This is a genomic window from Mycobacterium sp. IS-3022, assembly GCF_001500065.1.
Lineage (GTDB): Bacteria > Actinomycetota > Actinomycetes > Mycobacteriales > Mycobacteriaceae > Mycobacterium.
In genome coordinates this window covers 1-115343 of sequence record NZ_LQIN01000007.1, presented here as the reverse complement: position 1 = coordinate 115343, position 115343 = coordinate 1, and the positions used below count along the sequence as shown (strand labels likewise).

93 protein-coding genes, 1 tRNA gene and 2 pseudogenes (1 of these 96 running past the window's edge) are annotated in these 115343 nt (G+C 67.6%); 44 read left to right on the top strand and 52 right to left on the bottom strand.

The window, feature by feature from the left end; all coding sequences use genetic code 11:
• Together AU188_RS07670 and AU188_RS24885 are read right to left on the bottom strand one after the other, a co-directional pair.
• Window positions 1-2293: the 5' portion of a DUF3367 domain-containing protein gene (locus AU188_RS07670; protein WP_216636174.1), read on the bottom strand. It extends 1901 nt beyond the left edge of the window; only the first 2293 of its 4194 coding nucleotides appear in the window; it begins with the start codon at window positions 2291-2293; its stop codon lies off the left edge, out of view.
• A gap of 19 nt (window positions 2294-2312) precedes the next feature.
• Window positions 2313-2486: a DUF2613 domain-containing protein gene (locus AU188_RS24885; RefSeq protein WP_082686534.1), complete on the bottom strand. Its 174-nt coding sequence runs from the start codon at window positions 2484-2486 to the stop codon at window positions 2313-2315.
• A gap of 120 nt (window positions 2487-2606) precedes the next feature.
• Between AU188_RS24885 and AU188_RS07665 the strand changes: the two genes are divergently transcribed.
• Complete coding sequence (locus AU188_RS07665) at window positions 2607-3815, top strand: glycoside hydrolase family 3 N-terminal domain-containing protein (RefSeq protein ID WP_059163132.1); 1209 nt, start codon at window positions 2607-2609, stop codon at window positions 3813-3815.
• 34 nt (window positions 3816-3849) lie between these two features.
• Window positions 3850-4494 (top strand): TetR/AcrR family transcriptional regulator, encoded by a 645-nt coding sequence (locus AU188_RS07660; RefSeq protein WP_059098750.1) that lies wholly within the window; start codon window positions 3850-3852, stop codon window positions 4492-4494.
• Here AU188_RS07660 and AU188_RS07655 read toward each other — a convergent pair.
• The 3 genes from AU188_RS07655 to AU188_RS07645 form a co-directional block, all read right to left on the bottom strand.
• Window positions 4491-5066, bottom strand: a complete 576-nt coding sequence (locus AU188_RS07655) for a histidine phosphatase family protein (RefSeq protein WP_059163131.1) — start codon at window positions 5064-5066, stop codon at window positions 4491-4493. The genes AU188_RS07660 and AU188_RS07655 overlap by 4 nt on opposite strands.
• Before the next feature lie 104 nt (window positions 5067-5170).
• Window positions 5171-6013, bottom strand: a complete 843-nt coding sequence (locus AU188_RS07650) for a MaoC/PaaZ C-terminal domain-containing protein (RefSeq protein ID WP_172799425.1) — start codon at window positions 6011-6013, stop codon at window positions 5171-5173.
• Between the two features lies 1 nt (window position 6014).
• On the bottom strand, window positions 6015-7367 hold the full coding sequence (locus tag AU188_RS07645; protein WP_059163129.1) for a 3-oxoacyl-ACP reductase: 1353 nt from the start codon (window positions 7365-7367) through the stop codon (window positions 6015-6017).
• A 38-nt stretch (window positions 7368-7405) separates the two neighbouring features.
• Here AU188_RS07645 and AU188_RS07640 point away from each other — a divergent pair, with 38 nt between their 5' ends.
• Both AU188_RS07640 and AU188_RS07635 read left to right on the top strand, forming a co-directional pair.
• A complete protein-coding gene (locus AU188_RS07640; protein WP_502687593.1) occupies window positions 7406-8713 on the top strand; it encodes an acetyl-CoA C-acetyltransferase in 1308 nt (435 codons plus the stop codon).
• Between the two features lie 138 nt (window positions 8714-8851).
• Window positions 8852-9793 carry a TIGR03564 family F420-dependent LLM class oxidoreductase gene (locus AU188_RS07635; protein WP_059163128.1) on the top strand — a complete coding sequence of 314 codons (942 nt, stop codon included), beginning with the start codon at window positions 8852-8854 and terminating at the stop codon, window positions 9791-9793.
• Window positions 9794-10051: 258 nt separating this feature from the next.
• On the opposite strand, the gene AU188_RS07630 is transcribed toward AU188_RS07635, so the two are convergent.
• Window positions 10052-11887, bottom strand: a complete 1836-nt coding sequence (locus AU188_RS07630) for an acyl-CoA dehydrogenase (RefSeq protein WP_059163127.1) — start codon at window positions 11885-11887, stop codon at window positions 10052-10054.
• Window positions 11888-12125: 238 nt separating this feature from the next.
• On the opposite strand from AU188_RS07630, the gene AU188_RS07625 reads away from it, so the two are divergent.
• The gene (locus AU188_RS07625; RefSeq protein WP_059163126.1) at window positions 12126-13205 is read left to right on the top strand and encodes an NAD(P)H-dependent amine dehydrogenase family protein; all 1080 of its coding nucleotides are present in this window, start codon (window positions 12126-12128) and stop codon (window positions 13203-13205) included.
• Between the two features lie 74 nt (window positions 13206-13279).
• Here AU188_RS07625 and AU188_RS07620 read toward each other — a convergent pair whose 3' ends face one another.
• The gene (locus AU188_RS07620; protein ID WP_059163147.1) at window positions 13280-24322 is read right to left on the bottom strand and encodes a type I polyketide synthase; all 11043 of its coding nucleotides are present in this window, start codon (window positions 24320-24322) and stop codon (window positions 13280-13282) included.
• A gap of 222 nt (window positions 24323-24544) precedes the next feature.
• Between AU188_RS07620 and AU188_RS07615 the strand changes: the two genes are divergently transcribed.
• From AU188_RS07615 to pe, 4 genes are all read left to right on the top strand, one after another.
• The gene (locus AU188_RS07615) at window positions 24545-25966 is read left to right on the top strand and encodes a condensation domain-containing protein (protein ID WP_059163146.1); all 1422 of its coding nucleotides are present in this window, start codon (window positions 24545-24547) and stop codon (window positions 25964-25966) included.
• Window positions 25967-25988: 22 nt separating this feature from the next.
• On the top strand, window positions 25989-28997 hold the full coding sequence (locus tag AU188_RS07610; RefSeq protein ID WP_059163125.1) for an MMPL/RND family transporter: 3009 nt from the start codon (window positions 25989-25991) through the stop codon (window positions 28995-28997).
• A gap of 15 nt (window positions 28998-29012) precedes the next feature.
• On the top strand, window positions 29013-30761 hold the full coding sequence (locus AU188_RS07605; RefSeq protein ID WP_286137350.1) for an AMP-binding protein: 1749 nt from the start codon (window positions 29013-29015) through the stop codon (window positions 30759-30761).
• A gap of 66 nt (window positions 30762-30827) precedes the next feature.
• A complete protein-coding gene (gene pe, locus AU188_RS07600) occupies window positions 30828-31970 on the top strand; it encodes an acyltransferase PE (RefSeq protein ID WP_059163123.1) in 1143 nt (380 codons plus the stop codon).
• A gap of 5 nt (window positions 31971-31975) precedes the next feature.
• On the opposite strand, the gene AU188_RS07595 is transcribed toward pe, so the two are convergent.
• Window positions 31976-32653, bottom strand: coding sequence for a GAP family protein (locus AU188_RS07595; RefSeq protein ID WP_059163122.1), 678 nt, complete (start codon window positions 32651-32653; stop codon window positions 31976-31978).
• Window positions 32654-32736: 83 nt separating this feature from the next.
• On the opposite strand from AU188_RS07595, the gene AU188_RS07590 reads away from it, so the two are divergent.
• Window positions 32737-33225: a flavin reductase family protein gene (locus AU188_RS07590; protein ID WP_059163121.1), complete on the top strand. Its 489-nt coding sequence runs from the start codon at window positions 32737-32739 to the stop codon at window positions 33223-33225.
• 3 nt (window positions 33226-33228) lie between these two features.
• Here AU188_RS07590 and AU188_RS25485 read toward each other — a convergent pair whose 3' ends face one another.
• From AU188_RS25485 to AU188_RS07570, 5 genes are all read right to left on the bottom strand, one after another.
• Window positions 33229-33402: a hypothetical protein gene (locus AU188_RS25485; protein WP_172799423.1), complete on the bottom strand. Its 174-nt coding sequence runs from the start codon at window positions 33400-33402 to the stop codon at window positions 33229-33231.
• Window positions 33403-33508: 106 nt separating this feature from the next.
• Window positions 33509-34261, bottom strand: a complete 753-nt coding sequence (locus AU188_RS07585; RefSeq protein ID WP_059163120.1) for a succinate dehydrogenase/fumarate reductase iron-sulfur subunit — start codon at window positions 34259-34261, stop codon at window positions 33509-33511.
• Window positions 34261-36225: a fumarate reductase/succinate dehydrogenase flavoprotein subunit gene (locus AU188_RS07580; protein ID WP_059163119.1), complete on the bottom strand. Its 1965-nt coding sequence runs from the start codon at window positions 36223-36225 to the stop codon at window positions 34261-34263. The genes AU188_RS07585 and AU188_RS07580 overlap by 1 nt, the downstream gene beginning before the upstream one ends.
• Window positions 36226-36258: 33 nt before the next feature.
• Window positions 36259-37098, bottom strand: a complete 840-nt coding sequence (sdhC, locus tag AU188_RS07575; protein ID WP_059163118.1) for a succinate dehydrogenase subunit SdhC — start codon at window positions 37096-37098, stop codon at window positions 36259-36261.
• A gap of 48 nt (window positions 37099-37146) precedes the next feature.
• Window positions 37147-37440, bottom strand: coding sequence for an Rv0250c family protein (locus tag AU188_RS07570; RefSeq protein ID WP_059163117.1), 294 nt, complete (start codon window positions 37438-37440; stop codon window positions 37147-37149).
• Between the two features lie 111 nt (window positions 37441-37551).
• Between AU188_RS07570 and AU188_RS07565 the strand changes: the two genes are divergently transcribed.
• Window positions 37552-38310, top strand: a complete 759-nt coding sequence (locus tag AU188_RS07565; protein ID WP_059163116.1) for an isocitrate lyase/PEP mutase family protein — start codon at window positions 37552-37554, stop codon at window positions 38308-38310.
• Between the two features lie 9 nt (window positions 38311-38319).
• The gene (locus AU188_RS07560; RefSeq protein WP_216636173.1) at window positions 38320-38703 is read left to right on the top strand and encodes a hypothetical protein; all 384 of its coding nucleotides are present in this window, start codon (window positions 38320-38322) and stop codon (window positions 38701-38703) included.
• 54 nt (window positions 38704-38757) lie between these two features.
• Here AU188_RS07560 and AU188_RS07555 read toward each other — a convergent pair whose 3' ends face one another.
• Window positions 38758-39192: an Hsp20/alpha crystallin family protein gene (locus AU188_RS07555; RefSeq protein ID WP_059163145.1), complete on the bottom strand. Its 435-nt coding sequence runs from the start codon at window positions 39190-39192 to the stop codon at window positions 38758-38760.
• Window positions 39193-39412: 220 nt separating this feature from the next.
• Between AU188_RS07555 and nirB the strand changes: the two genes are divergently transcribed.
• Together nirB and nirD are read left to right on the top strand one after the other, a co-directional pair.
• Window positions 39413-41962, top strand: coding sequence for a nitrite reductase large subunit NirB (nirB, locus tag AU188_RS07550; RefSeq protein ID WP_059163144.1), 2550 nt, complete (start codon window positions 39413-39415; stop codon window positions 41960-41962).
• Window positions 41959-42306, top strand: a complete 348-nt coding sequence (gene nirD, locus AU188_RS07545; protein WP_059163115.1) for a nitrite reductase small subunit NirD — start codon at window positions 41959-41961, stop codon at window positions 42304-42306. The genes nirB and nirD overlap by 4 nt, the downstream gene beginning before the upstream one ends.
• A 116-nt stretch (window positions 42307-42422) precedes the next feature.
• Here nirD and AU188_RS07540 read toward each other — a convergent pair whose 3' ends face one another.
• The 12 genes from AU188_RS07540 to AU188_RS07485 form a co-directional block, all read right to left on the bottom strand.
• Complete coding sequence (locus AU188_RS07540; RefSeq protein WP_059163114.1) at window positions 42423-43103, bottom strand: sirohydrochlorin chelatase; 681 nt, start codon at window positions 43101-43103, stop codon at window positions 42423-42425.
• A complete protein-coding gene (locus tag AU188_RS07535) occupies window positions 43100-44248 on the bottom strand; it encodes a uroporphyrinogen-III synthase (protein WP_059163113.1) in 1149 nt (382 codons plus the stop codon). Before AU188_RS07535 ends, AU188_RS07540 begins: the two co-directional genes overlap by 4 nt.
• 114 nt (window positions 44249-44362) lie before the next feature.
• On the bottom strand, window positions 44363-44944 hold the full coding sequence (locus AU188_RS07530; protein WP_082686533.1) for a GNAT family N-acetyltransferase: 582 nt from the start codon (window positions 44942-44944) through the stop codon (window positions 44363-44365).
• Window positions 44945-44981: 37 nt separating this feature from the next.
• Window positions 44982-45866, bottom strand: coding sequence for a 5-oxoprolinase/urea amidolyase family protein (locus AU188_RS07525; protein WP_059163112.1), 885 nt, complete (start codon window positions 45864-45866; stop codon window positions 44982-44984).
• A 19-nt stretch (window positions 45867-45885) separates the two neighbouring features.
• Window positions 45886-46563 carry a 5-oxoprolinase subunit B family protein gene (locus AU188_RS07520; RefSeq protein ID WP_059163111.1) on the bottom strand — a complete coding sequence of 226 codons (678 nt, stop codon included), beginning with the start codon at window positions 46561-46563 and terminating at the stop codon, window positions 45886-45888.
• Window positions 46564-46637: 74 nt separating this feature from the next.
• Window positions 46638-47348, bottom strand: a complete 711-nt coding sequence (locus AU188_RS07515; protein WP_059163110.1) for a queuosine precursor transporter — start codon at window positions 47346-47348, stop codon at window positions 46638-46640.
• A gap of 12 nt (window positions 47349-47360) precedes the next feature.
• On the bottom strand, window positions 47361-48269 hold the full coding sequence (locus AU188_RS07510) for an ABC transporter substrate-binding protein (protein ID WP_059163109.1): 909 nt from the start codon (window positions 48267-48269) through the stop codon (window positions 47361-47363).
• Between the two features lie 35 nt (window positions 48270-48304).
• Window positions 48305-49114, bottom strand: coding sequence for an SDR family oxidoreductase (locus AU188_RS07505; protein ID WP_059163108.1), 810 nt, complete (start codon window positions 49112-49114; stop codon window positions 48305-48307).
• Window positions 49114-49965 carry an MOSC domain-containing protein gene (locus tag AU188_RS07500; RefSeq protein ID WP_059163107.1) on the bottom strand — a complete coding sequence of 284 codons (852 nt, stop codon included), beginning with the start codon at window positions 49963-49965 and terminating at the stop codon, window positions 49114-49116. The genes AU188_RS07505 and AU188_RS07500 overlap by 1 nt, the downstream gene beginning before the upstream one ends.
• A gap of 43 nt (window positions 49966-50008) precedes the next feature.
• A complete protein-coding gene (locus tag AU188_RS07495) occupies window positions 50009-50974 on the bottom strand; it encodes a YihY/virulence factor BrkB family protein (RefSeq protein ID WP_059163106.1) in 966 nt (321 codons plus the stop codon).
• 50 nt (window positions 50975-51024) lie between these two features.
• A complete protein-coding gene (gene ligD, locus AU188_RS07490; RefSeq protein ID WP_059163105.1) occupies window positions 51025-52008 on the bottom strand; it encodes a non-homologous end-joining DNA ligase in 984 nt (327 codons plus the stop codon).
• A gap of 19 nt (window positions 52009-52027) precedes the next feature.
• The gene (locus tag AU188_RS07485; protein WP_059163104.1) at window positions 52028-53071 is read right to left on the bottom strand and encodes a CobW family GTP-binding protein; all 1044 of its coding nucleotides are present in this window, start codon (window positions 53069-53071) and stop codon (window positions 52028-52030) included.
• 76 nt (window positions 53072-53147) lie between these two features.
• Here AU188_RS07485 and AU188_RS07480 point away from each other — a divergent pair, with 76 nt between their 5' ends.
• Both AU188_RS07480 and AU188_RS07475 read left to right on the top strand, forming a co-directional pair.
• Window positions 53148-53696 (top strand): CsbD family protein, encoded by a 549-nt coding sequence (locus AU188_RS07480; protein ID WP_059163103.1) that lies wholly within the window; start codon window positions 53148-53150, stop codon window positions 53694-53696.
• Between the two features lie 23 nt (window positions 53697-53719).
• Window positions 53720-54385 carry a hypothetical protein gene (locus tag AU188_RS07475; protein WP_059163102.1) on the top strand — a complete coding sequence of 222 codons (666 nt, stop codon included), beginning with the start codon at window positions 53720-53722 and terminating at the stop codon, window positions 54383-54385.
• Between the two features lie 6 nt (window positions 54386-54391).
• Here the strand turns inward: AU188_RS07475 and AU188_RS07470 are convergent, their stop codons facing one another.
• Both AU188_RS07470 and AU188_RS07465 read right to left on the bottom strand, forming a co-directional pair.
• Window positions 54392-55807: an NCS2 family permease gene (locus tag AU188_RS07470; RefSeq protein ID WP_059163101.1), complete on the bottom strand. Its 1416-nt coding sequence runs from the start codon at window positions 55805-55807 to the stop codon at window positions 54392-54394.
• 10 nt (window positions 55808-55817) lie between these two features.
• On the bottom strand, window positions 55818-56252 hold the full coding sequence (locus AU188_RS07465; protein ID WP_059163100.1) for a MarR family winged helix-turn-helix transcriptional regulator: 435 nt from the start codon (window positions 56250-56252) through the stop codon (window positions 55818-55820).
• A 51-nt stretch (window positions 56253-56303) separates the two neighbouring features.
• Here AU188_RS07465 and AU188_RS07460 point away from each other — a divergent pair, with 51 nt between their 5' ends.
• A complete protein-coding gene (locus AU188_RS07460; RefSeq protein ID WP_059163099.1) occupies window positions 56304-56939 on the top strand; it encodes a TIGR03086 family metal-binding protein in 636 nt (211 codons plus the stop codon).
• Here AU188_RS07460 and AU188_RS07455 read toward each other — a convergent pair.
• The 3 genes from AU188_RS07455 to AU188_RS07445 form a co-directional block, all read right to left on the bottom strand.
• Complete coding sequence (locus AU188_RS07455) at window positions 56923-57294, bottom strand: NYN domain-containing protein (RefSeq protein ID WP_059163098.1); 372 nt, start codon at window positions 57292-57294, stop codon at window positions 56923-56925. The two genes, AU188_RS07460 and AU188_RS07455, sit on opposite strands and share 17 nt — an antisense overlap.
• Before the next feature lie 135 nt (window positions 57295-57429).
• On the bottom strand, window positions 57430-57840 hold the full coding sequence (locus tag AU188_RS07450; protein WP_059163097.1) for an STAS domain-containing protein: 411 nt from the start codon (window positions 57838-57840) through the stop codon (window positions 57430-57432).
• 136 nt (window positions 57841-57976) lie between these two features.
• Window positions 57977-59245 carry a DNA polymerase domain-containing protein gene (locus AU188_RS07445; protein WP_059163096.1) on the bottom strand — a complete coding sequence of 423 codons (1269 nt, stop codon included), beginning with the start codon at window positions 59243-59245 and terminating at the stop codon, window positions 57977-57979.
• 55 nt (window positions 59246-59300) lie between these two features.
• On the opposite strand from AU188_RS07445, the gene fadD2 reads away from it, so the two are divergent.
• Window positions 59301-60980 carry a long-chain-fatty-acid--CoA ligase FadD2 gene (fadD2, locus tag AU188_RS07440; RefSeq protein ID WP_059163095.1) on the top strand — a complete coding sequence of 560 codons (1680 nt, stop codon included), beginning with the start codon at window positions 59301-59303 and terminating at the stop codon, window positions 60978-60980.
• A 6-nt stretch (window positions 60981-60986) separates the two neighbouring features.
• On the opposite strand, the gene AU188_RS07435 is transcribed toward fadD2, so the two are convergent.
• The 4 genes from AU188_RS07435 to AU188_RS07420 form a co-directional block, all read right to left on the bottom strand.
• The gene (locus AU188_RS07435) at window positions 60987-61298 is read right to left on the bottom strand and encodes a hypothetical protein (RefSeq protein ID WP_059163094.1); all 312 of its coding nucleotides are present in this window, start codon (window positions 61296-61298) and stop codon (window positions 60987-60989) included.
• A gap of 81 nt (window positions 61299-61379) precedes the next feature.
• Window positions 61380-63596, bottom strand: a complete 2217-nt coding sequence (locus AU188_RS07430; protein ID WP_059163093.1) for an acyl-CoA dehydrogenase family protein — start codon at window positions 63594-63596, stop codon at window positions 61380-61382.
• Window positions 63597-63629: 33 nt separating this feature from the next.
• Window positions 63630-64664 (bottom strand): 2-hydroxyacid dehydrogenase, encoded by a 1035-nt coding sequence (locus AU188_RS07425; protein ID WP_172799422.1) that lies wholly within the window; start codon window positions 64662-64664, stop codon window positions 63630-63632.
• Window positions 64640-65782 carry an alpha/beta hydrolase gene (locus tag AU188_RS07420; RefSeq protein ID WP_059163092.1) on the bottom strand — a complete coding sequence of 381 codons (1143 nt, stop codon included), beginning with the start codon at window positions 65780-65782 and terminating at the stop codon, window positions 64640-64642. Before AU188_RS07420 ends, AU188_RS07425 begins: the two co-directional genes overlap by 25 nt.
• 135 nt (window positions 65783-65917) lie before the next feature.
• Between AU188_RS07420 and AU188_RS07415 the strand changes: the two genes are divergently transcribed.
• Window positions 65918-66493, top strand: coding sequence for a VOC family protein (locus AU188_RS07415; RefSeq protein WP_059163091.1), 576 nt, complete (start codon window positions 65918-65920; stop codon window positions 66491-66493).
• Between the two features lie 3 nt (window positions 66494-66496).
• Here the strand turns inward: AU188_RS07415 and AU188_RS07410 are convergent, their stop codons facing one another.
• Window positions 66497-67111: a TetR/AcrR family transcriptional regulator gene (locus AU188_RS07410; RefSeq protein WP_059163090.1), complete on the bottom strand. Its 615-nt coding sequence runs from the start codon at window positions 67109-67111 to the stop codon at window positions 66497-66499.
• A 79-nt stretch (window positions 67112-67190) separates the two neighbouring features.
• Between AU188_RS07410 and AU188_RS07405 the strand changes: the two genes are divergently transcribed.
• The 13 genes from AU188_RS07405 to eccE all read left to right on the top strand — a co-directional run bounded on the left by AU188_RS07405 (window position 67191) and on the right by eccE (window position 83678).
• Window positions 67191-68081 carry an oxygenase MpaB family protein gene (locus tag AU188_RS07405; protein WP_059163089.1) on the top strand — a complete coding sequence of 297 codons (891 nt, stop codon included), beginning with the start codon at window positions 67191-67193 and terminating at the stop codon, window positions 68079-68081.
• Between the two features lie 38 nt (window positions 68082-68119).
• On the top strand, window positions 68120-69034 hold the full coding sequence (locus AU188_RS07400; RefSeq protein WP_059163088.1) for a class I SAM-dependent methyltransferase: 915 nt from the start codon (window positions 68120-68122) through the stop codon (window positions 69032-69034).
• Between the two features lie 58 nt (window positions 69035-69092).
• Window positions 69093-70934, top strand: a complete 1842-nt coding sequence (gene eccA / locus AU188_RS07395) for a type VII secretion AAA-ATPase EccA (RefSeq protein ID WP_082686532.1) — start codon at window positions 69093-69095, stop codon at window positions 70932-70934.
• Window positions 70931-72496 (top strand): type VII secretion protein EccB, encoded by a 1566-nt coding sequence (gene eccB, locus AU188_RS07390; protein ID WP_059163086.1) that lies wholly within the window; start codon window positions 70931-70933, stop codon window positions 72494-72496. Before eccA ends, eccB begins: the two co-directional genes overlap by 4 nt.
• 61 nt (window positions 72497-72557) lie before the next feature.
• A complete protein-coding gene (eccCa, locus tag AU188_RS07385) occupies window positions 72558-76532 on the top strand; it encodes a type VII secretion protein EccCa (RefSeq protein ID WP_059163085.1) in 3975 nt (1324 codons plus the stop codon).
• Window positions 76532-76840, top strand: a complete 309-nt coding sequence (locus AU188_RS07380; protein ID WP_059163084.1) for a PE family protein — start codon at window positions 76532-76534, stop codon at window positions 76838-76840. Before eccCa ends, AU188_RS07380 begins: the two co-directional genes overlap by 1 nt.
• 2 nt (window positions 76841-76842) lie before the next feature.
• A complete protein-coding gene (locus tag AU188_RS07375) occupies window positions 76843-78354 on the top strand; it encodes a PPE family protein (RefSeq protein ID WP_059163083.1) in 1512 nt (503 codons plus the stop codon).
• Window positions 78355-78406: 52 nt separating this feature from the next.
• On the top strand, window positions 78407-78700 hold the full coding sequence (locus AU188_RS07370) for a hypothetical protein (protein ID WP_059098700.1): 294 nt from the start codon (window positions 78407-78409) through the stop codon (window positions 78698-78700).
• Between the two features lie 29 nt (window positions 78701-78729).
• The gene (locus AU188_RS07365; RefSeq protein WP_059098699.1) at window positions 78730-79020 is read left to right on the top strand and encodes a WXG100 family type VII secretion target; all 291 of its coding nucleotides are present in this window, start codon (window positions 78730-78732) and stop codon (window positions 79018-79020) included.
• 6 nt (window positions 79021-79026) lie between these two features.
• On the top strand, window positions 79027-79893 hold the full coding sequence (locus AU188_RS07360) for an ESX secretion-associated protein EspG (protein ID WP_059163082.1): 867 nt from the start codon (window positions 79027-79029) through the stop codon (window positions 79891-79893).
• A 68-nt stretch (window positions 79894-79961) separates the two neighbouring features.
• Window positions 79962-81347: a type VII secretion integral membrane protein EccD gene (eccD, locus tag AU188_RS07355; protein ID WP_059163141.1), complete on the top strand. Its 1386-nt coding sequence runs from the start codon at window positions 79962-79964 to the stop codon at window positions 81345-81347.
• A 10-nt stretch (window positions 81348-81357) separates the two neighbouring features.
• Window positions 81358-82764 (top strand): type VII secretion-associated serine protease mycosin, encoded by a 1407-nt coding sequence (gene mycP / locus AU188_RS07350; RefSeq protein WP_059163081.1) that lies wholly within the window; start codon window positions 81358-81360, stop codon window positions 82762-82764.
• Window positions 82761-83678: a type VII secretion protein EccE gene (eccE, locus tag AU188_RS07345; protein ID WP_059163080.1), complete on the top strand. Its 918-nt coding sequence runs from the start codon at window positions 82761-82763 to the stop codon at window positions 83676-83678. Before mycP ends, eccE begins: the two co-directional genes overlap by 4 nt.
• Here the strand turns inward: eccE and AU188_RS07340 are convergent.
• From AU188_RS07340 to AU188_RS07325, 4 genes are all read right to left on the bottom strand, one after another.
• Window positions 83665-84861: an alpha/beta hydrolase family protein gene (locus tag AU188_RS07340; RefSeq protein WP_059163079.1), complete on the bottom strand. Its 1197-nt coding sequence runs from the start codon at window positions 84859-84861 to the stop codon at window positions 83665-83667. The genes eccE and AU188_RS07340 overlap by 14 nt on opposite strands.
• Window positions 84862-84958: 97 nt before the next feature.
• Entirely contained in the window at window positions 84959-85762 is an 804-nt protein-coding gene (gene stf0, locus AU188_RS07335; RefSeq protein ID WP_059163140.1) for a trehalose 2-sulfotransferase, read from the bottom strand.
• 69 nt (window positions 85763-85831) lie between these two features.
• Window positions 85832-87196, bottom strand: coding sequence for a sulfatase family protein (locus AU188_RS07330; protein WP_059163078.1), 1365 nt, complete (start codon window positions 87194-87196; stop codon window positions 85832-85834).
• Between the two features lie 119 nt (window positions 87197-87315).
• Window positions 87316-87798 carry a hypothetical protein gene (locus AU188_RS07325; RefSeq protein WP_059163077.1) on the bottom strand — a complete coding sequence of 161 codons (483 nt, stop codon included), beginning with the start codon at window positions 87796-87798 and terminating at the stop codon, window positions 87316-87318.
• A gap of 48 nt (window positions 87799-87846) precedes the next feature.
• Between AU188_RS07325 and AU188_RS07320 the strand changes: the two genes are divergently transcribed.
• The gene (locus AU188_RS07320) at window positions 87847-88518 is read left to right on the top strand and encodes a phosphatase PAP2 family protein (protein WP_059163076.1); all 672 of its coding nucleotides are present in this window, start codon (window positions 87847-87849) and stop codon (window positions 88516-88518) included.
• Here AU188_RS07320 and AU188_RS07315 read toward each other — a convergent pair.
• Window positions 88472-89962, bottom strand: a complete 1491-nt coding sequence (locus AU188_RS07315) for a bifunctional phosphatase PAP2/diacylglycerol kinase family protein (protein WP_059163075.1) — start codon at window positions 89960-89962, stop codon at window positions 88472-88474. The two genes, AU188_RS07320 and AU188_RS07315, sit on opposite strands and share 47 nt — an antisense overlap.
• A gap of 127 nt (window positions 89963-90089) precedes the next feature.
• On the opposite strand from AU188_RS07315, the gene AU188_RS07310 reads away from it, so the two are divergent.
• Window positions 90090-90707, top strand: coding sequence for a L,D-transpeptidase family protein (locus tag AU188_RS07310; RefSeq protein ID WP_059163139.1), 618 nt, complete (start codon window positions 90090-90092; stop codon window positions 90705-90707).
• A 1-nt stretch (window position 90708) separates the two neighbouring features.
• Here the strand turns inward: AU188_RS07310 and AU188_RS07305 are convergent, their stop codons facing one another.
• Together AU188_RS07305 and AU188_RS07300 are read right to left on the bottom strand one after the other, a co-directional pair.
• Window positions 90709-91167, bottom strand: a complete 459-nt coding sequence (locus AU188_RS07305; protein WP_059098799.1) for a nuclear transport factor 2 family protein — start codon at window positions 91165-91167, stop codon at window positions 90709-90711.
• Window positions 91168-91197: 30 nt separating this feature from the next.
• The gene (locus tag AU188_RS07300) at window positions 91198-92703 is read right to left on the bottom strand and encodes an FAD-dependent oxidoreductase (protein ID WP_059163074.1); all 1506 of its coding nucleotides are present in this window, start codon (window positions 92701-92703) and stop codon (window positions 91198-91200) included.
• A 110-nt stretch (window positions 92704-92813) separates the two neighbouring features.
• On the opposite strand from AU188_RS07300, the gene AU188_RS07295 reads away from it, so the two are divergent.
• Window positions 92814-94517, top strand: a complete 1704-nt coding sequence (locus AU188_RS07295) for an Hsp70 family protein (protein WP_059163073.1) — start codon at window positions 92814-92816, stop codon at window positions 94515-94517.
• A 24-nt stretch (window positions 94518-94541) separates the two neighbouring features.
• On the top strand, window positions 94542-94994 hold the full coding sequence (locus tag AU188_RS07290) for a cupin domain-containing protein (RefSeq protein WP_059163072.1): 453 nt from the start codon (window positions 94542-94544) through the stop codon (window positions 94992-94994).
• 3 nt (window positions 94995-94997) lie between these two features.
• Here the strand turns inward: AU188_RS07290 and AU188_RS07285 are convergent, their stop codons facing one another.
• Window positions 94998-96179: a DUF7159 family protein gene (locus AU188_RS07285; protein WP_059163071.1), complete on the bottom strand. Its 1182-nt coding sequence runs from the start codon at window positions 96177-96179 to the stop codon at window positions 94998-95000.
• 165 nt (window positions 96180-96344) lie between these two features.
• On the opposite strand from AU188_RS07285, the gene AU188_RS07280 reads away from it, so the two are divergent.
• Entirely contained in the window at window positions 96345-97010 is a 666-nt protein-coding gene (locus tag AU188_RS07280) for a VldE C-terminal domain-containing protein (protein ID WP_286137348.1), read from the top strand.
• 392 nt (window positions 97011-97402) lie between these two features.
• Here the strand turns inward: AU188_RS07280 and AU188_RS07270 are convergent.
• A tRNA-Gly gene (locus AU188_RS07270) sits at window positions 97403-97476 on the bottom strand.
• Window positions 97477-97521: 45 nt separating this feature from the next.
• Here AU188_RS07270 and dcd point away from each other — a divergent pair.
• The 5 genes from dcd (at window position 97522) to AU188_RS07245 (ending at window position 104190) form a co-directional block, all read left to right on the top strand.
• Window positions 97522-98094: a dCTP deaminase gene (gene dcd / locus AU188_RS07265; protein ID WP_059098673.1), complete on the top strand. Its 573-nt coding sequence runs from the start codon at window positions 97522-97524 to the stop codon at window positions 98092-98094.
• Between the two features lie 119 nt (window positions 98095-98213).
• Entirely contained in the window at window positions 98214-99539 is a 1326-nt protein-coding gene (locus AU188_RS07260; RefSeq protein ID WP_059163068.1) for an ammonium transporter, read from the top strand.
• 223 nt (window positions 99540-99762) lie between these two features.
• Window positions 99763-101382 (top strand): DUF7159 family protein, encoded by a 1620-nt coding sequence (locus tag AU188_RS07255; RefSeq protein ID WP_059163067.1) that lies wholly within the window; start codon window positions 99763-99765, stop codon window positions 101380-101382.
• Window positions 101383-101459: 77 nt separating this feature from the next.
• Entirely contained in the window at window positions 101460-102797 is a 1338-nt protein-coding gene (locus AU188_RS07250) for a UDP-glucose dehydrogenase family protein (RefSeq protein ID WP_059163066.1), read from the top strand.
• 55 nt (window positions 102798-102852) lie between these two features.
• A complete protein-coding gene (locus AU188_RS07245) occupies window positions 102853-104190 on the top strand; it encodes a cytochrome P450 (RefSeq protein WP_059163138.1) in 1338 nt (445 codons plus the stop codon).
• Between the two features lie 77 nt (window positions 104191-104267).
• Here the strand turns inward: AU188_RS07245 and AU188_RS07240 are convergent.
• Window positions 104268-104627 (bottom strand): annotated as a pseudogene (locus tag AU188_RS07240) (transposase); the annotation flags it as partial.
• 104 nt (window positions 104628-104731) lie between these two features.
• On the opposite strand from AU188_RS07240, the gene AU188_RS07235 reads away from it, so the two are divergent.
• Window positions 104732-105946: an RNA-guided endonuclease InsQ/TnpB family protein gene (locus tag AU188_RS07235; protein ID WP_059163064.1), complete on the top strand. Its 1215-nt coding sequence runs from the start codon at window positions 104732-104734 to the stop codon at window positions 105944-105946.
• An 85-nt stretch (window positions 105947-106031) separates the two neighbouring features.
• Window positions 106032-106775: a maleylpyruvate isomerase family mycothiol-dependent enzyme gene (locus tag AU188_RS07230; protein ID WP_059163063.1), complete on the top strand. Its 744-nt coding sequence runs from the start codon at window positions 106032-106034 to the stop codon at window positions 106773-106775.
• Between the two features lie 53 nt (window positions 106776-106828).
• Here AU188_RS07230 and AU188_RS07225 read toward each other — a convergent pair whose 3' ends face one another.
• From AU188_RS07225 to AU188_RS25255, 6 genes and pseudogenes are all read right to left on the bottom strand, one after another.
• Window positions 106829-107551 (bottom strand): class I SAM-dependent methyltransferase, encoded by a 723-nt coding sequence (locus AU188_RS07225; protein ID WP_172799420.1) that lies wholly within the window; start codon window positions 107549-107551, stop codon window positions 106829-106831.
• A gap of 179 nt (window positions 107552-107730) precedes the next feature.
• Window positions 107731-109356: a LuxR family transcriptional regulator gene (locus AU188_RS07220; RefSeq protein WP_286137346.1), complete on the bottom strand. Its 1626-nt coding sequence runs from the start codon at window positions 109354-109356 to the stop codon at window positions 107731-107733.
• Between the two features lie 4 nt (window positions 109357-109360).
• Window positions 109361-110623 carry a YibE/F family protein gene (locus tag AU188_RS07215; RefSeq protein ID WP_059163060.1) on the bottom strand — a complete coding sequence of 421 codons (1263 nt, stop codon included), beginning with the start codon at window positions 110621-110623 and terminating at the stop codon, window positions 109361-109363.
• A gap of 23 nt (window positions 110624-110646) precedes the next feature.
• The gene (locus AU188_RS07210; RefSeq protein WP_059163059.1) at window positions 110647-111921 is read right to left on the bottom strand and encodes a pyridoxal phosphate-dependent aminotransferase; all 1275 of its coding nucleotides are present in this window, start codon (window positions 111919-111921) and stop codon (window positions 110647-110649) included.
• A gap of 46 nt (window positions 111922-111967) precedes the next feature.
• The gene (locus AU188_RS07205; RefSeq protein WP_059163058.1) at window positions 111968-115012 is read right to left on the bottom strand and encodes a heterodisulfide reductase-related iron-sulfur binding cluster; all 3045 of its coding nucleotides are present in this window, start codon (window positions 115010-115012) and stop codon (window positions 111968-111970) included.
• A gap of 138 nt (window positions 115013-115150) precedes the next feature.
• Window positions 115151-115343: pseudogene (locus tag AU188_RS25255) on the bottom strand (hypothetical protein); the annotation flags it as partial.

The following is a 115343-nucleotide window of genomic DNA, read 5'->3' as shown; positions in this document are numbered from 1 at the left end:
CCGGGTGGTCGAGGTCGACCTGCAGCCACTGTCCGATCGCCGACTGCAGCGCGTTGGACACCCAACTCGTCGACGGGTCGGCGTCGATCGCCGCGGCCGGGCCCGCGGCGGGCGTGACGTTGGGCAGCGCGGTCGAATCGGACGCCGAACTCGACACCGAGACCCGGCCGCCGTTCCACTGCCCGTAGACGAGATCGGTGCCGGGGGAGGGATAGTCGATGACCCGGTTGTGGGTATGCCGGGCATCGTCGGGGGTGCGGATCGCCGAGGAGTGGTGGTCGACGCGGCCGTAGTCGGTCTCGCGTGCGACCGGAGTGTCGGTGACGGTGACGAGCGGGGCGGGCAGGTCCGCGCGTTCGGCGTCGGCCGTCAACAGCATGGGGCCCAGCGGCGGCTGACCGAGGAGTCGTCGGCGCTCGTCGAGTCGGAGCAGAGCTTCGGGCGCACCGTCGACGCGCGCCATGCTCTCGGTGTCGACAAGGTAAGGCGTCACCGGCGTTTCGGCATGAACCCGGTAGATCTCGACGGCGGGGTAACGGGGGCGCAGTCCACTGTCGGTGACGAATCCGGCCAGGGTGCCGCCCCCCACCGGATCGCCGAACTCGGCGACCTTCTCCAGGCCGGGCGAGCCGTCGACGGCCCGGTGCACCAGCAGCGGCCGCGCCGACCGCGAGGCCTCCGGATCGAGATCGTTGCGCACGACGACATACGAAATACCTTGGCGGGCAAGGGTATCAGCGAGCCCAGCGGACGGCCGTCCCGCCGCGAACAGGCGCTGCACGGAGTCCAGCGCGCGGATGGTCTGCGGCGGGGTCAGCGGGATGGAGTCGCGCACGCCCCACGGACTGTCGCCGAGCACCTGCAGCGGTTCGTCGTGGCTGTTGCCCCAAACCTGGGTGGCGAACGGCGCGCCTGGCGCAACGAGGACGCGGCCCTCGGTGTTGTGTTCGTCGAGCCAGTCGGCGGTGTCATGCCAGTACTGCGGGATGGCGTCGAAAGCGCCTGGCGGAGTAAGGCGTCCGGTCCACGCGAGCGAGGTTCCGGCGGCCAGCGCGACCAGCACCACGATCCCGACGGCGACCCGCCTGTCGCGTTCGGGGTGAGCCAGCACGCTCGTCCACTCAGAGCGCGGCGCGCTGCCCGGCAGCGGGATCCGGCCGAGCAGGTGCGCCAATCCGAGGGCCAGCGGCAGGCGCAGCAGCGGTTCGAGCTTGTGCAGATTGCGCAGCGGTGTTCCCGACGCGTCGAGGAACGCCTGAACCTCGAGCGCCACCGGCGATCCCAGTCCACCCGAGTAGCCGAGCGCCAGCAGCGTGACACCGGTCAGCAGGATGGTGATCAGCCGACCGCGGGCCGGCATCGTGCGCATGGCGAGTCCGGCCAGGCCGGCGGCGGCGACCAGGGTGGTGGCGAGCACGGCGACCGAACCGGTCACCAGCGACGCGCCGGCGGTCGCGTTCGGTGCGACGAACGGCGTCCAGGCGTCGGTGCCGCGCAGCATCTCCGTCAGCGACATCCAGCGCGTGGTGACGCCGGAGGATTCGATGAAGTCGAGGAACGGCGGACTGATCCGGCCCAGCAGTACCAGCGCGGTCACCCACCAGAGCACCGCCAGCGCGATACCCGCCGCCCACCAGGCGGTGAATCGCCACCACAGTCTGGTGGGGCGGTGACATGCCAACCAGATGGCCGCGCACAAGCAGCCGGTAAGGGTGGCCACCGCGTTGACCGCGCCCATCAAGGCGATCGCCACCGCCGACCTCGCGGCCAGCACCCGGATCCTTGCATCGCCCTGCAGGGCGAGGATCATCGGCAGCAGCACCCACGGCGCGAGCATCATCGGGAGCGTCTCCGAGGAGATCGCGCCGAGCGTGGTCAGCACCCGCGGTGACAGCGCATAGGCGACCGCAGCGATCGCCCGTGACGTCGGACTGCCGATGTTCAACGCTTCGGCCACCCGCAGTACGCCCCAGAACCCGACGACCAGCAGCAGCGCCCACCACAGCCGCTGGGTCACCCATCCGGGCAGCCCGGCGACGTCACCGATCAGAAAGAACGCGCCATGCGGGAACAGATAGCCGTACGCCTGGTTCTGGGCCTGCCCGAACGGCAGTTCGCTGTTCCAGAGGTTGAACGCGCGCGTGAGAAACCGTAGGGGATTCGCGGTCAGGTCGAGCTTGGTGTCGGGCGAAATCTGGCCGGGTGACTGGGCGAACGTCAGGACCAACGCCGCGGCAGCGGCCACCCACAGCCAGCGCCGCGAGAGCGGGACGGTCTCAGCGGCGGAGGGCAGGAGCGACGCGACCCGGGATTTAGCTTCGGTCGCCGTACTCGACCCTGTTGAGCACCGAGGACGCCGGATCGCCCGCTTGCAGAGGAGGCCTGTTGTCCTGCTGCACCATCAGCGTCACGCCGAATACGGCTGCCGCGCCCAGCAGCACGCCGACCACGATGCTGGCGGCGGCGGGCACGAGGAACCGATCCATGGGGGCAAAAGTAGCACGCGGCCGATGTCCGCAGATGAACGTGCGTTCCGGCGGTCGAGCCACCCGGCTCGCCGACCAGGAGATAGAACTGAGCGTCCAGTGCCGTTAGTGTCGAGGCCCATGGCCTTGACATCGAGGAAGACATCGAGGACCAGGACGCTCTGCGCACTGGTGGCACTGACCGGGCTCGTGCTGGCCTGTTCGCCGACCGAGCAACCCGAAGCCCCGTCCGCCGTCTCCGAGGCTCCGCTGACGAAGGCGGCCACCGCCGTGCCGAACGCTCCGGCGCCGGACGCGCCGGCGGCACCGGCGTGCGGAGCCGGCGAGCAGCTGCTCTCGGCCATGTCGACGCGCGACAAGCTCGCGCAACTGCTGATGGTCGGGGTCACCGGCGCGGCGGACGCCCGCGCGGTCGTCGACACCCATCATGTGGGCGGCATCATGATCGGCAGCTGGACGGACCTGTCGATGCTGTCCGACGGATCGTTGGCCGACATCGCGACTGCGGCGAACCCGCTGCCGCTGGCGGTCAGCGTCGACGAGGAGGGCGGCCGGGTGTCGCGGCTGGCCCCGCTGATCGGTGCTCAGCCCTCCCCGCGGGTGCTGGCGCAGACCAACACCCCCGAGCAGGTGTACGACATTGCGTTGCGGCGCGGCCAGCAGATGCGCGGGATGGGCATCACCATCGACTTCGCCCCGGTCGTCGACGTCACCGACGCGGCCAATGTCGACGGTGTCATCGGAGACCGGTCCTTTGGTTCGGACCCGACCGTCGTCACCGACTTCGCCGGCGCCTACGCTCGCGGGCTGCGCGACGCGGGGGTCCTCCCGGTGCTCAAGCACTTCCCGGGCCACGGCTCCGGGTCGGGCGACTCGCACACCGGTAGCGTCTCCACGCCGGATCTCGCCGAACTGCAGACGACCGACCTGGTGCCGTATCGGACGCTGACCACGCAGGCCCCCGTCGGCGTGATGGTCGGCCACATGCAGGTGCCCGGTCTGACCGGAAGCGATCCGGCGAGCCTGAGCCCGGCCGCGTATGCGCTGCTGCGGTCCGGCAATTACGGCGGCCCGCCGTTCAACGGTCCGGTGTTCACCGACGACCTGTCGTCCATGCAGGCCATCTCCGACCGGTTCGGGGTGGCCGAGGCCGCCCTGCGCGCCCTGCAGGCCGGCGCCGACAACGCGTTGTGGGTGACGACCGGTGAGGTGCCCGCAGTGCTCGACCGGCTCGAGAAGGCGGTGGCGGCCGGTGAGCTGTCGATGTCCAGCGTCGACGCGTCGGTGCTGCGGCTGGCGGCGATGAAGGGGCCCAACCCGCGCTGTTGACACCTGGCGTCCACCGATTGCTTACCCTTGTGTGATGGCCGGAGGGACCAAGCGGTTGCCGCGCGCCGTGCGCGAGCAGCAGATGCTTGACGCCGCGGTGCAGATCTTCTCGGTCAACGGCTATCACGAGACGTCCATGGACGCGATCGCCGCCGAAGCGCAGATCTCCAAGCCGATGCTGTATCTGTACTACGGCTCCAAGGAGGAGTTGTTCGCGGCGTGCCTGGATCGTGAGCTGGCCCGGTTCGTCGACGACGTGCGCAGCCGGATCGACTTCAAGCAGAGCCCGAAAGACCTTCTGCGCACCGCGGTTCTGGCGTTCCTGAACTACATCGACGCCAACCGGGCCTCGTGGATGGTGCTCTACAGTCAGGCCACCAGCTCTCAGGCGTTCGCCCACACCGTGCGTGAGGGCCGCGAACGCATCATCGATCTGGTGAGCAGGCTGCTGCGGTCGGGTACCCGAAACCCCGAGCCGGACACGGATTTCGACATGATGGCCGTCGCGCTGGTCGGAGCGGGCGAGGCGGTGGCCAGCCGGGTCAGTACCGGCGACGCCGGTGTCGACGAGGCCGCCGAACTGATGATCAACCTGTTCTGGCGGGGCCTGAAGGGGACGCCGGCCGACCACGCCGTGGCCGACCACCCCGTCGAGACTGCGGGGCGATCGCCGAACTAGCCCGAATCGCGGTTAGTGGTCTCGACGGTCCACCCCGGTGGCGCGTGGTAGGTCCAACCTTCCTGCCAGTCGAACGGCGCGTCGACCGATTCGGCGAGACGTCGTCCTTTCAGAAGGTAGTCAAGTGCCCACTTATTGGCCGAGTGAGCGATGACCAGCACGGTCCGATCGTCGTATTGTGCGGCCAAACTCCTTATGAATGAGCGCATCTGGTCGACGACCTGTTGATAGCTCTGCCCGCCCGGATAGGGCTCGGTGATGTGCTGACGGCGGATGGTGGTGAGCCGTGCAACTGGCATGCCATTGAGCATCCCGTAGTTGCATTCGCGTAGCCGGGAATCGGTGCGGATGGGCACATGTCTGCCGGCGAAGGCAATCTCGGCAGTCTCTACGGCGCGGGCAAGATCGGAGACGAAGACAGCGGCGAGTTGGCGGTCGCGATGGCGCCGGCCAAGCTCACGCGCAAGCTCGCGGCCTAGGGGCGACAGCTCGCCGGGCAGCCATCCAGTGGCAATGCCCGCTTCGTTGTCCACAGTCAAGGAATGCGTTTCGAAGATCAGCTCGATGGCCATGCCCCGTCTCCTGCAGGCGTTCGCGAAGGGCGGCTTCGAGACTGCGGCGAGATCGCCGAACCAGGCCTGATCGCGATCTGTGCGCAGTCTCGAACCAGCTATCGCTAGAGCGACCGCACCGTGCCGAACAGGTGCGGCTCGCGCTTCTTCATGTCGCGCAACGTCAGATCCCAGCCGTCGGAGACGCGGTCGACGTACAATCCGGCGCTGGCAGGCAGCACCACCGGCTTGGCGAACTTCACCGAGTACTTCACCGCGACCGGCAGCTGGCCCTCGATGTTCGCGAGAACCGCTGCGGCGCTGAACATCCCGTGTGCGATCACCGTCGGAAAGCCGAACAGCTTGGCCGCGACGGGATTGGTGTGGATCGGGTTGTGGTCGCCGCCCACCGAGGCGTAGTGCCGGATCTGGCCGGGCGTGATGCGCAGCACCGCGTTCGGGGGGCCCAGCTTCGGTGGCTTCTGCGGTGGCGGCTTGGGTTCGTCGGACAAGCTCGTGCGCTGTTGATGCAGGAACGTCGTCACCTGGTGCCACGCCTGCTCGTTGCCGACGTTGACGTCGGTCACGAGGTCGACCAGCAGGCCGCGCCGGTGCTCACGCAGGTTCTCCGCGTGCACCTTCACCGACACGGTGTCGGTGACTGCGATCGGCCGATACTGCGTGATGTGGTTTTCGATGTGCACCGAACCCATTGCCGCGAACGGAAAGTCGAAGCCGGTGACCAACGACATCAGCGTCGGGAAGGTCAGCGCGAAGGGATAGGTTAGCGGCACGGTGTCGCCGAACTGCAGACCCGTCACGTCGGCGTACGCCGCCACGTTGTCGGGGTCGATGCTCAGGTCGTCGACGGTCAGCGTGCGGTCGGGTAGCGTCTCCCCGCGCGGCACGAAGGGCAGCGCGCCCGCCGCGGCGCGCACCAGGTTCATCAGCCCGGACGGTTGGGTCACGTCACGCCCCCAGCCACGCCTGGCCGCACACGCGCACCGTGTTGCCGGACACGGCGTTGGACGCGGGACTCGCGAAGTAGGCGATGGTCTCGGCGACGTCGACCGGTTGGCCGCCCTGATACAACGAGTTCAGCCGTCGCCCGACTTCGCGGGTGGCCAGCGGGATGGCCTCGGTCATCTTGGTCTCGATGAACCCGGGCGCCACCGCGTTGACCGTGACGCCCTTGTCGGCGTAGGCCTGCGCCAGGCTGTCGGTCAACCCGATCATGCCCGCCTTGGTGGTCGCGTAGTTGGTCTGCCCGCGGTTACCCGCGATTCCCGCCATCGACGACAGCCCGACGATCCGGCCGCCCTCACCGATCGAGCCGTTGCCGACCAGCCCTTCGGCTAGGGCAAGCGGCGCAAGAAGATTCACCGCGACGACGGAGTCCCAACGCGCCTCGTCCATGTTCGCGAGCAGCTTGTCGCGGGTGATGCCGGCGTTGTTGACCAGGATGTCGGCGCGTCCGCCGTGGTTCTCCTTCAGGTGTTCGGTGATGCGCTCGACCGCATCGGGCGCCGTCACATCCAGCGCGATCGAAGTGCCGCCGACCTTGGTGGCCGTCACGCCGAGCGCGTCCTTGGCCCCCTCGACATCGATGCACACCACCTTCGCTCCGTCGCGCGAGAACACCTCGGCGATCGTCGCGCCGATCCCGCGGGCCGCGCCGGTGACGATCGCGACCTTGCCGTCCAGTGGCCGGTCCCAGTCCGCCGGCGGCGCCGAGTCCTCCGCACCGATCCGGAACACCTGCCCGTCCACGTAGGCGGACTTGCCCGAGAGCAGGAACCGCATCGTCGACTCCAGCCCCGTCGCCGCGGGCTTGGCATCGGAGGACAGGTACACCAGGTTCACCGTCGCGCCGCGGCGCAACTCCTTGCCCAGCGACCGGGTGAAGCCCTCGAGCGCGCGCTGCGCGATGCGCTCGTGTTCACTGCCCGCCTGCTCCGGGGTGGTGCCGACGACGACGACGCGGCCGGACGGCCCGAGATTGCGCAGCAGCGGGGTGAAGAACTTGTACAAGCCCTTGAGCCCGGCCGGTTCGGTGATGCCGGTCGCGTCGTACACCAGCCCGCCGAACGAGTCCGCCCAGCGACCGCCGAGGTTGTTCGAGACGACGTCGTAATCCTCGGCCAGCGCGGTGCGCAGCGGCTCCACGACACGGCCCTCACCGCCGATCAGCAACGTGCCCGCCAGCGGCGGATCGCCTTGCTTGTAGCGGCGCAGCGTCTCGGGCTGCGGAATGCCGAGCTGCTTGGCGACGAACGATCCCGGCGTCGAATGGACGATTTGTGAGTACAGATCGGAAGCCATGGGGACGAACTTACTCCTGAGTAAGAAGGGTGGGTACTATGGGGTTCATGGCTAGTGATACCCGCCGACGCGTCGCCATCCTCGGCGGCAACCGAATTCCGTTCGCCCGCTCCGACGGCGCCTACGCCAGCGCGTCGAACCAGGACATGTTCACCGCCGCCCTGGGCGGCCTCATCGACCGCTTCAACCTGTCCGGCGAGACTCTCGGCGCCGTGATCGGCGGCGCGGTGCTCAAGCACAGCCGCGACTTCAACCTGATCCGCGAGTGCGTGCTCGGCAGCGCGCTGTCGTCGTACACGCCGGCCTTCGACATCCAGCAGGCCTGCGGAACCGGGCTGCAGGCCACCATCTCCGCGGCCGACGGGATAGCCGCCGGCCGCTATGAGGTGGCCGCGGCGGGCGGCGTCGACACCGCCTCCGATGCGCCGATCGCACTCGGCGACGACCTTCGTCGCACGCTGCTGGGGCTGCGCCGGTCGAAGTCGAACCTCGACCGGCTGAAGCTGGTCGGCAAACTGCCGGCCTCGTTGGGCATCCAGATCCCCGTCAACAGCGAGCCGCGCACCGGGATGTCGATGGGCGAACACGCTGCCGTCACCGCCAAGGAGATGGGGATCAAGCGCACCGACCAGGACGAATTGGCGGCCGCCAGCCATCGCAACATGTCCGCCGCCTACGACCGCGGGTTCTTCGACGACCTGGTCACGCCGTTCCTCGGCGTGTACCGCGACAACAACCTGCGGGCGGACTCGTCGGCCGAGAAGCTCGCCAAGCTCAAGCCTGTGTTCGGGGTCCGCAACGGCGACGCGACGATGACCGCCGGCAACTCCACTCCGCTGACCGACGGCGCCTCGGTGTCGCTGCTGGCCTCCGAGGAGTGGGCGTCGGCCCATGGCGTCGAACCGCTCGCATACTTCGTCGACGCGGAGACCGCCGCGGTGGACTACGTCAACGGCAAGGACGGACTGCTGATGGCGCCGACGTATGCGGTGCCGCGCCTACTCGCTCGCAACGGGCTGAGCCTGCAGGATTTCGACTTCTATGAGGTCCACGAGGCGTTCGCGTCGGTGGTGCTCGCACACCTGCAGGCGTGGGAGTCCGAGGAGTACTGCAAGGAGCGGCTCGGCCTCGACGCCGCGCTCGGCTCGATCGACCGGTCGAAGCTCAATGTCAATGGGTCGTCCCTGGCCGCGGGCCATCCGTTCGCCGCGACCGGCGGGCGCATCGTCGCGCAGTTGGCCAAGCAGCTGGCCGAGAAGAAGAAGCAGACCGGTCAACCGGTCCGCGGGCTGATCTCGATCTGCGCGGCCGGCGGGCAGGGCGTCGCGGCGATCCTCGAGGCGTAGAAAGCCGCGAAAAAAGTTGTGCCGACGGTTGTAACGCCGGTTTGGGCCATGTCGATAGACAGATAGCTCCGTACTGCCGTCTGACCCCCCGACCCGACGGCAGTACGGGGCTCTTAACTTTTGGCGGCGGATGCTTCGATGGTGGGCATGCAGATCAGCATGTCCCTCGTGGGACTCCTCACCGACGCCGAAGGGCGGTCGCCGCTCGACGCCACCCTCGGCAAGCTCGCCGCGCTGCGTGACGAAGGGTTCCGCCGGGTCTGGATGGCCCAGCTGCCCTACGATCCCGACCTGTTGACCATCCTGGCCGTCGCCTTCCGCGAGATCGACACCATAGAGGTGGCCTCGGGCGTGGTGCCGATTCAGGTCCAACATCCGACCCAGCTCGCCCAGCGCGCGCTGACCCTCAACACGATTGCCGGCGGACGGTTCAGCCTGGGTATCGGCCTGAGCCACCGCATGGTGACCGAAGGCGTGTGGGGCATCTCGTACGACAAGCCCGTGCGCCAGATGCGCGAATATCTCGACGCGCTGCTGCCGCTGCTGGCCGGTGAGCCCGCCGACACCGCGGGTGAATTCTGGACCACCCACGGTTCGCTCAAGGTGCCGGGTGCCCCGGCTCCGGACGTGTACCTCGCTGCCCTGGGACCGCAGATGCTGCGTCTCGCGGGCCGCCGCAGCGCCGGCACCATGACGTGGATGACCGGACCCAGGACGCTGGCCGATCACGTCATCCCGACGCTGCGCACCGCGGCCGCCGAAGCCGGCCGGTCGGAGACGTCGGTGCGGGTGGTGGCGTCGCTGCCGGTGAGCGTCACCGACGACGTTGCGGGCGCCCGGGCACGAGCCGCCGAGGAGTTCGCGGTTTACGGGCAGTTGCCGTCGTACCGCGCGATGCTGGACCGCGAAGGCTACGCCGGGCCGGAGGACGCCGCGATCATCGGCGACGAGGAAACCGTGGCGCAGCGGCTCGACGAACTGGCCGATTCCGGTGTCGGCGAGTTCGTCGCGAGCATGTTCGACACCGATGCCGAGACGCGTGCCCGCACCCGCGCACTGCTGCGATCGAAGGACGATTGATCGCCCGTAATTACCTCTGGTGTGATCTAGATCCCGGGCGTACGATCGATCGCACGACGGGTTCGGGAGTGGCGATTCCGAAGAGTCGGCAAGGGTTGAAAGCCGACCGCGCGAGACTGACGTGACGCACCTATTTGCCCTCCCGAACCCGCCTTTTTTGCGGTTTGGTGACTGCTACGCCTCGCGAGGGAAAGCCGGCAACGCAAGAACGCCCCCGGGAAGAGTCCGGGGGCGTTCTCGTGAAGCGGTCGGAAGGGTTTAGAAAGCCGCCTCGTCGAGCTCCATCACCTCGTTGTCGAGGTTCTCGATGATCTGGCGCGTGCTGGTGAGCAGCGGCAGGAAGTTCTTCGCGAAGAACGACGCCACCGCAACCTTGCCCTCGTAGAAGGCACGCTCGTCACCGCTGGCTCCCGCGTCGAGCTTGTCGATCGCCACCGCGGCGTGCTGCTGCAGCAACCAACCGATGACGAGGTCGCCGACGCTCATCAGGAAGCGCACCGAGCCCAGGCCGACCTTGTACAGCTCGGCCGGATTCTCCTGCGCGGCCATCAGGTCTCCGGTGAGCGTGGCAGCCATGCCCTGGACGTCCTCCAGCGCGGTGGCCAGCAGCGCACGCTCGGCCTTCAGCCGGCCGTTGCCCGACTCGTTCTTGACGAACTGCTCGATCTGGCCGGCCACGTACGCCAGCGCCTGGCCCTTGTCGCGGACGATCTTGCGGAAGAAGAAGTCCTGCGCCTGGATGGCGGTGGTGCCCTCGTAGAGCGAGTCGATCTTGGCGTCGCGGATGTACTGCTCGATCGGATAGTCCTGCAGGAAGCCCGAACCACCGAAGGTCTGCAGGCTCTCGGTCAGCTTGGCGTACGCCTGCTCGGAGCCGACGCCCTTGACGACCGGCAGCATCAGGTCGTTGACCTTGACCGCCAGCTCGGCGTCGACGTCGTGCAGCGCCTTGGCGACCGCGGAATCCTGGAACGTCGCGGTGAACAGGTACAGCGCGCGCAGACCCTCGGCGTAGGCCTTCTGGGTCATCAGCGACCGGCGGACGTCCGGGTGGTGCGTGATGGTCACCCGCGGCGCGGTCTTGTCGGTCATCTGCGTCATGTCCGCGCCCTGCACACGCTCCTTGGCGTACTCGAGCGCGTTGAGGTAACCGGTGGACAGCGTGGCAATCGCCTTGGTGCCCACCATCATCCGGGCCTGCTCGATGACCTCGAACATCTGCGCGATGCCCTCGTGCACCTCGCCGACGAGCCAGCCCTTGGCGGGCACGCCGTGCTGGCCGAACGTCAGCTCACAGGTGGCGGAGACCTTGAGGCCCATCTTGTGCTCGACGTTGGTGACGAACACGCCGTTGCGCTCACCGGGCTCGCCGGTCTCCGGATCGAACAGGAACTTCGGTACGAAGAACAGCGACAGACCCTTGGTGCCCGGTCCTGCGCCCTCGGGGCGAGCCAACACCAAATGGAAGATGTTCTCGAACAGATCATCGGAGTCGGCCGAGGTGATGAAGCGCTTCACGCCATCGATGTGCCAGGAGCCGTCGTCCTGCTGGACCGCCTTGGTGCGGCCCGCGCCGACGTCGGAGCCGGCGTCCGGTTCGGTGAGGACCATCGTGGCGCCCCACCCGCGCTCGGAGGCCAGCACGGCCCACTTCTTCTGCTCCTCGGTGCCGAGGTTGTACATGATCTGGGCCATGCCCGGGCCCATCGCGTACATGTACGCGGCCGGGTTGGCGCCGAGAATGTGCTCGATGAGGGCCCACTGCAGGGCGCGGGGCATCGGCATGCCGCCGAGTTCCTCGTCGAGGCCGATCTTGTCCCAGCCGCCGTCGAACAGGGCGCGCATCGACTTCTTGAACGGCTCGGGCAGCGTCACCGAGTGGGCGTTCGGATCGAACACCGGCGGATTGCGGTCGCCTTCGGCGAACGACTCGGCGATCGGGCCCTCAGCCAACCGGGCGACCTCGCCGAGCATTTCGCGGGCGGTGTCGATGTCCAGGTCGGCGAAGTCACCCTCGCCGAGCGCCTTGTCAACGCCGAAGACCTCGAACAGGTTGAAGACCTGGTCACGAACGTTGCTCTTATAGTGGCTCACGGTTCCTCCTCGGTGAGATAGCCACTCACGGTTGGGTACTTCTGGCTAAGTTACCCACCAGTAACTGCCCCGAACTATACCCATCAGTAACTTCAACTCAAACCTCCGCGGAACAATTTCCGCAGGCTAACTAACCGCCTGGTTGGTCGGGCGGCCAAAACCCCAGCTGAAAAGGCCTTGACCGGCCGTTTCGACCCGCTGTGAGAATCGTCACCTGCCCTCCCGATAGGGTGTTGCGATGCTTCGCGTCGGGGTCTGGGGAACAGGAAACATGGGCGCCTGCGCCATCCGCTCGACGGTGGCTTTTCCCGGCTTGCAGCTCGCCGGTGTCATCACGTCCTCGCCGGACAAGGCCGGCCGCGATGCCGCGACGTTCGCCGGGCTCGACGCGCCGACCGGCGTCACCGCCACCACCGACGTCGGCGCCGTCCTCGCGCAATGCGACGCCGTCGCCTACATGGCGTCCGGCGACATCCGCCCCGACGAGGCGGTCGGCGACATCGAACGCTGCCTACGCGCCGGCAGTCACGTCGTGACCCCGTCGCTGTACTCGCTCTACGATCCGCGTTCGGCGCCGCCGGACTGGGTCGACCGGCTCACCCGGGCCGCGGCGGAGGGCAACTCCGCGCTACTGGTCAGCGGCGTCGACCCCGGTTGGGGCAACGACGCGCTCGCGGTCCTCGCCGCCGGGTTGTGCACGAAAATCAAGACCATCCACTGCCAGGAGATCTTCGACTACTCCACCTACAACCAGCCGTTCGCCGTCAAGGTGTCGTGCGGGTTTGGCGGATCCATGGACGAGACCCCGATGATGCTGCTGCCGACCATCCCCACGATGGTGTGGGGCGGCAACATCCGGCTCGTCGGGCGGGGTCTGGGCATGGAGATCGACGAGATCACCGAAGAGGTCGAACGCCGTCCGCTCGAGGAGTCCGTCGAGACTGTGATGGGGACCTTCGAAAAGGGTACGCAGGGCGCGTTCTGGCTCAAGGTCATCGGCAAGTCGGGTGGGCGGGAGCGCATCGTCATCGACCACATCACCCGCATCCACGCGTCATGTGCGCCCGACTGGCCGTATCCCGACGAGGGCGTCGGCGATCACCGCGTGATCATCGACGGTGATCCGCAGCTGACGATCACGACCCGCGCCGACGTGCCGGGCGGCACCCGGGCCGATGGCGGCAACACCACCGCGGCCAATCGATTGCTCGGTGCGCTCGACTGGTTGTCGAATCAGAAGCCCGGCATTTATGACGGGCTCGACGTGCCGCTGCAGACGGCGCTGCCGCCCGAGGTGCAAGCTCAACGGTGGGCCTAACTTGTGTTTCGCCGAAACTGCTCACAGATCGCGATTTTCGCCAGATCGGCGATCGGCCCGCAGTCTCGGCGGGATCAGTCGCCCTCTGAAACCACCTGCTTCTCTGTTGATTCCGCCTCCTCCTGCGGCGACGAATCCGCGTCCGGCAGCTGACCCACGAGATACTCGGCGAGCCCCCCGATGGTCGGATAGTCGAATACCGCGGTCGCGTTGATGGTGAACGCGCCGCCGAACTGACTGTGCAACCGGTTGCGAAGTTCGATCGCCATCAGGGAATCGGTACCCAGGTCCAGGAATCGACTGGTTGCGGCCGGCGGTTGTGCCAGGCGCAGGAAGTTCTGCACTTCGCGCTGAAGGAATTCGGTCACGAAACCGGCGCGCTGCGGCACGGGAATCTCCTGTAGTTGCCGAAGCAATTCGCTGTCGCCGGTCACCTCGCCTTCGGGACGGGGCAAGACCAGATCCAGAATCGGTGGACGCGAAGCGCCCAACAACTTCGCGGCGCGCTGCCAATTGGCTTTGATGACGGTGGCCTGCCCGGTGCCGTTGGCGACGACCTCGCTGAGTGCGCTGAGCGCCGCCGAGGGTTCGAGCGGAATCAGCCCCTGCGCACTGAGATTGGCGCTCGCGGCGTCCGAAGAGGCCATCCCGCCTTGGGCCCAGGGCCCGAAGTTGACCCCGGTCGCCGGCAGGCCCTGCGCCCTCCTGAGCGCGACCAAGCCGTCGAGCAGCGCGTTGGCAGTCGCGTAATTTGCCTGACCGGGCGAACCGAACACGCTGGACACCGAGGAGGACACGACGAAGAAGTCCAGATCGTCATCTTTCGTCAGCCGGTCCAGATGGCAGGCGCCGAACGCCTTGGGCGCCAACGTCGTCCGGAAGCGCTCCAGGGTCTGCTCCGACAGCAGCGCATCATCGAGGACGCCGGCCAGATGCGCCACCCCGGCGAGCGGCGGCAACTCCGCGCGGATCCGCTCGAGTACGTCTGCAACCTCGGACTCGTCGCTGACATCGGCCGCGAAGACGTGGACGCGGCACTTGTAGCGCTCGGTGATCTCGCCAATCGTGTGCTGCGCGTGTGCGTCGGGTTCACGCCGACTGGTCAGCACGATGTCACCGGCACCGAGTTGGGCGAGATATGCCGCGGTGTGCAGACCGATCGCGCCAAGGCCACCGGTGATCAGATAGCTCCGATCGGCTCTTGGCTGCAATGGATTCGGGATCTGCAGCACGATCTTTCCGATGTGCCGCGCCTGCTGCATGCGGCGGAACGCCGCCCTCGCCTCGGTGATCGGGTAGATCTCGGCGGGCAGTGGAGTCCACTCGCGGCTGGCCATCCCGTCCGACACTTCGGTCAACAACCGCTTCACGTGGTCAGGATTGTGCAGCGCGGTGGCATCGAGCGCCACGATCTCGTAGGCGATATCGGGACGCGTCGCCGCCATCTGCTCCGGTGTCCAGATGTCGCGCTTGGCGATCTCGGCGAAACGGCCGTTCTGAGCGGTGGCCCGCACGGTCGCTTCGACGAACCCTTCATTGGTCAGGCTGTTGAGCACCACATCAACGCCCGCACCGTCGGTATCCGCCAGTATCTGATCGGCGAAATCCGTAGTGCGCGAGTCGTAGACGTATTTCACGCCCATCTTGCGCAGCGTCGCACGCTTGTATGTGCTGGCGGTGGCGAAGACGATGGCACCGTGCTGCTGGGCCATCTGGACGGCGTACAGTCCGACGCCGCCACTGGCGGCATGGATGAGCACGCGATCACCGGGCTGCAATTGCGCCCAGTCGAACGCGAGCCGCACCGTCAGCGCCGCGGCCGGGATGGTCGCCGCCGCCACCGCGCCCAGCCCGTCGGGCAACGGCGCCACCAGCTGAAGCGGGACATTGAACCGGCTGCAGAATGCGCCCTGCATGAAACCGTAGACGCGCTGACCCACCTCGACACCGGTGACACCGCTGCCCAATTGTGTGACGACACCGGCGAAGTCACCGCCGATCGGTCCGGGGTCGCCCGGGTAGAGGCCCAATACGTTGAGTACATCCCGGAAGTTGAGGCCTGCGGCCTCCACCCGTACCTGCACGTAGCCCTGGTCCGGCGGCGGCACGTCGGCCTCGGTCAACCGCAGGTTGTCGATCGCACCGCGCTCGGTGGGCGCAAGAACGTAGTCCGATGAGCGCGGCACCGAGAGATGCCCGCTGCGCGCCCAGGGCAACAACCTCGAGGCCAGCAGCTTGCCTTGTCGCAGTGCCAGTTCCGGCTCGTCGACCGGTGCGGCCAGCAGACTTGCCAGCACCTGCACGGCCTCGGGTGAACCGTCGCTGTCGACCAGTTTGCAGCGCAGCGCCGGTTCCTCGTTGATCACGGTGCGTCCGAATCCCCACAGCGCGGCCTGGACCGGGTCGACCGGCTCGCCCGATTCGGTGGCCACCGCCCGCTCGGTGCTGATCCACAGTCCGCCAGGCAGTTTCACGCCGCCGTTGTTCGAGCCGCCTTGCACAGCGTGCACAATGCTGAGCAGGTTGGCGAGTTCGGCCTCGATCCGTGCGCTGACGTCGGCACTCGATTCTCCTGCGCTCGGCGCGGTGCTGCGCCAAACGACGCCAGAGAACGGCGAACCGCGCTCATGAGCGTGCGCCAACACCTGTCCCAACAGCTCCGGATCGGTGTCCCGGTCGAACGGGATGCAGCCGGGCACGTTGGCTGCAAGTTCGTCGAAGCCGGCAATCAGCCAGGTGCCGTCGCCGATTTCGGCGCCCTCGGTATCGCTGACCGCCGCCGCTGAAGCCACCTCGTGCCAGCCCAGGGTGTAGAGCAGCCGGGTGGCGTCCCCGCCTAGGCCGCGTAGCAGCGCCTCGCGTGGCGCACGTTTGACCGTGAACTCGCGAATTCCGCCCAGTGCGCGGCCATCCCTGTCAACGAAATCCAGGTCGAAGACCTGGGTCTCATTGTCGACGCCGCTGACGTGCCACTTCGCGCGGCAGTAGAACCTCCGCGGAATCTTCTCTCGCAGCGTCACCCTCCCGTACCGCAACGGCAGCAACAGATCGTTCACACCGCGTTCGACCGCAAGGTGCGACGGGAATGCCGGGAAGGTGACCCCGGTGCACAGATCCATCAGGACCGGGTGCATCGGCTCGGATCCCAGTTGTTCGGCCAGCTCCTCGCCGACAAGGAGGTCGCCGATCGCCTCGCCCTCACCGACCCACAGCGACTTCAGGGAACTGGACCAGGTCGGCCCCCACACCAGTTCAGCGTCGGCGAACGTTTCGAACAAGTCCTGCGGGCGCATGCGGTTCAGCCGCTCGACCACTTCGTCGACCGGCTCCGCACTCTCCGATACCGGCTCGTCGGCGACGGCCGAGTCCCCGCTCAGGACGGTGCCGTCGGCGTTCAACGACCATTCCGCGCCGCGTTCACCGTAGGGCCGGCTGTGTACCTGGAAACGCCACTGGCCGTCGTCCTCCAGCGGATGCAACGACAGCTGCACCTCGCGGGAGCTCTTGTCGGGCAGGATGATCGGCTCGTAGAAGAAGACGTCCTTGACGGCGGCCGGGGCGCCCACCGCGGCCAGCGCCATTGCCGCATACGTCGCCCCCGGAACGACGACGGTGCCGTAGATGACATGATCGGAAAGCCACGGCAGCGACTTGACGGACAGCCTGCTGGTGTAGACCGACTCGCCCGAGGCGAGATCCTTTGCACTGCCGAGAATGCCAGAAGGTGCCGGACCGACTCCTCCTTCTATGGACATGCCTCCGGTCCTGGGCCAGAAGCGGCGGCGCTGGAACGGATAGGTCGGCAATTCGAATCTGCGCCTCGGCTCACGGTGCAGCGCAGCGAAATCCGGGCGGTGACCGCCGACGTAGGCCGAGGCCAACGCGTCCGCGATCTGGCGCCGGTCGCCGACACCTTTGCGCAGCGAGACGACCGCGCGAGGGGCCGCCAGGTGCTCCGGCCAGACCTGCACCGCAGCACCGGTCAGCACCGGTTGCGGACCGATCTCCATCAACACCGAACATCCCAACGCGGCCACGGTGCGCACACTTTCGGCGAATTGCACCGGCTGGCGGGAATGACGTCGCCAATACTGGGCGTCGAGCGAAGTTTGGGCCGTGAGCACAGTGCCGGTGCGGTTGCAGACCAGCGGCAGCGTCGGGGCAGCGAACTGCAACTGCGATGCGTATGACTCGAATTCATCGAGTACCGGGTCCAGAAGCTCGGAGTGGAACGCGTGGCTGGTCTCCAGCCAGGTGCAACGGACTCCCTCGTCACCGAATTTGGCGACGATCTGCTCCAGATCCTCACCGGGACCGGAGAGCACAGTGTTGGGCCCGTTGTAGGCCCCGACCGAGACCCGGGGGAACTCGCCGGCGGTCTCCTCGACCTGTTTGGCATCGGTGAACACCGCCACCATTCGCCCACCTTCGGGCAGGCTGCCGAACAACCGGCCACGCTCGGCCATCAGCCGCGCCCCGTCCTCGAGGCTGAACACCCCGGCCACGCAGGCCGCTGCGTACTGGCCCACGCTGTGGCCCAGCACCACGTCGGGCTCGATGCCCCACGACTGCCACAGCCGGGCCAGACCCATCTCGACCGCGAAGAGCGCCGGCTGGGCAAAAGACGTGTGCCGCAGCGCTTCAGCGTCGCGCCTGTCGGTGGCGAACAGCACGTCCAGCAGCGCGCGTGGCAGCATACCGTCAACCGCGTCCGCACAGCGCTTCACCGTTTCGGCGAAAACCGGTTCGGCGTCGAACAGCTCCCGCGCCATCCCCGGATACTGGCTGCCCTGCCCGGTGAACAACCACGCTGTCGTCGGTCGATCGGTGCACTCGCCACGCAACACACCCGGTCGCTGCCGATTCTGCGTCAACTCGGCCAAGCCTTCGCGGGCGCCCTCGACCGAATCCACGACCAGCGCGGCCCGATGCTCGAAATGCGAACGGCCCTTCCCCGCGGTGAGGCATACCCCGGCGAGGTCGGCATCCGGATACTTCTCGAACCAGGCGCCGTACCGCTGCGCCAACTCCACCAGTGCTTCCGGTGACCGCGCCGACAGCGTCAGCACATTGACACGCTGCTCGTCGGTGTCTGAGGCGGAAGCGCCGGAGGCATCGTCGTCGGCGGCCACCGCTAGTGGCGGCGCTTCCTCGATCAGCAGATGCGCGTTGGTACCGGTGAATCCAAAGGAACTCACGCCGGCACGTCGCGGCCTGCCGTTGGCCTGCCACGGAGTCGCCTTGTCGACGACCCGCACCGGCAGCGAGTCCCACGGAATGTGCGGCGAAGGGTTGTCGAAGTGCAGGCTCTGCGGCAGCAGCTCGTTCTGCAGCGACAACACGACCTTGATCAGACCCGCTGCGCCTGAGGCGGATTCGAGGTGCCCGATGTTGGTCTTCACCGAACCCATCAGCAGCGGTCGGTCCGGGTCGCGGGAGGCGCCGTAGGCGGCTGCAGCCGCCTGCACTTCGATCGGATCGCCCAGCGGGGTGCCAGTCCCGTGCGCCTCGAGGTAGTCGACGTCGGCGCCGGCCAGACCCGCGCGGGCCAGCACGGTCCCGATAAGGCGTTGCTGTGCACCACCGTTGGGCACCGTCAGCCCGCTGGACGCGCCGTCCTGGTTGACTCCGCTGCCGGAGATGACCGCTTGGACTCGATCGCCATCACGAACCGCGTCGCTCAGCCGCTTGAGCACCAGCATGCCGCAGCCCTCGCTGCGCACGTAGCCGTCGGCGGAGGCGTCGAACGTCTTGCATCGTCCGACGGGGGAGAGCATCCTGGCGCGAGAGGCGGCAATCACCGTCACCGGACTCAGCAGCACATTCACACCGCCGGCCAGTGCCATATCGCAGTCCCCGGCATGCAACGCCTGGCACGCCTGATGCACGGCCACCAACGCCGAACTACATGCGGTGTCGACAGCGACGGCCGGTCCCTCGAGTCCGAGGGCGAAGGCAACGCGACCGGAAACCGCATTGAGTGCATTGCCGGTGATGAAGTACGGCTCTATCTTGTCGACCGACTCGGAGGACAGCAGGTGCGCGTACTCGTTGGCCGCGACTCCCACGAAGATGCCGGTTCGACTGCCGCGCAACGCCGATGGCGCATATCCGGCTCTCTCGAGACCCTCCCACGCCGCTTCCAGCGTCAGCCGCTGCTGCGGCTCGATCCACACGGCCTCGCGCGGGGAAATGCCGAAGAACTCGGGATCGAATCCGTCGATGTCGTCGAGGAATCCACCCCGGCGCGTGTAGATCTTGCCCGGCGTCTCTGGATCCGGGTCGTAGAACTCGTCGATGTCGTAGCGGTCCTCCGGGACTTCTCCGATCGCATCGACACCGCCGGACAGCACTTCCCAGAACGCTTCCGGATCGGGTGCGCCGGGGAAACGGCACGACACCGCGACGATGGCAATCGGTTCGTCCGTACGCGTCACCGCCGACGCGGGTTGCGGCGATGAATCGGCCTGCTCGCTGAGCCCCAGCACGTCTCCCAGCAGGTATTCGGCTACGTCGGACAGACAGGGGTGGTCCATCACCAGCGTGATGGGGATCTCCTTGCCTACGCCCTGTTCGATGCGGCGCCGCAATTCGACGCCCATCAGCGAATCCATTCCGAGATCGAAAAAGCCTGCGTCCTCGCGGATCTGCGCGGAGTCTACGCGCGTCACCTCTGCCACCGCGTCGCGCAGATAGTCGGTCAGAAGCTTCTTTCGCTGCTGCACCGGGGCATTGGTGAGCTGCTCGACCAGCTGGGTGTTACCCGATGGCAGCACAACGGGCGCCGCCTCCTGAGTAGGTGCCTCGCGCTCCAACTCCGCCAGGAATGCCCGCCTGCCCGCCTGCTGGTACAGCGGCAGGAAGCGACCCCAGTCGATGCGGGCCACAACTCCTTGGGCAGAAGACGTCGAGACGACATCGGCAAGACCGGCCAATGCGACGGTAGGTGACAACGTCTTCACGCCGCGTTGATCCAGTCGTGCGCGGGATTGCGCGTCGGCCATGCCGACCGACCAGGGACCGAAGTTGACGCTGATCCCGGGAACGCCCTGTTCACGCAGACGCCACGCGAGGCCGTCGAGGAAGGCGTTCGCCGCACCGTACGCGGCCTGCCCGTACCCGCCCCACACCGACGCGATCGACGAGGTACTGATGAAGAAGTCGAGTTGAAGGTCAGCCACTGCTTCGCTCAAATGCCAAGCACCCCAGACCTTCCCGGCGAAGACGCGATCAACCTCGGCGTCGTCCTGGCTGCTCAGCGCGGCGGTACCGATCTCGCCCGCTGCATGGACGATGCCCGCGAGCGGCGGCAACTCGGCCTGCACGGTGGTCAACAGGCGTGCGACGTCGTGCGCATCGGCGACATCGGCGGCCATGACCTCGGTTTCGCAGCCGTGCAGTTCGCTCAATGCGTCGATGCGATGTCGCACAGCATCGCCGGGAGAACGCCGACTGGTCAACACCAGGTGCTTGGCGCCGTGCGCGGCCAAGTACCCGGCGATCTCCAGCCCAATCGAGCCGAGCCCGCCGGTCACCAGATACGTTGCGTCACCGCGCAGTTCCAGCGGCGCACCACTCGGCTGGCCCGCCCGCCGAACCAGCCGGGGAACGTAGACCGCTTGGTCGCGCAGCGCGAATTGGTCTTCCCTGACGGCCGAGTCGTTCGGCGTCGTGATGCGGCTGATGAACTCGGACCACTCGTCGGCTCGAATGTCCCTGCCGTGCGGCAAGTCCGCGAGCCCGCCCCACACTTGGGGAAGCTCCAGCGCTGCGGCGCGACCGAATCCCCACAGGCAACTCTGATCGGGTACGACGGAATCCCCGTCGACGACCCGCTGCGCCCCTCTGGTGACCAGCCAGATGGGCGCGCGGAGATCAGCGGCGACCGCGGCGTGGAAGAGCCGCCGTGTCCCACCCAGAATTCGGTGTTGCATCCGCAATAGCGACTGCATCGACGGTGCGGTCTCGAAGTCGATGGCCGCGACATGCACGATACGGAGGGTCGGATCGTCTGCTCCCGCAGCGCGTATCACCTCTGCGAGGCGTTCCTGGTCGGCGTCGGACGCCGGCAAGCCGACGATCTGGTACCGGTGGCCACGTGCGGTCAACGCATCGACCAAAGGCTGGATTGCCTCGGAGTCGTCACCGACAAGGATGCAGGTGGATCTTTCGCCGGCATTGCCGCGCAGGGTTGGCGCAGCGAACTTGTCCCAGCGGAACTCGTAGCGGTCGTCAGCGATGGATCGGGTCGTTCGCTGCTGGTTGTGTTGGGCCGCAAGCTTGGTCAGCACGGACAGGGCTTGACTGTCGTCGCCTGCACCGTTGAGTAGGCCCGCGAGTTCCTCGATCCGGCCGTCCTCCAGAAGACGGATGACGTCGGTACGCGGCGCGTCGAGGTTCTGCTGTTGGGTGGGGCGCTCGCGATTGTCCCGATACCAGTATTCGCGATGCTCGAACGGGTAGCTGGGCAGGTCGACCTTTTGGGCGTGCGCCTGCCGGAACGCACCGAAGTCGGGCAGGTGGCCCAGGACATAGGCGTCGGCAACCGCTTCGATGATCTGCCTGTGGTCGGCGGTGTTTCGGCGTAGCGAGGCGATCACCCGCGGGGCGGTGGCAGGGTCCGGCCATGCACCCAGGGCTGCGGCGCTGAGTACCGGCCGCGGACCGATTTCGAGCAACACTTTGCAGTTCAGGTCGGCAAGCGTGCGTACGCTCTTGGCGAACTCCACCGGTTGGCGCGCGTGACGGCGCCAGTAGGCGCCGTCGAGCTTGACGCTTCTGCCGAGCGCGACGCCGGTACGGTTGTCAATCAAAATCCGTTGTGGCGTTCGGAATTCGAACTGCTGCGCATACGTCTCGAAGTCGTCGAGGATCGGATCCAGCAGCGCCGAGTGGAACGCGTGGCTGGTGTCCAGCCAGTCACAGCGGACACCATCGGCCGCCAGTTGCGCCGTCGCCTTTTCGAGATCCTCTGCGGGACCGGATAATACGGTGTTGGTACCGTTGTAGGCGGCGACCGACAGGCTCGGGAACTCATCGGCGCGGCTCTCGACACGATCGGGGGTGGCGAACACCGCGACCATCCGGCCGCCCGCGGGCAAACTACCGAAAAGGCGTCCACGTTCGGCCATCAGCAGCGCACCGTCCTCGAGGCTGAGCACACCCGCGACGCAGGCCGCCGAATACTGGCCGACGCTGTGGCCCAGCACCACGTCGGGTTCGAAACCCCACGCCTGCCACAGGGCGGCCAACCCCATCTCCACTGCGAACAATGCAGGCTGCGCGTAAGCGGTCTGCCGCAGCGTTTCCTCGCTGCCGGGGCTGTCCACCTCGAAAATCACGTCAAGTAAGAGCTTTTCGAGGGTATCCGCCACCGCGGCCGCGCACCGTTTGAGCGTCTCGGCGAACACCGGCTCGGTGTCGAACAACTCGCGGGCCATACCGGGGTACTGGCTGCCTTGGCCGGTGAACAGCCACGCCGTCTTCGGTGCCTCGTACGACTCGCCGCGGACCAGGCCGGGAGCCGGGCGGTCCTCCGCCAGTGCGCCGAGCAACTCGATGGCGGATTCTCTTGAATTGGCGACGACCGCTGCCCGGTGCTCCAAGTGTGCTCGACCGGCCCCCGCGGTGAAGCAGACATCCGCCAAGGTGGCCTCCGGGTGTGCGGTCAGCCAATCGCGGTATCGGCCGGCGAGCTGCACCAGAGCCGCCGGCGTCCGGGCAGACAGCGGAAGGAGACTGAACTCCCGATTTGCGGTCTGAGGGACCGGGCGCACAGCGGGCCGCGTTGCCTGCTCCGGCGCTTCCTCGATGATGACGTGAGCGTTCGTCCCCGCGAACCCGAATGAGCTGACGCCGGCGACACGCGGCACACCGTTGCGTTCCCAAGGGGTGGCCTGCTTGACAACCTCCACCGGAAGCCGGCCCCAGGGGATGTGTGGCGACGGATTCTGGAAGTGCAGGTGCTGCGGCAACAACTCGTTCTCGAGCGACAGGATGACCTTGATGACGCCCGCGATACCCGCCGCTGCCTCCAGGTGACCGATGTTGGTCTTGACCGACCCGATCAACAGCGGCTGGCCGGCGTCGCGTCCGGCGCCGAGCACGGCCCCGGCGGCCTGGGCCTCGATCGGGTCCCCCAGTGACGTCCCGGTGCCGTGTGCCTCCAGATACCCGACGTCGCTGGGCTCGAGGGCGGCGCCCTTCAGCGCATCGGCGATGACCCGTTGTTGCGCAACGCCATTGGGCACCGTCAAGCCGCCCGACGCGCCGTCTTGATTGATCGCGCTGCCGCGGATCACGGCCCGGACGCGGTCACCGTCGCGAATCGCGTCCTCGAGTCGTTTGATGACGATGACACCGCAGCCTTCGCCCCGCACATAGCCGTCGGCGGCCGCGTCGAACGTCTTGCAGCGGCCGTCGGGAGCGAGCATGTGTGCGCGGGAGAAAGTGATCATGGTCGCCGGGGTGAGCAGGAGATTCACGCCGCCGACCAGGGCGAGGTCACATTCCCCCAGGCGCAGCGCCTGGCTCGCCTGATGCATGGCGACCAGCGACGAACTGCACGCCGTGTCGACGGCGACCGCCGGACCCTGCAGTCCCAGCCGGTAGCTGATCCGGCCCGCCGCTGCGGCATGGGACGTGCCGATGGCCATGTAGGCCTCGATCTCCGGGTAGGTCATCTCGTCGGATGCCATGCCCAGGTAGTCGTGGGTGGACATCCCCACGAACACCCCGGTGTTGGAGTCGGCCAGCGCGGTCGGCGCCGTCCCGGAATGCTCCAACGCATGCCACGCGGTCTCCAGCAACAGCCGATGTTGCGGATCCATCAACCTGACCTCGCGTGTCGACATGCCGAAGAACGGCGCGTCGAATCCCGTCACATCGTCGGCGAAACCGGCGCGACGCGTCACGACCTTGCCGGGAGCGTCGGGATCCGGGTCGAAGAATTCGTCGACATCCCAGCGGTCCGGCGGCACCTCCGATACCGCGTCGCGGCCTTCGCGAAGCAGGTCCCAGAACCCGTCGGCGTCCCGGGCGCCCGGGAAACGCGCTGCATAGCCGATGACTGCTAGACGCGGCGGGCCCGGCTCGATCGGATGTACGGCGGATTCCATGCCGTTGTCCTCCCATGCGTCGGCGGTCACAGACGACGGCCGGTAAGGCAGCGTCTCGCGCCTGAAGTGCAACCCCCCCGGAGACTATGGCATCGATGCGTGTGGCATGGGGGTGTTCGGATTCCGAGGTTCGGCCAAGGCCGGGCGACTGCGTGGAAGCGGGGGTATGTTGATCCCGCACGGCCGATGTCGGAACCGTCGGCCGAGCGGGAGGACGACGTTTTGCGGATCGGCAAGATCACGGTTGGCGCACTTGAGGAATGGTCGCTGAAGCCGGGCACCGTCACTTCCTGGCATCCGACGGCCGCCGCCGCGGAAAAGGCGCGCCACGCGCCGGTCAGTACGGTGCCGGTCAGTTACATGCAGACGCAACATCTTCGCAACTTCTGCCAACGGGCTTCGGCGGGGCTGAACTTCTCCCGGCAGATCATCGCCAGCTGCGATGTGTCCGGCCAGTGCGATATCGCGGCGATGGACCACGCCGTCAACGCCTACTTACGTCGGCACGACACATTTCGCAGTTGGTTCGAACCGGTCGGCGATGGCGAGTTCATTCGGCACGCCATCGTCGATCCGGCTGACATCGAATTCATGCCGATCGACCACGGCAACATGACGGTCGACGAGATACACGCGCATGTGGTCGGCATACCGCCTCCATTGGAGTGGGGCTGCTTCACTTTCGGAATAAACCAGAACGAGGACTACTTCACTTTCTTCGCCGCCATGGATCACGTTCACGGGGACGCGACATTGATCGGCACAACAATGTTGGAAGCCAACGGGATGTATTCGGCGCTGAGCGAAGGCGGAGATGCGCTCACGCTTCCCGATGCCGGGAGCTTCGATGATTTCTGTGTCCGCGAACGTGAGCGCACATCGGCGTTGACCGTGGATTCGCCCGAGGTTCGGGCATGGATCGAGTTCGCCGAAGAAAACGAGGGCGGCTTCCCCGAATTCCCGCTGCCGCTTGGCAATCCGCTGGAGTCGACCAGCAGTGACATGATGTCGGAAGTCCTGATGGACCCCGCGCAGACCGAGCGCTTCGAATCAGCTTGCACGGCGGCCGGCGCACGTTTCATCGGCGGCTTGTTCGCCTGCCTCGCCCAGGTGGAACACGAGTTGACGGGTGCTCTCACCTATTACGGTCTCACGCCGCGGGATTCCCGCACTGGCACCGACAATTTCATGACGCAAGGCTGGTTCACGGGGTTGATTCCGATCACCGTGCCGATAGGCGCGGCTTCATTCGGCGACGCCGCGTGGGCGGCGCAGGATTCTTTCGACTCGAATCTGAATATGGCCAAAGTGCCGTATTACCGAGTGCTGGAGTTGGCGCCATGGCTGAGGTGGCCACAGCCGAATTTCCCCGTGTCGAATTTCTTTCACGGCGGCGCTGCGCCGCTCAATGCTGTTCTGGCGGCGGCCGACATGGGGCTGGCGAACAATATCGGAATCTATCCGGACGGCCGTTTCTCCTATCAGCTCACCATCTACATATTCCGTTATGGCGAGGGCACGGTGATGGCAGTCATGCATCCCGACAATTCGGTCGCCAGAAAGTCGGTTGCCCGCTATATGAAGACGATGAAGTCGGTCTCGGAACTGGTAGCCGACAGCGGGCACTGGGGGCGTGTCGCATAGGTGAAGCGGCGGGGGTGAGGATATGCGGCGGTTAGCCGATCTCGTAGTGCGGTGGCCGTGGGCGGTTATCGGGGTTTGGCTCGCGATGGCGCTGGCCCTACCGCTGGCATTCCCGTCGCTGGACGAGATGTCGGAGAAGCATCCGCTCGTCATCCTGCCCAGCGATGCACCGTCGAGCGTCACCGCCAAGAAGATGGCCGAGGCTTTTCACGAGTCGGGTTCGGACAACCTCATGGTCATCGCGTTCATCAACGAAGCCGGCCTGGTGCCCGCCGACGAAGCCACCTACCGCAAGGTGGTGGATGCGCTGCGCGACGACGTCGGCGATGTCGTGGCGGTGCAGGACTTCCTCCGCACGCCACAACTGCGCCCGTTCCTGACCAGCGACGACAAGACGACCTGGGTGCTTCCGGTCAACCTCGACGGTGAGTTGGGCACGCCGCGCGGCTTCGACTCATTCAACCGGGTGTCCGACATCGTCGAACTCAACGTCGGTGGCAAAGATGCGGCCGGACCACTCAAGGTCTACATCACCGGTCCGGCGGCCACCGTCGCGGACCTCACCGTCGCAGGCCAGCACGACCGGCTGCCCATCGAAGTCGCGATCGCCGTCTTGGTGCTGCTGGTGTTGCTGTTGGTCTACCGCAGCGCGGTCACGATGTTGCTGCCGTTGGTGACGATCGGATCGTCGCTGATCATCGCCCAAGCCGTAGTCGCCGGCTACTCCCAGCTGACCGGCTCGGGCGTCTCGAATCAGTCCATCGTGTTCCTGAGCGCGATCATGGCCGGCGCCGGAACGGATTATGCGGTCTTTCTCATCAGCCGCTATCACGATTATCTGCGGGAGGGCGCGGATTTCGACCGGGCGGTCAAAGCCGCGTTGATCTCGATCGGAAAGGTGATCACCGCATCTGCGGCCACGGTGGGGATCACCTTTCTGCTCATGAGCTTCACCCAGATGGGAGTGTTCCGGACGATAGGAGTGTCGTCGGCAATCGGGATCGGCATTGCCTTCCTTGCCGCGGTGACCCTGCTGCCGGCAATCCTGGCGCTGGCCGGGCCGCGCGGTTGGGTCAAGCCGCGGCGCGAGTTGACCGCGCGGTTCTGGCGCCGTTCCGGCATCCGGATCGTGCGTCGACCCGTGCCACATCTGGTCGCGAGTCTGCTCGTGTTGATCCTTTTGGCGAGCTTCGCAGTGTTCGCGCGGTTCAACTATGACGATCGCAAGGCCGTGGCGGCGTCGGCGCCGAGTTCGGTCGGGTACGCCGCGCTGGAACGTCATTTCCCGGTCAGCCAGTCCATCCCGCAATACCTGCTCGTCCAGTCTCCGCATGACCTACGCACACCGCAGGCCCTCGCGGATTTGGAGCAGATGGCGTCGCGCATCGCCCAGTTGCCGGACGTCTCCCTGGTCAGCGGCGTCACGAGACCGCTGGGCGAGGTGCCCAGAGAGTTCCGGGCCACGTTCCAGGCCGGCATTGTCGGTGACCGGCTGGCCGCCGGTTCCGCCCAGATCGAAGGGCGGACGGACGACCTCGACGAGTTGGCCACCGGCGCCAACACGCTGGCCGATTCGCTCAGCGACATGCGCGCGCAGGTCGACGCGATCGCACCCAGTATCCATAGCTTGCTCGAGACGGTCTCGACGATGAAAACCGAGTACAGCGGCGACCGGCTGGTGCGGTACGTCGAAGTCGCCGCCGAACTCATCGACAGCCTCAACAAGCTCGGCACCGCCACGGGCATGAGATTCGGCGCCGTCGAGGACATGTTCGCCTGGATGGGACCCGTCCTGTTCGCGTTGAACGGCAATGCGGTCTGCGATGCGAATCCCTCCTGCAGCGCCACCCGTGCGCAATTTCAGCGGGTCGTCGACGCGCGTCACGAAGGAAGCCGAGACCGGATCAACCAGCTGGCCGGTGAGTTGGAGAGCGTCGAGAACAGAAAGACGCTGAACGCCACGATGAACAAGCTGAACGGTGCGCTCACCGTCGTCGGCGAGGCGGTCAGTGAGATGGGGCTGGACAAACCCGGCGGCCTCGAAGCGGGTTTGACCGACCTGCAGCAAGGCGCCGACCGCCTGGCCGGCGGAAGCCGGCGAGTGGCCGCCGGAGTCGACGAACTCGTCGAGCAGGTCAAACGGATGGCCTCCGGTCTCGACCAGGCATCGGCCTTCTTGTTGACGATGCGGCACGACGCGGCCGACTCGGCGATGGCGGGGTTCAACATTCCGCCCGAGGTACTCAACGCCGTGGAATTCAAGAAAGCCACCGCGGCGTTCGTCTCGCCGGACGGCCACTCGGTGCGCTATCTGGTGCAGACCAAGCTCAACCCGTTCAGCTCCGAGGCCATGGATCAGGTCACGGCGATCAACGACGTCGCCCGGGGCGCTCAGCCCAACACCGCACTCGCCGACGCCTCGATATCGATGGGCGGGTTTCCCGCTGCGCTGCGGGACACCCGCGACTATTACGAGCAAGACATCCGATTCATCATCCTGATGGCCCTCATCGTGGTGTTGGCGACGTTGGTCGTGTTGTTGCGTTCGATCATCGCGCCGCTTTACCTCGTCGGGTCTGTGGTGCTCTCCTACTTCGCGGCCATCGGCATCGGCGTTCTGACCTTCCAAGTGATACTCGGTGAGGAATTGCATTGGAGCGTGCCTCCGCTGGCCTTCGTGGTGCTGGTCGCGGTGGGCGCCGACTACAACATGCTCTTTGTCTCGCGGATGCGCGACGAATCCCCGCACAGCGTGCGGTACGGCGTCATCCGCACGTTGAGTTCGACGGGCGGCGTGATCACCGCGGCCGGCTTGATCTTCGCCGCCTCGATGGCCGGTCTGCTGTTCTCCAGCATCGGCACCGTGGTCCAGGGCGGTTTCGTGATCGGCGTCGGCATCCTGCTGGACACGTTCGTGGTCCGCACCATCACGGTGCCGGCCGTCGCAGCGCTGGTCGGGCGGGCGAACTGGTGGCCGTCGCGGATAGGGCCGTCGCCGTCGACGTCACGGGTGCCGGCCGAAATCACCTAGAAACCGGAGGACACGCTGAACCAGCTCGCTCCCGCGTCGGAGTCATCGATTCTGTCGATGCTGTATGGACGCGCTAGCCTGCGCCCCGACGACGTCGCGTACACGTTCACCGACTACGCCCACGACTCGGCGGTCGCCGAGAGCCTCACCTGGTCGCAGCTGGCACGTCGAACGATGAACGTGGCACACGAAATCCGACGCCACGGGTCGCCCGGGGACAGGGCGGTGATCTTGGCGCCGCAAGGCCTGGAATACATCCTGGCGTTCCTGGGGTCCATGCAGGCCGGACTCGTGGCGGTGCCGCTTCCGTTGCCCCATCCCGGCTCGGGCCACGACCGGGTGAGCGCCGTCCTTGCCGACACGGAGCCCGCCGTTGTCTGCACGACGTCGGCGTCCGCGGCCGACGTCGGCGAGTTCGTGGCTCGGTCACGTTCGGACACGACGCCGGAGATCGTCGAGATCGATGCGCTGAACCTGGACGTCGAGGACCCGACAAGCCTTGCGCCGACCGAATGGCCGAGCATCGCGTACCTGCAGTACAGCTCGGGCTCGACCCGCACGCCGACGGGGGTCATGCTCTCGCACCGCAACCTCACGGCGAATTTCGAGCAGCTGATGAAATGCTTTTTCGCCGACTCCCCATTACCGCCGGACGCCACGATCGTGTCGTGGCTGCCCTTCTATCACGACATGGGACTGGTGTTGGGAGTCTGCGCGCCGATCCTGTGTGGCCGTCGTGCCGAGCTGATGAGCCCCGTGGCGTTCCTGGAGAGGCCGGCCCGGTGGATGCGGGCACTGGCCGAGAACCCGCAGGCGTTGTCGTCGGCACCCAACTTCGCGTTCGATCTGGCCGCCCGCAAGACCACCGACCGCGACCTGAACGGGCTCGACCTCGGTGGGGTGGTAGGTGTGTTCAGCGGCGCCGAACGCGTGGAGCCGGCCACGCTGCATCGCTTCGTGGATCGGTTCGCGCACTTCAATTTCCGGGACCACATGATGCGTCCTGCCTACGGTATGGCGGAGGCGACGGTCTTTGTCGCCGCGGGGACCTGGAGCGAGACGTCGCCGGCCGCACACTTCGATGCCGAAGAATTGGGTGCGGGTCGCGTTCGACCGTGTGCTGCCGGGAAGGGCACCGCACTCGTCAAATACTCGGTACCGCAGGCACCTACGCTGCGGATCGTCGACAGCAAGACACACCGCGAGTGTGCGGCGGACGTCGTCGGCGAGATCTGGGTGCACGGTGAGAACGTCGCCGACGGGTATTGGCGCAAGCCGCCGGAGGAGCAGAGTTGCTTCGGCGCAACACTTCTCGAACCGTCGCCCGGCACGCCGGACCGGCCGTGGTTGAAAACCGGGGATCTCGGCTTCATCTACGAAGGCGAGTTGTTCATCGTCGGCCGCATCAAGGATCTACTGATCATTCGAGGCCGCAATCACTATCCCGAGGACATCGAAGCGACCGTCCAGGAGATCACCCGCGGTCGGGTCGCGGCGGTGTCGGTTGCGGTGAACGGCACGGAAAACCTGGTCGCCGTCATCGAGCTCAGGATGCCAGCCGAGCTCGACGAGGCCGGGATGCGGTGGTTGAGCACCGTCAAAAGCGATGTAACCGCCGCGATTTCCAATGCGCACGGCCTCAACGTCGCAGATCTCGTGCTGGTGGCTCCGGGGGCCATACCCACGACGACCAGCGGCAAGATCCGGCGCGCGGCGTGTGTCGAGCAGTATCAGCTTGACCAATTCATTCGGTTGGACGCCTGAGGGAGCGGGTTGACCGGAGTAAGGTTCGGGGCACTGCAGCCGAGGGCGGGGGTGGATCAGACAGCCATGAAACGACTTCTCGCATTCGGCGTTGCAGTGACGACCATCGGCGCGACAGGCTGCTTCGGACTCGGCATCGCGACGGCCGACGAACCACCGGTGATACCGCCGGCCCCCGGCGGCCCGACCGACGTTCCGCTGCCCGAGGGGACGCCGGGCAAGGGCTACGCGCTGGGCGGCGCGCGCGTGCTGGGCATCCCTTACGACGAATACATCATGCGCACCGGAGCGGACTGGTTTCCCGGCCTGGACCGGCAAATCGTCGACTATCCCTCCGGGCAGGTGCAGGGACACACCCTGGAGCGACTGTTTCCGGGCATCGGCAAGCTCGACGACGAAATCATGCCCGGAATGGGCCTCGACGGCCCCAGCGTGGCCGAGTCAGTCGACGTCGGAGCGCCGAACGTCATCAATGCGATCCGGGAGGGCGGTCCCGGCACCGTGCTCGGGCTGTCCGAAGGCGCGATGGTGCTCAACGAGGTCCAGGCCCGACTCGCGTACGACCCTGCTGCCCCGCCGCCGGGTCAGTTGAGCTTCGCGATGTATGGCGACCCGGTGGCGCGGCACGCCTTCGGTGAGAGCTTTCTGACCCGGTCATTCCCGGTCGGAACCCTAACGCCTTTCCTGGACTATCGCGTCCCGCCGCCGGTCGAGAGTCAGTACGACACCTACCAATTCGTCACCGCATACGACAGCATCGCCGACTGGCCGGACCGGCCGGACAACTGGATATCTGTCCTCAATGCGCTCGCGGGTCTCGCGTCCGGTCACACCTCGGTTGCTTTCACCAAACCGAGCATGGTGCCGCCCGGAAACATCCGGACAACTGTGAACTCCCGGGGTGCGAAGACCACGACGTATCTGATTCCCGAGGAACACCTCCCGCTGGTACTGCCCTTCAAGTATCTCGGAGTGCCCGAGGAGACGCTGATCAAGCTCGATCGGGTACTGAAGCCGTATGTGGATGCCGGATATTCACGCGCCGACAATCCGCTGACGGCGCCGATCACGGTGGCTCCGGGCAACGGCTATGACCCCGCGGCCGTCACGGCACCGGCGACCCAGGCCGCGTTCGGAGGCGCCGCCGATCCGCTGTCGCAGATGCTCGCCGGATTCCAGTACGTGCTGAAAAATACGCCGGAGAACTGACCGCGCTACAGGCCGGCGAGCCCCACCCCGAGCAGCACAGCGCCCACTGCGGCCAACAGCAGGGAAACCCCGAGACGGCCTTGCGACCGAACCCACTCGTACAGTGCCGACAGCGACGCGCGGGTTCGGTCCGGGGCCACCAGATAGCACAGCAGCGGGATCTCCACGAGCGCGAACGCCACCACGTTGAACAGCATCAGGGCGCCGAACTGGGTGGCGGCCGCGGCGCCCGATGCGACGATGAGCGCCAGCGCGGCCAGATAGTCGACCGACGGCAGGGCGATACCGAGCCCCGCGACACCCGCCGTCCACAGCGAGCCGCTGTTGAGCAGCTTCCGCGCCCGGGTCGCGAGTGGTGCCAGCATCCGGTTCGCGCGGCCGGGGACGCCGTCGTCCCGGCCACCCCCCAGCACGCCGGTGGCCACCAGCACAGCGTTGATCAACACCACCGCGCCGACCACGATCTGCACCTTCGGCAACGTCGAGGAGTGTCCCGAGCCGAGAGCCGGCCGCAGCACGAACAGCCCGACCAGGCCCACCGAGATTCCCATCACGAAACCGCCTGTGAGGAAGGTGAGTAGCTGCAGAACCGGCTGCGGCCGGTTGATCATCAGCACCGTCATGCCGATCCGGAACGGCTCCAGGCTGACCGCAACGGCCATCATCAGGAGCGTGATCCACATGTCGAGGTCAGGCTACCGCTCAGCGGGATCGGCGTACCCGGACGTGGCCGCCGCGCAGGGCCGCGTGTGAAGATGGACGGGATATGAGCGCCACCGATCTCAGCCCCGCGACACTGCGCGAAGCGTTCGGGCATTTCCCGTCCGGCGTCATCGCGATCGCGGCGGAGGTGGACGGCACCCGCGTCGGACTGGCGGCGAGCACCTTCGTGCCGGTCTCGCTGGACCCGCCGTTGGTGTCATTCTGCGTGCAGAACACCTCGGAGACGTGGCCCAAGCTCAAGGACCTGCCGAGCCTGGGGATCAGCGTGCTCGGCGAGGCGCATGACGAGGCCGCGCGCACGCTCGCCGCCAAGACCGGCGACCGGTTCGCCGGCCTGCAGACGGTGTCGCGCGAGTCGGGGGCGGTGTTCGTCGACGGCACCGCGGTGTGGCTGGAGAGTGCGATCGAGCAGCTGATCCCGGCCGGCGACCACACGATCGTGATCCTGCGGGTCTGCGACATCACCATGCACGCCGATGTAGCCCCGATCGTGTTTCACCGCAGCACGTTTCGTCGGCTCGGCGGCGGGTGATGTTCAGGGGCGAGCGCTGAGCTCCTCGCGGTAGCCGGCCACGCGGCGCTCCAGCTCGTCGGCGTCGACGGGGCGGCCCTCCTTGCGCGCCAACTCGGCGCGGGCGGAAAGCTCGCGGATCGCGGTGCGAATGTCGTTGATGCTGTGTGGTCTCTGATCCGGCTTGTGAGCAGTCACAGTGCCGCCTTTCGTCGTTGATTGGCCGCTGACTGCAGACTACCCACGACGAACCGGCTCATACCGTCGTCGGCTCGAAGCTTTGTGTTCGGGCTCCTACCGGCTCCTACCGGCGCCGGAAAAGCTTGTCGCCGAGCCATACCACTGGGTCATACTTGCGGTCGGCAGCGCGCTCCTTCATCGGGATCAGCGCATTGTCGGTGATCTTGATGTGCTCGGGGCAGACCTCGGTGCAGCACTTGTTGATGTTGCAGTACCCGAGCCCGTTTACTTCCTGAGCGTCCTCGGCGCGACGCTCGTGTACGTCGAGGGGATGCATGTCCAACTCGGCTTGGCGCATCAGGTAGCGCGGACCCGCGTATGCCTCTTTGTTCTCCTCGTGGTCACGGATCACGTGGCAGACGTTCTGGCACAGGAAGCACTCGATGCACTTGCGGAACTCCTGCGACCGGTTCACATCCTCCTGCGCCATCCGGTACTCACCCGGCTGCAGGTCCTTCGGCGGTGTGAAAGACGGTATCTCGCGCGCCTTTTCGTAGTTGAACGAGACATCGGTGACAAGATCGCGAATTATCGGGAAGGTCCGGATCGGCGTGACGGTGACGACCTCGTCGGGCTCGAACGTCGACATCCGCGTCATGCACATCAGCCGGGGACGGCCATTGACCTCCGCCGAACACGATCCGCACTTGCCCGCCTTGCAGTTCCACCGCACCGCGAGGTCCGGGGTCTGGGTCTGCTGCAGACGGTGGATGATGTCGAGCACCACCTCACCCTCGTTGACCTCGACGGAGTAGTCCTGCAGCCCGCCGCCCGCGAGATCGCCGCGCCATACGCGCATGGTCGCTTGATAGGCCATCAGTTGCTCCGTTCTGGATGCTGGGCCAGTTCCTGGTCGGTGAAGTACTTCTCCAGTTCAGAGAGCTCGAACAGGTCGAGCAGATCCTGCCGGACCGGAATCTGGTCTTGTTTGGTGACGCTGACCTCGGGCACCAACTCGGTGTCGTCACTTTCGGCGCGGCAGACCAGCAGGGTCTTGCGCCAATCCGACTCCATCGACGGGTGGTCATCGCGGGTATGGCCGCCGCGACTCTCCGTGCGCTGCAGCGCCGCCTTGGCGATGCATTCACTGACCAGGATCATGTTGCGCAGATCGATGGCCAGGTGCCAGCCGGGGTTGAACGGCCGGTCGCCGTCGATGCGCACCCGCTTGTACCGCTCGCGCAGCTCGGTCAGTTTGTCGAGCGCTTCGCTGATCTCATCGGCCTTGCGGATGATCCCGACCAGGCTGTTCATCGTGTCCTGCAGGTCGAGTTGCAGCGTGTAGGGGTTCTCCGGTGCATCGCCGTTCGTCGCGCTCTCGAACGGCAGCAGCGCCCGTTTGATCGCGTCTTGCACCGCCTGCTCGGACACCTGAGGCCGATCGGTCAGCGCCCGGGCGTAGTCGGAGGCGCCGAGCCCAGCGCGGCGGCCGAACACCAGCAGGTCCGACAGCGAGTTACCACCGAGCCGGTTGGAGCCGTGCATGCCGCCCGCACACTCACCGGCTGCGAACAGTCCCGGAGTAGTGGCCGCAGCCGTGTCAGGGTCGACCTCGATACCGCCCATCACGTAGTGACAGGTCGGCCCGACTTCCATCGGTTCCTTGGTGATGTCGACCTCGGCCAGCTCCATGAACTGGTGGTACATCGACGGCAGGCGTCGCTTGATCTCCTCGGCGGGCAGCCGCGACGCGATGTCGAGGAACACTCCGCCGTGCGGCGAGTTGCGCCCGGCCTTCACCTCGGAGTTGATCGCGCGGGCCACCTCGTCACGCGGCAGCAGGTCCGGCGTCCGGCGCGCGGAGTCGTTGTCCTTCAGCCACTGATCGGCCTCGTCGACGCTCTCGGCGTACTGGCCTTTGAACACGGGCGGGATGTAGTCGAACATGAACCGCGTGCCCTCGGAGTTCTTCAGCACACCGCCGTCGCCGCGCACGCCCTCGGTGACGAGAATGCCCTTGACGCTGGGCGGCCAGACCATGCCCGTCGGGTGGAACTGGACGAACTCCATGTTGATCAGCGTCGCGCCGGCGCGCAGGGCCAGCGCGTGCCCGTCGCCGGTGTACTCCCACGAGTTCGACGTCACCTTGTAGGACTTGCCGATTCCGCCGGTGGCCAGCACCACCGCGGGGGCCTCGAACAAGACGAAGTTGCCCGTCTCGCGCCAGTACCCGAAGGCGCCGGCCACTCTCTTTTCGCCGCCGTTCTCGTCCAAGATCAGGTCGGTGACGGTGCATTCGTGAAAGACCCGGATCCGCGCCTCGTAGTCGCCGAACTCGGCTTTGTCCTCCTGCTGCAGCGAGACGATCTTCTGTTGCAGTGTGCGGATGATCTCCAGGCCGGTGCGATCACCGACGTGGGCCAGCCGCGCGTAGGTGTGGCCGCCGAAGTTGCGCTGGCTGATGCGGCCGTCCTTGGTGCGGTCGAACAGCGCGCCGTAGGTCTCGAGCTCCCAGACCCGGTCGGGTGCCTCCTTGGCGTGCAACTCGGCCATCCGCCAGTTGTTGAGGAACTTTCCACCGCGCATGGTGTCGCGAAAGTGGACCTGCCAGTTGTCCTTCGGGTTGGCATTGCCCATCGCGGCCGCGCAGCCACCTTCGGCCATCACGGTGTGCGCCTTACCGAAGAGCGACTTCGTGATGACCGCAACCTTTTGACCGCGCTCGCGTGCCTCGATGACCGCACGCAAACCCGCGCCGCCGGCACCGATGACGAGCACGTCGTATGAGTGCCGTTCCACCTGTGGTGAGCCGGTTGCGCTGAGAGCCTCGGATTCCGCCATTAAATAAACCTCACTACCGATTGGATAAAGCTGTCAGCCAATGAATCTCAGGTCAGAGATGGCGCCGCTGGCCACCAACATGATGTAGAAGTCGGTGAGCATCAGCGTGCCGAGCGTGATCCAGGCGTAGGCCTTGTGCCTGGTGTTGAGCCTGCTGACCTGTGACCACAGCCAGTACCGGATCGGGTGCTTGGAGAAGTGCTTGAGGCGCCCGCCGACGACGTGGCGGCAAGAGTGGCATGAAACCGTATACGTCCACAACAGGATCACGTTGACGACGAGAATGACGTTGCCCAAACCGAATCCGAAGCCCGACGGCGAATGGAACGCCACGATCGCGTCGTAGGTGTTGATCAGCGAGATGAGCACGGCGATGTAGAAGAAGTAGCGGTGTGTGTTCTGGATGATCAGCGGGAACCGCGTCTCACCGGTGTAGGTCGCATGGGGTTCGGCCACTGCGCATGCGGTGGGCGCCTGCCACACCGACCGGTAGTAAGCCCCGCGGTAGTAGTAGCAGGTGAGCCGGAACAGCAGCAGGAACGGCAGGGACACCGCCGCGTAGGGCAACCACCACACGTCCGGCAGGAACTGACCGAAGTGGCTGGCTTCGGGGATGCAGCCGGACTGCTCGGCCTCGGACCATTTCACGACGCACGGCGAGTAGAACGGCGTCAGGTAGTGGTACTCGGCGACGTAGTACCACTTCTGCATCAACGCGCGGACGAGGCCGTAGATCAAGAACGCGGCGAAGCCGAGATTCACGATCAGCGGCGACTGCCACCACCGGTCGGTGCGCAGGGTGCGTTGCGGAATCTCGGCACGGCTCGCTGAAAAGACGCCGGTCGCCTTGCGGTCGGCGGTGGGTGCGCTCACTGTTGCCTTTCGGTGTCGAGTTGTCCCGGGTGCTGACGGACCTCCGCGTCAGCGGACGCCGCCGAGGCCCTCGTCGTCGACACCGCGCCAGAAATCGGTGTCGTATTGGGTGTCCGGGATCGGGATGCGGTCGCCGGCGCGATGGTGCACCACGCCGCGGGCGAGCTCCAGCTCTTCGGCGTCAATGTCGAGACGGTCGATGTCGTTGAGGATGCGTTCGGCGTCATTGACGATGCGACGCGTCGCCGGGGAATCCCCGTACCTCGACGCCAGCGATGTCACGCACCGCCGCAGGCTTCCGATTAGCTCATGCAGCTCGGCAAGTTCGGTAGTGCTGGACAATTGACCTCCTTGGGCTGAAGGGTGTCAGGCATCACAGTACGACACCCGATGCTAGCTACATCATGCAGTCCACCGTGAGACAGATCACGTCAAACCGAAGGAGGCGGCTCGATGCCCGACCAGGTACTCAAAGAGCGTGCCGAGGCCCTGCTGGCGTTGCACCAGCCCGGAAACCCGGTCATTCTGCCGACCGTCTGGGACGCCTGGTCGGCGCGGCTCGCGGTCGGCGAGGGGTTTGCTGCGCTGACCGTCGGCAGTCACCCGATGGCGGACTCGGTCGGCAAACCCGACCAGGAGGGCATGGCGTTCGACGATGTCGTCACGCGCGTCAAGCAGATCACTGCGGCGGTCGATGTGCCGGTCTCGGTCGATCTGGAATCCGGCTACGCCCAGTCCCCGCGGCGCCTGATCGACGGACTGCTGGAGGCGGGCGCGGTCGGGCTGAACATCGAGGACACCGTGCACAGCGAGAACGGCAGGCTGCGGTCGGCCACCGAGCACGCGGAGTTGGTCGGCGCGTTGCGGGAGGCGGCCGACGGCACCGGTGTGCACGTGGTGATCAATGCCCGCACGGACCTGTTCCTGCGCAAGGACGGCGACGACGCCGACCGTGTCGACCGCGCGGTGGCCAGGCTGACCGAGGCGGCTGCCGCGGGCGCCGACGTGCTCTACCCGGTCGGCCGTCATGACCCGGACACCTTGCGCCGCTTGACATCCGAGTTGCCGCTACCGGTGAACGCGATCGGTGTGCCCGATCAGGACGACCCGGCGTCGTTTGGCCCCTTGGGGGTGGCACGCGTCAGCTTCGGACCGTTCCTGCAGGCCGCGTTGTCGACGCGGGCCAAGGAGTTGTTGCAGCGGTGGGTCTAGGGGGCGGCGGTGGCTGACGACGATCGGAACTGGGAGGAGCAGGAGCCGCTGATCATCGCCGCCGGTGTGGCGGCGGTGGTGCTGGTGGCGATCCTGATCTATGCGGTGATCCGTACCGCGGACGCCGCTCGCGTCCCGGAAACAATTCCGCCGCCTGCACCTTCGTCGACTCCGTCGGTGTACACCACCTCGCCGACGACCACCACCAGTTACACCACCCCGAGCGTGCAGACCACGGAAGTCAGGACGCCGGAGCCGCCCCCGACCACAACCACCGCCAGTCCCACCACGACGACCACGACGACGGATCCGTATGAGACGACGACGTCGGATCCGTATGAGACACCGACATCGGATCCGTATGGAACGACGACGGAGACGACCGGCGGCTGAGACCACAAAACCGGTGGAACCTCGCCGGTTCCACCGGTTTTGGTGTCGTGAGCGCTACTTGTTTTCGATCGCGATGCGCTGCGTCTCGGCGCCCTTGTGGGCCCCGGCCACCCGCACCGTCAGCACACCGGCGTCGTACGACGCCGAGATGGCGTCGCCGGTGACGTGGGCCGGCAGCTTGAACGACCGGCGGAACGACCCGTAACGCACCTCGCGAAGGCTGCGACCATCGCGGTCCTCGGCGCGCTCGTCGCGACGCTCACCGTGGATGACCAGATGGCCGCGGTCGACCTCGACGGTGACGTCCTTCTCGACGTCGACGCCGGGCAGTTCGACGCGGACCAGCGCGTCGTCACCGTCCCTGACGATTTCCGCGGCGGGGGTGAACGCGCCCGCAAACCAGTCGTCGGCGGTGGCGGGGCCGAAGAAGTCGCGTACCCACCGGTCGATGTCCCACGCGGGACGAGTCCGTAATGCCAGAGTGCTCATGTACATCCTCCTCGCTGTTGACCGGCACCGCACCGGTCGCCATCTGGTTAAACTTGAGTCACTTACGCTCATGTTCCCGGCCCGTCTTCGCTGTGAGCGAAGCCACGCCGCAGAGCTCAAAACCGGTCTCACATCGGTCGTCGAACCCTGTGAGCACACCGTGATCGGCGCTTCACACGAGGCGACATTGCGGCAATATCGGCTGCTTAACGTCGGCGGCATGCGGTCAACGAGAAACGTGGTGGTTGTCGGACACGGCATGGTCGGTCACCGGTTCGTCGAGGCGCTTCGCTCCCGGGACGCCGACGGCGACTGGCGTGTCACCGTCCTTGCCGAGGAGGCCGACGCCGCCTACGACCGCGTCGGGCTCACCGGCTACACCGACCATTGGGACCGCAACCTGCTCGCGCTACCGGGTAATGACTACCGGGGCGACGATCTGGTCGAGCTGCGGTTGGCCACGCGGGTGACCGGGATCGACCGGACCGCGAAGGAGGTGCTCACCGCCGACGGTCAGCGCGTGCCCTACGACGCGTTGGTGCTGGCCACCGGATCGTATGCGTTCGTTCCGCCGGTGCCGGGGCGTGACCTGCCGGTCTGCCACGTCTACCGGACCCTCGATGACCTGGACGCCATCCGGGCCGGTGCGAACGCCGCGCGCGATTCCAGAACGCCGGTCGGCGTGGTGATCGGCGGCGGCCTGCTCGGCCTGGAGGCGGCAAATGCGTTGCGCACCTTCGGCTTGAAGACACACGTCGTCGAGATGGCGCCGCATCTGATGGCGGCGCAGCTCGACGAGGCGGGCGGTGCGTTGCTGAGCCGGATGGTCAAAGGCCTCGGCATCGAGGTGCACACCGGTGTCGGCACCGAGAGCATCGTGCCGGTGCAACGCAACGAGCCGCTGCGCAAATCCGACCGAGACGATTCGGTGCGGTTGTCGCTCAACGACGGCAGCCATATCGACACCGGCGTGGTCGTGTTCGCCGCCGGGGTGCGCCCGCGCGACGAACTGGCCCGCGAAGCCGGCCTGGATGTCGCCCAGCGCGGCGGCGTGCTCACCGATTTGACCTGTGTCACAAGCGATCCCGACATCTACGCCATCGGCGAGGTGGCCGCGATCGAGGGCCGCTGCTACGGGCTGGTCGGCCCCGGGTACACCACCGCGGAGGTGGTGGCGGACCGGCTGCTCGGCGGTGCCGCGGAGTTCGGTGAAGCCGACATGTCGACCAAGCTCAAACTGCTCGGCGTCGATGTGGCCAGCTTCGGTGATGCTCAAGGCCGCACGCCCAACTGCCTGGAGGTCGTGGTCAACGACCCGGTCAAGCAGACCTACGCCAAACTGGTGCTCTCCGATGACGCCAAGATCCTGCTGGGCGGCATCCTGGTCGGTGACGCGTCGGCCTACGGTGTGCTGCGCCCGATGGTCGCCAGCGAGCTGCCCGGGGACCCGCTGTCCTTGATCGCGCCGGTCTCGGACGGCAGCGCGTCGGGCCTGGGAGTCGGTGCGCTACCGGACATCGCGCAGATCTGCTCGTGTAACAACGTCACCAAGGGGGACCTGACCGGCGCCATCGCCGGCGGCTGCTGCGACGTGCCGAGCCTGAAGAAGTGCACGCTGGCGGGCACGTCGTGCGGCTCGTGCGTGCCACTGCTCAAGCAGCTGCTCGAGGCCGAGGGTGTCGAACAATCCAAGGCGCTGTGCGAGCACTTCAGCCAGTCGCGCGCCGAGCTGTTCGAGATCATCAGCGCCACCGAGATCCGCACCTTCTCCGGCCTGGTCGAACGGTTCGGCACCGGAAAGGGTTGCGACATCTGCAAACCCGTTGTCGCGTCAATTCTCGCGTCGACCAGTTCAGAGCACATTCTCGACGGTGAGCAGGCCTCGCTGCAGGATTCCAATGACCACTTCCTGGCCAACATCCAGAAGAACGGCAGCTACTCGGTGGTGCCGCGGTCACCCGGCGGGGAGATCACTCCCGAGCAGTTGATCCTGATCGGTGAGATCGCCAGGGACTTCAACCTTTACACCAAGATCACCGGTGGCCAGCGCATCGACATGTTCGGCGCGCGGGTCGATCAACTGCCGGAGATCTGGCGCCGGCTGGTCGAGGGTGGCATGGAATCCGGCCATGCCTACGGCAAGGCGCTGCGCACGGTGAAGAGCTGTGTGGGCAGCACATGGTGCCGCTACGGTCAGCAGGATTCGGTCGACATGGCGGTCACCATCGAGAAGCGCTACCGCGGTCTGCGAGCGCCACACAAGATCAAGATGGCGGTCTCGGGCTGCGCCCGCGAATGTGCGGAGGCTCAGAGCAAGGACGTCGGCGTCATCGCCACCGAACAGGGCTGGAACCTCTACGTCTGCGGGAACGGCGGCATGTCGCCCCGGCACGCACAGCTGCTGGCCGGCGACCTCGACGACGAGACGCTGATCCGCTACATCGACCGGTTCCTGATGTTCTACATCCGAACCGCCGACCGGTTGCAGCGCACGGCGCCGTGGTTGGAGGCGCTCGATGGCGGCCTCGAGCATCTGCGCGACGTGGTCTGCAACGACTCGCTCGGCCTGGCCGCCGAATTCGAAGACGCCATGGATCGACACGTCGCCGGCTATGCCTGCGAATGGAAGGGCGTGTTGGAGGACCCGCAGAAACTGTCGCGGTTCGTGTCGTTCGTGAACGCCCCGGATGTTGACGACCCCACTGTCGAGTTCACCGAGAGTTCGGGACGCAAGGTCCCGCTCGCGATGCCGAAGGTGCCGCAAAGATGACCGTGCTCAACGAAACCCAGGTATGGACGTCAGCCTGTCGCTATGACTTCCTGATCCCCAACCGCGGCGTCGGCGTGCTCCTGGCCGACGGTGGTCAGGCGGCGCTGTTCCGCCTCGACGACGGATCGCTACACGCGGTCGGCAACATCGATCCGTTCTCCGGCGCGGCGGTGATGTCACGCGGCATCGTGGGTGACCGCGGCGGACGTCCGACCGTTCAGTCGCCGATCAAGAAGCAGGCGTTCGCCCTTGACGACGGTGTGTGCCTCGACGACCCCGAGGTCTCGCTGCCGGTCTACCCGACGCGGCTCACCGCCGACGGTCACGTCGAAGTCCGCGGCTAGCTTTTCCTCGCGAGCCTTTCCTCGCGAGCTGGGCCCACGCCAAAGGCAGGGGAGCGCAAAGTGACCCATTTTCGGCCATTTTCGGGGCAGCTTGCGTCTGTTCGCCAAAAGAACTCTCAGGCCGCCAACGGCAGCCGGGCACGGCGGAACCGGTTGGCGATCAACCGGACCATCGCGGGGTGGGTACCCAGCGGATCGGCCACCGCGTCGGCCCCACCGGCGCGCAACCGGTCTTGGAACAGGCCTTCGGCCAGAAGGTATGAGGCGACCACCACCCGCCGCGCGCCGCTGCGGCGCAGACTCGCCACCGCGTCGGCGACCCGCGGCTCGCCGGTGGCGGCATACGCCAGCTCGACCCGGTCGCCGATCACCGCCGACAGCAGCGCCGACATGCGCCGCAGATCAGACAACGCACCCGCATCGGAGGTGCCCGCTGCCGCCAGCACCACGGAATCGCCTGGCCGCCAACCACATTCGATCAGCCGATCGGTCAGCACGCGGGTCAACTGCGGGCTGGGACCGAGCGCGTCGGCGATCGTCACGCCGGGGTGTCCGCTGGCCGCTACGTGTGCGGGGATGTCGGTGTTGACGTGATATCCGCGGGACAGGAACGCTGGCACCAGGATCGTGCGATCGGGCAGGCTCTGCAGCACTTCGCTCGGTGTCGGGCCCAGTACGTCGACGAACGCGACGTGGACGCGGGCGCCCAGCGCGGTCGACACCTGATCTGCGAGGTTCCCGATCAGCGACACCCCGCTCTGTTTGCGGGTGCCGTGCGCCACCAGCAGGTAACTCATGGCGCCACCGCCAGACTGTCCTCGACGGCCAGCCGGTAGCCGCGCTTGACGACCGTCGACACAATGTTCTTGTCGCCCAACGCCGTCCGTAGTCGCAGCACCGCGGTTTCGACCGCGTGGGTGTCGGTGCCGTTGCCGGGCAGCGCCCGCAGCAGGTCGGCGCGCGACACCACCGCGCCGGGCCGGTGGGCCAGCGCGCGGATCGTCGCCATGCCGGCCGGCGACACCGGCTTGACCACACCGTCGACCAGCACGCAGGTGCCGCGGATCTCGAGCAGATGCCCGGCCACCCGAACCGTCCGCGCGCACAGCAGCGGCAACTCGTCGGTGATGTGACGGACCAACGCGCCCAACCGCATTCGGTCTGGCGCCGACGTCGGCACTCCGAGCCGCGCCAGCGGTCGGGCGGTCACGGGCCCGACGCACATCGCGTGCACGTCACCGCGAAACGCCGCGAGCACCTGGCTCTCCAACCCAAGTTCCCTGGCCCGCAGCAGAACCGACGCGACCGCGGGCGCCGAGGTGAAGCTGACCGCGTCGAACTTCTCCTCGGCGATGCCGGCCACCAGCTGGTCGAAGTCCCCGTTGTGTGGCGCCGGATGCCACCGGTACACCAGGATCGGTACGACTTCGGCGCCGGCGGCACGCAACTCGTCGAGAAACTCGGGGAACGGGTCCCACTCATCGGTCGCGCCGTGCATCTGTACCGCGACGCGCTGACCGGCGATCCCGCCCGCGACGAGGTAATGCACCAACTCGCGCGACGACTCCGAGTCCGGAGACCACTCCTCGGGCAGGCCGGCCGCGCGTAGGGCGCCCGTCGCCTTGGGCCCACGGGACAGGATGCGCGCCTTTGCGAGCGCGTCGATCAGGTCGTTGGCGAGGCCCCAGCCGTCGGCGGCGGCGATCCAGCCCCGGAAGCCGATGCCGGTGGTGGCGATCACGATGTCCGGTGGCGCGTCGATCAGAGCTCGAGTGTGCGCGCGCAACACGTCGTCGTCGGGCAGCGGCACCATCTGGATCGCCGGCGCGCTGGTCACCGTCGCACCGCGGCGGCGCAGCAGCGCGCTCAACTCGTCGGCACGCCGGGCGGAGGTCACCGCCACCCGGAAGCCGGTGAGCGGCGCCCAGTCGGGCTCGGTCATGCGACATGTGTATGCAGTGCATGTTTCCGAGCGATTACTTGACCGTTGCGGAGTCGTGTCGGCAGCCCGGGCCGCCCACAAACCCCAGGTCAAGCCGGCGTTATGAGCTGAATCTCACCAGACGTCGCCGTCGCGCCAGTCGCAGGTGATCTCGGCGCTGGTGTCCAGCGCCATGCCGTCCGGCAGGCTCACCGGCAACACGAACAACGTATGGTCGTCGTCGGGGGTGCGGGTCAGCCCGGCCGGTGCGAGCACCGACGTCGGGCCCTGCCACGGCAGCCAGCCGCGCGCGGTGTAGATGTGCTTGCCCGCCTCCGAGGCGCTGAGCGCGCCGAGTTGATACGCCCCGCGCAGCACCTGCTCCACGGCATCCATCACCGCTCGCGCCAGGCCCTGCCCGCGCCAGTCCTCGCGCACGGCGACCGCCTCCACGTAGCCGCAGCGCAGCGCGGTCCTGCGATACAGCAGCCGTCGCTGCACCACCGCCGCGTGGGCGATCAGCGAGCCGTGGTCGAAGATCATCGCGTGCATGCCGCCGAGGGAGTGTTCCCAGTCGACCTCGGTGAAATCCCCGCCGAACGCCTCGATCACCATCCGTTTGGCGTCCTCGCGCGTCTCGGGGTCGAGGTCGGAAGTGTGGATCAGTCGCGCGGTGTGGATGCGCACGACGGGAACAAGGGACTCCTGAACATGCACACTGCTTTTCTACCAGCGCGGCGCGCTCGCTGCCGGTCTAGCCGTCTTCGAACGGCCGGCGCGGCCGCGACCAGTGCATCCGCACCGTTTGCCCGGGCCGCACCTGAGCCACCTTGTCGATGTCCTCGTCGGCGACGACGCCGATCACCGGGTAGCCGCCGGTGACCGGATGGTCCGGCCCCAGGATGACCGGAAAACCGTTCGGCGGCACTTGAATTGCGCCGCGGGTAGCTCCTTCGCTGGGGAGTTGGCGATCCGGCCGGCGGTACTCCAGCGGCATCCCGACCAGCCGCATGCCCACGCGGTCGCTCTTGGTGGTCGCCAACCAGTTGGTGCGGATCAACACATCCGGGTCGACGAACCAGTCGTCGCGCGGACCGGGCACCACCATCAACTCGACCGCGTCGTCCTCGATGGCCGCGACCGGCGCCTGATCGAGTTCGGGGAACTCCTCGGTGTGCTCGCCGACCGGCAACACATCACCCGGCTGCAGCGGCTGCGGTCCGATCGCGGACATCACGTCGTATGACCGCGACCCCAGGACCGGCTCGACGTCGATACCGCCGCGCACTGCCAGATAGGTCCGCAGGCCGGAGTAAGGTGCACCGAGCGTGATCACCTCACCGTCGCGGGCGAAGTGAATGCTGTTGGTGCCGAAGGGTATTCCGTTGACCGCTGGGTCGGTGTCGGCGCCGGTGACGGCGATGGCGATGTCGCCACCGCGCACCCGCGCCGCCAGCCCCCCGAACGTCACCTCGATGGTGGCCCGGTCGTCGGGGTTGGCCACCAGCCGGTTGGCCAACGTGTGCGACCGCCGGTCGGCGGCGCCGGATCGGCCGACGCCCATGTGCGCCAGCCCGGGACGGCCCATATCCTCGATCAGCGCCAGCGGCCCGGAGCGCAGGATTTCCAGCGTCGTCATGGCTGCCTCCTATCCAGTCCTACCCAGCGTCCCGGAACTGCACCCACATGCCCGAGGTCAGCAGCGCCGGCTTCTCGCGGTCGACGTCCCAGAGCACCGCAGAGGTGCGGCCGATCAACTGCCAGCCGCCTGGGGACTCGCGCGGATAGATGCCGCTGAACTCGCCTGCCAGTCCGACGGCCCCGGCCGGCACCTTGGTTCGCGGTTCGGACCGGCGCGGCACCTCCAGGCGAGGATCACCGCCGACGAGATAGGCGAAACCCGGTGCGAACCCACCGAATCCGACCCGCCACAGCCTGCCGGTGTGCGCGGCGACCACCTGCTCTGGCGTCAGGCCCGTCAGGCGGGCCACCTCGTCGAGATCCGGACCGTCGTAGACGACGTCGATCGTGACGTCGGCGCGGCGGTCTGACGGCGGTGTCAACTCCGCATCGAAGTCGGCGTCGACATGCAGGCTGCGCAGGCGTTGCCGCGTGGGCGCCTGGTACCGGTGCCCGGCGAGCTTAATCAACACCGTGCGCGAAGCCGGCACGATGTCGAGCACGCCGGGCAGGTCGGCCTGTCGGATCGCCTCGGTCCACGCCAATACTGCCGCGGTGCGGTCGAACTCGAGCAGCAGCGCCCGGTCCCCGTAGTCGCGGATGGGGATGGCGCCGGCGGCCCGTACGCCACGGTCCATTTCGGCTGTCACGCTCATGACCCGAACTTACCCGCGAGTAGCTACCAAATCCCGTGCTCTGTGAGCCTTGCCAGAGGAGTTTTAACGAAGCCTCAGGAGGCGGGCTGATATGTCGGTTCGCGGCGCTTGATGAACGCGATGACGCGGTAGGTCACCGGCAGCACGACCACCTCCACCGCGGTCTTGTACACCCAGCCCAGCGCCACGTACGTCAGGAAGTCGCCCCAGGTGTCGATCCCGATGGCGGCCGCGGCGATGCTGCAGAACACGAGCGTGTCGGCGAACTCGCCGATGACCGTCGACCCGATCAACCGGGCCCACAGATGCTTCTCGCCGACCCGGGTCTTCACCTTCACGACGACCCAGGCGTTGAGCGTCTGCCCGACGATGAAGCCCGCCAGCCCCGCGATGATCAACTGCGTGAACGGCTTCACCACGGCCTCGAACGCCGCTTGATTGGTGTAGAAGTCGGCGGCGGGCAGCACGGCGGTGAGCCAGAACGTGAACGCCGCGAGCGCCTCCATCACGAACGCGATGTAGATCGCGCGCCGGGTGGCGGCAAAGCCGTAGACCTCCGACAACACGTCGCCGATCACGTAGGTCAGCGGGAACACGACGAAGCCGCCGTCGGTGATCAGCGACCAGTCGCCGATGATGGGGCCGAACGCGATGCCCTTGGTCGCCGCCACGTTCGAGATCAGCACCAGGCCGGTGAAGACCGCGACGAGCGTCGGATAGTAGGCCGACCCCGTGGTGGCGAAGCCGCGGTGCTCGGTCTGCTGGGCGTCCGGGGTGACCGTCACCGGGTCATCTTCTCAACTCAGTGCTTGGGCGATGCGCGACGGCAGTCGGTCGGCCACCACCGGATACGACAGCGGTGAGGCGAACGCGATCGCCCCGGCGAGTTCCTTGCCCGTGAACACGTTGGCCTTACCGCGCTTCGCGACGGCCGGGTCGGCCAGCAGCGCGGCCTGTTCCTCGTCGCTCTCGGTGGCCCAGATCAGCACGTCGGCCGTGTCGGGATTCTCGACGACGCGAAGACCCATCTGGGTGAGGAACTCGGCGCGCCAATCGGGGGTCAGGGCCCGCGGCTCTCCATCGTCCAGCCGGCCGTGCAGCAGTGCCGCACTCCTGCCGGCCCACGCGGTGTTGTTCTCACCTACCGCGGTGAACTTCTTGTCGACATCCGCGATCAGGGCTTGCATCTCGTTGTGCTTGAAGACCGCTTGACCGACCGTGCCCGCCTGGTCCTTCCACGGCTCGAAGAACGCGGCGTGCCCGGACTGCGCGACCGTCGGCGCGATCTCGGACAGTTTCGTGTAGGTGTCGGAGTCCAGGCCGGCGTTGACGGCGACGATCAGATCGGGGTTCAGCGACGCGATCTGGGCGACCTGAATCCCGTCGGCGAGACTGAGCACCGTGGGTTGGGCGCCGCCGAGTTTGGGCTGCGCCCATGGCCATACCGCGAACGGTTCGCCACCGAACCAGTCGGTGACCGCGATCGGCACCACCCCGACCGCCAACAGGTCGTCCTGTTCGGTGAGCCCCGCGCTGACCACCCGGGTGGGCGGCGCCGGGATCTTGGTCTCGCCGAAGACGTGCTTGACGGTGACCGAGCCATCCTTGGCGACGGTGCCGGGCTCGTCCGAGCCGCATCCCGCGACGACGAGCGCCGCGCCCGCGGTCACCGTCAGGAAGCCTCGCCGAGTCAGCCGTGTGGCCACTCGGCGAGCCTAGCCAACCGAACGGTCAGACCACGTCAGGAGTGCGCCAGCTTCTTGTTCACCAGCCGGGTCAGCCATCCAGGGGAGAACCGGGAACCCGCGGCCAGCACCTTGGTCTGGGATCCGACCGGGAAGTGCACCTGGTGGATGGCCCGCCGCAACCACGACGGGTCGGTGGCCTTGACGATCGCGTCGGCGATGTCCTGAGCCGTCAGCCGGATGCCGAGCGAATCCGTCGTGCCGGTCTTGATGCTCTCGGTCATCGCGGTCTGCACGTACAGCGGCCACATCGCGATGACCCGGATGCCGTACCGGCTCCACTCGATGTCGAGCGCCTCGGTGATCCCGCGGACGAAGAACTTCGTGGCGCTGTAGTTCGCCAGTTCGGCCTGGCCGTAGATCGCCGAAGCGGAGGCGAGGTTGACGACGACCGAGTTCGGCGTCGCCCTCAGATAGGGGAACGCCGCGTACAGGCCGTTGACGACGCCCTTGGCGTTGATGTCGATCTCCTTGAGATGGCCGCGGATGTCCATCTCCTCGAACCGGCCCGCACGCAGAATGCCCGCGTTGTTGATCATGACGTCGAGGCGGCCGCCGGCGGCTTCGGCGAACTCGCGCACGCGCTGCGCCATCTCGTCGGGATCGGTGACGTCGAGGTGCCCGACGACAGCGGTGGCGCCCAGCCCGTCGATGTCGTCGGCCAGGCTCTTGAGACCGACCTCGTCGATGTCGTAGCCGCCGACGACGAAGCCGTTGCGGGCGAACGTCAGCGCGGTGGCGCGGCCGATCCCGGCGGCAGCACCGGTGATGAAGACGGACTTGCGTGGTGGCGGGGGTTGCGTCATCAGATCTTCATACCCGCATCGACGACGTCGATGTCGCCCATGATGCGGACCTCGTCACCGATGTCGACGGCGCCGGCGGTGATGACCTCCGCGTACAGACCGGCGCAGGGGAGCGCACCGGAACCGGGCACCTCGACGCGATTGTGCTCGAGCAGGTGCCGGACGGCTCCCGGAAGGCGTTCGGAGCGGCCGTGTTTCAGGGTCGGCACGGCGCACCGCGGTGTCGGCCGCGTGCCCCGCAACACGACCTCGCCGAGCTGGATCTGCGCGCCGACCCAGTCGTTCTCGACGAAGGGCGAAGACCCGTTGGTGTCGACGACGATGTTCGGCCGGTACCGGATCGCCTCGGCGTGGTCGACCCCGACGGCGTCGAGCGTGGCGGTGCAGATCAGGTGCACAGGAGAATGGTCGACGAACGCTCCGCCCGGCGTGCCCTGTGCGAGTTCGAGCAGCACGGGGTCGATCTCCGCGTTGATGCCGTGGGTGAGCACGTCGACGGGATCGGACCGTTCGAGCACGGCCCCGGCCGCTCGCTCGTCGGCGAGGTGCACCGTACGGCCGAGCAGATCCGACAGCGGCGCGGCCGCCTCGGCGACCGGCACCGTGCGGCCGTCGGGCAGCGTCACCGTGACGCCGTCGGGTCCGGTCGCCGACGAACACTGCAGCAGCGCGCTCCATAGCCGGGGGTGTTTGGCGGTCGCGACGTGCCCGGTGGCGTCGTCGATGACCGCGTACCGCCGATCTCCGGCCACACCCAGCGGACTGAGCTCGATGGAATCGCACCGCTCGCCGAGCATCGACTTCACCGGATAGCGCCGCAGCGCGGCGACGCGTCCGACTGTGTCCCTCATCCGGTCTCGACTCTGTCTCACGCACCGACCGTACAAGCCGGCGCTACGGCGGCTCGCGAGAACCGTCGAAGCGCACGCTGACCCGTTGAAAGCCTTTGGCCCGTTCGGCTTTCGCCCTACGCGTGTAGGTGCGGCGGTCGGCGGAGGTGAGGTCGACGTCGTCGGTGAACGGTGTCAGCAGTGCCCGCGGATGCAGCTGGTCGACGCGGACGACGTTGATCTCCGCGCACATCACCAGCGTCACCGACACCAGGAACAGGAATGCCAGCAACCCCAGCACGAGTGCGAACACACTGTTGGTGGCGCTCGTCGACTTGACGGTGTGGGTGACATAGCTGGCGCCGAACCACTGCAGCAGTTGCCAGATCACTGCCGCGGTCAGGGCGCCGGGCAGCACGTCGCGGTAGGAGAGGCGCCGCACTGTGGTGACGCGGAACGCCACCAGGCAGATGAGCGCGTTGATGCCCACCGTGACGACGGTGACGCCGAACTTGCCGAACCACCCGAGGCCGGCGGTCGCGTGGCCGACCGCCGAGAGCACCGTCGTGGCGATGGCCGCGGAACCCAGCACAAACAGCAGCAGCAGGCTGCGCAGCCGCGACCGGATCGGGTCGGGCCGGTTGTTGCGCGGCACCGCCCACACCGAGTCCATCGCGTTCTGCACGGCCTGCCCCAGCCCCAGGCCGCCGTACAAGGCGCCGGCGATGCCGACGACGACGCCCGTGGCGCCGCCGCTGAGTTGCTCCGGCCGTTGCAGCTGACCGCCGATGACCGGGAACTGGCTGAGCGTGGACTGCAGCACCTGCTGCTGCAGGTCCGGGTGTCCGGCGAGCACCACGCCCAGCGCCGTCGTCATGAGCAGCAGCAGCGGGAACAGCGATACGAACGCGTAGTACGTGATCAGCGCGGCCAGATAGCCGCCCTGGTCGTCGACGTACTTGTAGATGACCGCGATGAGGAAGCCGATGCGGCGGTGACGTCGCTGCAGCCTGTCCAGCCAGCCCACCATCTCACCGACCCCCTCACCCGGGCCTCGCTGATGCGCTGGTCGATACCCGTTTACCGCCCTGGCGAATCCGACGCCTTGACGTCCTGCGCGCGGCGCGCCCGCGCCCGGCGCTTGCCCTCGTGCATCGCGGCCACCCGCGCGACGGGGATGGTCCTGCCGTGCTCGATCAGATCCGGTGGCAGCGTCTGCGGGGCGGGCATCAGCTCGGCCCACGGGTCGCGGTCGCCGAGCACCCCGAGCGCGGTCTGCACGCAGAAGTCCGCCGGTGTGATGCGGTCCAGATCCGACCAGTCCACCGGGAACGACACCGGGGTGCCGGCGCGCAGTCGGGGACTGTAGACGGCGACGACGGTGGCACCGCCGGCGCGGGTGGAGTCGATGAAAACCTTGCCCTCGCGGTCCTCGACGATGAAAGCCGTTGTCGCGCGGGCGGGATCGAGTTGCTCCGCACGCGCCGCGAGGGCGCGGGTGGCCGCTGCGACGTCGTCGACCGGGGCGCTGTCGTCGACGGGCACGAACACGTGCAGCCCCTTGGCGCCACTGGTCTTCACCACCCCCGTCAGGCCGCAGTCCGAAAGCGCCTGTCGCACAAGCGCTGCCGTAGCCACCACCGCGTCGAACGCGCTGCCGGGCGGCGGGTCGAGGTCGAGCACCAGATGCGTCGGGCGGTAGATGTCGTCGGCCAGCCCCAGCGTCGGGTGGTATTCCACGGCGCGCTGGTTGGCCAGCCACAGCAGCGTGCGGCGGTCGTCGCACAGGGCGTAGCGCACCTCGCGATGCGAGGACTCCGCCCACATCGACACGGTCTTCACCCACTCCGGGGTGTACTTGGGGACGTTCTTCTGCATGAACGGCGCCTGGCCGCGCAGCACCCGCAGCACGGTCAGCGGGCGCCCCGCCAGACCGGGCAGTATCCGTTCGGCCACCGCGTCGAGGTAGTCGACGAGATCGCGCTTGGTCGCCCCGGAATCCTCGCTCAACGGCTGGTCGAGGTTTGTCAGCCTAACCCCGGCGCGCTCCTCGGCGACGCTCATGGGCCCACTCTAGGCAGCGTCACACGCTGAGTCGGCGATAGCGCTGCAGGCGCCGCACACCCGCGGCGGACGGGGCGCCGTCGTGCGGGCGCACCGCGGCCTCGACGCGGGCGCGGACGTCGTCGGCGTCGATGTGCGTGCCGATCGCCACAAGGCCGTTGGCCCGCGCCGACGACGGTGCCGCCGCGACGTGCACCGACGTCCCGACCCCGTTCACGACGTAGCTGCGGACACGGTCGCGGTAGCGCACCGCGACGATGCCCTTGAGCCGGTACACGCCGTCGGGCGGCTGCTCGAGCAGGTCGAACAGCGCGTCCGGGTCGACGCATCCGTCGCTGGTCACGGTGACGGAGTCGGCGTGCACGTGCGGATGGTGGTCGGGTTCGGCGTCGACCAGCAATTCGCGCAGCGACATCTGGCCGTCCGCGGTGGACGCCTCGGACACGTCGTACAGCAGCGCTGGATCGACGCGTCCCGCGACGGCGCCGACCAGGTGGACGTCCGGATTGCGTTCGCGCACCCGGTTAGTGATGCGAGCGAGCACGCCGTCGCGGTCGTCGTGCGGAATCTGGTCGAGCTTGTTCACCACCACCAGCGAGGCCGCGCCGTACCGGGCCGACGGGGTGGCATGGGGGTCGACGGTGTCGAAATGCGTCTTGGCGTCGATGACGTCGACGACGCCGCCGGGCCGGATGCGGTCCACGCCGCTGAACCGGATGATGCGGGAGATCGCGATCGGGTCGGCCAGGCCGCTCGCTTCGACGATGATCGCGTCCAGTGCCAGCTTCGGGTCGGCGAGCTTGGCCAGCGCCTCGTCGAGCCCGCCGTCGTCGGGCAGGCAGCAGATGCAGCCGCCCGCGATCGAGGCCGGTTCGTCGACCTGTCCGCTGACCAGGGCGGCGTCCACGTTGAGTTCGCCGAAGTCGTTTATCACCACGCCGATGCGGGCGCCCGGTGCGCGCAGCAGGTGGTTGAGCAGGGTCGTCTTGCCGGCGCCGAGATAACCGGTGAGCGCAATGACGGGGACTGTCGGCTGCAGGACGCGGGCCACCACGGAACACATGATGTCAACGATTGGCCCACAGCCGTGTTTCGGACCCCGTCAGACGTGGAACCTAAGCCCCCGAGAGGAGGCCCGAATGACGGACCACGACAAGGCCGGCCAGGCACGCGAAAGCTTGATCGACTCGGTGAAGGGCAAGGCCAAAGAGCTGTTCGGGGCGGTCACCGGAAACGACTCGATGACCGCTGAAGGGCAGCTTCAGCAGGCTGAGGCCGAACAGCGCAAAGAGGCCAACAAGGAGCGGGCGGTCGCCGACGCCGAAGCTCGGGAGGCCCGGGCCGATGTGGCCGAGGCCAACCGCGAAAGCGCCGGGGAACGCGCCGCGCTGAACGCCGAAGCGGCCGCCGAGAAAGCCGCGGTGGACAACCAGGAAGCCGCACAGAAGCGGGCCGCCGAGCAGGCGGCCCACCGGCAGCTCGACGAAGAGCGCAGCCAGGCCGACCGGGACGCGGAGCGCAAGGCGCGCGAAGCGAAGGCCGAACAGCGGGCGGAGATCCACGACGCCGACAGCCAACTCGCCGACGCGCTCGAAGAACATCGCGAAGCCGCCGCGGAGTCGGCCAGCGCCCACGCCGAGGCCGCCCGCATCCGGCGGCAGGCCGAGAACCTCAACAACGACGCCTGACCAGGGCACAAAGGAGCTTGACCATGAGTCTCACCGCTATCCCGAGGGCGGTGCTGAGGATTCAGTACCAGGTGGCCCGCATGCCACTGCAGTTGATCGACGACCGGTTCGTCGCGCGGATGGACTCCGAGGCGCCCGCGCGGCTGTTCTACGAGCGCTCCCTGGGCATGTTGGACACCGCGGTCGGCGTCGCGCTCGGCGATCCCGAACTTCGTAAGCGGGGGGCCACGCTCGTCGAGCGCAGCGATGCGCTGCGCCGCGCGGCCGAACTCGACGCGGCCGCCGACGAGAACGCCAAGCAGGCCGACGCCGAGTTGGAGGTGACGCGCGAGAAGGCGCTGCAGGACAAGCAGGATGCCTTCGAGGAGACCGGACGCGAAGCCCGAGAGGCCCGCAAGCAGGCACAGCAGCGTAAGCGGGCCGCGATCGAGAACGCCGAGAAGCGCATCGCCGCGAACAAGGCGCAGGCCGACCAGATCGCCGCCCAGCGCAAGAGGAACGTGGAGACCGCCAAGCGTCGCGAAGAGGCGCAGATCGACGCGGCCGAGCGTAGCGTCGCCGCGAGCGCGGCCGGCAAGCTCAACGACGCTGCGGAGAAGCGCGTCGATGCCGCGGTGACGCAGGCGCAGGCGGACAAGATCGAGGATCTCGCCGAAACGGAGAAGGAGACGCGGCAAGCCGACCGCTGATCCGCGCTACATCCCGATCAGCGACTCGATCCAGCCGCGGCCGAAATACAGCAGGAACCCCGCGGCGACGACCCACAGCAATGGGCTGATCTCGCGCGCCCTGCCGACCGCCGATCGCAACACCACCCACGCGATGAAGCCGACGCCGATGCCGTTGGCGATCGAGTACGAGAACGGCATCGTCGCCACGGTCAGCACCACCGGCAGGGCGACCGAGAACTCGGAGATGTCGATGTGGCGCAGGTGCGACACCATCATCACGCCGACGACGACGAGCGCTGCGGCGGCCACTTCGGTGGGCACGACGTTGGCCAGTGGCGAGATGAACATCGCTGCGAGAAACAGCCCGCCGGTCACCAGGTTCGCCAGGCCGGTCCTGGCGCCCTCGCCGATGCCCGCGCCCGATTCGAGGAACACCGTGTTCGACGACGCCGACGATGCGCCGCCGAGCACCGCGCCGGCGCCCTCCACGATCAGCGCCGAACGCAGCCGTGGGAAGGTTCCTTGCGCGTCGGCCAGGCCCGCCTCGCGGGACAGCCCGGTGAACACCCCCATCGCGTCGAAGAAGTTCGCGAACACGAGCGTGAACACGAACATGATTGCCGCGATCATTCCGATGCGGCCGAAACTGTCCAGGCTGAAGACGCCGACCAGCGACAGGTCCGGGATCGCGAACGGCGATCCCGACAGCGTCGGCACCGACAGACTCCACCCGCCGGGCTTGTCAGCCGCCGGGCCGAGGTGCCAGATCGCCTCGATGACGACCGCGACGGCCGTGCCGGTGATGAGCCCAATGAGGATGCCGCCCCGCACTTTTCGGGCCACGAGGGTTCCCGTCAACAGCAGTGTGAACACGAAGACGACGGTGGGCACGGTGCCGATGGAGCCGTCGCCGAGACGGCCCAGGCCGACCGGTGGGGACGGCTCCCCGGTGCTGCCGATGAAGCCGGCGTCCACCAGACCGACGAACAGGATGAACAGCCCGATGCCCGCCGTGATCGCGAGCTTGAGCTGCATCGGCACGGCGTCGAATACCAGCCGCCGCAATCCGGTCGCGGCCAGCACGACGATGACGAGCCCGTTGACCACCACCAGGCCCATGGCTTCGGCCCACGTGAGGGAGCCGACGAGCGTGGTCGCGACAAACGAGTTGATGCCCAGGCCCGCGGCGAAAGCGAACGGCAGCCGCGCGATGACGCCGAACAGGATTGTCATCACGCCCGCCGTCAGCGCGGTCACCGCCGACACCTCGGCGAATTGGAGCCTCTGGCCGGCAACGTCCTCGGAGCTGGACAGGATGATCGGGTTCAACACGATGATGTAGGCCATCGCGATGAACGTGACCAGTCCGCCGCGGACTTCTGCGCCGACCGTCGTACCGCGCGCCGAGATCTCGAAGAAGCGGTCGACGAGGCGAGTCACTCTCCGCACCCTATGGGTTGCCGTCTACGCGCGTCATCTCGTGCAGAGCCCGCAGGAACGCCCGCCGCTCGGCGGCCGACAACACCGACAGCCACCGCTCCTCTCCGCGCTGGATCTCCGCTTGCACCGCGTCCTTGAGGGCACGGCCCTCTTCGGTGATGGCCAGTAGCCGCGCACGCCGGTCGGCCGGATCGGGCCGGCGCTCGATGTAGCCCTTGGCCTGCAACTCGTCGAGCGTGGGAATGATCCGGGTCTTGTCGGCGCCGATCGCCTCGGCGAGCGCAGCCTGGGTGCGCACCGGCGACTCGTCGAGCGCCACCAGCACGCTGTACCCCCACATCGACACGTCGTGCGACGCCAGGATGGGGGTTTCGAGGGCGATCAGCCGGCGCAGCAGCGGGGCGAGCATCGCCGCGAGGTCCGGTCGTCTCGACTTCGGCGGCATGGGCGAATGTTACGCATTGACCAATGATAAGTATGCGTATATCGTAAGCGCATGCATATCAATAATGACCTTCGACCGTTCCACCGGATCGCCGTCGCCGCGTCCGTCGACATCGTCGCGGGCGTCACCCTCGGCGACCTCGCTTCACCGACCCCGTGCGCCGGCTGGGACCTCGGCGACCTGCTGACCCATATGACCGTGCAGCACGACGGGTTTGCCGCCGCCGCGCGCGGGTCGGGTGCAGACCTCGCGGTATGGGACCCCGCGACCGTCGCGGACGCGGTGCGCGCGGACCCCGGCGGCACCTATGCCGCGGCCGCCGCCGACGTGCTCGAGGCGTTCTCCGCCGACGGCGTGCCGGATGCCACGTTCGCGCTACCGGAGTTCGGGAAGGACGCCGCCGTTCCGGGATCGATGGCGATCGGCTTTCACTTCGTCGACTACGTCGTCCATGGTTGGGACGTCGCCCGTAGCCTCGGTCTGCCGTTCTCGCTGCCGACCGAGGTGATCGAGGCCGTTCTTCCGCTGGCGTTGGCGGTTCCGGACGGCGAGATCCGCGACATGGACAACTCGCCGTTCGCCCACGCGGTCCCTCAGGAAGAGGGCACGGGCGACCTCGATCGGCTGCTGCGCCACCTCGGCCGCTCACCCGGCTGGCGGGCGGAAGGCGTCACCGCGGGTCGATGAGATCGCGCAGTCTTTCCGCCGGACAGACGGAGGCGCCGGCGGCTCTCACCCGCTCGGCGAGCGTACGATCCGACGTCGCAACGCGAATGTCGGCCGGGCGGGGTTCGGCTTGTACCAGTCGCACGATCTCGTCGTCGGCCGAGTTGGCGGCCGGCTGCGGCGCGTGCGCGACGGTGATGATCGACGAGGCGATCGGTGGCTTCGGCGGCCGTTCGAACACCACGGTGACGTCGTCACCGGTGGGTCGCCACCGTTCCAGGCGCTCGACCAGGGTGACCATCGCGCGGTGCCGGTCGCGCCACCAGCCGTCGGGGCGCGTTCCGATCACGTTCATCCCGTCGACGATCCAGCGCATCCGTCGGTGCGGGCGTCAGTCGAGGGCGTCGGCGGTTCAGTGAGCGGCGTGGCCGGTCTGCTTGGCCGCCGGATGCCGACGGCCAAGCAGGTAACCGAGCCAGCGAATGTCGAGTAGCACGTGTGTCGCCTTCCGCTATGCGGTCTTCTTGGTCAACAGCGGCAGCAGGCGGCGCCGTTGGTCGATGCTGTCGGCGAAGTGTCCGAGCGCGTCCGGCACCGACTCGGCCACCGGGAAGCTCACTCCGGTCCCGCGCAGCACGCGCTGCACAGCTTCGCCGGCGATGACCGACCACCCCACACCGGCGTGGAAGCAGCACTCATCGACGTCGTACATCAGTGAAACAATCTGGCCCGCACACGAAGTGACGCCGCTGAGGTCGAGAACGAACGGCTTCTCGGCGAGCACGAACCGGTGCGCGAACGCGGTGATCCGCTCGATGTTCGTATCGTCGATGACTCCGTCGACCGTCACGACCGTCGCCAGCTGGCGGCACACCGCGTGAAGCTGGGCGCCTGCGCAGTCGAATGTCGGATTGCCGTACATTTTTCCGGGCATCCCTGCCTCCTGCTGCACCTCAACTTTGACCTTGGAACCCAAGCTAAGCGGCCAACTTAAGGCAACCGGGAGCGGCGGCTAATACTTTGATAAGAAGCCGCATTCGCGTCGGCTAGCAAACCCGTCAACCGCGGCGCATCCACTGGGGACCCGAATAGTTCTCCCAGGGGCTGTAGTCGGCAAGCAGCTCTTCCTGTGGGGGGCGCTGATTTTCGGGCACATGCTGCAGGTTGATCCGGATCCGATACCAGATCGAACTGGGTCCCCGCATTCCGTCGACGAGAACATCTGCGGGCTCTAGTTTTTCGGCTACCGACGGGTAACGTCGCCGCCATTGTTCGAGCGCGGCCATCGCCTCGTCCTTTGTCTTGGTGCGGGCGATCTCGATCAGCGGCTTCGACGACGTGCGGCCTGTGCCGCGGCGCCCGTCCTCACCGCCCGAACGCTTCGCCCCGCGCGGCGCCTTCTCTGCCGGGCCGAGCCGGTCGGCGAGATCGAGCAACGCGTCCAGCGAACCCGCCGAGTCGTCGATGCCCTCCCACGGATCGCCGGTTTCGGCGAACCGCTCCGGCACCGTCGCGATCGTGAACGCCTCCGGTCGGCAGCCGGGCACCTCACTCCACCGCAGGGGCGTGGACACCCGGGCATCCGGCGTCGCCCGCACCGAGTAGGCCGACGCGACGGTCCGGTCGAACGCGTTCTGGTTGAAATCGACGAAGACGCCCTCGCGTTCCTCCTTCCACCAGCGCGCGGTCGCGATGTGCGGCGTCCTGCGCTCTATTTCACGGGCGACCGCCTGCGCGGCCAGCCGAACGAACTTGAACGGCCACCGCCGCTGAATCCGCGCGTAGATGTGAAAACCCCGGGATCCCGATGTCTTCGGCCACGCCGTCAACCCGTGATCCTCGAGCACCTCCCGGGCGACCATCGCCACGTCGATGATCTGTGGCCACGCGACGCCGGGCATCGGATCGAGGTCGACGCGCAGCTCGTCGGGATGGGCCAGATCGTCCGACCGCACCGGATGGGGATTGAGGTCGACGCAACCGAGGTTCACCGCCCAGACCAGGCCGGCCGGACCGCGGATCACCGCTTCGGCGGCCGAGGTCCCGGACGCGTATTTCAGCTCGGCGACGTCGACGAAATCCGGCCGCTTCTGCGGCGCCCGTTTCTGGAACACCGCCTCCTCGGTGATGCCCTTGACGAATCGCTTGAGAATCATCGGCCGGTCCCGCACGCCGCGCAGGGCGCCGTCGGCGACGCTGATGTAGTAGTGCATCAGATCGGACTTGGTCACCCCGATCTCGGGGAAGACGACCTTGTCGGGGTTGGTGATCGGCACCCGTTGACCGTCGACCTCCAGATACTGGGCTTCCTGCCGCCGAGAGGCCATATCGTCATGCTAGTTTCCCGGTCGAAGTGCGACGCCGGTCACATATTGTGGGTCCATGGCCAGACTCACCGATCTCCCGTTGCAAGCAGTCGCGAAGGCTCAACAGCTCGTCGAACGCGGGTCGGCCGAGCTGCACTACGCCAGCAAGATGTTCGGCGCCGGCGCGTTCAAGATCGAACCGCCGCAGAACATCGCCGGGATGCTCGCCGACATCCGGCGCTGGGGCGAGTTCGGGATGATTCCCGCCCTCAATGCGCGTCGCACCCCCAACAGCACCGCGATCATCGACGACTTCGGCGAGATGACGTTCAAGGAACTCGACGACGCCGCGCACTCGGTGGCCAACGGCCTGCTGGAGAAGGGGGTCAAGGGAGGCGACGGGGTTGCGATCCTGGCCCGCAACCACCGGTGGTTCCTCGTCGCGCTCTACGGCGCCGCCCGCACCGGTGCGCGCATCATCCTGCTCAACAGCGAGTTCTCGGGTCCGCAGGTCAAGGAGGTGTCCGAACGCGAGGGCGCCAAGCTGATCATCTACGACGACGAGTACTGCCAGGCGGTGTCCAAGGCCGATCCGCCGCTGGGCAAGCTACGTGCGCTCGGTGTGAATCCCGACAAGGACGAGCCGTCGAACAGCACCGATGAGACCCTCGAGGACTTCGTCTCCCGTCACACCGGTAAGCCCGCGCCGAAGGCGACCAAGCACTCGTCGGTGATCATCTTGACCAGCGGTACGACGGGAACTCCCAAGGGCGCCAACAGAAGTACGCCGCCGACCCTGGCCCCGATCGGTGGTGTGCTCTCGCACGTGCCGTTCAAGGGTGGCGAGATCACGTCGCTGCCCGCGCCGATGTTTCACGCGCTGGGCTTTCTGCACGCGACGATCGCGATGATGTTGGGCACGACGTTGGTGCTGCGCAGGCGTTTCAAGCCCGCGACCGTGCTCGAGGACATCGAGAAACACAAGGTGACCGCCGTGGTGGTGGTGCCGGTGATGCTGTCGCGGATGCTCGACGCGCTCGACGGCATGGAGCGCAAGCCGGACCTGTCGTCGCTGCGGATCGTGTTCGTGTCGGGATCGCAGTTGGGCGCGGAGATGGCGCAGCGCGCACTCAAGATGCTCGGACCCGTCATCTACAACCTGTACGGGTCGACCGAGATCGCGTTCGCCACCATCGCGCGGCCCCAGGATCTGGAGAAGAACCCGGCCACCGTCGGCCCCGTCGTGAAGGGTGTGAAGGTCAAGATCCTCGACGACAACGGCAAGGAACTGCCGCAGGGCGAGGTGGGGCGCATCTTCGTCGGCAACTTCTTCCCGTTCGAGGGCTACACCGGCGGCGGGCACAAGGAGATCATCGACGGGCTGATGTCGTCTGGTGACGTCGGCTATTTCGACGAGGACGGCCTGCTCTACGTCAGCGGCCGCGACGACGAGATGATCGTCTCCGGCGGTGAGAACGTGTTCCCCGCCGAGGTCGAGGACCTCATCAGCGGTCACCCCGAGGTCGTCGAGGCCACCGCCCTCGGCGTGGAGGACAAGGAGTGGGGACACCGGCTGCGGGCCTTCGTGGTCAAGGCCGACGGCGCCTCGATCGGCGAGGACGACATCAAGCATTACGTCCGCGAGCACCTGGCCCGGTACAAGGTGCCGCGCGAAGTGGTCTTCCTCGACGAGTTGCCGCGCAATCCGACCGGCAAGATCCTCAAGCGTGAGCTCCGCGAAATGGAAGTGGAGTAGGCAGTCCTAGTCGGCCATCGCGGCCGCGCCCGGAATCGACAGGCACACCAGCATCAGCAAGAGCAGGAACCAGCCGGCCCCCTGCCACTGCACCCACTGGCCCTGTGCCTTCCACTCGCGGTAGGTCTTGACGAATGCGCCCAGCCCGCCGAGCAACAGGATCGCCGGCACGGTCGACGCACCCACCACCGAGGTCTTCGACACGACTGCGTAGATGACGAACGCGACGGCCGCCACCGCGACCACCACGGCCACATAGGTGGCGGCGGCGCGGAATGCGCTCGGCTTGTCCCAGCGCTTCTCGACATCGTTGGTCATGACAGCCGGGTTGCCTTCGGCCGGGTTGTTAAACGTGCGGCAGGCGCCGTCGGAAGCCGGGCTTACAACCGCCGAGCGCCGTTACGGGTCGCGAGGCAGTCCCAGCAGGCGTTCGGCGATGATGTTGAGTTGCACTTCGGTGGTGCCGCCGTAGATCGTGGTGGCCCGGCTGCCGAGCAGGTACTCCGACCACACGCCCGGCAACTCTTTCGGGTCGGCGACGGCGCCGTCGGTGCCGAACGTCGACACCGCGAATTCCGCGTAGCCCTGCCCGGTCTTCATCGACAGCAGCTTGGAGATCGCCGCGGCCGGCATCGGATCGCCGCCGGCGAGCGTCAGCAGCGTCGACCGCATGTTGAGCACCTTGGCCGCATGGCCCTCGGCGATCAGCCTGCCGGCGTGGTTCTGCTCGATCTGGTCGAACTGGCCGTCCCGGAGAAACTCGACGAACCCGTTGAGGTTGGCCAGGAACGGCGGCTCGCTGCTGCCGATCGACACCCGCTCGTTGGTGAGCGTGTTACGGCTGACCTCCCAGCCCCGGTTCACCTCGCCCAGCACCAGTTCGTCGGGGACGAACACGTCGTCGATGAACACCGTGTTGAACATCGCGTTGCCGGTGAGCTCGCGCAACGGCTTGACCTCGACGCCGTCGGTGGCCATGTCGAGCAGGAAATACGTGATGCCATTGTGTTTCGGGGCACTCGGGTCCGTGCGCGCGAGCAGCGCGCCCCATTGCGAGTATTGCGCGCCGGTGGTCCAGATCTTCTGTCCGGTGATGCGCCAGCCGCCGTCGACCTTGGTTGCCTTGGTGGTCAGGCTGGCCAGGTCCGAACCTGCGCCGGGCTCGGAAAACAGCTGACACCAGATCATTTCGCCGCGGAACGTCGGCGGCAGGAAGCGCTGCTGCTGTTCTTCGGTGCCGAACGCGACGATCGAGGGGATGATCCAGGCCGCGATGCCCATCTGCGGGCGTTTGACCCGGCCGGCCTCGAACTCCTGGGCGATGATGATCTGCTCGACGGGTCCGGCCGCACGGCCCCACGGTTTGGGCAGATGCGGCTGCACCCAGCCGCCCTCCGCGATCGCGACGGTGCGTTCCTCCCGTGGAATGTCTTTCAGCGCAGCGACTTCCGCACGGATCTCGTCGCGCAGCTTCTCGGTCTCCGGATCGAGGTCGATGTTGAGCTTGCGCATGCCGGTGCTGGTCGCGACGTCGACGACGTGCTGCGGGTAGTCGGCGTGGCGCCCGAAACCGGCCGCCAGCACCAGCGCACGGCGGTAGTAGACGTTGACGTCGTGCTCCCAGGTGAAGCCGATACCGCCGTGCACCTGGATGCAATCCTGGGCGCAGTGTTGCGCGGCTTCGGGTGCAAGGGTGGCCGCGACCGCCGCGGCGAACTCGAAAGAGCTTTCGGCTGAGCTGGTTTCGCGGAACTCGTCGATGGCCCGGGCCGCGTCCCAGACGGCGGCGGTGGCCCGCTCGGTGTCGGCGATCATGCCCGCGCACTTGTGCTTGATGGCTTGGAACTGGCCGATGGGCCTGCCGAACTGCTCGCGGATCTTGGCGTACTCGGCCGCGGTGTCGGTGGCCCACCGGGCGACGCCGATGCATTCAGCGGACAGCAACGTCGAGATCAGTGCGAGGGCCAGCGGGCGGCTCAGGTTGCTCAGCACCCGGTCGTCGCCGACCTCGACGGCGTTCGCGCGCACGTGGGCCACCGGCCGCAGCGGGTCCAGGCTCTTGACCGGTTCGATCTCCAGTTCCGCGGCGTTCAGGACCACCCATTTGTAACCGCTGGTTCCTTCTTCCAACCCGGCGACCGGCAGCACCAGCACCGAGGCCTGCTCTGCGGCGGCCACGGCGCGCACCTCGCCGCGGATGACCAGACCCGCGGCGTCGTCGTCACCGTGCCGGGTGGCGGTCAGCCCGGAGTCGATGGCGTAGGCCGCGATCGTCGCGCCGGAGGCCAGGTCGTTCAGGACCGCGGCCTCGGGATCGTGCGCGGCGATCAGCGCGCTGGCGATCGCCGACGGCACGAACGGCCCCGGCATCGCGCCGTAGCCGAACTCCGCGACGACGATCGCCAACTCGAGGATGCCGAAGCCTTGTCCGCCAACGCCTTCCGACAGGTGCACGCCCTGCAGGCCCTGCTCGGCGGCGCCCCTCCAGTAGGGCGGCGGATTCGGGATTGGTGTCTCCAGCGCTTCGTGCAGCACCTCCGACGGTGCCACCCGCGCGACGAAGGACCGTACCGAATCGGCCAGGTCGTTGTGCTCAGGGTTGATGGCGATGGGCATACCTACACCTCTTTGTGACTGGGCTGGGACGGGTCATTCCCTATTAACCGGTCGGTTGGGAAACACGATACCGTTCACGACGTTGGCCAGCTCCCGGCCGTCCCGCAGGCGGCGGCAGTTGTCCAGCGCGAATTCCAGGTACCGCCGCATCGTGTCGGCGGTGTACCAGCTGACGTGCGGCGTCAGCACCACATTGTCGAGTTGCAACAGCGGGTTGTCGGCCGCGACCGGCTCGGTCGCGAAGACGTCGAGGCCCGCGCCGGCCAGGTGGCCTGCACGCAGCGCCTCGACCAGGGCCACCTCGTCGACGATGGCGCCGCGGCTGGTGTTGACCAGCACGGCGTCGGGCTTCATCAGCGACAGCGCCGCACGGTCGAGCATGCCCGCGGTGCGGTCGGTCAGCGGGAGATGCAGCGAGACGATGTCACTGGCGGCCAGCAGGTCGGGTAGCGCTCGCCAACCGGGATGACCGTCGTCGCGGGTGCTGGTGTGCAGAATCTGATCGGGCGGGGTGCCCATGGCCAGCACGATTCGCTCCACCCGCTTGGCGATGTTGCCGTAGCCGACCAAACCGACGGTGCAGCCGCCGATGTCACGCACGGTTTCGCCCAGGCACGGGTCGGACGGCCAACCCCGGCCCGCGCGGGTGGCGCTGTCCAGTTCGGTCAACCGGCGCAACGCGGCCAGCATCAGCAGCACGGTCCCTTCGGCGACCGAGGGGGCGTTCGCGCCGGGCATGTTCGCTACCGCGATCCCGTGGCCGGCCGCGAAGTCCACGTCGACGGTGTTGACCCCGGCGCCCAGCTTGTGCACCAGCAGGCAGCGGCCGGCCTTGGCGAGGTCCTCGCCGGAGATCGGCCGCAAGACGTGCCAGATCACCTCGGCCTCGGGCAGCTCGCGGTAGAAGGTGGCGTCGTCATCCTCTGCGCAGTAGCGGATGTCGAGCCAATCAGCCTCCGGGGCAACGAAATCGAACACCTTCGGACCAGGGTCGAAATGGGCGAGGACTCGTAGCGTTGCGCGCTCGCGCGAGTCGTCGACGGCTAGCGCCACCGCTTGGCGATCCACTTGGCGATGGTATCGGCTTGCTCACTGCGGGCCCCGGGAGTGGTGAAGTAGTGGTCGGTGTCGATCGAGCATTGCACCTTGTCGGCGCTGGCCAGTGCGTCGAAGATGTGCTGCGCATCTGACGGGTACACCCCGGTGTCCTGATCGGCGTTGATGACCAGCGCAGGGCACGTGATCCGGTTGAGGTGTGGTTCGGCACGCGTCTGCGCATGCCGCAGGCTCCACATGCCGATCCAGTTGCGCAGCGTGCACGCTGCCGCGATGCCGCGCGCGGATCGGTTGGCCTGCACCGGCACTCCGGCGTAGCACATGTTCGGGGGCCGCTTCGTCGGTTCCAGGGTGGGATCCACCATGCGCGGGTCGGCCCACGTGCGCAGCACCGTGAAGGGGCGGTCGGAGAAACCCGCCGCCTGCACGCGCTCGAGCTCTGCTTCGGCCCAGTCGGTGATCGCCTCATTGCGTGCGACCTGGGCGGCCCGGTAACGCTCGACGAAATCTTCTGAGTACGGCGGGCCGTTGTGTTCGTCGAACAGGTCGAGTTCGGGATCGCTTGCCACCGGATCGGTTTCGTCGACGACGGCACCGTCCATCCATGCGGTGAGCACGTCGGGGCGACCGGGGTGTGCGGCGGTCGAGACGTAGCCGTCGGCGGGCGGCAGGTCGGTGAGCCCGGCCGCCGGGCGCATGCCGGCAAGCGGTGCCACATGCGGGTCGACGGCCTGCGCCTGGTATGCCGCCATCAACGATCCGCCGCCGGAGTTGCCAAGCAGAACAACGGTTTCCACGCCCTGGACCTCGCGCAGCCAGCGCACCCCCACGCCGATGTCGACGAGCGCGTGGTCGAGCAGGAAGCTGCTCTCGAACCCGCGATACCGCGTGTTCCAGCCCAGGAAGCCGATGCCGCGGGTGGCCATGTAGTCGGCGAGATAGTGCTCGGAGAAGTCGATCTGGTAGTGCGTGGCGATCATCGCGACCTTCGGCTTGCGGCCCAAACCGCGGTGATAAAGACCTTGGCACGGATGTCCGCCGGCGCCGGCGCGGCGGGCGGTGGGGGAGTCAACACCGATGAACTCGCGCATGACGCCCGGCGTTGCGGCGTTCGAGGACGTCTTGCTCATACGGCCCCCCGACGGTACATCCACGTTAGAGATGGTCCCGAATTCGGGCCCGTCCGTTCGTCATTGCTCGAGCTTGAACCTGATGCTAAATTCAGTTTGCGTTTCTGGCCAGAGATTCGCCCGAGGAGGCGCCAGATGATCAGGCCCGACAATCCGAACTCCGAATTCGAACTCGGCGGAATCAATCATGTGGCGCTGGTGTGCTCGGACATGGCGAAGACCGTCGACTTCTACAGCAACATCCTCGGCATGCCGTTGATCAAGTCGCTGGATCTGCCGGGCGGCATGGGCCAGCACTTCTTCTTCGATGCGGGCAACGGCGACTGCGTCGCGTTCTTCTGGTTCGCCGACGCCCCGGACCGGGTGCCCGGCATCTCCTCGCCCGAGGCCATCCCCGGTATCGGCGACATCGTCAGCGCGGTCAGCACCATGAATCACCTGGCTTTTCACGTGCCCGCCGACAAGTTCGACGAGTACCGGCAGCGCCTCAAGGACAAGGGCGTGCGGGTCGGTCCGGTGCTCAACCACGACGAGAGCGAGGCGCAGGTCTCGCCCACCGTGCACCCCGGCGTCTACGTCCGTTCGTTCTACTTCCACGATCCCGACGGCATCACGCTCGAATTCGCTTGCTGGACGAAGGAATTCACCGACAGCGACGCTCAGGCGACGCCCAGGACGGCCGCCGACCGCCGCCCCAAGGTCACCGCCTGACGGTCAGGTCTCGCTTCTCGGCGGAACCGCCAGGTGGTCGAGCAGCGCGGCCAGGTGGTCGACCAGTTGAGCGTCGTCGAGTTCGATGTCGCCGTCCAACCAGGCCGTGATGGTCTGCGTGACACCACCGACCACGAAATGGGCGGCCGCCTTGGTCTGGGAGTCCCGCTGTGCGCCCATCTCGCTCGCGGTCTGAAAGGTCAGCATGACCATGAGCGCGAAGGACTCGGCACGCTTGCGGAGCACCACTCCGTTGGACAGCCGTGAGCTGAAGACCAGTCGCCCGACACGGTTGTCGGCGGCGATGCTCTGCACGATGTTGGCCATGGCGGCGCGGTTCTTCTCGCCGGCGGGGGCGGCTGCGACGGCTGCTTGCGTCGTCGTGGCGATGCGGCCGATCACCCAGTCGTAGACCTGGCCGATCAGGTCGTCCTTGTCGCTGAAGCTCTCGTAGAAATAGCGCACGCCCAGACCGGCCTGTGCACAGATGGCGCGAACCGTCAGTTCCGCGGGGTCGCCGGTACCGAGCAGGTCGAGGCCCGCCTCGAGCAGTCGGCGCCTGCGGTCCGCGAGGCGCTCGGCCGCCTCGACGCCGCGGTACGGCCTGACCTGTGCCATGCCGCCATCTTGACACCCGTCCAGGGCAGGGGCAAGATCAGGAAACAGATGTTCTCACTTTTGCGCGATAGGGGTGTAGATGGTTTCCGAGCCGATCGACCACGTCGGACGTGCGGTCAACGACGCGCCCCTGCCCGGGCGCCCGTTGCGGCGCAACGTCGGGCCCGAGGACGCGATGCTGGGCATCGGGCTGCTCTCCGGGGCCGCGAACGTGATCATGGAACTCGCGCGGCCGGGGGTCGGATACGGCGTGAAGGACAGCCGTGTCGAAAGTGGCCGCGCGGACAGGCACCCGATCAAGCGGGCGCGGACCACGTTCACGTACCTGGCCGTGGCGCTCGCGGGCAGCGACGAACAGAAGGCGGTGTACCGTCGCGCGGTCAACCGGTCGCACGCCGAGGTGTACTCGCTGCCGGACAGCCCGGTCGAATACAACGCGTTCAACAAGGATCTCCAGCTCTGGGTGGCCGCCTGCCTGTACAAGGGGTTCGTCGACGTGTTCCGGATCTTCGTCGGCGAGATGGACGATGAATCCGCAGACCGCCACTACCGGGACGCCGCCGCGCTCGGCACGACGCTGCAGGTGCCCGCCGAGATGTGGCCCGCGGACCGCAAGGCGTTCGATGAGTACTGGCAAGAGTCGCTGGACAAGGTGCACATCGACGCCGCGGTGCGCGAGTACCTGTGGCCGATCGCGGCGGGCCGGCTCGGCGACGTCAAGGCGCCGGCGTGGCTGCAGCGGCGGACCGACGCCGTCAACCTCTTCATGACGACCGGCTTTCTGCCCCAGCGCTTCCGCGACGAGATGGGGTTGCCGTGGGATGCGGCCAGACAGCGCCGGTTCAACCGGGTGATGCGGACGCTGGGCCGGGTCAACAACGTGATGCCGCGCTTCGTCCGGCAGTTTCCGTTCAACGTGCTGCTCAAGGATCTGGACTGGCGCGTCCGCACCGGCCGCCCCCTGGTGTAGCGAGCCCACTGTCGGAATCTCGGCGTAGAAACAACTGCATGCGTACTGATGACGACACCTGGGACATCACCACAAGCGTCGGCTCGACGGCGTTGTTCGTCGCCGCCGCCCGTGCGCTGGAGGCGCAGAAGTCCGACCAGGTCGCGGTCGATCCGTTCGCCGAGGTCTTTTGTCGCGCCGTAGGCGGCGAGTGGGCGGACCTGCTCGACGGCCGGGCACCCGAGCATGCGCTCAACACAGAGTTCGGCGTGGACTTCGTCAACTTCCAGGCGGTGCGCACCAAGTACTTCGACGACTACTTCCGCGCCGCGGCCGCAGCGGGCGTTCGGCAGATCGTCCTTCTGGCCGCCGGGCTTGACACGCGCGGGTACCGACTCGACTGGCCCGACGGCACCGTACTTTTCGAGTTGGACCAGCCGCAGGTGCTCGAATTCAAGCGGCAAACGCTCGCCGGACACAGCCCGCGGGCCGAACGCAGGGAGATCGCGGTCGACCTGCGCAACGACTGGCCGCAAGCGCTGAGGGGCCACGGGTTCGACGCGGCCAAGCCGTCCGCCTGGATCGCCGAGGGACTGCTGATCTATCTACCCGCCGCCGCTCAACGGCAGCTGTTCACCGGTATCGACGCCCTGGCCGCACCCGGTAGTCACGCCGCCGTGGAGGAAGCGGCGCCGATGGACGCCGCCGCGTTCGAGGCCAAGAGGGCCGAAGAGCGGGCCACGGGCGGGGACGACACGTTCTTCAACCTGGTCTACAACGAACAGCACGAGCCCGCCGCGAGCTGGTTCGGCGCCCGCGGGTGGCGCACCGAAGCCACCCCACTCCCGGACTGGCTGCGCGGGAACGGTCGGCCGGTGCCGGCGGACGATTCCGGGGCCGCCGTGATGGTCAGCACGATCAGCCTGGTCAGCGCCGTCAAAGAGGGAAACGGCTCACCGGCTGAAGCAAAATAGGTGCGTCTGTACAAGTTAGCTTAGTCAATGCTAACTTCGGGCGGAAAGTTAGCCTGCGATGACTACGGGGAGATCACGGCGCGTGCCGCTACCAACCGATTTTGCTGCGACTTCGCGCGTCGATCACGACGTGGTGAGTCGGTTCGCCACATGTTGCCGAGCCCTGGGGCTCTCCGTGCACGACCGCCGCCGTCCGCCCGATCCCGCCGCAGCCCGCGCCGGTTTCGCCGAACTCACCCGCATCGCCCGCGAACAGTGCGATGCCTGGACCGGGCTCGCCGCGGCGGGTGACACCAGCGCGAAGGTCGTTGAAGCCATCTGGCGCACCGTCGCCACGGCGGGGGTGCTGCAACGTCACGTGCAACTCACCGAGGGCGATCTGGCGTTCACCTACGACACCGGGCTCTACCTCAAGTTCTCGGCGTCGGCTCCCGACGACTTCCAGCTGGCCTACGCCGTCACGCTGTGCGACGCCGGCGACTATTCCGCGGCCGACGAACTGGTGGAGCCGCTGATCACCAGGCGCCCCGGCTGGTTCGAGGCGCGGTGGGTGCGGGTCGCGATGTACTACCGGGCCGAGCGCTGGTCCGACGTGGTGCGGCTGCTCACCCCGATCGTCAACGACAAGAAGCTCGACGAGACGTCGGCACACGCCGTGCGCGTGACGCTCGGCATTTCACTGGCCCGCCTCGGCATGTTCGCCCCGGCGCTGTCATACCTCGAAGAGGCCGGCGGGCCTGTCGATGTCGCGACGACGGACGGCACGCTCGTCAAGGCGCTGTGCCTGCGCGCGCAGGGCGAAGAGCTCGACGCCGCCGATGTGCTCGCCGAGCTCTACGCCGCCAACCCGGAGAACGAGCAGATCGAGCTCGCGCTGTCGGACACCTCCTACGGCATCGTGACCACCACGGCCGCGCGCATCGAGGGCCGCTCCGATCCGTGGGATCCCGCTACCGAACCATCCGAAGCCGACTTCGTCGACCCCGGCGCCAAGGAACGCAAAGCGCACCTATTGGTCGAAGCCGAGGCCGAGCTCGCCGAGTTCATCGGCCTGGAAGAGGTCAAGTATCAGGTTGCGCGCCTGAAGAGTTCGGTCGCGATGGCGATCCGCCGCCAAGAGCGCGGGCTGACGGTGGCCCAGCGCACCAACCACCTGGTGTTCGCGGGCCCGCCCGGTACCGGTAAGACCACGATCGCGCGCGTCGTCGCCAAGATCTATTGCGGGCTGGGCATTCTCAAGAAGGAGACCGTCCGCGAGGTGCACCGCGCCGACCTGATCGGTCAGCACATCGGTGAGACCGAAGCCAAGACCAACGCGATCATCGACAGCGCGCTCGACGGCGTGCTGTTCCTCGATGAGGCCTATGCGTTGGTGTCGACCGGCGCCAAGAACGACTTCGGCCTGGTCGCCATCGACACGCTGCTGGCACGGATGGAAAACGACCGCGAGCGGTTGGTCGTCATCGTCGCCGGTTACCGCAAGGACCTCGACGCGTTCCTCGACACCAACGAGGGTCTGCGGTCCCGCTTCACGCGCAGCATCGAATTTCCCTCGTACTCACCACATGAACTGGTCGAGATCGCGATGCGGATGGCCGAGAAGCGCGACAGTGTCTTCGAGCCGGCCGCACTTGCCCACATGGAAGCGTTGTTCGGCCAATTGGCCGCGGCCACAACGCCGGACGCCACCGGGATCGAGCGGCGCAACCTGGACATCGCCGGTAACGGCCGGTTCGTCCGCAACCTGGTCGAGCGTTCCGAGGAGGAGCGCGAATACCGACTCGACCACTCCGATTCCGAAGACTTCACCGATGACGAGCTGATGACCATCACCGACGAAGACGTCACCAAGTCCGCCATTCCGCTGCTGCGTGGCCTCGGCCTGGCGGTGCCCGAATGAGCACTCCCGACAACTCCAATCGCCGCGCGTTCGCCTCGCGGACACCGACCAACGAGAACCCCGACCGGGTCGTGTACCGCCGCGGGTTCGTCACCCGTCATCAGGTCACCGGATGGCGATTCATCATGCGGCGCATCGCATCCGGCGTCGCCCTGCACGACACCCGCATGCTCGTCGACCCGCTTCGCACGCAGACCCGCTCGGTGCTCGTCGGCGCCCTGGTGCTGATCACCGGGCTGGCAGGGTGTTTCGTCTTCTCGCTGATCCGGCCCGGCGGCGTGGCGGGCAACGACGCGATCCTGGCCGAGCGCACCACCTCGGCGCTCTACGTCCGCCTCGGTGAGCAGCTGCACCCGGTGCTGAACCTGACATCCGCACGCCTGATCGCGGGCCGCCCGGACAACCCCTCGCAGGTCAAGACAAGCGAGATCGACCAGTTCCCCCGCGGCAACCTGCTCGGCATCCCCGGCGCGCCGGATCGCATGGTGCAGAACACGACCCGGGACGCCGACTGGACGGTGTGCGACGGGGTTTCAGGACCCGCCGTCGGTGTCACGATGATCGCCGGCCCGTTGGCCGACGGTGGCGAGCGCGCCGCACCGTTGCCCGACGACCAAGCGATTCTGGTGTCGAACCCGAGCGGCCCCAACGCCGGCACCTGGTTGCTGTGGGACGGCCGTCGCAGCCCGATCGACATGAACGACCGCGCGGTCACCAGCGCGCTGGGCTTCGGTACCGAGCCCGCCGTCGCCCGTCCGATCGCACCGGGGCTGTTCAACGCGGTGCCCGAAGCGCCCGCGCTGAGCCCGCCGGCGGTTCCTGGCGCAGGAGAACCGCCGCGTTATCCGCTGCCGGTGCCCGCACCGGTCGGTGCGGTGGTGGCCGCCTTCGCCGCCGACAACACGCTGCGCCATTACGCGGTGCTCAGCGAAGGCCTGCAACCGATTTCACCGGTCGTCGCGTCGATCATGCGCAACGCGAACTCGTTCGGGCTCGACCAGCCGCCGAGGTTGGGCGCCGATGACATCGCGCGTCTGCCCGTCGCGAATGTCATCGACACCGCCGCGTATCCGAGTGAACCGCTCACGCTCGTCGACGCCGCGGACGCGCCGTTGACATGCGCTCGGTGGACGCGGCCCGCCGACGCCACCAGCGCAACGCTGGACCTCCGGTCCGGTGTCACACTGCCGGTATCCGAGGAACTGCGCGCCGTCCCACTGGTCGGAGCCGGCTCGGGCACCACCGCGAACCGCGTAGTGCTGACGCCTGGTCGCGGCTACCTGGTCCAGACGGTCGGCCAGGACGGCGGGGGTGCGTCGACCCCACCCGTCGGGGGCGCCTCCTTCTGGCTCAGCGATGTCGGGGTCCGCTACGGCCTCGACGAGGACGGTGACCAAAAAGCCATCTCCGCGCTCGGGCTGACCCCGCCCGCGGTTCCGATTCCATGGTCGATGCTGAGCCAGTTCGCGCCAGGTCCAACGTTGTCGCGCGCCGACGCGCTGTTGGCCCATGACGCGCTCGCCGCCGACCCCCGCCCCGCCGTCGTGAGGGAGAAGCCGTGAGCGCAGCTTGCAAGCGAACCATCAGCACAGAACACGCCGGGCGCCCCTGCGAGGCCGGCGCGTGAGTCGGCTCATTTTCGAGGCGCGTCGCCGCATCCCGGTGCCGACGACGCGCAAGGGCACCATCACCATCGAGCCGCCGCCGGAACTGCCGCGGGTCGTGCCGCCGTCGCTGCTGCGGCGGGTGCTGCCGTACCTCATCGTCATCCTGATCGTCGGCATGATCGTGGCGCTGGTGGCCACCGGCATGCGGCTGATCTCGCCGACGACGCTGTTCTTTCCGTTTGTCCTGCTGCTGGCCGCCACCGCGCTCTACCGCGGCACCGACAACAAGATGCGCACCGAGGAGGTCGACGCCGAGCGCGCCGACTACCTGCGCTACCTCTCGGTGGTTCGCGACAACGTGCGCGCACACGCCGCCGAGCAGCGCGCCGCACTCGAGTGGTCGCACCCGGATCCGGGCCTGCTCATCGACGTCCCCGGTACGCGCAGGCAGTGGGAGCGCGATCCGCACGATCCGGACTTCCTGGTGGTGCGCACCGGACTGCACGACGCCCCGCTCAACGCGACGCTGCGGGTGAAGGACAGCGCGGACGAGGTCGACCTGGAACCGGTGTCGCACAGCGCGTTACGGGGACTGCTCGACGTGCAGCGCACGGTACGTGCGGTCCCGACGGGCATCGACCTGGGCAAGGTCTCCCGCATCACGGTGCTCGGCGAGCCGGACGACGTCCGCGGGGCACTGCGCGCCTGGATCACCCAGGCGGTCACCTGGCACGACCCGGCGGTGCTTGGCGTCGCACTGCTCGCGCCGGACATCGAGAGGGACGACTGGTCCTGGCTGAAGTGGCTGCCGCACAACGACATTCCTGGGTCCGTGGACGGCGCCGGACCGGCCCGCTACCTGGCGTCAGATATCGCTGAGCTGCGCTCGCTGCTCGCGCCAGCGCTCGACGACCGGCCGCCTTTCGGCAACGCCGACGAAGCGGGAGCCAAGCACCTGCTCATCATCGTCGACGATCCCGATGTGGATCCCGGCGCGCTGGTCCCGCCGGGCGGACTGGCCGGTGTGACGCTGGTGCAGCGGATCGCCGAACCGCCGCACCGCGAGCAGTACCCCGACCCGGAGCGGCCGATCCTGCAGGTGAGCGACGGTCAGCTGCGGCGTTGGCAGACCGGCGGTTGGCAGCCATACGTCGACGCCGCCGACCAACTCGACGTCGCCACCGCCCGGCACATCGCACGCCGGCTGTCGAGGTGGGACTCGAATCCGAGCCACGCGCGGACCGCCAGCGCAGGCGTCGCGACGTTCTCGACACTGCTCGGCATCCCGGACGCCGCGGCGCTGGACGTGGCCAGCCTGTGGGCGCCCCGGGCGCGCGCCGACGAACTGCGGGTGCCCATCGGGGTGACCGCGACGGGCGAGCCGCTCATCTTCGACCTCAAGGACGAGGCGGAGGGCGGCATGGGCCCGCACGGCCTGATGATCGGCATGACGGGTTCGGGCAAGTCGCAGACCTTGATGTCGATCCTGCTGTCGCTGTTGACGACTCACTCCGCAGATCGGCTGATCGTGATCTACGCCGACTTCAAGGGTGAGGCCGGGGCGGACATCTTCCGTGACTTCCCGCAGGTGGTCGCCGTCATCTCGAACATGGCCGAAAAGCGTTCGCTGGCTGACCGATTCGCCGACACACTGCGCGGTGAGGTGGCGCGCCGTGAGCAACTGCTGATGGAAGCCGGCCGTAGGGTGCAGGGCAGCGCGTTCAACTCGGTGCTCGAGTACGAGGCCGCCATCGCGGCGGGTCACGACCTGCCGCCGTTGCCCACGCTGCTCGTCGTCGCCGACGAGTTCTCACTGATGCTGTCCGATCACCCGGAGTACGCCGAGCTGTTCGACTACGTCGCGCGCAAGGGCCGTTCGTTCCGCATCCACATCCTGTTCGCGTCGCAGACGTTGGACGTGGGCCGGATCAAGGACATCGACAAGAACACCTCCTATCGCATCGGGCTCAAGGTGGCCAGTCCGGCCGTCAGCCGCCAGATCATCGGTGTCGAGGATGCGTTCCACATCGAGGCGGGTCCCGAGCACAAGGGTGAGGGTTTTCTGGTGCCGACGCCCGGTGCGATGCCGGTCAAGTTCCGCAGCACCTACGTCGACGGCATCTACGACCCGCCGCGGATCGAGAAGTCTGTTGTCGTGCAATCGGTTCCGGTGCCGCAACAGTTCACTGCGGGTCACGTGGAGGCCCCCGCCGACACCGTGGTCGTGTCCGATCCGGCCGCGCATGAGGACCGGCCGCCGCGCAAGCTCGTCGCCACCATCGGCGATCAGCTCGCGAACTACGGGCCCAAGGCGCCACGGCTGTGGTTGCCGCCGCTGGACGAGCCGATTCCGCTCGACGAGTTGCTCGCACGCGCCGACGTGACCGAACGCCAGTGGCGTTGGCCGCTCGGCGAGATCGACCGCCCGTTCGCGATGCGCCGCGACCCGCTGATCTTCAACGCCAGATCCGCTGCGGCCAACGTGTTGATCCACGGCGGCCCGAAGTCGGGTAAAACCACGGCGCTGCAGACGTTCATCCTGTCCGCGGCGGCGCTGCACTCCCCGCGCGACGTGTCGTTCTACTGCCTGGACTACGGCGGCGGCCAGTTGCGTCCGCTGGCAGACCTGGCACACGTCGGAAGCGTCGCGTCGCCGCTGGAACCCGAGCGCATCCGGCGCACGTTCGGTGAGCTCGAACAGCTGCTGCGGGCCCGCCAGGCACGTGGCCACTCGGGTAACGGTCAGCGCGACGAGTACGGCGAAGTTTTCCTGGTCATCGACAACCTGTACGCGTTCAGCCGCGACAACACCGACACCTTCAACACCCGAAATCCGTTGCTGGCGAAGGTGACCGAGCTGGTGAACACCGGGATGTCCTACGGCATCCACGTCGTGATCACGACGCCGAACTGGCTCGAGGTGCCGCTTGCGATGCGCGACGGCCTCGGTCTGCGCCTCGAGTTGAAGCTGTCCGACGCGCGTGACAGCAACGTGCGGATCACCGGTGCGCTGCGCCGGCCCGCCGAAGCGGTGCCCGCCGACCAGCCGGGCCGCGGCCTGACGATGGCCGCCGAGCACTTCCTGTTCGCGGAGCCGTCGCTGCGCGACATCCGGGTGATCAACGCCCGCCACCACGGTGTCACCGCGCCGCCGGTGCGGCTGCTGCCGCAGGATCTGGCGCCGGCCGCGGTGGCGCCGTTGTATCCGGCGCCGGAGCGCGTCGTCATCGGTCAGCGCGAGGAGGACCTCGCGGCCGTGTCGATGGCGTTCGACCAGAACCCGTTGCTGATGGTGTTCGGCGATGCCAAGTCGGGCAAGACGACGCTGCTGCGTCACGTGATCCGCACCGTTCGGGAGCACTCCACGTCGGACCGGGTCGCCTTCACGGTGATCGACCGTCGCCTGCATCTGGTCGACGAACCGTTGTTCCCGGACAACGAGTACACACCGAACATCGACCGGATCACTCCGGCGATGCTCGGGCTGAGCGCACTGCTGGAGAGGCGCCGCCCGCCGGCCGGCCTGTCCCCGCAGGAACTGAGCAGGTGGACCTACCAATCCGGTGAGGACGGCCACACCCACTACTTGATCATCGACGACGTCGACCAGATTCCGGACGCCCCGGCGGTCAGCGGCCCGTTCGTCGGACAACGGCCGTGGACCGGGATCATCGGATTGCTCTCGCAGGCAAGCGAACTGGGCCTGCGCGTGATCGTGACCGCGCGGGCCACCGGTTCTGCGCACGCCTTGATGACGGCACCGCTGCTGCGCCGGCTCAACGAGTTGCAGGCAGCCATCCTCATGCTGTCGGGCAACCCGCAGGACAGCGGCAAGATCCGGGGCCACCGGTTCCGCCGTCTGCCTGCGGGACGCGCGATGTTGCTGGACGATGGCGATGCTCCGACGTTCCTGCAACTTGTCAACCCGTTCGCCGACGCGGTCGCAGAGAGCACCGGCAACAACGGCACTAGTGGAAGGGAGTTCAACTGATGACTCTTCGCGTCGTTCCCGAGGGTCTGGCCGCGGCGGGTTCCGCCGTCGAGGCGTTGACGGCCCGATTGGCGGCCGCGCACGCCGCCGCCGCGCCATTGGTCAGCACGGTGGTGCCGCCGGCCGTCGACGCGGTGTCGCTGCAGACCGCCGCGGGCCTGAGCGCGCACGGCACGCAGCACAACACGGTGGCCGCGCAGGGCGTCGAGGAGCTGGGCCGCTCCGGCCTCGGCGTCGGACAGTCCGCCACCAGTTACGCCACCGGTGACGCCATGGCCGCTTCGACGTACCTGGTCGCCGGTAGCTGATCATGACGGCTCCGATCTGGATGGCGCTGCCTCCGGAGGTGCACTCGACCATGCTGAGCAGCGGGCCCGGGCCGGGTTCGCTGTTGGCGGCCGCGGGTGCGTGGCAGTCGCTGGCCGCCGAATACTCCTCCGCCGCAGCGGAGTTGACCGCCGTGCTGGGGGCGGTGCAGGGCGGCGCCTGGGAAGGGCCGAGCGCCGAGCAGTATGTCGCTGCGCATGCACCGTATCTCGCGTGGTTGGCCCAGGCCAGCGCCAACAGCGCGGCGTCGGCGGTTCAGCACGAGGCCGCCGCGGCGGCGTATACGACGGCGCTGGCGATGATGCCGACGCTGCCTGAGTTGGCGCTCAACCATGCCACGCACGCGGTGCTGACGGCGACGAACTTCCTGGGGATCAACACGATCCCGATCGCGTTGAACGAAGCCGACTACGTGCGGATGTGGATCCAGGCCGCGACGACGATGAGCACCTACCAGGCGGTGTCGGGAGCGGCGGTGGCGGCCACCCCCATGACGACACCGGCGCCGATGCTGTTGGCTCCCGGTGTGGGAGAGGCCGGTTCGGCCGCCGCCGATGCACAGCAGGCGTCGGCGATGGCCACCGCCGCCGACTCCGGTGCCGCACGGAATCTCGCGGACTCCATCGCACGATTTCTGCAGGAGCTTCAGAAGTTCTTCGAGGACTTGTTCGATTCTCTCAACGACTTCATGGGCAGCTTCCTCGCGTGGCTGTTGAATCCGGGGTCGGGAGCGGTGCTCTTATTCGTCCTCTACCAGGCGATCACGCAGCCGCTCGGATGGACCACGTGGTCGCTGATCTTCAGTGCTCCGATATTGCTGCCGATAATGATCGGCCTCATCGTCCAGGCACTGAACCCTCCGCCGATGGCTGTGCCCGCACCCGCGCCAGCACCTGCGGTCGCCCCTGTCCCGGCCCAGCCGGTCCCGGCGACGCGGGCCGAGAGCATGCCACCGGTCACCGCGGTGGCGCCGACCGTCGCCACTGGAACCGCCGCTCCGACAACGTCGGTCGGTGCCGGGTCGGCCCCCGCGGGCGCGCCGCCCGCCCCGGCGGCGGCAACTGCGGTGCCGTACGCGATCGCCGGCCCCGACCCGGACGAGGGCGTCTCCCCGACGTTCCGGGACGGTATCGGCGCCAAGGCGCCGGCGTCCGACATCGCGGCATCCGCGGCTGCGGCCGCCGCGGCATCGTCGTTGGCCAAACGCAAGGCTCGCCGCAAACGCCCACAGCCGATCCATCAACGCCAGTACGCCGACGCCTACATGGATTACGAGCCGGAAGACGACACCCCGCCGCCCGAACCGGTACGGCGCCCGCACGTGAGCGCATCGGAAAAGGGCGCAGGCGCAGTGGGTTTCACCGGTGCAGCGACCAAGTCCGACACCGAGCAGGCGACCGGGCTGACCGAGCTCGCCGGCGACTCCTTCGGCGGCGGACCCACCGAACCCATGCTGCCCAGCGACTGGGACCACAAGGGGGGAGAGCGCGACTGAACAGAGCTGAGCGAAACCCGAACCGCAGAACCACGATCCGAAAGGAAAATCCATGAGCCTCTTGGACGCTCACATCCCGCAACTCGTGTCATCCGAGGCTGCGTTCTCCGCGAAGGCCGCCCTGATGCGCAGCACCATGGCGCAGGCCGAACAGGCTGCCCAGTCGGCGCAGGCGTTCCACATGGGCGAGTCGTCGGCCGCCTTCCAGGCGTCCCACGCCCGCTTCATCGAGGTCTCCGCGAAGATCAACTCGCTGCTCGACATCGCCCAGGTCAATCTCGGCGACGCCGCGGGCACCTATGTCGCGGAGGATGCCGCGGCGGCCAGCACCTACACCGGTATCTGAACTTCGAACTGACCTAGAGGGAGAACCTGATGTCTCAGATCATGTACAACTACCCGGCGATGCTGGCCCACGCGGGCGAGATGTCCGGTTACGCGGGCGCTCTGCACGCCGTCGGCGCCGACATCGCCAGCGAGCAGGCGGCATTGGCCGGCGCGTGGCAGGGCGACACCGGCATGACGTACCAGGCGTGGCAGGCGCAGTGGAACGCCAGCCTCGAGGAACTGGTGCGCGCGTACCGCGCGATGGCCGCCACGCATGAACAGAACACGATGTCGATGAGCGCCCGTGACCAGGCCGAAGGCGCCAAATGGGGTGGCTGATCGGCGGTGGCAGTTAACGCAGTCGAGCTGACCGCGGAGCAGGCCTGGTTCGTCGCCGATGCGTCGGGCGCAGGGAACTATCCCTGGGTGCTGGCCATCACCCCGCCGTACAGCGATCACGCTGAGCGGCCGGCATTCGAGTCCAGGCTGTCGGCCGAACTGGTGGAGCTGGGCGTGATGACCGCGGACCGGGTCGTCGATCCCAATGTCCGGCAATGGGTTACGACGACGTGCCGGCCCCGGCGGTGGCTCGAGCTCAGATTCGTCCGCGGCTCCGGCAGCATGCTGCGCGGGCACGTCGCGCGCCGTGGCGAGCACACCGTCGTCGCGCTGCGCGGCGGCGGCCTCGTCACGCTCACCGCGTTGGACGTGGACCACCCGCAGGCGCTGGTGCCCATCCTGACCGCCGGGTTGTCGGGCCGGCCGCCGGCCAGCTTCGATGAGTTCGCCATCCCCGCGCGGATCGGTGCGCGTGCCGACGAGCAGCTGCGCAACGGCGCGACGCTGGACGACGTCGTCGAGTTCCTCGGCATCCCGCCGAGCGCGCGGGCCGCGGTGGAAGCCGCTTACGCGCCGGACCGCAGTTATGTGGAGATTGTCGCGGGCGATCACCGCGACGGTCACCGTGTCAGCACCGACGTCGGCGTCAGCGTCGTCGACACCCGGGAAGGCAGGGTCCTCGTGCACCCGTCGAAGGCGTTCGACGGCGAATGGGTGTCGACGTTCACCCCCGGCACGCCGCTGGCGATCGCGACGGCGGTCGAGCGGCTCACCGCAACGCTGCCCGACGGGGCGTGGTTCCCCGACCTGCAACTCACCCGAGACTTCGATTCAAACCAAAGAACGGAACCGCAATGGCAGACCATCCGATGACCGGCACCACCTCCCTGGCAACCATGCCGCCAGGACCGCCGGGGAGGACCGAGGCGTCCGCGCCGTCGATGCCGATCGTTCGTGTCGCCGTGCTCGCTGCGGGCGAGGCCGGCGGCCGAGTCACGGACATGGCGTTGCCTACCGAACTCCCCCTGCGCGAGATCCTGCCCGCGGTACGCCGGATGGCGATGCCCGCCGACGAGGAATACGACGACGCCGCACCGGTCGTGCTGTCGCTCGCCCCGGTCGGCGGCGCGCCGTTCAGCCTCGACGCGACCTTGAACACCGTCGGCGTCGTCGACGGCGACCTTCTTGCACTGCAGCCACTACCCGCCGGGCCCGCGGCACCGCGAATCGTCGAGGACATCGGCGATGCGGCCGTCATCTTCTCGGCCGCCCGCGAAAAGCCCTGGGGGGCGGCGCACATCGCTCGTGGCGCGGCGGCGGCCGTCGTCGCGCTGATCCTGGTTGCCACGACGTTCGCCGCTGTGCACAGTGAGGTCGTCGGCGGTTTCGTCGGCCTCATGGCGGTCAGCGGCATCGCGGTGCTCACGGTGCTGGCCGCGCTGCTCACCTGGGGCCGGTCACCTCGGCTCGGCACGGCGCTGGCCGTGACGGCGTTGGTGCCGATCGCCGTGGCCCTCGCGCTCGCGGTACCCGGCGAGTTCGGGCCGTCGCACGTGCTGCTGGCCGCCGCGGGCGTGACGGCTTGGTCGATCATGAGCATCGTCGTCGCCCAGCGCGCCATCGCGGTCTTCACGGCGGCAACCGTCGTCGGCACCGGCGCCCTGATCACCGCGGGCGCCGCGACGATCTGGACGCTGGACCACGTCGTCATCGGATCCGTGCTGGTGGTGCTGGCGCTGGTGGTCACGGTCCAAGCCGCCCAACTCTCCGCGTTGTGGTCGCGACTGCCGATGCCGGTGATTCCCGCCCCCGGTGACCCGACGCCGTCGGCGCCGCCACTCAAGGTGCTCGCGGACCTGCCGCGGCGGGTCCGGATCAGCGATTCCCACCAGACCGGCTTCATCGCCGGAGGGGTGCTGCTGAGCACCGCGGGCGCACTGACACTGGCTGCCCCGCAAGGTGTTTCGAGCTGGGCATGGTACGTCGTGGCCGCGGTTGCGCTGGGTTCTGTGCTGCGGGCGCGGGTGTGGGACTCCGCGCCGTGCAAGGCGTGGTTGCTGAGTCTGCCGTTCCTGCTGGCGATCTCGTTCCTCGTCGTGTTCGGTGTCGACGACCGCTACACCGCGGCGTGGTGGGCATTGGCGGCACTCGCGGGCTTGACGGCGGTGTGGGTGATCGCGGCGCTGTTCCCGCGGGTGGCGTTGCCCGACACCTATTCGCTGCCCATGCGCCGCCTGGTCGGTTTCCTGGCGTCTGCCGTCGACGCGTCGCTCATCCCCGTGCTGGCGTATCTGGTCGGACTGTTCGCCTGGGTGCTGAACCGATGAGGCATCGGTGATGCGCGACGGACTGCGCACCGTATTCGCCGCCACGGCGGTGGGACTGACCGTCCTGAGCATGAGTTGCCCGATGGCACAGGCGATCACACCGCCGCAAGTGGACCCGGCGGTGCCACCGCCGTCGGGTGCCCCCGGCCCCGTGCAACCGATGTCTCAGCGCGGTCCGTGCGTCAGCGCCGGTGTGCTGCCGGGCACCGATCCCGGTGCGCCCGGCCCGAACCGCGAGCTGCTCAACCTCGACGGCGCCTGGGAGTACAGCCGCGGGGACGGACAGGTCGTGGCCGTCATCGACACCGGTGTCCGGCCGGGCCCGCGGCTGCCGAACGTCGATCCAGGTGGAGACTTCGTCGCGGCCACCGACGGGCTGACGGACTGCGACGGACACGGAACCCTGGTGGCCGGGCTGATCGCCGGCCAGCCGGGGCCCGACGGGTTCTCCGGCGTGGCGCCCGGAGCCCGGGTGCTGTCGATCCGGTCCACCTCGGCGCGGTTCTCACCGACCGAATCGGTGGAGAACCAGGCCGTGGCCCGCGTCGCGCTCGACGTCGCGACGCTGGCCCGCGCGGTCGTGCGCGCCGCGGATCTGGGTGCGCGGGTGATCAACGTCTCCGCGGTGACCTGCCTGCCCGCCACCGAGACCGTGGACCAGAGTCAGCTGGGCGCGGCCCTGCGGTACGCCGCCGTCGAGAAGGATGCGGTGATCATCGCCGCGGCGGGAAACAACAAGGCGGGCCTCAACCCGGGTTCGGCATGCCCGTCGAACCCGTTGTCGGATCCCGCTCGGCCGGATGACCCGCGCAACTGGTCGGGCGTCACGTCGGTGTCGATTCCGTCGTCCTGGCAGCCGTTCGTGCTCTCGGTCGGGGCCCTGACCTCGGCGGGCCGGCCGGCGGATTTCACGATGGCCGGACCATGGGTGGACATAGCGGCGCCGGGGCAGGACATCGCGTCGGTCGGCAACGGAGACGGCGGCGGACTCGCGAACGCGTTGCCCGACGGCCAGGGCCGGCTGTTCCCACTGAACAGTTCGAGTTTCGCGGCGGCCTATGTGTCCGGTGTCGCGGCGTTGGTGCGCAGCAGGTTCCCCGAGCTGACCGCCGAACAGGTCCGGGACCGGCTCACGGCAGGGGCGCAGGGGGCGGCCCGGGCGCCGTCGAACCTGACCGGGTTCGGGCTCGTCGACCCCGTCGCCTCCCTGACCTGGGATGTGACCGCGGCCATCGACGACGACGCCGACCCCGAACCCCAACCGGTCGCCGCGCCGCCGGAGCCGCAGGCGCCCGATTCCACCCCGAAGGTCATCGCGTTCGCGGGTACCGGGGCGTTGGCGTTGATCGTGACCGTGACGGCGGCGGTGGCGGTGCACCGGCGACGGAAACTCGACAATCAACCGGAGGCATCGTGACCGTTCGAATTGCGTTGGCGTCGTTGGCCGTGGTGTTGGCGGCCATGGCGTACCCGTGGGAGTCCGCCACTGACTGGTGGATCCTGGGAATCGCGGCCGCAGTCGTGCTGGTGGTGTTCGCCTGGTGGCGTGGACAGTTCGTGACGACCATGATCGGCCGTCGGCTGGCGGTGTGGCGACGCAACCACTCGAAGCCGAAGGCGCAGAGGCCGGATCAGGTGACCGTGGTGCTGCGTGTCGACGGCCCGGCAGGCGTCGATGTGTCCCTGCCGTTGCTGGCCGGATACGTCGAGCGGTTCGGGGTCCGCAGCGAGAAGGTTCGGGTCACCAACCTCGATCAGGACGGTGTCCGCACCACCTGGATCAGCCTGACCCTGGACGCGAAGGCGAATCTGGTTGCCCTGCAGGCGCGTTCGCCGGAACTTCCGCTGCACGACACCGCTGAGATCGCCGGCCGGCGGCTCGCCGACCATCTGCGGGAGGCCGGTCTCGACGCCGCGATGGTCGAAGACACCGACGCGCCGTTGGGCGCAGCGCGGCGCGAGAAGTGGTCGGGGGTGTGCGATGACCGCGGATTCATCTCTGCCTACGGGATTCCGGTCGATGAGCGGTTGGGTGAGCGCCTCGCCGAGGTGTGGTCGCAGCAGGGTGAGACGTGGACCGCCCTCGAGTTCAGCGGCACCGCGGCGCAACCGGTCGTCGCGGCGGCGTGCGCGTTCCGCACCCCCGACGTGGTGCGCAAGGCGCCGTTGTCCGGGTTGACCGCCCGCCGTGGAATCCAACGGCCGTTGCTGGCTGCACTGGACCCCAAAGCCGTTGGCCGTCTAGGTGTTGCGGGCAAGCCGGTATCGAGTGCGCTGCTGGAGCAGATCGGTTGGCCGGCGGGAACGCGGTCCGAGTTCAGCCGAACATGAAGCCCTGCATGAACCGCGTCATCCGGCGCAGATAGTCGGGCTGGCTGACGTGCAGGATGTGGTTGCCGGGAAACCAGTGGAACGCGCAGCGGTCCCAGTGCTCCCATAGCATCTCGGCCTGCTCCGGCGGCGCCAACCGGTCACCGAGACCGGTGATGATCAACCTCCTGTCCTTCGGCACCAGCGGCGCGTAGTTCAGCGGCGACGAGAACCGGGTCGCAGCGCTGGTGAGCTCGGCGTCGGTGCCCGACAGCAGGTTACGCAACGCCACCACCTTGTTGGCTGGGAACCATTCGTCGACGGTCTGATCGGGCGCCACCACCGGGACGTTGGGGATGACGGCCTGGATGCGATCGTCGATGCCCGCGATCAGCGCCGCCGTATACCCGCCGAGCGACATCCCGGTCAAGGCGATGCGATCGACGCCGGTGAACTCGAGATAGTCCATGATCGAGCGGAAGTCATGCACCGACTGCGCCATCGCTTCGGCGAAACCGGCGAACCCGTTGGCGAAGAACCCGTAACCGCTGAAGGGCGAGCCCTTCTCGGCGCGGGGACCGTGAAAGGGCATGGTGTAGAGCAGGACGTCGTAACCGGATCGGAAGAACCACGGCAGGGAGAAGAACAGCCCGTTGAACAGATACGGCGAGCCCATGAACCCGTGGATCAGACACAGCGTCGGGTGCGGACCGTCGTCGTGCCGCCAGTGCTGGGCATGCACGACGTTGTTGCGCTCGAATCCTCGGCACTGTGGGCGCAACGCCGGGTTGATCGCCTCGAAGCTGCTGTTGAACCGGATGTTCTCGACGCGGCCCTTCGCTATCCACTCGGCGAGCGGGTTCGCGGTCCGCGAGGCGACCCGGGGGAGCGATGTCGGCGCCGGGAACGACTGCGCGGAATCCCTCGCGGCCGCCAGTTCGGCGTAGAACTGCAACTGCTCGCGCTCGGCGCGCGACTGCGACCGGCGCAGCCCGCCCGCCAGGGTCGGCAGCATCGTGGTCGCGAGCAGCGAGGCGATCGCGGTCCGCAGCGCGATGTCGGCGACGGCCGACGTGTCGACGATGAGCCGCTGGCGCAATGTGAGATCGGCACGGCGAGGAAGTCCGACGGTAGTGGCGTCCGCGCCGGGTACGTCGGGCACGGGAATTGGCGGATCCACCGGGTTGGCGTCCGATTGGTTCACGTCCGCATGGTAACCGGCGCCGGCGGTGCCAGACTGGCAACGTGCGGACGTTCTTCCCGTTTTCGCCGCATCGTCGTGGTCGCGCAGATCGGCTGACTCAGGTGGGCAAGCCATCCCGCTCGGCGTCGGCCCGGTACCTGTCGACCCAGTCGTCGGAGCGTTGGTCGGCCTGCCGCTCCAGCACCGGCTCCGGCGCAAGCCGGCGGTCCTGGCCGAGCGCCTCCAGGATGTCGCCGACGACCTGGGTGATGTTGCGCCACAACACCGGATAGGACACTTCGATGGGCGAGACGCCCTCCTGGGCGAACCAGTTGCGCCAGCCTTCCTGCTGGGCCCGCAGAATCGTGACGACGTGAGCGATCGCGCCTGCGTGGTATTCAGCGCGCGCATCGCGCGACGGGTCCGGACGGCCGCGCCAGCCCCGGGTCTGCACCGCGCGCCAGAACGAAACAGCTTGTGACACAACGTCGGGGCGATGGACGTGAACTAGTAGAGGGTCACTGCCGATGACGTCGCGGATGGCCGAGAGCAGGCCGGTGCCCGAGCGGTCCGGCAGCCCGTTGGCGCGCTCGAGCAGCAGCGGTGTCTGGTTCCACATCAGCTTGCCGCCCCAGATGCCGTTGGGGGTGCGGCCCGCTGTGCGGATGTAGTCACGCCAGATCTCCGGCGGCGCCAGGTCGGGCTTGCCGTCGTCGAGGGGATCGAGGAGTCGCAGGATCGATTCGTCGGTGGCCTCCTCGAACCACTGACGCGGCTGGGGCGCCTGACTGGTGGTCGGCAGGTACTGGAAGAACTCTGCGGGTTCGCCGGCGACACCCGTCGCGCGCAAAGACTCGACCAGCAGCGTGCTACCGCTGCGCTGGGACGCCAGAACGAGGTACGCCGTCGCGTGCGCTGACATGCGCGAGAGCATAACGGGACTTCAAAGATCATGCGCGGCGGAGGTTTTCGATCATGATGCGCGAAACTCTCAGCTGCTGTGGTTCCCTTCGACACCGCGGTCCGAGGCGATCGCCGACCGGCTGGTGACGCTAGGACCGTGCAGGCGTAGGTAGGTCTCGGTGTAGCGCTCGGATATGCGGGTGCCCGCGAACTCCGACGGGATCACGTCGTTGGTCTTGGTGCGCCAGTCGTTGAGCAGCAGCGCCAGGTCGTCGGCGACGGCTTTCGCGCTTCCGGTGGCGTCCGGCCCCAGCAGATTGCGTGATTCGGTGGGATCGGTTCGGAGATCATACAGTTCGCGCTGCGGGCGTTGGGCTTGCACCAGCGGCGCCACGGTGCGGCCGGGAGCGCTGTCGGCGATGTCCAAGGGCAGATCGAGCAGCGGCCGCGCCGCATAGTTCTCGATGTAGCTGTACTCCTTGGTCCGGACCGCGCGGATCGGATCGAAGGAGTCGTGGTACGTCTTCGTGGTGTAGACCTCGGTGCGCGCCGGCGCCGCCGCGGTAAGCAGACCGGCCGAATGTGACAGGCCCTCGACATCGGCGGGGATGTCGACGCCGAGAAGCTCGAGCAGGGTGGGTAGCAGGTCCACGCCGCTGAACAACTCGTCGTAGACCTTCGGCTCGATGTTCGCGTCGCGTGGGGGGCGCATGATCATCGCGATGCCCGTGCCGGCGTCGTACAAGGTCGATTTGGCGCGGGGTAACGCCGGGCCGTGATCGGTCGTGAACACCACCCAGGTGGTGCGGTCGAGGCCCGTGGTCGACAGCGCGTCGACCAGCTGGCCGACCGCGGCATCGGCGACCGATATCGCTCCGTAGAACGCGGCGAGATCCTCGCGGACTTCCGGGGTATCGGGCAGATAGTCGGGCACGACGACGTCGGTCGCATCGGCGGGTTCGTACCTGTCGCGGGGATACGGTCGGTGGGTCTCGAAGAAGCCCGTAGTGAGCAGGAACGGCTGCGCGGGCGGGTCGGCCAGCCAGCGGGTGGCCTGGTCGACGACGTACTCGCAGTATGAGTTGGAGACGTCGAACTCGTCGAAACCCAGTCTGGCCGGATACGACGTTTCGTGCTGCATACCGAACAGCGCAGTGTGCCAACCCGATTCGGACAACAGGTCGGGCAGGGTGCGCACGCCCGTCCGGTATTCCCACCCGTGGTGGGCCAGTCCGACCAACCCGTTGCTCTGCGGGTAGCGGCCGGTGAACAGCGAACCGCGCGACGGCGAGCAGAGCGGCGCCGTGGCGTGCGCGCGGGTGAACAGAATCCCCTCGGCGGCGAGCGCGTCGAGGCGCGGACTCGACACATCCTGATGGCCGTACGCACCGAGATGGCGACCGAGGTCGTGCCAGTGCACGATCAGCACGTTGTCCGGTCTCGGGTCGCTCACCGCCTGTCCTCTCGTCGCTGCCGTGCCCACTGAAACGTAGGCGGTACGGGCGGGCAACCCTTTGGCTCGCAACGAGCCGCCACCGTTCTGAATACCCCAAGGGGTGCGCCAACGGGCGGTCAAGGGTGGTAGGGCACTCCCACCGCGCGGAACACGTACTCGGGCGGTGCGTCGAACGACAGCGATCGCCGGGGCAGGCGCATCAGCACGTCCTCGGGGATCGTCACTTTGTAGTGCATCGAAAGTTGGCCGCTGAAGCGCGAATCGATCCCGGCAATGTCGACGTCGATCAGCATGCCGGTAGCCGAGAGTTCGGCGCTGACGGGGCCCGATTGCGCGGCGTCCCAGCGTTGGTCGATGGTGCCGGCCGCCAACTTCGGAACCGTCGACAGCGTGCCGAGGACCCGCTCGTGGGTCAGCGCCAGCGAGCCGACGTAGCTGGTGACGTTGACGTTCGCGCGCCGGCCCGGGATTTTGCCGCTGAACCGCCGGGTGACCGCGATGTACTCGGCGAGGAAGATGACGCCTTCGGCCTCCACCTCGGTCCGCATGTCGTCGGGCAGACCGCCGATTCGGAGCAGCTTACGCAGGAACACGGCCATGAGCTGTCACCCTAACGGCACAGTGATTCACGTGGTAGAGCTGAAGCGGTGGCATCACCCAAGCGCTGGCTGGCGGCAACGGCCGTTGGCGCGATCGCGGTGTATGCCGTGCTGTGGGTGGGATATGCGCAGCAGTGGACGTGGCTGACGGCCGTCGACTCCCGCGCGCTCGACTCGTTCTATCGTCGTGGCGACGGACATCCGGGCTGGGTGCTCGGGTGGGACGTCCTGTGCACCCTCCTGGGGCCTAACGCCTTCCGGTTGATCACCGTCGTGGTGATCATCGTGGCGCTGGCGCGGCGCAACGTCCGGATCGCGATGTTCCTTCTGATCAGCGTCGAACTCTCCGGTCTCGTCACCGAGGCCGCAAAGGCGGCGGCCGATCGTCCCCGCCCGGACACCGCGTTCGTCTTTGCGCTCGGCACGTCGTTCCCCTCCGGCCACGCGCTCGGCGTGCTGGTCGCCGTACTCGCGCTGTTGACCGTGGGACTGCCGATCGTGCGGGCTCCTGCGCGAGGTTGGCTGATCGCGTTCGGTGCGGTTGTCGTCGTCGTGATCGGTCTCGGTCGGGTGGTGCTCAATGTGCATCACCCGTCCGACGTGGTGGCCGGATGGGCATTGGGCTACGCGTATTTCGTGTTCTGCCTGCTGGCGGTGCCGCCGTCGCGACCGCTCACGGTAGCGGACGAAACACCGGAAGCGCCCGGTACCGCACACTAAAACTGGCCGTGGCGCATTCGGTTCCGACTTCGCCGTCCAGGGCAAGCATCGTGGGACCGTCCACCGCCGTGAACTCGAACTCCGGAACCCGCATCTCGTGATAGAACGGGCTGCGCACAAGTCGGCCGAGGGCGGCGTCGACGAGGATGCGCAGCCGGCTGAACCGGCGGCCGGTCTCGAGAATCCGGATGTCCATCAGGCCGTCGTCCATGCGGGTCCGCCGCGACGGCGCGAATCCTGATGGCAGATAAGCCGAATTGCCCAGGAAGAACAGGAACGTCTGCAACGTCTTGTTGTCGTAGCAGATGCGTACCGGCTTCTCGTGGCGCAAGGTGTGAAACATCGCGTACAGGCCGGCCAGCGGCTTACCGACCTTGTGCTCGTACTTCTCCCTCGTCCGCACAAACGCCGGGTACGCGCCGATACTGGCGGTGTTGACCACCATCTGATTCTCGTTCATGCACACCAGATCGACACACGCGACGCTGCCCTGCCGGATCGCCTCGATCGTCTTGTCCACTGTCTCGCAACCGATGTCCTTGGCGAAGTGGTTGAATGTGCCGCCCGGGAAAACCGCGAGCGGGATACCCGCTTCGAGGGCGGCAGCCGCGGCGGACGACACCGTGCCGTCCCCGCCGCCGATGGCGAGGACCTCTGCCCGCTGCGCCGCCGAACGCAGCACGCTTTCGATGTCGTCGTCATCGTCGAGCTCGGCGATCTCCGTGCGGGGCAAAGCGTTTCGTACCTGCTCGACGATCCGCGCACCTGTACCGCTGCCGGATGTCGGGTTGACGACCAGCACCACCCCGGCTCCCTCCGGACGCGGCGGGGTCTCCACCCGAAGCGGGTCGGCGGTCGGGATCCTCGGTGGGACCACCGCGGGGACCACCCGTCCGCCCAGCACGGCTACGCCGGCGCCGATGCCGAATCCGGCGAGCACGTCACCGGGATAGTGCGCACCCGTGGCAATCCTCGACATGCCGACCAGACCCGCCAACAGCGTGAGCCCGAGGCCGAGCGGCGGGCTTTCCAAACCGACCCCGACGGCGAATGCGGCCGCGCTGGCCGAATGCCCGGACGGTAGCGAGTTGGACGTCGGCGTCCGACGCGCCTGGCGCGCCAACGGCACCAGCAGGCGGTTCGGCCGCTGTCGCCGCCACACCCGCTTGGCTCCCTGGTTGGTGATCAGGCTGGTGACCGCAAGGGTGAGGACACCGCGGATCGCACCGCGCTTTGCCGACGCGCTCCCGGACGCCGCCAGCATCGCCGCGATGGCGAACCACAGCTTCGAGTGATCGGCCGCGCGGGTCAGCCGTGGCATCACCGCGTCGAGCAGTGGACTCGGCGACTCCGCGATCGCTTCGAACACCTCGCGGTCGAGCGTGCCGAGGCCCTGGCCGATCTGCCGGATACCGCGGTGGCGACTCCGGGACAGCAAGTTCATCCCCCCAACGTATCCACACTCCGCACCAACTAATCCTGGCAACGCCGAGCGTGGCTTACCCGACGGGCGCAGCGCCGGGCCATAGCATGACCGGGTGCGCCTGCTGACCCTGCTGTGTGCGGTCGCGATGACTCTGGCGATGGCGCCCGTCGGCCGAGCGCAGACCGTACCGTGGTTCGCCCAGTCGGTCGGCTCGGCCACCCAGGTGATCTCGGTTGTGGGCACCGGCGGTTCGAAGGCGAAAATGGACGTCTACCAGCGGACCGCCGCCGGTTGGCAACCAGTGGCGGCGGGCATCCCGGCCTGGATTGGCGCGAACGGCATGTCGCCGCAAACCCATGACGGCGAAATGAAAACGCCCATGGGCGTATTCACGCTCGACTTCGCGTTCGGCACCGCACCGAACCCCGGCGGGGGCCTGCCGTATGTCCAGGTCGGGCCCGACCACTGGTGGGACGGTGACATGAAAAGCCCCACCTACAACACCATGCAGGTCTGCAAGAAGGCCCAGTGCCCGTTCGACACCGATCCGGCCAGCGGCACCGAGAATCTCGACATCCCGCAGTACGTGCATGCGGTCGTGATGGGGGTCAACAAGGCACGGGTGCCCGGAAACGGCGGCGCATTCTTCCTGCACGCCACCGACGGCGGCCCGACCGCGGGATGCGTGGCGATCGCCGACGACAAACTGGTCGAGATCATGCGGTGGCTGCGGCCGGGGGCGTTGATCGCGGTCGCTCAGTGAGTCAGATGTTCAGGGCCCGACCGGGTTTCACCTTGAAATTGAGCGCCTCGAGCGACATCGACGCGTCGTAGGTGCGGTCGTATCCCGTCTCACTGATCCGCCACCCGTCGCTGGTGCGCCGGTAGCGGTCGTGATAGAAGCCCGCGCCGATCAACATGAAGTTGAAGTCCGGCGCGATCACCCTGTCCTGCAGATACCAGGTGCCCGTCGCCTCGTCACCGTCGACGGTGATCTCGGGATGGGTGACGCGGTGTTCGGTGATGATCTCGGGACCAAGCGAGTCGCGCATGAACTTCACCAGTTCTTCGCGGTTGGTGAAGTGGTGCTCCTCGCCGATCGACTCGCCGTACTTGCCGACCACATCCTCGGTGAGGGTTTCGGCGAACTCGTCCCAATGCTTGGTGTCCAGAGCGCGCAGGTACCGGAACTTCACTTGCTGGATCTCGTCGATGTCACCCATGGCGGACATTGCAGCACACGCGGGTGCGGGTTACCGCGCGGATGTCAGATTGCGGGTGGCCGGGCCCTCGAGCAGCGTGCCGTCGGGCGCGAAGCGCGATCCGTGCAGCGGGCACTCCCATGACTCGTCGGCGTCGTTCCAATTGACGATGCCGCCCAGATGCGGGCACACCGGCGACACCCGGTACTCGCGGCCGTCGACCACACTTCGGGCCTCCAGGTCCCACGGCGGCCCGCTGACCACACCGCCCTCGTCGGGCGTGCGGTTGGCGATTCGGGTGACCGGTGTGATCCACCCTCGCGCCAGATACAGAGCGACCTGCGCGTTGGTCTGCAGCGCCTTTGGGATCCCGGACAGCTCGTGCGGACTCCAACTGGCGAACGCCTCCGCCCAGTCCATCCGCCCGCCGAGGATGCGACTCGACAGTGCGAGCGCCGCGGCGGTGCCATTGGTCATTCCCCACTTGTCGAAACCTGTTGCCACGAAGATCTTGTCGTTGCCGGGCAGGATCGGGCCGACGTAGGGCAGTTCGTCGATCGGCGAATAGTCCTGCGCGGACCAGTAATGCGTCTGCATCGCACCGGGGTAGTGCAACTTCGTCCACTGGTCGAGTTCCTGCACCGAGGACGCGGGGCTCTTCTGGTGACCGACCGGATGTCCTGCGCCACCGGTGATAAGGAAGTCGCCGTCGGGTGTCGGCGCGTACCGGACCGACCGGGTGGGGGAGTCGGCGGAGATGTACATCCCGCGCGTGATGTTGCCCGGCACCTTGTACGCCATGCAGTAGGAGCGTTGCGGCTTGAGACGGGCGAAGAAGCCGCCGCGATCCAGGATCGGAATACCCGTCGCGAGAACGGTTTGATTGGTGCGGACGTCGAATTCGTCACCGGCGCTGGTGCGGACGGCCAAAGCGAGTCCGTCGCCCTCGGTCGAGACCTTCTGCACCCGAACGCCTTGCGCCAACCGGCCGCCGCGCTCCTCGAGTTCGACGACCAGGCTGTCCAGCAACGGCATCGGGTCGAACTGCGCCTGGTCGGCCAGCCGGACCGCGCCGTGGAACGGGAACGGCACGTCGGCCTCGTCCACCCACTGGGCGTCGAGCCCCGCGGCCTCGCAGGCCTGCAGCTCCTGACGCACCGACGAGACGCCTTTGTCCGACTGCGCATAGGTGTAGGCGTCCTCGCGCTGTACGGACAGCCCGTGCGCCTCGCAGTGCTGAATCAGCCACTCCTGACCCTCGCGGTTGCCCTGGACGTACTGGCCGGCCGTCTTGGGACCGTGCTTGTCGACGATCTTCGACAGCTTGGTGCTCTGCAGCAGGCTGATCTTCGCGGTGGTGTTGCCGGTCGCGCCCGCGCCGACCCGTTGCGCTTCCAGCACCAGCACGTCTTTGCCCGCCCGCGCCAACAGCACTGCGGTGATGAGGCCGGTTATCCCGGCACCCACGACCACGATGTCGGCCGAACGATCCGATTCGCCCAACGGCTCGGGCGGTGTCGGCTGCTCGACGCGGTTTGCCAGCCAGAGAGATGTCATGGCCTTGCAGATACCCGTTTGGGGCGGCCCAAAACGACGGCGGCCGAACGGGGTTCGCACGGAGTGTCTGACGGTTTCCGCGTGGTCGGACGGCTATCGTGTGGTCCGTTATGAGCGACCCGTTGGGGTTGTCGATCGGGACGACGAACTTGGTCGCGGTACGTGTCGGCAATCAACCTGTGACCAGGCGTCCGGTGTTCACCCTGCCGGACGGCGTCGTGATGACCGGCTTGGTCGAGCGCGTCGGCGACTCGGTGCCGCTGGTCGCCCCGGACGGATCGCTGCATTCGGCCGACCGGCTGCTGGTCGCGGCGCTTGCCGAGCTGGTCGACAGCATCGGTGGCGGGCCGTCGGCCGATGTCACCGTCGCGGTCCCCGCGCATTGGGGACCCGCGACGCTGCAGACGTTGCGTACCGCGATGCGCGGAAACTCGGCCCTCGGCGCTGACGGGCCTGCTCGGCTGGTTTCCGACGCCGCCGCGTCGCTGAGGGCGCTGCAGGCCAATCCCGGTCTCCCGGCGCAGGGTGTGGTGGCCCTGTTGGACTTCGGCGGCGGCGGAACCAGCATCACGCTGGCGGACGCGGGCGCCGCTCTCGAGCCGATCGCCGAGACCGTCCGGCACGCGGAGTTCTCCGGCGACTGGGTGGACCAGGCGCTGCTCAGTCATATTCTCGACGAGCTCGCGACGTCTGGGCGCGTCGATCCCGCGAGTACCGCCGCGGTGGGATCGCTGACCCGCCTGCGAGACGAGTGCCGCCACGCCAAGGAACGGTTGTCGGGGGAGGAGGCGACCGACGTCGACGCGGAGCTGCCCGGCCACCGGGCGGCGGTCCGGGTGACCCGCGACGAGCTGGAGGCATTGATCGCCACACCGCTCGCCTATGTTCTACAGAAGCTAGATAATACGTTGCAGCGCAACGTAATTGACCGCTCTGACATTGCGGCCGTCGTCGCGGTCGGCGGCGGCGCCAACATTCCGTTGATCCGGCGACGACTTGCCGAGCACTCCGGCATCCCGGTGACCGCGACACCGCAACCTTCGGTCGCGGCCGCGGTGGGCGCCGCGCTGATCGGGGCCTATACCTCGGCCGCCGAAGCGCAGACCGGCTTGGCTCCGGTGCCGCCGGCGGAGGTCGACTCGCCGGGGTCGGAGACGTTTCGGGCGCTGGCGTGGTCGCAAGACGACGACGCGGCCGGCGAACCCGTGCCTTACACCGGGCTGGAACCGTACGAGACTCCGTACGACACCGGGTCGATGCGGCCACCGGTGCGGTACGTTGCCCCGACCGGGCCGATCGACGAACCGCGCATCTGGCAGCGGTTGCCAGGGATGGTCTTCGGCGTCGCCGCCGCCGTCGCGGTGGTCGCCGTCGGCGGAGTGGCGATCGCGTTGACGAGCGCGACGGGCAGCACCGGTGTGTCGGAGGTGCCACGCACCTCGCCGGTTCCGCCGCCGTCCGCGCTGCCTCCTGCGACCAGCGAGGCGCCGCCGCCACCACCCGTGGAGTCGGTCACGGTCACCGGTGCGCCGCCGCCTCCGCCGATGACCAGCGAGGCGCCGCCCCCACCGGTGACCACCGTCGTCACCACGACGGAACCGACCACCACCACAACGACGACCACCACAACAACAACAACCACAACGACGACGACCACCACGACAACGACATCCACGACAACCACCCCATCCACGACGACGACGACCACCACCCCGACGACGACGCCGATGACAACCACCTACCTGACGGTGCCGTTCGTGCCCGTTCCGATCCCGATCCAGGTCCCACAGAATCCGTACCAGCCGGTCCCGTAGGCCCAGGTGACGGATAATGCGGTGATGAACCGTGCGGGTAGGGCAGTCGCGGCGGCGGTTGCGGTTGTGTTCGCGGGAATGACGGTGTCATCGCCCGCGGCGGGCACGCCGGCCGAGGGCGACATCGAGCGCACCGATCTGGCGAAGGGCACCACAAATACGCCGATCGCGATCGTCACGGTGGGCCAGCCGACGACCCTGTATGTGCAGAACCTCGTGCTGTCTCCGGCGTCGAGCAGCGGTTGGCACACGCACCCCGGCCCCGAGCACTCGGTGATCAACGCCGGCACAGTGACCCTGCAAACCGCGACAGGTTGTGCGCCGATCGCCTTCGCTGCGGGACAGGCCATCTTCGTCCCGGCCGGCGTGCCGCATGTGGTGTCCAACAAGGGTTTTGAGCACGCGGAGGCGACGGTCACTTACACGCTGCCTGCCGACCGGCCGGTTCGGGACGATGCCCCGGCCGCCTGCCCGTAGGGCTTAGCGCCCGTACGAGTAATCCGGTTCGTGGAACCGATTGATGATCGGGATCCGCTCGATGATGCGGTCGCGCAGGCGCGGCTGCGGCGGAGGCACATAGGCGGGCACCGGCGGGGGCGGTGCGTACACGGGTGCGGGCGGTGTGTAGGCCGGCGCGGGCGGTGAGTAGGCCGGCGCGGGCGCCGGTGGCGCGTACGCGGGCGCGGGCGCGGGCGGCACATAGGCAGGTGGTTCGTAGACCGGCTCGGCAGCGGGTGCGGCCGGAGGTGGAGGCGCGGCCACGGCGATGGTCTGCGCGACCACCGGTCTCGCCTCGGCAGGCGTCGTCACCTTCTGCACGGCCGGGGGCGCCTCTTCGGCGACGGCAACGGACTCGTCGTCGGCGCCGGCGGCCGCAGGTGCGGGATCGTCGTCACCGGTGAGGCTGAGCCCGACCGCCGCCGAGACCGACACCACGAACGTCACCACGGCGGCGACGAGCACCGACGCCAGCGCGCCCACCGTCGTGGGCTGGCGGGAACCCGTCGCGTCCAGAGCGTTCACCGCACGCGCCGACGCCAACGCCGCGCCGCGTGCCATCGCGAGGTCGGCCTCGGCCGCGGAGAACACCGGTGATTGCGTGACATCGCCGAGCGTCGAGGTGATCAGATCGAGATCAGGGGCCGACCCCACCACGAAGATCGCGGCCGGCTGCCATTCATTGAGTTCGAGCATCGCGATCACGCTGCTCGGCAACTCGATGACGTCGGCGCCGTCGAGCGGTCGGGCGATGCGGTCGACGGTCACGCCGTCGCCGGTGACCATGGCGACCACCGCGGCGTCGGGTTCCACGATGCACACCGCGACGTCGTCGTAGTCAGCGAGGTCGGCGATGCCCGCCGCCAGCACGTCGCCGGCCTCCAGTTCGGAGATCGCGATTGCGTTGTCGTAACCGCGGGCGGAGAGCGCCGTGAGCACACCGGACGCGACCTCTTCGGCTTCGTTGGTCCAGGTGACGCCGATCGCGTGGATCGGGCTGTCGACGACGTCGGCAAGCACCACGTTGAGCAGATCGTCGGGATCGACCTCGGCGTCGAAGTCGAACGAGCCGCGGTCGACGGTGGCGCCCTCGCCGGTCGTGCCCTCGACGAGCACCCACCGAACCGTGCTGGACGTCATTGACAGGCCGAGCACGAGGTCCATATTCGTGTCCCCGTTCTTGCGGTGAATCAGGTTCTGAGGTTACCTCCCGACCGCCGCGGTGCCGAACGAGAGCATTGAGCACCAGCTCACGTTCGAGGCGGACCGAGCGCGTTCGGCGGATCCGCGGAATTGCGGTCAAGGTAACGATTTGATATACAACCCCCCGTGGGACGGCACTCCGTAGCCAAGAAGCGGCGCACGCCACCGATGGGCGTGGTTGCAGCCATCGCCCCGGCAGCGCTCTTCTTCGCGGTGGGAGGAGACGTCCACCTTTCCGCCCGCCCGGCGCCCGAAACCGAACCCGTCGTCGAGGATGCCACGCCGTGTTGCGTGGAGATCGTGGCGGCGGCACCGGCGACGCGACCTGCGGCTCCGTCGGTCGGTCAGGTCGCCTTGAGCGCGATGCCCGACGCCATGGTGGCAGCAGCCCGGTACCGCACCGTCGACCGTTCGCTACCGGTCGGAATGGCGCCCGAACGCGGGCTCCAGGTGAAGACGATCCTGGCGTCGCGTGCGATCAGCGATGCGTTCCCCGAGATCAGCAACATCGGCGGGGTACGACCGGATTCGCTCAGATGGCACCCCAATGGCCTGGCGCTCGACGTGATGATCCCCAACCCCACTAGTGCGGAAGGGATCGCGCTCGGCAACGAAATCGTCTGGTACGCACTGCGGAACGCGAAGCGTTTCGGATTGCAGGACGCGATCTGGCGCGGCGTCTATTACACCCCCGACGGTGCGCAGAACGGTGGCTACGGTCACTTCGACCACGTGCACATCACCACGACGGGCGGCGGCTATCCCGACGGTGACGAGGTCTACCTCCGCTGACGCGTTGACCTGCAGCCGGTCTCAGTGGTGCCCGCCGTCGTGTTCCCGGCTGTCCACCGGACCGGTCACAGGGTTGGACGCGTCCGGTGCGGTGGGGGCAGGCACGCAGGTCGGTTTGCCGTCGACGACGGATTCGCTTCCGGTGCATGCAGGTTCCGCGACCGGCTGCGGATGAGTATCGGTCAGTGCGGCTACGGCGGGACCCGTGGCGAGCGCGACACCGAGGACGGCTGCACCGGCAAACCTGCGGACAGGCCTTGGCAGATCGAACATCTCACACCTCCGGTTCGAGCGCCTCGACAAGAAGCACACGAGGCAAAGTCGAGACTATTGCCGGTGCGGGGCGAGGCGGGGTGAATTGTGCAGAAAACCGACGCGCTTGCGACATCACATGGAGCCGGTGACGGGAATCGAACCCGCGTTCTCAGCTTGGGAAGCTGATGTTCTGCCATTGAACTACACCGGCTGGTTTGAGCACGAAGGCTAGCATCCGAGCGGCTACGCTCGTCGGGTGCTGCTCTCCGACCGCGACATCCGCGCCGAGATCGCCGCCGAGCGACTGAGTCTCGACCCGTTCGACGACACGTTGGTCCAGCCGTCGAGCATCGACGTCCGCCTCGACAGCTTGTTCCGCGTCTTCAACAACACGCGCTACACCCACATCGATCCGGCCAAGCAGCAGGACGAGCTCACCAGCCTCGTGCAGCCCGAACCCGGCGAGCCGTTCGTGCTGCATCCCGGCGAGTTCGTGCTGGGCTCGACGCTGGAGCTGTGCACGCTGCCCGATGACCTGGCCGGCCGGCTGGAAGGCAAGTCCTCGCTGGGCCGCCTCGGGCTGCTGACGCACTCCACCGCGGGCTTCATCGACCCGGGTTTCTCCGGCCACATCACGCTCGAACTGTCCAACGTCGCCAACCTCCCGATCACGCTGTGGCCGGGCATGAAGATCGGCCAGCTGTGCCTGCTGCGCCTGACAAGCCCCGCCGAGCATCCGTACGGCAGCGCCAAGGCCGGGTCGAAGTACCAGGGCCAGCGGGGTCCGACGCCGTCGCGCTCGTATCAGAACTTCATCAAGTCCAGCTGAACCTCGACGCATGGTGAGCACGCGGTAACCGCGCAGAAACACGAAACAATCCGGAAACACGCGCGCCCCGCGACCGAAACCTGAAGCCGAAATGCTCGTCCCCGACCGGGAGGAGCCCCATGGACGCGATCGATCCGGCCGCGACGGCCTGGCTGCTGGCGGCGACGGCGATGGTGCTGTTGATGACGCCTGGCCTGGCGATCTTCTACGGCGGCATGGTCCGCACCACCGGGGTGCTCAACATGATCATGATGTGCTTCATCTCGATCCCGTTGTGCACGGTCGCGTGGTTGCTCGCCGGCTACAGCGTGGCGTTCTCCGACGACGCAGGCGGCGGGTTGATCGGCAACCTGACCCACTTCGGGATGCTCGGCATCGATCCGACCACGCTGCGCGGCGAGGTTCCCGAACTGCTGTTCGCGACATTCCAGCTCACCTTCGCGATCGTCACCGCCGCGCTCATCAGCGGCGCGATCGCCGACCGTGCCCGGTTCGCGGCCTGGATGGTGTTCGTTCCGGTGTGGACGGTCGCGGTGTACGCCGTCGTCGCGCACTGGGTGTGGGGGCCCGGCGGCTGGCTCTTCGAGTTCGGCGTGCTCGACTATGCCGGCGGTCTGGTCGTCGAGATCGTCTCTGGCGCTTCCGCTTTGGCGCTCGCCCTGGTGCTCGGCCCGCGGATCGGCTTCAAGAAGGACGCCATGCGCCCGCACAACCTGCCGTTCGTGTTGCTCGGTGCCGGGCTGCTGTGGTTCGGCTGGTTCGGGTTCAACGCCGGGTCGGCGCTGGCCGCCAACGGCACCGCGGCCGCGGTGTTCCTCAACACGCTGGTGGCCGGCTGCCTCGGCATGCTCGGCTGGATCACCGTCGAGCGGCTCCGCGACGGCAAGCCGACCACCTTCGGCGCCGCCTCGGGTGTGGTCGCCGGTCTGGTCGCGATCACACCATCGTGCGGGACGGTCAACACCCTCGGCGCGTTCATCGTCGGCGCCGCCGCCGGAGTGGTCTGCTCGTTCGCGGTCGGGCTGAAGTTCCGATGGGGTTATGACGACTCGCTCGACGTGGTCGGCGTGCACTTCGTCGGCGGGGTCGTCGGTGTGCTGCTGATCGGCCTGATCGCCACCGAGGTGATGACCGCGGGTCCGTCGGGCCTGTTCTACGGCGGCGGACTGACCCAACTCGGCAAGCAGTCACTGGCGGTCGTGGTCGTCGCCGTCTACGCGTTCACCGCCTCTTACGTGATCGCCAAGATGATCGACCGGGTGATGGGCTTCCGGGTCAGCCCCGAGGACGAGACCACCGGGGTCGACTTCACCCAGCACGCCGAGACCGCCTACGCGGAGGGTGTGCACGGCCACGTGCCGACGAGGCGCCCGGGTCTGGGCGGACTCGGGGCCCTCGAAACACCCGGAACACCACAGCCGGCGGAAACCGCCGAAGAGAGTTGAACCGCCGGGCGCTTTCGGTCGTTGACACGAGTAGGGTCTAGATACCGGAGTCGGCCGTACCCGTGCCGTCCACACGCCGGCCGTGGCTGATCGTCCCTAGCAAATGCGGGTTCGGGTGTAACGCCCCTGCTGCTCAGGACGATAAAGCACTAGTCGGCGGCTTGTGCGGAACGAGACACCGGTCGACGATCCAGGCAACGTAGCAAATACTCATGGAGGGGCAGTGGACATCGTACTGGGTGTGTCGATGACACCTGCGACGGTCCGCATCGTGCTGGTCGAAGGCGAGAAAGCCGACGGGGCGACCGTCGATCACGACGTCTTCGACGTGAGCGAAAGTGAGGGTTCGGCAACGCCGGGCGCGGCCGCCCAGGTGGTGGATGCGGTGCTCGGCACCAAGGAGAGCGCCGAGGCCGGCGGCCACGAACTCAAGGCCATCGGTGTCACGTGGAGCGACCATGCCGAGGCGGCGCAACTGCGCGACCTGCTGGCCGCTCGTGGCATAGACGACGTCATGCTCGTCTCCGACGGCCACGCCGCGGCCGCGCTCGCGCAGGCCGTCGGCAGGGCGGTCGGCTACGACACCACCGCGCTGCTGTTCATCGACCGCGACACCGCCACGCTCTCGGTCGTGCAGACCGACGACGGGTCGGTGGTCAAGGTGCTGGGCCGCACCCTGCACAGCCACGACGCGATGGCCGTCCTCGCCGACATGGCCGCCGCCGTCGACGCCCAGGACACGCGGCCGCAGGGCATGTTCGTCGTCGGTTCCGGCGTCGACGTCAGCTCGGTGAAGAGCCATCTCGCGAACCTGGTGAGCCTGCCGGTGCACGCCCCCGACGAACCCGAGATGGCGTTGGCCCGCGGCGCGGCGCTGGCGGCGGCCCACGCGCCCGCTTTCGAAGCGTCGACGGTCGGACTCGCCTACTCGCAGGACCCCGACGGCACCACAGCGGGTTCGGTGTACGCCGGGCTGGCTGGCGCCCAGACGCAGCTCGCCCCCGCCGGGGGTGACGGCGCCTACCTCGACACCGACGAGCCGCAAACCGACATGTCACCCGCCTCCAACGACGACCGCAAGCCGTTCCTGCTCGTCGGCAGCGCCTTGACGTCGATCTTCGTCGTCGGCGTTGTGGCGCTGGTGATCTCGTTGGCGGTGAGCATCCGCCCGACCGCCGATGAGCGGCCCAGCCCCGGCCAGAGCGCGATCGTGCCCAGCTCCGTCGCACCCGCGCCGCCGCCTCCCCCGGTGGAGCAGGCGCAGCCGGTCCAGGCGCCACCGCCACCGGCTGAGACCATCAAGGCGCCGGTACCCGTCGTTCAGGAGCAACCTGCGCCGCAGTCTCCGCGGACGGTCTACGTCGAGGCGCCCGCCCCTGCGCCGCAAGCGCCCGCGCCCGCTCCCGCGCCGGTAGCCCCGCCACCCGCTCCGGCCGCACCCCCGCCGGCCCCGGCCCCGGTCGCGCCCGCGCCGGTTCCGGCTTACCTGCCGCCGGCAGTGGCGCCGCCGCCGTACTACTACCCGCGGCCCCAGAACCCGTGGAATCCGCCGCGGTCGCCGTGGACTCCGCCGAAGTCGTCGCCGTGGACCCCGCCGTGGCGGGACGAACCGGAAGAGCCGGAGTGGCCCGACCTCGAGACGCCGCCGTGGCAGAACGGGTCCGGCAACGGGTCCGGCGGCTATCCCGGTTCGGGCAACTACCCCGGGTCCGGGTCCGGCGGTAACTCCGGCAGCGGCTCCGGGCGGTACCCAGGCAGCGGATCCGGTGACGACGGGCCCCGGCGCTCGGGCGGCTCGTCCGGTGGTGGCGGGTCGAACTGCTTCCTGATCTTCTGCGGATAGGCACTCGTAACCTGACGTTGGCCTGCCGATCAGTGTCGCGTCGCGGCTAGCTCATCCCGCCCGCATATCAAGGCCGTATGCGGTGCACCGTCTTCGGCACGGGTTATCTCGGAGCCACCCACGCGGCCGGCATGGCCGAGTTGGGCCACGAGGTGATCGGCGTCGACCTCGATGCGGGCAAGGTCGCCAAGCTCGCATCCGGAGAGATTCCGTTCTACGAGCCCGGCCTGCGAAACATGTTGCGGGACAACCTCACTGCCGGTCGATTGACGTTCACCACCGACTACGACGCCGCGGCCGAGTTCGCCGACGTGCACTTCCTCGGTGTCGGCACGCCGCAGAAGAAGGGCGAGTACGGTGCCGACCTGCGCCACGTGCACGCGGTGATCGACACGCTGGTGCCGCGGCTGCGACGCTCGGCCGTCATCGTCGGCAAGTCGACGGTGCCGGTGGGCACCGCGGCCGAACTCGGCGACCGGGCTCGCGCACTCGCGCCGGCGGGAGTCGACGTCGAGATCGCCTGGAACCCGGAGTTCCTCCGCGAGGGGTTCGCCGTACACGACACCCTGCATCCCGACCGCATCGTGCTTGGGGTGCAACGGAACTCGACGTCGGCCGAGCCGGCGATCCGCGAGTTGTACGCGCCGCTGTTGGCGCAGCAGGTGCCACTTCTGGTCACCGACCTGCAGACCGCAGAGTTGGCCAAGGTGTCCGCGAACGCGTTCCTGGCCACCAAGATCTCGTTCATCAACGCGATCTCCGAGGTCTGCGAGGCCGTCGACGCCGATGTCACGCTCCTCGCCGACGCGCTGGGCTACGACTCACGGATAGGTCGCCGCTTCTTGAACGCCGGCCTGGGTTTCGGCGGGGGTTGCCTACCGAAGGACATCCGCGCATTCATGGCGCGTGCCGGCGAACTGGGTGCCAACCACGCACTGACGTTCCTGCGCGAGGTGGACAGCATCAACATGCGTCGGCGCACCCGGATGGTCGAACTGACGACCGCCGCCTGCGGCGGTTCGCTGCTCGGCGCGAACATCGCCGTGCTCGGTGCCGCGTTCAAGCCAGAGTCCGACGATGTGCGCGACTCGCCCGCGCTCAACGTCGCGGGCATGCTGCAACTCAACGGCGCCACGGTCAGCGTGTACGACCCGAAGGCGATGGAGAACTCCCGGCGGGTGTTTCCGACGCTGACCTACGCGACGTCGGTCACCGAAGCCTGCGCACGTGCCGACGCCGTCCTCGTGCTCACCGAATGGCGCGAGTTCGTCGAGTTGGACCCTGCCGACCTGGCCGGCATCGTGCACGCGAAAGTGATTGTCGACGGCCGAAATTGCCTCGACATCGACCGGTGGGCGCAAGCCGGCTGGCAGGTGCACTGCCTCGGCAGGACTGCGAGCTTGCCCGCTCGGTAGGCTGGGGCCACCTGACCGAACCGCCAATCGGGTCAAGGGAGGCTACGTGGAACCGATTCGTCACGCTCGGCGGGCCGGGCCCATCCGCCACCGGATTCGATGGTTGGCCCTACACGGTTTCGTGCGCGTCGCCTCGAAACTGCTCGCCCGCCGCGGCGACGTGCAGGGCAGGCTGATCGCGGACCCGGGCGTGCGCGTCGACCCGGTGGCATTCACCGAGGAACTGCGCGCACGAGGGCCGATGGTCAAGGGCCGCGTCATGCACATCACCGTCGACCACGCGATCGCCAGCGATCTGCTGCGGTCCGACGACTACCACGTCCTGCCGATTGGGTCGAACCTGCCCAAGCCGCTGCAATGGGTCACGAACCACACCAAGACCGGGCTGCTGTATCCGCTGGAACCGCCGTCGATGCTGTCGGTGGAACCGCCCGAGCACACCCGCTACCGCAAGCTGGTGTCGTCGGTGTTCACCACCAGAGCCGTTGCCACACTGAAGGACCGGGTGCAGGCCACCGCCGATTCGCTGCTCGACGACCTCGCCGGTGCCGGAACCGTCGACGTGGTCGAGCGGTACTGCTCGCAGCTGCCGGTCGCCGTGATCGGCGACATCCTCGGTGTTCCCGACGAGGCCCGGCCACGCATCCTGGAGTTCGGCGAGCTCGGAGCGCCGAGCCTCGACATGGGCCTGACCTGGGCGCAGTACCGCAACGTCTACCGGGGCGTCGAAGGCTTCAACGACTGGCTCTGGAAGCACCTCGAAGAGCTGCGCCGCCAGCCGGGCGACGACTTGATGAGCCAGCTGATCGCGGCGTCCGATGAAGGCGCGCGGCTCAACCAGCAGGAGCTGATGGCCACCGCGGGGCTGGTGCTCGCGGCCGGTTTCGAAACGACGGTCAACCTGCTGGGCAACGGAATTCGGATGCTGCTCGACCATCCGTGGCACCTGGACACGCTGTTGGAGCGCCCGGAGTTGTGGCCAACCGCCGTGGAGGAGATCCTGCGGCTCGACCCTCCGGTGCAACTCACCGCGCGGGTGGCGAAGAAGAACACCGAGATCGCGGGCACGCGGGTCCGGCCCGGCGACGGCGTGATCCTCTACATCGCGGGCGCCAACCGCGACCCGAACGTGTTCGACGACCCGCATCGCTTCGACCTCGAACGCGAGAACGCCGGCAGGCATCTGTCGTTCTCCGGCGGCAGGCACTTCTGCCTGGGAGCGGCGCTGGCGCGCGCCGAGGGCGAGGTCGGACTGCGCACGTTCTTCGAGCGGTTCCCCGACGCTCGGTTGGCCGGTGCCGGCAGCAGGCGCGAGACCCGGGTGCTGCGTGGGTGGGCGTCGCTGCCGATCGCGCTGGGCACAGCTCGGGCACGTATTGGTGCGCCGTCCTGACCTGCATGTTGGGCGCAAGCCTTGGACTTCGGTCCGGGGTTGGCCCATCGCGTTTGTTGGCCGGCGTCGCCTACTGGTTAGAGTGGTCGGGCTTGTCGGTCGGTGTATTGCTTGGTGATCGACAGTGGCGCTGCACCGCAGGAGATGACGAAGTAGGACGGCGAGCGGAGGTGTGCGCGCGTGCGGTGCGCGGGCGCAGGCGCCGTGAGTTCGCGGCGCACGGGGTTCGCTGCGACCATGTCGTCGTCTGCGTAGCGGGGTGGCCCTTGAGTCGCTGGTCCAGTGTGGCGATCGCCAGTGTGGGGCGAGTAGGCGACGAGCAGGTGGACGTGGTCGGCTTCTCCGTTGCATTCGACCAACTCGACGTCGAGTTCGGCGCAGACCACGCGCATGGTGGTTTCGCAGTGGGTGAGCATCGGGTCGGTGACCACACGGCGCCGGTGTTTTGGTTATGAACATCAGATGGGCGTGCAGCAGCGACACGCGGTGGCGTCCTCGGCGGTGGGTCCGGGTTGTCATAGGTGGCCTTTACAGTCTGGGCATGCAGATGCGTTACCGGTATCGCATCGAACCGACACCGGCACAGCAGGCGGTGCTGGCGCGGGTGTTTGGCTGCGCCCGGGTGGTGTTCAACGACGCGTTGCGGGTCCGCGGCGAGGCCTATCGGGCGGGGGTGCAGTTGTCCGACAGCGAGATTCAACGGCGGGTGATCACCGCGGCGAAGACCACCCAAGAGCGGGCCTGGTTGAGCGAGGTGCCCAGTGTCGCGCTGGTGCAGTCGGTCAACGACTCCCGGCGGGCCTGGCGCAACTTCTTCGACTCCGGCAGCGGCAAACGCAAGGGCCGCAGGGTCGGTCATCCTCGTTACAAGTCCCGCAAGGACCATCGGCAGTCGTTTCGGCTCACCCGCAACGGTTTCAGTCTGAAAGCCAATGGTCGATTGTTTGTGGCCAAGGTCGGGCAGGTGCGGGCGCGCTGGTCACGCGAGCTGCCGTCGGAGCCGTCCTCGGTCACGATCATTCGGGAACCGGACGGACAATTCTACGCCAGCTTCGTCGTCGAGGTGCCGGGCTGTCCTTTGCCGGTGGTCGGCCGCGAGGCCGGTGTGGATGTGGGGATCGCCCGGCTGGCCACGATCGCCACCAGCGACGGTGGCCGGTCCGAGATCGACAATCCGAAGCATTTGGGCCGCAAGCTGGGCAAACTGCGCCGGTTGGAGCGGGAGAAGTCGCGCCGGCAGAAAGGATCAACCAACAGGGAAAAGTCGCGGCGCAAGGTGGCCGTCGCGCACAACGAGGTCGCCCGGGCTCGGCGGGACTATCACCACAAGCAGGCTTTGGCGTTGGTTCGCGACAACCAAGCGATCCACGTCGAGGACCTCAACATCGTGGGCATGGTCAAAAACCGTCGCCTCGCGCGGGCGATCAGCGATGCCGGGTGGGGTCAGTTCGTGCGGATCATCGGCGAGAAGGCCGACCGCTACGGACGCACCGTACATCGGGTGTCGCGGTGGCTGGCGTCGAGCAAAACCTGCTCGGCACCCGGATGTGGCTATGTGCTCGACGAACTCCCACTACAGGTCCGCACCTGGACGTGCCCGGACTGCGGGGCGGTCCACGACCGCGACCACAACGCCGCCAAAAACATTCTCGCTGCCGGGCGGGCAGAGAGACTAAACGCCTGCGGAGTCCCAGTAAGTCCTCCCACCCGGAAGGCACGGGACGATGAAACAGGAAGCACCCCAACCGCGGCATAGCCGCACGGGAGTCCCCGCCATTCACGGCGGGGAGCACGTCAAGCGATCGGCGGTTTCCGCATCGAGTATTGAGTACGTTCGGAGCGTGGATTTCCGAGCCGCGCTGCTCGACCAGACCCGGGCCTTCGGGGAACTGATCCGCAGTGCAGACCCGTCAACGCCCGTGCCGACCTGCCCCGACTGGACGCTCAAGCAACTGTTCCGTCACGTCGGACGCGGAAATCGTTGGGCCGCACAGATCATCGCCGAACGCCGGATGGCTGCGCTCGATCCGCGCGACGTCCGCGACGGCAGGCCTCCCGACGACCCCGACGGTGCGACCGACTGGCTCAACCAGGGTGCGCGGCTGATCGTCGACGCGGTCGAGCGGGTCGGTCCCGCCACTCGGGTGTGGACGTTTCGCGGTCCGCGCCCGGCAGGCTGGTGGATCCGTCGACGGCTGCACGAGGTGACCGTGCACCACGCGGACGCGGCGCTTGCCCTCGGCGTCGAGTACGACCCGCCGCCCGACCTTGCCGCCGACGCGATCAGTGAATGGGTCGAGCTGATGGCGGGCAATACGACCCAGCCCGCGCTCGACCGCGGCCGGACCATCCACATGCACGCCACCGACGGCGGGCTCGGGCCCACCGGCGAGTGGACAATCGTCCATGACGAGGAAGGCGTCTGGTGGTCGCACAACCACACCAAGGCCGACGCCGCCCTGCGCGGCACCGCGACGGACCTGCTGCTGGCCATCACTCGCCGGCGAGCGGCCGGCGATCTCGGCGTCGAAGTGCTGGGCGATGCCGCGGTCTGGGACCGGTGGCTGGAGCGGACGAACTTCTAGGCGTCGCCAGCACCGCGGCGATGCCAAAGGTCGCTATAGCAATGTCATGCCAGCTACTTTCGGGCCGTGGCTATAGCGACTGACAGCTCGAGAACCAGTTCGTTGTCGTGGACGAAGTCTTGCCAGCGCGCGACGACGTCGTCTTCGAGTCTTCGTCGGTGGCTGTCATCTGTCCCTAAGACGAGGCCCGCTATAGGTGTGACTTCGAGGTATTGCCAAAGGAATTCGGCCGGTGGCGGAAGTCGCAACGTCTTCGTCATGGTTTTGACGGTCACGTCTTGGAAGTGAGCGCCGTCCAACAGCCGGCGAAGTTCAGTTTCGCTCACTGAGAAGACCGCCCGTAGGAAACCGGGAAGATCAGGATTGATGTGGCGGCCAAGAGCATCGGCCATGATCTCGAACAGTCGGGGCATCGCTCCCGGCACGTTGACGGCGACGCGGCCACCCGGCGACAGCACCCGCCACATCTGGCTCACTGCCGCTGCTCGGTCGGGAAAGAACATCAGCCCGAGCTGACACAACGCCAAGTCGTAGGACTCATCGGCAAGCGGGAGAGCTTCGGCGCTTCCCTGCCGCCATTCAATTACGGCACCGGACGGCGGGGCGCTTGCGCGGGCAACCTCCAGCATTTCAGGGGTGAGATCCACTCCGACGACTTTCCCGGTGGGTCCTACCCGCTCGGCGGCCAGACGGGTGACGACGCCGGTTCCGCACGCGATGTCGACGACATATTCACCCGACTCGGGTGCGGCCGCCTCGATGAGATCGTCGGCCAACGGCGCGGGAATGAGCGGGACGAAATTGGTCGCGTAACACTCGGCTTCGGTTCGCCGGAGGTCACGGTAATCAACTTGTTGAGACATGGTGAGACGGTATGAACGGCAACGCTCTCGCCGCGTCGACCGAATCGACCATTTCGCTGCGATGCCCGTGGTCAGTTCTGACCACTCGCCCCTCAGACGAGGTGTTGCTCGTAGGCGTAGGCGGTGGCCGCCGACCGGGACGACAAGCCGAGCTTCGTGAAGATGTTCTGCAGATGGCGCGCTACGGTGTGCTCGCTGAGCACGAGGCTCGCACCGATCTCTCGGTTGGTCTTGCCGGCGGCGACAAGCCGTAACACCTCGCATTCGCGTGCGGTCAGCATGCCCTTCGGCGCCTGCGGACTCCCGACGAGTTCGGCCAAGCGTTTCGCGTCTGGCTTGGCGCCGAGCCGGTCAAAGCCGTCACGTGCAGCGTCGAATTCCATTGCTGCGGAGTCGAAGTCGCCAAGCGCCCGGCACGCCAGCCCGCACTGGACCCGAGTTCGAGCGGCTTCGTAAGGCATTGCCAGGTCCCGCCACCAGGCCGATGCGCGGTGCAACGCGGCAAGCGCCCCGGCGGCGTCGCCCTCGGCCAGCAGCGTCGACCCGTCGGCGTGAGCGGCGACCGCGCGCAGGAACGGAGCGTCGATGGTTTCCGCGAGCCCGGACAGTTCGTCGGCGCTCGTCCGCGCTGCCGCGACGTCGCCGCTCGTGAGCATGATCTCAACGTGAGCCGCCAATGCGGCCGGCCGGCCGAAGGGATCTGAGATTTCGTCGACCGCGCGGCGGATGGCGGTCGTCGCTGCGTCGAGTTTTCCCTCGGCCATTCGGAGTAAGGCCAAGCCGGGCAACGGCTCTCGTCCAGATTGGTGGGCCTGCCGGTATGCGGCCTCGGCGTCGTCGAACTCCCCGCGCAGCCGGTGCAGCTCCGCTTGCTGGTAGGCGGCCAGCCCGAAAGTAGGGTGTGGCGTCGGGTGTGACAGGTGTGCGCAGGCCTGACGGGCTGCGGTCGTCGCCTTGGACCACTCGCCGTGGATCTGCAAGATTTGCGCGCGATGCACGAGGCATTGGCCGCGGTAGGGGACGAGGCCAGGCTGGGCGTCACACCATTCGCTCAACGCCAGGGTCCACTCGGTTGCTCGCCGCAGGTCGAACGCGCCCATGCACGTCTCGATGACGGCGCAGTAGACGATGCCGGCCGGGATGGGCGACACTTCGCCCGCGGTGACGCTCACCATCGCTTCGTCGAGCAGCGCCACACCCCGAGCCGTCTCACCGCCGGTGACCGACGCCTGACCTTGCCCCAACCGAGCGAGGGCCGCCAGGTCCGGGTCGGCGAATCGTGCCGCGATCCTGCCGGCCTCGGCGAACATCGCAAACGATTCGGCCGAGTCCCCACTCGTCCACAACTGAAGGCCCGCGGATACGAGTAGGTAACCGCGAGCGGCGCAGTCCAGCTTGCCGTCCTCCACGAGCCGGCCTACCCGCGCGAGCCATCCGCCGCCGCGTGCGCCGTTGCCTGCAAGCAGCTGTGTGAGCGCCAACCAGAACCCGCACTCTGCGGCGCGGCCGGGGTCGTCGCGCGCCAAGTGTGCGGAGTAGGCCTGTTCCCAGGCTCGAGTGCTTTCCTCGTCCCTTCCCAGCAGGTAGGTGGCAATCGCGAGGCGTTCGAGATCGTTCGCATCGAGATCGCGCTGCGCGCTGGCCTGGATCAGGGTGTCGTAGACCTCGGGCCACGCCCGGTGCTCAAAAGCGTCCTGCGCCCTGTCGGTGGCCGCCATCATCTCAGTCTGGCGCATTGTGAGGCGACACAGGTGCCGATCGTCGGCCGGTAGGCGTCGCCAGCACCGCGGCGATGCCCGTCGTCAGCGGAACCGACATGGCCAGCGCGATGCCGCCGACTGCCGAGCGGGCGATCTCGATGGCCACACTCTCGCTGGTGAGCACGTCGCCGAGGGCCCGGTTGGCGACGCTGAACAACAGCAGCAGCGGCAGCGCGCTGCCCGCATAGGCCAGCACCAGGGTGTAGACCGTGCTCGCGATGTGGTCGCGGCCCACCCGCATGGCACCCACGAAGATCGCCCGCCGCGTGGCCCCCTCGAGTTCGGCCAGCTCGAACACGGTGGACGCCTGCGTGACCGTGACGTCGTTGAGTACGCCCAGTGACCCGATGATGAACCCGGCCAGCAGCAGCCCGGTGATCGACACGTTGCCGAGGTAGGTGGCGACGGCGTTGTTCTCCTCCTCGGACAGGCCGGTGAGGTGCGTCAACTCTATTGCGGCCCGGGATAATACCGCTGCGAGTAGCAGGGATGTCAGCGTGCCGAGCAGCGCCGCGCTGGTGCGCAGGCTCACGCCGTGTGCAAGATAGATCACCGCGTAGAGGATCAGCGCCGATGCCACCAACGCGACGGGAATGGCGGCGGCTCCGTCCCGTAGGGCCGGCAGCATGAACACGACGAGTACCGCGAATGCGACGAGAATGCCGACGAGCGCCCGCAACCCGCGCCATCCGGCGACCGCGACAACCACAACCGCGAACGCAGCGGCCAGCCCGGTCAACGGCCACGCACGTTCGTAGTCGTAGAAGGAGTAGGTCGTTGTGCCGGTCGGGTCGACCTGGCGGGTGATCCGGATTCGGTCACCGACCGCGAGTTGGGGTTGCCCCGGCCCGCCGCTGAACTGCAGCAGCGTGTGGGCGCCCTGGTTCGGGCCGGAGTCGATCGCGATGAGCGAGTGCACGCAGTTGGCCTTGTCGCCCTCGGCCGGTGCCGGTTCCGTCGTCAGCACCGCTCCCACGGACGGCCCACCGCATACGGCTGCGCTGCTGGACACCACGTGGCCGGCCTCGGTGGTGACCGCGCCGCCCTCGGCGTTCTGGAACGGCAGCGGGATGTCGGTCTTCTGCTGGCTCGGCCACAGCCAGGTGGCACCGACCAGGACGGCCAACCCGATCGCGATCAACAGGCCGACGACGATCTTCGCGGCCATCGGTCCCAGCGGCGCTGGACCCTGCAGGGAATGCGAGTGTCCGTGCGAGTGCGTCACGGATTACAGCGTAGAGAAGGCCGCTACTGCCGGTAGCTGACGAGGAAGTTACCCAGCCGCTCGATGGCGTTGGCCAGATCGCGAGCCCACGGCAGCGTCACGATGCGCAGGTGATCCGGTGTCGGCCAATTGAAACCGGTGCCCTGTGTGACGAGGATCTTCTCCTGCAGCAGCAGATCCAGAACCAGCTGCTCGTCGTCGACGATGTCGTAGACCTCGGGGTCCAGGCGCGGGAAGGCGTAAAGCGCGCCTTGGGGTTTCACGCACGACACGCCGGGAATCTCGTTGAGCATCTGCCATGCCACATCGCGCTGCTCGCGCAGCCGGCCGCCCGGCAACACCAGGTCCTCGATGCTCTGATGTCCGCCGAGGGCGACCTGAATCGCGTGCTGCGCAGGAACATTCGGGCACAGACGCATGTTCGCGAGCAAGCTGATGCCCTCGATGAAGCTGCCGGCGTTCTCCTTCGGCCCGGTGATCACCAGCCATCCGGACCGATAGCCGGCCACCCGGTAGGCCTTCGACAGCCCGTTGAAGGTCAGGGTCAGCACATCGGGGGCCACCGACGCCATCGCGATGTGCTCGGCGTCGTCGTAGAGGATCTTGTCGTAGATCTCGTCGGCCAGCAGCAACAGTTGGTGCTCACGCGCCAATTCAGCGATCTGCTCGAGGGTTTCGCGGCGGTATACCGCGCCGGTCGGGTTGTTCGGATTGATCACGACGATCGCCTTCGTGCGGTCGGTGATCTTGGATTCCAGATCGGCGATGTCGGGCATCCAGCCCTGCGTCTCGTCGCACAGATAGTGCACGGGGGTGCCACCGGCCAACGAGGTGCACGCGGTCCACAGCGGGTAGTCCGGCGCCGGGATCAACACCTGGTCTCCGTTGTCCAGGAGCGCCTGCAGCGTCATCTGGATCAGCTCCGAAGCGCCGTTGCCGAGATAGACGTCGTCGACGTCGAATTTCGGGAACCCCTCCACGAGTTCGTAGCGGGTGAACACCGCGCGCCGGGCCGGCATGATGCCCTTGGAGTCGGAGTACCCCTGCGCATACGGCAGCGCCTGGATGATGTCGCGCATGATCACGTCTGGCGCCTCGAAGCCGAATGGCGCCGGATTGCCGATGTTGAGCTTGAGGATGCGGTGGCCCTCCGCCTCGAGGCGCGAAGCGTGCTCGTGCACCGGACCGCGGATCTCGTAGAGCACGTCCTGCAGCTTGGAAGACTGCGTGAACGTGCGCTGCCGCGGGCTGTGCCCCGTGGCATGGATCGGCACCTGGTGCGTGGTCACGCCCTCCATAGTCTCACTGCTGTCCAGCGATTAACGAAAAAGCTGCTCAAATGGGTCAGCGCTTGCCCGGCGGGCGGGCGCCCTTGGCGATTCCGAGACCCTTAACCGGTGGCGGCGCCGGCGTGTCTCCATTGTCGGCGTCGGAAGGCTCAGCGGCAGCGCCGGTTTCGCCGTCAGTCGCCGATTCATCTTGTGCCGCAGCGGGTTTCGGTGCAGTGGCGGGCTGCGCTGCCGGGGTTGCCTTCTTGGCGCCCGGCCGGCGGGCACCCGGCGCGATGCCCAGGCCCTTGACCTCGGGCTCGGGCTTGCCGTCCAAGCCTCGGTCCGAGTCCGCGGTATCGGTCTTGGCGCCCGGCACCGCCTTGTCCGGGTCGACGTTCGGCGGCTGGGTGACGGTCGCTTCGCCCGCGTTGGGGGTCTTGGCGGCCTTCTTGGCGCCCGGCCTCTTGGCGCCCGCCGCGATCCCTAGGCCCTTCACCTCGGGCTCCGGCTTGGCCGTTGTCTCGGGTGCCTCAGCGGCTGGTGTCTGAGCGGCCGCAGCGGCCGGTGCGGCCTTCTTGGCGCCGGGGCGCTTGGCCCCGGCCGCGATACCGAGTCCCTTCGCGGGTGCCGCTGCGGCAGCGGGCTTGTCGTCAGCGGCCGGCTTTTCCTCGGCGGGGGCGGCCTTCTTCGCCCCGGGCCGCTTGGCGCCGCCCGCGATACCGAGACCGGTCACGGGTTTGGTTGCGGTCGCCGTTGCCGCTTCGGCCTTGGGCTGCGGCGCCTCTTCGACTTTTTCAGCCTCCTCGACCGCCGGCGCCCGCGCGGCCAACTCGGCGGCGCGTTCCTCGGCCTCCTTGGCCGCGGTGCCCTTCTCGGGCAGCGTGATGGCGGTCTTGTCGAGGGAGCCCAGCAGCAGCTGAGCGACGTCGAGGACCTCGGCCTTCTCCACGTTGCGGGCGGCGGCGACGTCGTCGACACCGTCGGTGATCATCACGCGGCAGAACGGGCAGCCGGTCGCGATCGTCGAGGCGGTGTCCATGGCCTCTTCGGTGCGTTCCACGTTGACGCGCTTGCCGATGTGCTCTTCCATCCACATCCGCGCGCCGCCCGCACCGCAGCACAGGCCGCGGTCGGCGTGCCGGGGCATCTCGGTCAGCTTCGCCCCCGACGCGCCGATCAGCTCACGCGGCGCCGAGTACTCCTTGTTGTGCCGGCCCAGGTAGCACGGGTCGTGATAGGTGATGTCCATCCCGCCGTCGGCAGGGGTGACCGGAATCAGCTTCTTGTCGCGGACCAGCCGGTTCAACAGTTGCGTGTGATGCAGCACGGTGAAGTTGCCGCCGAGCTGCGGGTATTCGCGTCCGAGCGTGTTGAAGCAGTGCGGGCAGGTGACCACGATTTTGCGGTCCACCCGCTCGACGCCCTCGAAGAGATCGTTGAGCGTCTCGACGTTCTGCGCGGCGAGCTGCTGGAACAGGAACTCGTTGCCCGAGCGGCGGGCCGAGTCGCCGTTGCAGGTTTCCCCCTCGCCGAGCACCAGGTACTTCACGCCCGCGGCGGCGAGCAGCTCGGCGACGGCCTTGGTGGTCTTCTTCGCGCGGTCCTCATATGCGCCGGCACACCCCACCCAGAACAGGTATTCGTAGCCGTCGAACGACTCGACGTCCTTGCCGTACACCGGCACGTCGAAGTCGACCTCGTCGATCCAGTTCGTGCGGTCCTTGGCGTTCTGACCCCACGGGTTGCCCTTGGTCTCCAGGTTCTTGAACAGCACGCCGAGTTCCCCGGGGAACTCCGACTCCATCATCACCTGGTAGCGCCGCATGTCGACGATGTGGTCGATGTGCTCGATGTCGACCGGGCACTGCTCGACGCAGGCACCACACGTCGTGCAGGACCACAGCACGTCGGGATCGATGACCCCGCCCTGTTCCTCGGTGCCGACCAGCGGCCGGGTGGCTTGCTCGGGGCCTGAACCCAGGATCCGCTCGAAGCCGGACTCGGGAACGTGGTCGTGCGAATGCTCCTCGGAGTGCTTCTCGCCGCGCACTTCCTCACCGAGACCGCCCTCGGGGGTGTTCTCGAGCGGGGACTCCTTGTCGCCGAGGACGTACGGCGCCTTGGCGAACAGGTGGTCGCGCAGGTTCATGATCACGAGCTTGGGTGACAGCGGCTTACCGGTGTTCCACGCCGGGCACTGCGACTGGCAGCGGCCGCACTCGGTACACGTGGTCATGTCGAGGTAGGCCTTCCACGTGAAGTCCTCGATCTTGCCGCGGCCCAGCACGGCATCCTCCGGCGGATCCTCGAAGTCGATCTGCTTGCCGTCATACTCCACGGGGAGCAGCGGACCCAGGCCGTCGGGCAGGCGCTTGAACGTGACGTTGATGGGGGCCAGGCCGATGTGCAGGTGCTTGGAGTGCAACACGATCAGCAGGAACACCAGCATCACCGCGATGTGCAGCAGCAGCGCGATGGTCTCGATCCACTCGTTGGCGGTGTGGCCCAGAGGGTTCAGCACCCAACCCATGAACTGCGAGAAGAACGCGCCGTTGCCGTACGGCAGGGCGTCGGTGTTCACCGCGGCGCCACGCACCAGCGCGTAGGTCCAGATGACGTTGAAGATCATGAACAGGATCAGCCAGGCGCCGCCGGTGTGCGATCCGTAGAAGCGCGAGTCGCGTCCGTGTTCCTTGGGCTCGGTGCGCAGCCGGATGATCGCGAAGACGATGATGCCGGCCAGCACGGCGACGGCGAAGAAGTCCTGCAGGAATCCCAGCCCGTCCCAGCGGCCGATGAACGGGATGTGGAAGTCGTGGTCGAAGATCAGGCCGTACGCCTCGAGATAGACCGACGCGAGGATGAAGAAGCCCCACATCGTGAAGAAGTGTGCGATGCCGGGGATCGACCACTTCAGCAGCCGGGTTTGCCCGAACACCTCCGTGATCTGCGTCGTGATCCGCCTGGAGAGGTTGTCTTTGCGGTTGTTCTCCGGGCTGGTCGGCGCCCCGGAGCGGATCAGATTCGTCAGCCAGAGCACGCGTTTCGCGGCGAAGACCAGCACGAGTGCCGTCAGCCCGAGGCCGACGACGAGTCTGATCAGCATCTGGGTATCCACCGCGCGCCTCCCGTTTCTAAGTTACCCAAGAGTAACTTAATGCATGTTACCCGTGGGTAACTTTAGCTCAGGGCCTGCTCAAGCCCGGGGCTCATAGTTGCACCTTGCGGGGACGCGCCGCTACGAAGGTTGACCTAACTACGCACCGTCGATCGGGTCCGGTGTGACGGGCGCGGGTTCTTCGCCGGTTCCCTCGTCGCTCGGTGCGGGGTTCTCGGGCGTCGAACCGCCGTCCGGTCCGCCGTCGCCCGGACCCGGGTCGATGGGCGGGGGTTCGGACACCGGTGGCGGCTCCGGCGGAGGCGTCGATGGGGGTGGGGTCGTCGGTGGG

Excerpts from the sequence above, each read along its gene's own strand:
- AU188_RS24885 (WP_082686534.1), bottom strand. The coding sequence starts at position 2,486 with ATGGATCGGTTCCTCGTGCCCGCCGCCGCCAGCATCGTGGTCGGCGTG.
- AU188_RS07665 (WP_059163132.1), top strand. The coding sequence starts at position 2,607 with ATGGCCTTGACATCGAGGAAGACATCGAGGACCAGGACGCTCTGCGCA.
- AU188_RS07660 (WP_059098750.1), top strand. The coding sequence starts at position 3,850 with ATGGCCGGAGGGACCAAGCGGTTGCCGCGCGCCGTGCGCGAGCAGCAG.
- AU188_RS07655 (WP_059163131.1), bottom strand. The coding sequence starts at position 5,066 with ATGGCCATCGAGCTGATCTTCGAAACGCATTCCTTGACTGTGGACAAC.
- AU188_RS07645 (WP_059163129.1), bottom strand. The coding sequence starts at position 7,367 with ATGGCTTCCGATCTGTACTCACAAATCGTCCATTCGACGCCGGGATCG.
- AU188_RS07640 (WP_502687593.1), top strand. The coding sequence starts at position 7,406 with ATGGGGTTCATGGCTAGTGATACCCGCCGACGCGTCGCCATCCTCGGC.
- AU188_RS07635 (WP_059163128.1), top strand. The coding sequence starts at position 8,852 with ATGGTGGGCATGCAGATCAGCATGTCCCTCGTGGGACTCCTCACCGAC.
- AU188_RS07625 (WP_059163126.1), top strand. The coding sequence starts at position 12,126 with ATGCTTCGCGTCGGGGTCTGGGGAACAGGAAACATGGGCGCCTGCGCC.
- AU188_RS07620 (WP_059163147.1), bottom strand. The coding sequence starts at position 24,322 with ATGGAATCCGCCGTACATCCGATCGAGCCGGGCCCGCCGCGTCTAGCA.
- AU188_RS07610 (WP_059163125.1), top strand. The coding sequence starts at position 25,989 with ATGCGGCGGTTAGCCGATCTCGTAGTGCGGTGGCCGTGGGCGGTTATC.
- pe (WP_059163123.1), top strand. The coding sequence starts at position 30,828 with ATGAAACGACTTCTCGCATTCGGCGTTGCAGTGACGACCATCGGCGCG.
- AU188_RS07595 (WP_059163122.1), bottom strand. The coding sequence starts at position 32,653 with ATGTGGATCACGCTCCTGATGATGGCCGTTGCGGTCAGCCTGGAGCCG.
- AU188_RS07590 (WP_059163121.1), top strand. The coding sequence starts at position 32,737 with ATGAGCGCCACCGATCTCAGCCCCGCGACACTGCGCGAAGCGTTCGGG.
- AU188_RS07585 (WP_059163120.1), bottom strand. The coding sequence starts at position 34,261 with ATGGCCTATCAAGCGACCATGCGCGTATGGCGCGGCGATCTCGCGGGC.
- AU188_RS07580 (WP_059163119.1), bottom strand. The coding sequence starts at position 36,225 with ATGGCGGAATCCGAGGCTCTCAGCGCAACCGGCTCACCACAGGTGGAA.
- AU188_RS07565 (WP_059163116.1), top strand. The coding sequence starts at position 37,552 with ATGCCCGACCAGGTACTCAAAGAGCGTGCCGAGGCCCTGCTGGCGTTG.
- AU188_RS07555 (WP_059163145.1), bottom strand. The coding sequence starts at position 39,192 with ATGAGCACTCTGGCATTACGGACTCGTCCCGCGTGGGACATCGACCGG.
- nirB (WP_059163144.1), top strand. The coding sequence starts at position 39,413 with ATGCGGTCAACGAGAAACGTGGTGGTTGTCGGACACGGCATGGTCGGT.
- nirD (WP_059163115.1), top strand. The coding sequence starts at position 41,959 with ATGACCGTGCTCAACGAAACCCAGGTATGGACGTCAGCCTGTCGCTAT.
- AU188_RS07540 (WP_059163114.1), bottom strand. The coding sequence starts at position 43,103 with ATGAGTTACCTGCTGGTGGCGCACGGCACCCGCAAACAGAGCGGGGTG.
- AU188_RS07535 (WP_059163113.1), bottom strand. The coding sequence starts at position 44,248 with ATGACCGAGCCCGACTGGGCGCCGCTCACCGGCTTCCGGGTGGCGGTG.
- AU188_RS07525 (WP_059163112.1), bottom strand. The coding sequence starts at position 45,866 with ATGACGACGCTGGAAATCCTGCGCTCCGGGCCGCTGGCGCTGATCGAG.
- AU188_RS07520 (WP_059163111.1), bottom strand. The coding sequence starts at position 46,563 with ATGAGCGTGACAGCCGAAATGGACCGTGGCGTACGGGCCGCCGGCGCC.
- AU188_RS07505 (WP_059163108.1), bottom strand. The coding sequence starts at position 49,114 with ATGACGCAACCCCCGCCACCACGCAAGTCCGTCTTCATCACCGGTGCT.
- AU188_RS07500 (WP_059163107.1), bottom strand. The coding sequence starts at position 49,965 with ATGAGGGACACAGTCGGACGCGTCGCCGCGCTGCGGCGCTATCCGGTG.
- AU188_RS07495 (WP_059163106.1), bottom strand. The coding sequence starts at position 50,974 with ATGGTGGGCTGGCTGGACAGGCTGCAGCGACGTCACCGCCGCATCGGC.
- ligD (WP_059163105.1), bottom strand. The coding sequence starts at position 52,008 with ATGAGCGTCGCCGAGGAGCGCGCCGGGGTTAGGCTGACAAACCTCGAC.
- AU188_RS07485 (WP_059163104.1), bottom strand. The coding sequence starts at position 53,071 with ATGTGTTCCGTGGTGGCCCGCGTCCTGCAGCCGACAGTCCCCGTCATT.
- AU188_RS07480 (WP_059163103.1), top strand. The coding sequence starts at position 53,148 with ATGACGGACCACGACAAGGCCGGCCAGGCACGCGAAAGCTTGATCGAC.
- AU188_RS07475 (WP_059163102.1), top strand. The coding sequence starts at position 53,720 with ATGAGTCTCACCGCTATCCCGAGGGCGGTGCTGAGGATTCAGTACCAG.
- AU188_RS07465 (WP_059163100.1), bottom strand. The coding sequence starts at position 56,252 with ATGCCGCCGAAGTCGAGACGACCGGACCTCGCGGCGATGCTCGCCCCG.
- AU188_RS07460 (WP_059163099.1), top strand. The coding sequence starts at position 56,304 with ATGCATATCAATAATGACCTTCGACCGTTCCACCGGATCGCCGTCGCC.
- AU188_RS07455 (WP_059163098.1), bottom strand. The coding sequence starts at position 57,294 with ATGCGCTGGATCGTCGACGGGATGAACGTGATCGGAACGCGCCCCGAC.
- AU188_RS07450 (WP_059163097.1), bottom strand. The coding sequence starts at position 57,840 with ATGTACGGCAATCCGACATTCGACTGCGCAGGCGCCCAGCTTCACGCG.
- AU188_RS07445 (WP_059163096.1), bottom strand. The coding sequence starts at position 59,245 with ATGGCCTCTCGGCGGCAGGAAGCCCAGTATCTGGAGGTCGACGGTCAA.
- fadD2 (WP_059163095.1), top strand. The coding sequence starts at position 59,301 with ATGGCCAGACTCACCGATCTCCCGTTGCAAGCAGTCGCGAAGGCTCAA.
- AU188_RS07435 (WP_059163094.1), bottom strand. The coding sequence starts at position 61,298 with ATGACCAACGATGTCGAGAAGCGCTGGGACAAGCCGAGCGCATTCCGC.
- AU188_RS07430 (WP_059163093.1), bottom strand. The coding sequence starts at position 63,596 with ATGCCCATCGCCATCAACCCTGAGCACAACGACCTGGCCGATTCGGTA.
- AU188_RS07420 (WP_059163092.1), bottom strand. The coding sequence starts at position 65,782 with ATGAGCAAGACGTCCTCGAACGCCGCAACGCCGGGCGTCATGCGCGAG.
- AU188_RS07415 (WP_059163091.1), top strand. The coding sequence starts at position 65,918 with ATGATCAGGCCCGACAATCCGAACTCCGAATTCGAACTCGGCGGAATC.
- AU188_RS07410 (WP_059163090.1), bottom strand. The coding sequence starts at position 67,111 with ATGGCACAGGTCAGGCCGTACCGCGGCGTCGAGGCGGCCGAGCGCCTC.
- AU188_RS07405 (WP_059163089.1), top strand. The coding sequence starts at position 67,191 with ATGGTTTCCGAGCCGATCGACCACGTCGGACGTGCGGTCAACGACGCG.
- AU188_RS07400 (WP_059163088.1), top strand. The coding sequence starts at position 68,120 with ATGCGTACTGATGACGACACCTGGGACATCACCACAAGCGTCGGCTCG.
- eccA (WP_082686532.1), top strand. The coding sequence starts at position 69,093 with ATGACTACGGGGAGATCACGGCGCGTGCCGCTACCAACCGATTTTGCT.
- eccB (WP_059163086.1), top strand. The coding sequence starts at position 70,931 with ATGAGCACTCCCGACAACTCCAATCGCCGCGCGTTCGCCTCGCGGACA.
- AU188_RS07380 (WP_059163084.1), top strand. The coding sequence starts at position 76,532 with ATGACTCTTCGCGTCGTTCCCGAGGGTCTGGCCGCGGCGGGTTCCGCC.
- AU188_RS07375 (WP_059163083.1), top strand. The coding sequence starts at position 76,843 with ATGACGGCTCCGATCTGGATGGCGCTGCCTCCGGAGGTGCACTCGACC.
- AU188_RS07370 (WP_059098700.1), top strand. The coding sequence starts at position 78,407 with ATGAGCCTCTTGGACGCTCACATCCCGCAACTCGTGTCATCCGAGGCT.
- AU188_RS07365 (WP_059098699.1), top strand. The coding sequence starts at position 78,730 with ATGTCTCAGATCATGTACAACTACCCGGCGATGCTGGCCCACGCGGGC.
- eccD (WP_059163141.1), top strand. The coding sequence starts at position 79,962 with ATGCCGATCGTTCGTGTCGCCGTGCTCGCTGCGGGCGAGGCCGGCGGC.
- mycP (WP_059163081.1), top strand. The coding sequence starts at position 81,358 with ATGCGCGACGGACTGCGCACCGTATTCGCCGCCACGGCGGTGGGACTG.
- stf0 (WP_059163140.1), bottom strand. The coding sequence starts at position 85,762 with ATGTCAGCGCACGCGACGGCGTACCTCGTTCTGGCGTCCCAGCGCAGC.
- AU188_RS07325 (WP_059163077.1), bottom strand. The coding sequence starts at position 87,798 with ATGGCCGTGTTCCTGCGTAAGCTGCTCCGAATCGGCGGTCTGCCCGAC.
- AU188_RS07315 (WP_059163075.1), bottom strand. The coding sequence starts at position 89,962 with ATGAACTTGCTGTCCCGGAGTCGCCACCGCGGTATCCGGCAGATCGGC.
- AU188_RS07310 (WP_059163139.1), top strand. The coding sequence starts at position 90,090 with ATGACTCTGGCGATGGCGCCCGTCGGCCGAGCGCAGACCGTACCGTGG.
- AU188_RS07305 (WP_059098799.1), bottom strand. The coding sequence starts at position 91,167 with ATGGGTGACATCGACGAGATCCAGCAAGTGAAGTTCCGGTACCTGCGC.
- AU188_RS07300 (WP_059163074.1), bottom strand. The coding sequence starts at position 92,703 with ATGACATCTCTCTGGCTGGCAAACCGCGTCGAGCAGCCGACACCGCCC.
- AU188_RS07295 (WP_059163073.1), top strand. The coding sequence starts at position 92,814 with ATGAGCGACCCGTTGGGGTTGTCGATCGGGACGACGAACTTGGTCGCG.
- AU188_RS07290 (WP_059163072.1), top strand. The coding sequence starts at position 94,542 with ATGAACCGTGCGGGTAGGGCAGTCGCGGCGGCGGTTGCGGTTGTGTTC.
- AU188_RS07285 (WP_059163071.1), bottom strand. The coding sequence starts at position 96,179 with ATGGACCTCGTGCTCGGCCTGTCAATGACGTCCAGCACGGTTCGGTGG.
- AU188_RS07260 (WP_059163068.1), top strand. The coding sequence starts at position 98,214 with ATGGACGCGATCGATCCGGCCGCGACGGCCTGGCTGCTGGCGGCGACG.
- AU188_RS07250 (WP_059163066.1), top strand. The coding sequence starts at position 101,460 with ATGCGGTGCACCGTCTTCGGCACGGGTTATCTCGGAGCCACCCACGCG.
- AU188_RS07235 (WP_059163064.1), top strand. The coding sequence starts at position 104,732 with ATGCAGATGCGTTACCGGTATCGCATCGAACCGACACCGGCACAGCAG.
- AU188_RS07220 (WP_286137346.1), bottom strand. The coding sequence starts at position 109,356 with ATGGCGGCCACCGACAGGGCGCAGGACGCTTTTGAGCACCGGGCGTGG.
- AU188_RS07210 (WP_059163059.1), bottom strand. The coding sequence starts at position 111,921 with ATGGAGGGCGTGACCACGCACCAGGTGCCGATCCATGCCACGGGGCAC.